Origin of the sequence: Micromonospora sp. WMMA1998 (genome assembly GCF_027497375.1) — a bacterium.
GTDB lineage: Bacteria > Actinomycetota > Actinomycetes > Mycobacteriales > Micromonosporaceae > Micromonospora > Micromonospora sediminicola.
This window is the reverse complement of sequence record NZ_CP114911.1, coordinates 3705174-3817461: the sequence shown is the minus strand read 5'-3', so window position 1 is coordinate 3817461 and position 112288 is coordinate 3705174. Positions and strand designations below refer to the sequence as shown.

Genomic DNA, 112288 nt, shown 5'->3' with positions numbered 1-112288 from the left:
AACTTTCCCCATTTCCTGCACGCGCCGGCCTCGTTGTGCTAAACGCACGAGCCCTGGTGCGGGGTTGCGTGAGATCGCGGAAGTGTCCTCCGGACTTCGGACGCGGCGCAGCGTTTTCCCGTACCCGAGCCGGGTAGACGGCGGGCGAAGGCCCGGGAAGCCGGGAGTGTCCGGAATGATGGATTTAGCCGACAACGTTGCGTAATCGTACGACTACCCAGCATGATGGTGGCGGCGACCGCAGCCACACGTCGTCCGCGCCGCCCTGGGGAGGCCGGCCGGACGACCGGGGGGTTCCGAAGAGCTGGCTGCTCGCGCGAAGTCGGTAGGTACTGCAAGGGGGGACGTGTACAGATGGGCATGATCACTGACTGGCCGTCACTGGCGGCGTGTCAGAACGGGGACCCGGACGCGTTGTTCGTACAGGGCGCCGAACAGAACGTGGCGAAGAGGATCTGCCGGAGCTGCCCAGTTCGGTACGAGTGCCTGGCCGACGCGCTCGACAACCGGATCGAGTTCGGTGTGTGGGGTGGCATGACCGAACGCGAGCGACGCGCGCTGCTGCGGCGGCACCCGCAGGTGACCAGTTGGCGCAAGATGTTCGAGGCGGCCATGAAGAAGAACGCCAAGGAGAAGGCCGGCAAGGACAAGGTCCTGGTCACCACCGCCACCTGACCGCCACGCGGGTCGGCGGGATCACCGCCCGCTGATCGCCTCACCGATCGTCCGCAGCCCGTCGACGTCGTGCACGTCGGCGGGCTGTGCCGTCACCGACACCGCCGGCACCGCCGGGAACGCCTCGGTGAAACGGGCCGCCACCTGCTGCTCGCGTACCGCCTGCTGGGCCAGCGCGGCGTGCGCGCGCAACACCTCGACGGTGCCCTCGTGCCCGCCCTCGGCCGCCAGCCGCTCCGCCGCGGCCAGGCTCTCCGCCGCGGTCAGCTCCGGCACCGCCGGCTCGTGCACCCGGTTGAGCACCAGCCCGGCCAGCGGCATCCGCTCCTCACCCAACCGGCCCGCGAAGTAGGCCGCCTCCCGTACCGCGTCCGGCTCCGGCGCCGCGACCAGCAGGAACGCCGTCTCCCCGGCCTGCAGGATCCGGTACGTCTGCTCGGCCCGCTGCCGGAACCCGCCGAACATCGAGTCGAGCGCGGCGACGAAGCCGGACAGGTCGGTGAGCAGCTGCGCGCCGAGCACCTTCTGCACCACCTTGGAGAACATCCCGAAGCTCGCCGTCACCAGGCTGAACATGCTCCGCCCGCCGGTGCGCGCCGGGGCCAGCAGCAGCCGCAGCATCCGGCCGTCGAGGAACCGGGACAGCCGGGCCGGCGCGTCGAGGAAGTCGAGCGCCGAGCGGGACGGCGGTGTGTCCACCACGATCAGGTCCCACTCGCCCCGGGCGTGCAGCTGACCCAGCTTCTCCATCGCCATGTATTCCTGCGTGCCGGCGAAGGTGGAGCTCATGGCCTGGTAGAAGGGGTTCGCGAAGATCTCCGCGGCCTTGGCCGGGTCGGTGTGCTGGAGCACCACGTCGTCGAACGTGCGCTTCATGTCGAGCATCATGGCGTGCAGCTCGCCGCCGCTGGACTCGACGTCGATGCCCTTGACCTGCCGGGGCGTGTTGTCCAGCTCGGTCAGGCCGAGCGACTGGGCCAGCCGGCGGGCCGGGTCGATGGTGAGCACCACCGTCCGCCGGCCGTGCTGCTCGGCCGCGCGCAGCGCCAGCGCCGCCGCGGTGGTCGTCTTGCCCACGCCGCCCGCCCCGCAGCAGACCACGATCCGCACGCCGGGGTCGGCGAGGATCTGGTCGACGTCCAGCGGAGGCGCCGCGTCTTCGGAAGGCACCAATCGAGCGTATCGGTCCCGAGGGCGTCTCTGCTCCGTGCCGGCCGCAGGTGTGAGTCAATCCGCCCGGACGAGGACCTCGGCCAGCGTCTCCAGCCCGGCCCGGTCGACCCCGCCGGGCAGCAGCGGCAGCTCGGTCAGGGGCAGCCCCAGCTCCACCAGGTCACCGCGGAGCGAGTCCTCCAGCTCACGGCGTACCCGCTGGTCGCGCGCCTCGGCGGCGAGCCCGGCCACGGTCCGGGCGTCGGTCGGCAGACCGGCGGCGGACAACCCCCGCTTCAGCTCCGCCGCGCTCACCGCCCGGCCGGCGGGCACCGGCGGGCGGGCGCCGTTGACGATCACCCGGCCGACCGGGAAGCCGAGCTGGGTCAGTTCGGCGACCGCGTCGAGCGTCTCCTGGACCGGCATCTCCTCCAGCAGCGTCACCACGTGCACCGCGGTCATCGGCGAGCGCAGCAGCGCGGACACGCCCTCGCTCTGCGTCTTGATCGGGCCGACCTTGGCCAGCCGCGCGGTCTCCGCCGTGACGTTGAGGAAGCGGCCGATCCGTCCGGTCGGTGGGGCGTCCAGCACCACCGCGTCGTACGCCCGACGGGACCCGCTGGTGCGGGTGGTCGCCTCCTTGACCTTGCCGGTGAGCAGCACGTCCCGCAGGCCCGGGGCGATGGTGGTGGCGAAGTCGATCGCGCCGAGCTTGCGCAGCGCCCGGCCGGCGGCGCCCAGCTTGTAGAACATGTCCAGGTATTCGAGGAGCGCCGCCTCGGCGTCGACCGCCAGGGCCCGCACCTCACCGCCGCCCGGCGCGTCGGTGAGGTGCCGCTCCTCGTACGGCAGCGGTTCGGTGCCGAAGAGCTGGGCGATGCCCTGCCGCCCCTCCACCTCGACCAGGAGGGTGCGCCGGCCTCCGGCGGCCAGCCCGAGGGCCAGCGCGGCGGCCACGCTGGTCTTCCCCGTGCCGCCCTTGCCGGTCACCACGTGCAGGCGGGCCGGCCATCTGCCGGCGTTCTCGGCCGGCTGCTCACTCGCTGCCACCCGTCGAGCCTAACCAGCCCGGCGGATCAGGCGACCTCGCAGACCCACCAACCCGTCTTCTGCACCACGGTGAAGCGCAGTTCCTGGTCGGCGACCTTCTCGTCGGCCGTGGTCATGGTGACCCGGGTGGAGACCGTGGCCCGGTCGCCGGTCTGGTTGTCGACCACCGGGTTGGTCCAGCGGAACCGGGGGTTCTGGTACTGCCCGGCGTACTTCTGCACCTCGGCGACCTTGGCCGCGATCTTCCGGTCGTCGCGGGCCGCGGGGCAGACGAACGTGGCCGCCTTCTCGGCGTCCCGCTCCTGGTAGACCGCCTTGAGGAAGCCCTCCACCGCCACCTGCGGCTCCTTCGCGCCGCGGCCGTCCTCGCCGTCGCGCAGGGCGAGGAACGCGGCCGTCCCCCCGCCGCCGCAGAGCAGCACCGCCGCGGCCAGCACGAGGGAGGCGATCAACAGGGTCGGACGCTTGCGCGGCGGCGGCCCCGCCGGGTACGCCGGCTGGCCGGGAGCGGGACCGGACCCGGGCGGCGGTGTGGTGCCGGGGGCCGGAACGCCGGGCCCGGGCGGCGTGGGGCCGGCGGGCGCCGGCTGCGGGATCGGGTCGCCGGGCGTGCCGGTGGCGCCACCGACGGGCGGTTGGGTCATGTGTCTCCCCCGGGTTGCGGCGCGCCCGTCGCCGCCCCAGGCGACGGGCACGGGGTCGAGGTGCGGGCGAGCGACGGCGCGCGCCCAGTCCGGAAGGGTAGCGGTTGCCGGGCCGCTTGCCAGCCCCGCGTACGCCCGTGCCGGGCGCCACGTCGTGGTCGTGTTCCGGACCAGCCTTGTGTCGCATATGTGACTTCACGTGATCAGACGTGCGCGTCCCGTTGCCGGGACTGGCTCCAGGTCCTACGTTCGTCGCGACGCGGGGGGCCGGACCGGGGAGGTCCCGAGCCGGATGGTGGTGGTGGTGAACAGGTACGACGCCCGGAGGCAGCGGATGCGCGACGCGGAGAACATTCCCCGAGCCCAGTTCCCCGGCGACCGGGCCGGGCGGCCCGGCGACGCCGAGGTTCCCGGCGCGGGCACGCCGTTCAACGAGCGGTCGTACCGGCCCTCCGTCGAGGTGGTCCGCACGCTGGTCCGGCCGGCCGGGCGGGGGCGCGACGAGGAGGAGCCCGGTTACGTCATCCACCTGCCCGTGCGGGTGCCCGACCTGGCGGCGGCCACCGCGCTGGCCGGGACGGTGGCCACCTCGCTGGGCTTCCTGGTCGAGCTGGACGCCGGCGAGACCACCGTCTCCACCGCCGACGACCAGAACAACCGGCACCGCGTCTTCTGCGACCTGCTGCTGCCCGACCGCAGCCGCTGCCCGCAGCGCTACGAGCACGAGGGCCCGTGCGGCGAGCCGCCCGCGCCGGAGCAGCGTCCCGCGTCCCGCTGAGGGCGGCGGACCGTAGGCTGTGCCTGACCGAAGTCCAAGTCAGGCAAGGGAGCCTTCCTCCGATGCAGAAGTGGGAATACGCCACGGTCCCGCTGCTGGTCCACGCGACCAAGCAGATCCTCGACAACTGGGGTGAGGACGGCTGGGAGCTGGTCTCCGTGGTGCCCGGCCCGAACCCGGAGCAGCTCGTGGCGTACCTGAAGCGCCCGAAGGGCTGAGCACCATGAGCAACGGACCCCACGCGAAGCTCGCCGAGCTCGGTCTCGACCTGCCCGAGGTGGTGCCGCCGGTGGCCAGCTACGTGCCGGCCGTCCAGTCCGGGCAGCACGTGTACGTCTCCGGTCAGCTCCCGATGGCCGACGGCAAGCTGCTCGCCACCGGCAAGGTCGGCAACGGCGTCTCCGCCGAGCAGGCGAAGGACCTGGCGCAGCGGTGCGCGCTGAACGCGCTCGCCGCGATCGACGCGCTGGTCGGCCTGGAGAACGTGGTCAAGGTGGTGAAGCTGACCGGCTTCGTGGCCAGCGCGTCCGGTTTCACCGGTCAGCCCGGCGTGATCAACGGCGCCTCCGACCTGTTCGGGTCGGTCTTCGGCGAGGCCGGCCGTCACGCCCGCAGCGCGGTAGGCGTGGCCGAACTCCCCCTCGACGCCCCGGTCGAGGTCGAGGTCATCGTCGAGGTGGCGTAACGCCCCGTCCCCGTGATCTTGCAGTTCCCGCCCCGGCACAAGCCCCAGACGGGGACAAACCCGGGGCCGGGCCTGCAAGATCGCGGGGAGTGGCGGGCGGGGTCGTACGATCGCTGCCATGGGTGGTCGTGTGAGCGGGGCCGCAGGGGCGCTCGCGGATGAGCTGCCCGGGTGGGTCTCGCTGCTGCGGGCGCCGAACCCGGGGCCGATGACGCTCGACGGGACGAACACCTGGGTGCTGCGGGCCGGCCCGGACGCGCCGGCCGTGGTGGTCGACCCGGGGCCGGCCGACGAGGCGCACCTGGCCGCGATCGCGGCACACGGGCCGGTCGGGCTGGTGCTGATCACGCACGGGCACGCGGACCATACCGAGGGGGCGCCCCGGCTGCGCGAGCTGCTCGGCGGCGTGCCGGTGCTCGCCGCCGATCCGGCCCACACCGCCGGTGGGGCGCCGCTGACCGCCGACAGCACGTTCGACACCGGCCTCGACGTCCGGCTGCTGAGCACGCCCGGGCACACCGCCGACTCGATCTGCCTGCTGGCCGCGCACGGCGACGAGCGGGTCGTGCTGACCGGCGACACCATCCTGGGCCGGGGCACCACCGTGGTCGCCCACCCCGACGGCGACCTCGGTGACTACCTGTCCAGCCTGGAGCTGCTCTCCACGTACCGCGGGGTCCGGGCGCTGCCGGGCCACGGCCCGGCGCTGGCCGACTGCGGCGCGGCGGCCGAGTTCTACCTGGCCCACCGGCGGGCCCGGCTCGACCAGGTGCGTGCCGCGGTGGCCGCCGGCGCCACCACCGCGCAAGAGGTGGTCGCGGTGGTCTACGCCGACGTCGACCGTTCGCTGTGGTGGGCCGCCGAGTGGTCGGTCCGCGCCCAGCTCGAATACCTCGGGGTGGAACAGCCGTGACCTGCCCGGTGTGCGGGACCGTCGCCGTGCCCGGCGCGCGGTTCTGCCACAACTGCGGGGCCGCGTTGCCGGCCGCCGCCACGCTGCCGGCCGCCGAGCGCCGGGTGGTCACCGTGCTCTTCGGCGACCTCTCCGACTTCACCTCCTGGTCGGAGGACCTGGACCCGGAGCGGGTCGGCGCGGTCACCGACCGGGTGCTGGCCGCGCTGGCCGGCGCGGTCAAGACGTTCGGCGGGCACGTCGACAAGCTCACCGGCGACGGGATCATGGCGGTCTTCGGCGCGCCGGTGGCGCACGAGGACGACGCCGAGCGGGCCGTGCGGGCGGCGCTGTCCATGCAGCGGGCGGTCCGCCGGGTGCTGGACGACGAACGGGGCGGCGGCGCGCCGCTGGGCCTGCGGGTCGGGCTCAACACGGGTGACGTGATCGCCGGGATCCAGGCGGCCATCGAATACACGGTCATCGGTGACACCGTGAACACGGCGGCCCGGCTGGCCGACGCCGCCGCGGTCGGCGCGGTCTACGCCGGCGGGCGGACCTCCGCCGCCACCCGGCACGTGGCCTCCTGGCGGGCGCTGCGCCCGTTGCGGCTCAAGGGCAAGCGCGAGCCGGTCGAGGCGTACGAGCTGCTGGGCCTGCTGGACGCGCCGGGCACCCGCTCCGGACTCGGTGACGAGGCTCCCTTCGTGGGCCGGGAGACCGAGATCGGCCGGGTCGCCGGCCGGCTCGCCGAGGTGATCGACCGGGGTGAGCCCCGGGTGCTGCTGGTGACCGCCGAGGCGGGCATCGGCAAGTCCCGGTTCGCGGCCGAGGTGGAACGCCTCGCCGCCGGCTACGACGTCGGCGCGGGCAGGTACGCGGCGCACACCGGCGCCCGGGTGCTCTCGGTCCGCTGCGCCGCGTTCGGCGAGCGCCGCCGGCTCGCGCCTCTGGCCGACCTGGTCCGCGCGGCGGTCGGCCTGCCCAACGACGCGGCGACCGCGATCACCCGGGCCGCCGTCGAGGAACGGCTGCGCCGGCTCGGGCAGCGCCTCGCCCGACATCCCGGCGACCTGCCGCCGATCGCCGTCGACCAGCTCCTGGCCCTGCTCGGGTACGCCGAACTGCCCGCCGGGACGGAGACCGGCGAGTGGAACGCGGCGGCCCCGCCACCGGACGCCGAAGCGGTGCCGAACGCGGTCGCGGACCTGCTCAGCGCGCTCGCCGGCGAGGCGCCCCTGGTGATCGTGGTGGACGACCTGCACGACGCCACCGCCGAGACGGTCAAGGCGTTGGCGCTGACCCTCAACCGGCTCTCCGGCCCGGTGCTGGTGCTCCTGCTCGGCCGGCCCGAGCTGGTGCGGACCGCCGGCGCGCTGACCCGGCTCGCGGACGCCGAGGTGCACGCGCTGCCGCCGCTGCGCGGCGCGGACGCGTCCCGGCTGCTCACCAGCTACCTGGCCGGTGGCCGCCTGCCCCAGGCCGACACGGACCGGCTGCTGGCCACCGCCCAGGGCAACGCGTTCTACCTGGCCGAGCTGGTCACGCTGCTGATGGAGCGCGGCGCGCTGACCGCCGGGCCGGGTCGCGGCGCGGACGTCGGCTGGCGCCTCGCCCCCGGTTCGCTGGGCAGCCGGCTGCTCTCCCGGGACCTCGCCGCCGTGCTCGCGGCCCGGATCGACGCGCTGCCGCCGGACGCCCGCTCGGTGCTGCGGGACGCGGCGGTGGTCGGTGACACCGTGCCGGGCGGCGCGCTGGAGGCACTGCGCGAACAGCGGGTCGGGCGGGACGGTCGGCCCGCCGCGGTGGCCGCGGTCGAGCTGGACCGGGCGATCGAGGAGCTGCTGCAACGCCGGATGCTGCACCGCACCCGCACCGGGTTCGCGTTCGCCACGCCGCTGATGCGGGAGGCCGCGTACGCCGGGGTGAGCAAGGCCGAGCTGGCCGAGCGGCACGCCGCGCTGGCCCGCTGGGCCGCGCCGGAGAGCGTGGACGGGACCGGCCCGCCGGCCGGCGGGTTCACCGAGGCGGCCCGGGACGACTTCGTCGCCGAGCACGTCGAGTGGGCGACCCGGCTCGCCGACGCGGTCAAGCTCCGCCCGGACGCGCCGGCCCGGGCGGTCGCCCCGCTGGGCGTGGCCGCGCTGAGCCGGGCGGCCCGCCGGTCGCTGCGCTCCGGGGAACCGGCGATGGCGGTCGAGTACGCCGAGCGCGCCGCCGAACTGGCCCGCGACGGGGTGCCGCCGGCCGACCGGGTGGTGCACGCCCGGGCGCTGCTGCAGATCGGTCGCCCGGCCGACGCGCTGGCCTCGGCCGAGAAGATCGCCGCGAACACCGGCGAACCCACCATCCGGGCCGCCGCGCTGCTGCTCGCCGGGCAGGCCCAGCAGACGCTAGGCGACGCCGAGCGGGCCGAGCGCAGCTGGCAGGAGGCGTTGCAGGTGGCCACCGACGCCGAGCTGCCCACGGTGCGGGCCTCGGCGATGCGCCGGCTCGGCATGGCCGACTTCATCGCCGGCCGGCTGGGGCAGGCGAGCAGCCGCCTGGCCGCCTCCTACCAGGTCAGTCTCGCCGCGCGGGATCCGCGCGGGCAGGCCTGGTCGTTGCAGAACCTGGCCTGGGTGACCACCACCCGCGGCGACTTCGCCGGCACCGACGCGGTGCTCGGCCGGGCCGCCCGGCTGTTCGCCGAGCTGAAGGACCCGTACGGGCGGGCCTGGCTGCGCGGCACCACCGCGTTCGCCCGGCTGCTGGCCGGCCGGCTGCGGGAGGCGTGCCGGCTGGCGCGGGTCTTCCTGCCGTTCGGGGAGCGGGTCGGCGAGGCGTGGGCGGTGGGCACGTTGCGGGCGGTCGAGGCGTACGCCACCGCCGAACTGGGCGACCTGGCCGAGGCGGACCGGGCGGCCCGCCGCGCCTACCGGGACTTCGCCGAGGTGGGCGACGACTGGGGGCAGGGCTTCGCGCTGGTGGTGCGTGGCGTGGTGGCCCGCGGGCTGGGCGAGCCGGAGCACGCCGCCGACCTGTTCACCGACGCGCTGGCCTACGCCGACCGCACCACCCACCCGCTGCTCACCGGGATGGCCGGCACGCTGCGCGGCTTCGTGGCGCTGGACATGGGCGACCACGAGACCGCGGAGCGGGAGGCGCGGTCGGTGCTGACCACTGTGGAGCCGCACAACCCGCAGGCTCCGGCCCAGGTCGCGCCGCGGGTGCTGCTCGCCATGGCCCGCGTCGCGGCCGGCGACCCGGGCACCGCGGTGGGGCTGCTCGCCCCGGTCGCCACCGGCGCGGCCAACGCGCCGTCGCTGCTGTTCTCCCGCCGGCAGACGATGGCCCGGTACGCCACCGCGCTGCTCGCCCACGGCCAGCGCGAGCAGGCGCTGGACTGGGCGCGGCGGGCGGTCTCCGCCCCGGCCGAGGACGTCCGCAGCCAGGTGGTGGCGCAGCTGGTCCTGGCCGAGGCGCTCGACGCCTGCGGACGTCCGGCGGAGGCGTTGGCCGGCGCCGAGGAGGCGGTGCGTCTGGCGTACGCGACCGAGCAGCGCAGCGAGCGGGCCGCCGCCGACGCGCTGCGGGCCCGTCTCGCCGGCGGCTGACCACCCACCCCTGTTCTGCCGGTTCCGGGGATGTGCTCGTCGGTGGGGCCGGTTAGCGTGGGGCGGCTGCCGTCGGGATCGACGGCCACCACCGGTGTGCCCGAGCGGTCACCGGCGGACCGTTGCTGGGGAGGAACGATGAGGTTGCCGCGCTCCGGCGCCGGCTGGACGATCGCGGTCTTCGGGCTGCTGGCGCTGCTGCTCGGCGCGCTGGGCCTGATCTGGCCGGAGACGCAGCTGCGCCTGCTCGGCTTCGAGGTGCCGGCGGAGCGCGCCCCCGGTGACTACACCGGCACGTTCCTCACCGCGTCCTCGATGGCCTCGTTCAACATGGGGGTCTACTACCTGCTCGCGGTCGCCACCGAGTGGCGCCCGTTCTACCGGTTCACCGTCTGGTTCCGGCTGGTCACGTTCACCGTGTTCACCATCGCGGTGCTCTCCGACGTGGCGCCGGACCGGTTCTTCGGGGTGGCGGCGTGGGAGGGGCTGGGCGCGGTCGCGACCGCCGTCGGCCTGTGGTGGGACGCCCGCCGGGCGGCCGCCGGCACGTCCGGGTCGATCCGGCCCGACGACTCCGCGCCGGCGCCGGCCCCCGACGCGGCGCGCTGAGCGACCGGGACCGTTGGGTATTTTCGAGCCGTGACCGAGACCCCGCCCGGCGCCCTGCGGCTGCCCATCGTGCCCGGTCTGACCGATCTGGAGGTCTTTGCCCGGGGCGGTTACGCCACCGTCTACCGGGCCACCCAGATCTCCGTCGGGCGTGAGGTGGCGGTCAAGGTGGAGAACCGGACGCTGGACCACGAGCGCGACCAGGCACGCTTCCTGCGCGAGGCGCGCGCGGCCGGGCGGATGTCGTCCCACCCGCACGTGGTGGACCTCTTCGACGTCGGCGTCACCGTCGACCAGCATCCCTACCTCATCATGGAGCTCTGCGACGGCTCGTACGCGGAGCGCATGAAGACGTCACCGCTGGGCCCGCTGGAGACCCGCGACCTCGGGGTGAAGATCGCCGACGCGCTGGCCCACTCGCACGCGGCCGGTGTGCTGCACCGCGACGTCAAGCCGGCCAACATCCTGCACTCGGAGTTCAACTCGGCGGTGCTGGCCGACTTCGGCCTGGCGGTGCTGGCCGAGGTGCGCGACGCCTCGGTCACGCTGGAGGTGCTCACCCCGGCGTACGCGCCGCCGGAGATGTTCAGCCACAGCCCGCCCAGCCCCGCCGTCGACGTCTACGCGCTCTGCGCCACGCTCTACGCGGTGATGCACGGCCGACCGCCCCGCTGGCAGTCCGAACGCAACCCGAGCCTGGTCACCGTGCTGGAGATGTTCCAGCAGCCGATCCCGGGTCTACCCGGCGTCCCCGACGAGCTGATCGACGTGCTCCGCCTCGGGATGTCCAACGACCCGGGCGAACGCCCCTCCGCGGTGGAACTCCGCGGCCTGCTCGCCACGCTCCCGCTCGACCCGAACACCCCGGCGAGCGGCGTGCCGTTCCTGACTTCCGGCGGTGGCGCCGCGGGCGGCCCGCACGGCCGCGCCGGCGGGCCGAGCCCGCGACCGCCGGCCGAGCACGACCACCCGACCGTGCCGACCCGGAGCCGCCGCTGGCCCCGGCGCTGGTTCCTCGGCGGGGCCGGGGTGCTCGCGCTGGCCGCGTCTGCCGCCGGGGGCGCCTGGATGGCCGGCGGAGCGCCGTCGGTGGTGTCGCCCACCCCGGTGGCCACCGGCGTGGTCGGGGCGACACCGGTGCCGGGTTGTGCCTCCGCCGACGTCCGGCTCCCCGACGGGGCGCACTGCGCGGCCGAGCTGGAGTGCTACGGCCCGGTGCGGTTGCGGCGCGACCGCGCCGAGGCGAGCCGGGTGCCGTGCGACGGTCGGCACACGTGGGAGACCTACGCGGCCGGTGACCTGCCGGTCGCGCTCACCGGGGCGGGCCACGACACGGTCGTCGCCGACCCGGCCGTCCGCAAGGTCTGCAACGTCGGTACGTTCCAGCTGGTCAGCGGCATCGGGCTGGCGGCCGGGTGGAACCTGGAGGTGCTGCCGCCCGCCTCGACCGAGCCGGGCCGCACCTACCGCTGCCTGGCCGGGCGGGGCGTGGACGCGCTCGCCAGCCCCACCCTCACCGGTCGCTGAGCCCGTTCACGGTCCGCTGCTGCCGGACGGCCCGGGGGTCGAGCGCCTCCAACGTGTCCGCGTCCACCGGATGACCGGCGGGGGTGCGCAGGTTCCGCACCGCCCGCGGGTCGATCGCCTCCAGCGTGTCGGCGTCCACTCCGTACCCCGGGGCCTGGGTCGGCCAGGCGCTGTCCGCCGGGGCCGGCGGAGGGCCGGCCTGCCGGGCCGCGGTGACCGCCACCCCGGCGACCATGCCGAGCAGGACACAGGCCAGGGCCAACACGACCGAGAGGATGCCGGGGGGTCGCCAGACCGCCAGCGTCACCACCGCGACGACCGTCGCCACGGACGCGACGACGGCCTTCGCCCGCGCATCGGGCTTCGGGAACGAACTCACCCGACAAGCATGGCCCAGCGCGTCGACCTGTCAACCGCCGGCCCGGGACGGCTTCCCGTCACCCACGCTCCACTTCGGAGCGGCGAAAAGCGTCGATCGAGAAAAAATCGTTACATTCCTTGGCTGTTTGCGGTGTCGGTCCGCGTTTGGGGGGCAACTCCGGTGGCCGTCCCTCCCTAAAGTGACGGGAGTCGAGGTCTCCTCGACCGACCTGTTCCCCACCGGAAGGCAGCCACATGCCACGTGCAGTCCGGTCCCTGACCGCAACAGGGATCGCCGGCATCGTCCTCGCCGGATCGGCCGTCGCGCCCGCCGCGGCGGCGACACCGCAACCGCCCGCGTACGACCGCACCAGCGCGGCCGAGGCACGCCGGGTGGACCGCGTGCCGACGCCGAAGCTCGACTGGTACGCCTGCTACGACTACGCCGAGTGCGCCACGGTCCGGCTCCCGCTGGACTACGACAACCCGAAGGGCGCAACCACCGAGGTCGCGCTGCTCCGGGTCAAGGCCCGCGACCAGCAGCACAAGGTCGGCAGCCTCTTCCTCAACCCGGGTGGCCCGGGCGGCTCCGGCACCAGCATCGCGCTCGCCGCGCCCTACTTCCTCGGCGACGACCTGCTCGACCGCTTCGACATCGTCGGTGTCGACCCGCGTGGCGTCGAGGCCAGCTCGAACATCAGGTGCTTCCGGTCGGTGAAGGACCAGACCCGGGCGTACGCCGGGCTGAACGTCGCGTTCCCGTGGACGAAGGCGGAGGAGAAGGCGTACGTCGCCGCGTCGAAGGCGGTCGGCACGGCGTGCTCGACCACCGGCAAGCCGCTGACCGGCGCCGCGTCCACCGCCGAGGTGGCCCGCGACATGGACGTGCTGCGCCGGGCGGTCGGCGACAGGAAGCTCAGCTACCTGGGCTTCAGCTACGGCACCGCCCTCGGGCAGTACTACGCCAACATGTTCCCGGACCGCTTCCGCGCGCTCGTCGTCGACGGGGTGCTCGACCCGAACGCCTGGGTCGGCCAGGGCAAGGCCCGCGACCAGCTCCAGGAGACCCGGCTGCGCAGCGCCGACGGGGCGTACAAGGCGCTGCACGAGATCCTCGTCCGGTGCGACAAGGCCGGCCCCGAGCAGTGCGCGCTGGCGGCCACCGGCGACCCGGTCGCCGCGTACGACACCGTGGCGAAGCGGCTGCGCAAGAAGCCGGCGGTGATCGACGACCCGGACTTCGGCTCGTTCACCGTCACCTACGCCGACTTCGTCGGCGCCACGCTCGGCGCGCTCTACGACCCGTACGGCTGGACCTCGGTGGTGGACCTGACCAGCCAGCTGCTGGCCCTGACCGACCCGGCCGCCGGCAAGGCCGCCGCCGCCTCGGCCCGCCAGGCGCTCGCCGCCCGCGCGGCGCAGGCCCGCCACCAGCGGGGGTACGACTTCCCGTACGACAACGGGCTGGAGACGTTCCTGACCGTCGACTGCACCGACGCGTACCACCCGAAGAGCGCGGACGCGTGGCCGGCGCTGTCGGCCAAGGAGGACCAGCGGGCGCCGTACTTCGGGCGGGCCTGGGCCTGGGGCACCGCGCCCTGTGCCCGCAACACCTGGACCGTGCGCGACGAGGACGCCTGGACCGGGCCGTTCCACCGCGTCACCGCCGCCCCGGTGCTGGTGGTCGGCAACTACTGGGACCCGGCGACCAACTACCAGGGCGCGGTCGGCTCGGCGAAGCTGCTGCCGAACAGCCGGCTGCTGAGCAGCGACAGCTGGGGGCACACCGCGTACGGCACGTCGGCGTGCGTGACCGGCCGGATCGACACGTACCTGCTCACCGGCAAGCTGCCGGCCAAGGGCACGGTCTGCGTCGGTGACGCGCAGCCGTTCCAGGACGAGCCGGCGACCGACCGCGCGGACGCGTCCAAGAGCGCGCTGGCCAAGGCCGGCGAGCCCGGCCGGGGCGAGCCGAAGCGGCTGCCGCCGGTGGCGACGCCGCGGCCCGCGGTCGGCACGCTGACCGTGCGCTGAGGAACCCCCGGGGTACGGCGGGTGGTCGGGCACCCGCCGTACCCCGGGCCCGGCGATGCGCGGCGCGGTGTGCGCCGACCGCTACCCTGAGTGCCCCCGTCGTCGTGTCCCCGATCGAGGTCGCCCGATGCCCGAGGTCCTTGCCCGCCACCGGTTCCGTTCCCTCGCCACCACGCTGGCGGTGGCGCTGACGCTGACGCTGGCCGCCGTGGCCGGCTGCGACAACCGCCGCGAGCCGCCGCTGCCCTCGGTCCTCGACAAGCTGCGCGAGTCGCACATCGACGGGCAGGCGAAGATCAAGATCGGGGTGGCCACCACCGAGCCGTTGATGGGCGAGCTGCGCAACGGCACGCACACCGGCTTCGACGTGGAGATCGCCCGCTACGTAGCCTCGTCGCTCGGCTTCGAGGGGGACCAGCGGATCGAGTGGGTGTCGCTGGCCACCGAGGACCGCATCCCCGCGCTCCAGGGCGGCACCGTCGACCTGGTCGTGTCCAGCTTCTCCATCACCGAGGAGCGGCAGAAGCTGGTCAGCTTCGCCGGGCCGTACTTCGTCACCACCCAGGAGGTGATGGTGCCGAAGCGGCTGCGCGACCGCGTCCGCACCATCGAGGACCTGCGCCGACCCGAGCTGAAGATCTGCACCAGCGGCGGCTCGACCACCGAGGCGGAGCTGGAGAAGCACCAGGTCCGGGCGTACGTGGTGAAGGAGGTCGGCGACTGCGTCCGGGGCATCCGGGAGGGGCGCTACGACGCGGTCAGCTCGGACGAGACCATCCTGGCCGGCTTCCTCTCCCAGTACCCGACCGAGTTCGAGATCGTCGACATGCCGTTCGGCACCAGCGAGCTGCTCGGCATCGGGGTGCCGATCGGCGATCCGGCGCTGCGCGACCTGGTCGCGTTCTTCCTCCACAAGAGCTACCTGGAGGGGCGGGACGGGATCAGCAGCCCCTGGCTGACCGCGTACAACCGCACGCTCGGGCCGTGGCTGAAGGCGGACAAGTCCCAGCCGCAGCCGCTCGACGTGCCGAAGCTCGTCGACTTCGACGACAAGGCGCCCCGGCGATGACCGCGCCGGCGACACTGCCGGACACCGTCGAGTCGACCCGTCCCGCGCCGCGGCCGGCCGACCCCGCCGAACGCCGGGCCCGGGCCAGCCAGTCGTTCTGGACCGCTGTCGTCGGGGTGCCCGCCGTCTTCTCGGTGCTGCGACTCGGCGTCGAGGCCGGCGGCGAGTTGCAGACCACGTTGCTGCTGGTGGCCAACGTCGGCACGGTGAACCTGCTGGCCGGCTTCCTCACCACGGCCGCCGCCCTGCTCTCCACCGCGCTGGTCGCGGTGTTCGCGCTCGGCGCGGTGCTGCGGGTCAGCGTGGACCGGATGTCGTCCGGAATGCGCCGCCCGCTCTTCGCGCGCTGGGTGGACAGCACCCCGGCCTGGTTCGCGGTGGCCAGCTTCCTGCTCGCGCTGGTCACCTGGCCGCTGCTCTACCTGCCGTTGCTGCTGCCGGCGTTCGTGGCCGCGTTCCAGCTCAGCCCGGAGCGGCTGCACGAGCAGCGGGTGCCCCGGCTGCTGCTGCTCGGCGCCGGCTTCGTCGGCTACCTCTGGCTGCTCGGGCCCACGCTGCTCGACGCCGGCCGGCAGGGGGAGGCGCTGGCGGTGGTGCTGCTGGTCGTACCCCCGGTCCTGGCCCTGTTCGTGACCGGCCCGCTACCGGCGGCGGTGATCCGGCCACTCGCGTCGATCACCGAGGCGGCGGTGCTGGCCATGCTGGTCTGGGCCGCGCTGCCGGTGATCAGCACGCCGGTGCTGCCGCTGACGGTGACCACCGTCGAGTCCGCGCCGGGCGTCACCGAGGACGTGCGCGGCCACGTCGTCACCGTGGACGACGTCGACGTGGTGCTGCTCCAGGAGCGCGGCGGCGTGCGCTACCTGCCGGTCGACCAGGTACGCGCCCAGGTGCTCTGCCCGAGCGAGGACGAACTGCCCCGGCGGCAGTTGCGGGTGCGCGACTTCCACGTGGAGGACTCGCTGCTGGAGGGGCTGGGGCGCCGGGTCCGCCCGGTGCACCGCATCGACGCCGCCTGCCGCACCGTCGACTGACCGGTCAGTAGGACTTGTCCTGGCCGAGGACGTGCTGGGCGACGAAGTTGAGGATCATCTCGCGGCTGACCGGGGCGATCCGGCCGGCCCGTACCGCGCCGAGCAGCGTCGCCACGCCGTACTCGGTGGTCATGCCGGCACCGCCGAGCGCCTGGACGGCGGTGTCGACGGCGAGCGCGGCGGCCTCGCCGGCCGCGTACTTGGCCATGTTGCCGGAGACGCCCGCCTCCAGGTCGCGACCGGCGTCGTAGAGCGTGGCCGCCTTGTAGATCATCAGCCGGGCCAGCTCCACCTGGACGGCCGCGTGGGCGAGCGGGTGCGCGACGCCCTGGTGCGAGCCGATCGACCGGCCGCCCCACACCTTGCGGGTGGCGGTGTAGTCGGACGCCTTCTCGATCGCGTACCGGCCGGTGCCGGCGCCCATCGCGGCGACCGTGATCCGCTCCGGGTTGAGCCCGGCGAACAGCGCCGGCAGCCCGGCGTCGAGCGACTCGCCGACCAGCGCGTCGGCGGGCAGTCGGACGTCGTCCAGGTAGAGCAGGAACTGGTTCTCCGGGGACAGGATCTCCATGTCCAGCCTGGACTTCTCCAGGCCCGGCGCGTCGGTGGGCACGATGAACAACGCCGGCTTCAACCTGCCGCTCGCGGCGTCCTCGGTGCGGGCGACCACGAGCACGTGCCCGGCCTCGTCGATGCCGGAGATGTAGACCTTGCGGCCGGAGATCAGCCAGTCGTCGCCGTCGCGCCGGGCGACGGTGCCGAGCCGGTGGAAGTTCGAGCCCGCGTCCGGCTCGGTGATCGCGAAGACGATCTTCTGGGAGCCGTCCGCGAGCCCGGGGAGGTGCTTCTTGCGCTGCTCCTCCGTACCGTGCTTGTTGATCACCGTGGCGGCGATGGCGGGGGAGACCACGAGCAGCAGCAGCGGGCAGCCCGCCGCGGCCAACTCCTCGCAGACGAGCGCCAGGTCGGTGATGCCGCCGCCCCCGCCGCCGTACTCGGTGGGGATGTTCACGCCTAGGTAGCCCAGCCGGCCGGCCTCGTGCCACAGCTCGGTGGTGTGCTCTCCCGCCTTCGCCTTCCCGACGAAGTAGGAGTGGCCGTACTTGCGGCCCAGCTCCCGTACGGCGTCGCGGAGCTGGTCCTGCTCGGGGGTGAGGTCGAAGTTCACTGCGGGTCCTCCTCGGGGTCCACCACGGCCAGTACGGCACCCGTCTCGACCTGGCCGCCGGCCGGCACCGGCAGCTCCGCCACCACGCCGTCGGCGGGGGCGAGCACGGGATGTTCGAGCTTCATCGCTTCCAGCGTCAGCAGCAGGTCACCGGCGGCGACCCGCTGGCCGACCTCGACGTGCACCCGGGTCACCGCGCCGGGCAGTGGCGCGAGCAGCGACCCGGCCGCCAGCTCCGCGGCGGGCCGGGGCAGCCGGGGCAGCTCGGTGAGGCTCACCGCCCCGTCCGGGCCGTCCACGAAGACCGACGACCCCACCCGGTGTACGCGGAACGCGCGCCGCACCCCGTCGACGTCGAGCACCACCCGATCCGGCGCGGCGCTCACCAGCTCCACCTGCGGTGGCTCCGGCTCGGGCTCGGTGTTAAGAGGGGGCCCTTCCTCTACTTCAGGCGTTAATAGGGGGCCCTTGCTTTCCCACTCGGCGAGCGTGCCGGTGCGGGTGAGGCGGTAGGTGATCTCGATGTCGTGGAACCGAGTGACCTGCGGAACGGCCGGCACGTTGCGCCACCCCGCCGGCAGGCCGGCCAGCACCGGCGCGGCGGCCCGGCGCGCGGCGGCCCCGGCCAGCGCGGCGGCCAGCGCCGCCACCGGAAGCTGCGCGGCCGGCAGCAACGGCGCGAAGACCTCGGGATGCCGGTCCAGGAAGCCGGTGTCCACGTCGGCGGCGGCGAACTCCCTGCTGCGCAGCACGCGGACCAGCAGGTCCCGGTTGGTGGCGACGCCGTGCAGCTCGGCCCGGGCCAGCGCGCCGGCCAGGGCGCGGGCCGCCTCGGCGCGGGTGGGCCCCCAGGCGACCAGCTTGGCCAGCATCGAGTCGTAGTGCACGCTCACCGTCGAGCCGTCCACCACGCCGGAGTCCAGGCGCAGCCCGCGGGTCGGCCCGAACTCGGCCCCGACCCCGGGGACCGCGAACCGGTGCAGGGTGCCGGTGGCCGGGCGGAAGCCCTGGGCCGGGTCCTCCGCGCAGAGCCGCACCTCGATGGCGTGGCCGTCCGGGGCCGGCGTGGTCGTGACCGGCAGCGGCTCGCCCTCGGCGACCAGCAGTTGCAGGCGGACCAGGTCCAGGCCGGTGGTCAGCTCGGTGACCGGATGCTCCACCTGGAGGCGGGTGTTCATCTCCAGGAAGTGGACCTGGCCGTCCGGCGCCAGCAGGAACTCCACCGTGCCGGCGCCCACGTAGTCGACCGCCCGCCCGGCCGCCACCGCCGCCTCGTGCAGCCGTTCGCGCACCTCGTCCGGAAGCACACCGGGCGCCTCCTCGACGATCTTCTGGTGGCGGCGCTGGATCGAGCAGTCGCGCACCCCGAGCGCCACCACCGTGCCGTGGCTGTCACCGAAGATCTGCACCTCGACGTGGCGACCCCGCTCGACGTACCGCTCGATGAAGACCGTGCCGTCGCCGAACGCCGCCGCCGCCTCGCGGCGGGCGCCCGCGACGGCCTCGGCGAGCCCGGCCGCGTCGCGGACGATCCGCATGCCCCGGCCGCCGCCGCCCGCGCTGGCCTTGACCAGCACCGGGAAGTCGGTGACCTGCCCGGGGTCGGTCCAGGTGGGCAGCATCGGCACGCCGGCGTCGGCGAGCAGCGCCTTGGCGGCCATCTTGTCGCCCATCGCGGCGATCGCCTTGGCCGGCGGTCCGACCCAGGTCAGGCCGGCGTCGGTGACGGCCGCCGCGAACTCGGCGTTCTCGGCGAGGAAGCCGTAGCCGGGGTGGACGGCGTCCGCGCCGGCTCGCCGGGCCGCGTCCAGGATCAGGTCGATGCGCAGGTACGTCTCGGCCGGCGTGTTCCCCGGCAGCCGCACCGCCTGGTCGGCCTCGGCGACGAACGGCGCGTCGGCGTCCGCGTCGGAGTGCACGGCGACCGTCGCCACGCCGAGCGCCCGGCAGGTGGCGAGGACCCGGCGGGCGATCTCGCCCCGGTTGGCAACCAGAAGCCTGGTAATCATCGAGCAGCCCCCTACATCCGGAAGACGCCGAAACCGTCGGCGCCCTTCACCGGTCCGTTGTGTATCGCCGACAGGCAGAGCCCGAGGACGGTACGGGTGTCCCGGGGGTCGATCACCCCGTCGTCGTAGAGCCGGCCGGACAGGAACAGCGCCCCGGACTGCGACTCGATCTGCTGCTCGACCATCATCCGCATCGCGGTGTCGGTGTCCTCGTCGTACTCGCGGCCCCGGGCGGCGGCGGCCTGCCGGGCCACGATGGACAGCACGCCGGCGAGCTGCGCCGGGCCCATCACCGCCGACTTCGCGTTCGGCCAGGTGAACAGGAACCTCGGCTCGTACGCCCGGCCGCACATGCCGTAGTTGCCGGCGCCGTAGGAGGCGCCCAGGTTGACCGTCAGGTGCGGCACCGTCGAGTTCGACACCGCGTTGATCATCAGGGCGCCGTGCTTGATGATGCCGCGCTGCTCGTACTCGGTGCCGACCATGTAGCCGGTGGTGTTTTGGAGGAAGACCAGCGGGGTGTCGGCCGCGTTGGCGAGCTGGATGAACTGGGCCGCCTTCTGCGCCTCGGCGCTGAACAGCACGCCCCGGGCGTTGGCCAGCACGCCGACCGGCCAGCCGTGCAGCTCACCCCAGCCGGTGACCAGCGCGGTGCCGTAGCCGGGCTTGAACTCGTCGAACGCGCTGTCGTCGAGCACCCGGGCCAGCACCTCGCGCGGGTCGAACGGCACCTTCAGGTCGGCGCTGGCGATGCCGAGCAGCTCCTCCGGGTCGTACCGGGGTGGCAGCGGGTGGGGGGTGCGTGGCGGCGGGCCGTGCTTGCGCCAGTTGAGCCGGCGGACGCACTGCCGGGCCAGGCGGATGCCGTCCCGCTCGTCCTCGGCGAGGAAGTCGGCCAGGCCGGAGGTGGTGGCGTGCATCGTCGCGCCGCCCAACGACTCGTCGTCGGTGACCTCGCCGGTGGCCATCTTCACCAGCGGCGGCCCGGCCAGGTAGACCTGCGACCGGTCCCGGATCATGATGGTGAAGTCCGACATGCCCGGCACGTACGCGCCGCCTGCGGTGGCGTTGCCGAACACCACGCTGACCGTGGGGATCTTCGCCGCGGAGAGCCGGGTCAGGTCGCGGAACACCCGCCCGCCGGGAATGAAGATCTCCGCCTGGGTGGGCAGGTCGGCGCCGGCGGACTCGACCAAATTCACCATCGGCAGCCGGTTGGCCAGCGCGATCTCGCCCGCCCGCCGCGTCTTCGCCAGCGACCAGGGGTTGATCGCGCCGCCGCGTACGGTCGGGTCGTTCGCCACGATCAGGCACTCGACGCCCTCGACCACGCCGATTCCGGTTACGGTGCTGGCGCCGACCGGGAAGTCGGTGCCGTACGCGGCCACCGGCGACAGCTCCAGGAACGGGCTGTCCGGGTCGAGCAGCAGCTCGATCCGCTCCCGGGGGAGCAGCTTGCCGCGCCCGTGGTGGCGGGTCACGTACTTCTCGCCGCCACCGGCCCGGGCCTGGTCGAGCGACGCCTCCAGTTCGGCGAGGCGCTTCAGCAGCGCCTCCCGGTTGGCGGTGAAGGCGGGCGCGGACGGGTCGACGGCGCTCTGCAGGACAGTCGTGCTCATAGGCCCATGCCCTTCGCGATGATCTCGTTCATGATCTCGGTGGTGCCGCCGCCGATGCCGAGCAGACGGGCGTCCCGGTAGTGCCGCTCGACCTCGGCGTCGCGCATGTAACCGAACCCGCCGTGCAGTTGCAGCGCCGCGTCGACCACCCAGTCGCAGGTGGCCACTGCGACGTTCTTCGCCATGGCCACCTCGGTCACCACCGGCTGCCCGGCGGCCACCCGCTCGGCGACGTCGTGCACGTACGCCCGCGCCGCGTCGGTGCGGCTGTGCATCTCGGCCAGCTTGTGCCGGACGACCTGGCGCCCGACGAGCGGCCGGCCGAACGTGGAGCGGTCCCGGCACCACCGCACGGCCAGGTCCACGCAGCGCTGCGCGGTCGCGTACGCCTGGGTGGCGAGCGAGAGCCGCTCGATGGCGAACTGCTGCATGATGGCGAGGAAGCCGGTGTCCTCCGGGCCGACCCGGTTCGTCACCGGCACGCGTACGTCGACGAAGGACAGCTCGGCGGTGTCCGAGCAGTGCCAGCCGAGCTTCTCCAGCCGGCTGCCCACGGTGAACCCGGGCGAGCCCTTGTCGATCACGAGCAGGCTCAGCGAGCCCGACCCGGGGAAGTCGGTGCAGACCGCGGTGGTGACGAAGTCCGCCCGGATCCCGCTGGTGATGTATGTCTTCGCACCGTTCACCACGTAGTGGTCGCCGTCGCGTACCGCGCAGGTGCGGATGCCTGCCACGTCGGAGCCGCCGTCCGGCTCGGTGATCGCCAGCGCGCCGATCATGGTCCCGGCCAGGGTGGGCCGGACGTACCTCTCGGTCAGGTGCTCGTTCCGCGCCGCGACGATGTGCGGGAGCGCGATCCCGTGCGTGAACAGCGCGGCGACCAGCCCGGACGACCCGCCCGAGCGGATGATCTCCTCGGTGACCACCATCGAGTCGAGCAGGTCGCCGCCGCTGCCGCCGACCGACTCGGGGAAGCCGATGCCCAGCAGCCCGATCTTCGCGGCGGTCTCGTGCAGCGACCGGGGCACCTCGCCGGCCCGCTCCCACCCGGCCAGGTGCGGCAGCACCTCGCGGGTGACGAAGGAGCGGGTCAGCTCGCGCAGCTGGCGGCGTTCGGGGGTGTCCACGATGGTCATGCCGGCACCTCCGCCGGCAGGTCGACCACCCGGGAGCGCAACAGCTCGCCGAGCGCCTTGGCCTGCGGGTCGAACCGGGTGGAGGCGGCCACGCCCTGGCCGAGCAGCCCCCGGATCACGAAGTTGACCGCGCGCAGGTTCGGCAGCTCGTACCGCTCGACGGTCAGCGGCGCGGTCTCCGGCAGCAGTTCGGCCAGCCGCTCCACCGTGAGCCAGCCGCGCAGCCAGGCCCAGGTCGGGTCCGTGCGGGCCCAGACGCCGAGGTTGGCGTCGCCACCCTTGTCCCCCGACCGCGCCCCCACCAGCTCACCCAGCGGCCCCCGCCGGGTGGCGTGCAAGGAAGGGCCCCCTGTTAACGCCTCGTGTTGTAAAGGGGCCCCCTGCAAACCGCTCGTCACCGTGGGCGGCGGGACCGGCACGCGCTCGCCGGAGGGCAGCACCGCGACGTGCTCCACCGCGTCCTGCGCGATCGTGTCGGCGGTGAACACCCCGTACGGGGTGGCGTCGCCGGGCAGCGTGGTCAGCGTGCAGCCCGGGTAGGAGGCCAGCGCCAGTTCCACCGCCGCCGCCGAGAACGCCCGCCCGGCCCGCGACTTGTCGCCGTCGCGCAGGTGGACGTGCAGCAGCGCGCTCGCCGCCTCGGTGTCGCCGGTGTCCGGGTGGTCGGTGCGGGCCAGCGTGAACTCCAGCCCCTCGGTGCCGACCGACTCCTCGATCTGGCTGCGGACCAGGGCCGCCTTGGCCGGCACGTCCAGCCCGCACAGGACGAACGTCATCGAGTTGCGGAAACCGCCGAGGTTGTTGACGCCCACCTTCAGCGTGTCCGGCGGCGGCGTGCCGCGCACCCCGGTGACGCGTACCCGGTCCGGGCCCTCCTGGTCCAGCCGCACCGTGTCCAACCGGGTCACCACGTCCGGCCCGAGGTAGTCCGGCCCGCCCACCTCGTAGAGCAGCTGCGCGGTGACCGTCTCGACGGTCACCGCGCCACCGGTGCCCGGGTGCTTGGTGAGCACCGACGAGCCGTCCGGGTGCAGCTCGGCGATCGGGAAGCCGGGGCGGCGCCCGCCGTCCGGCAGCTCGGTGAAGAAACTGAAGTTGCCGCCGGTGACCTGCGCCCCGCACTCGATCAGGTGCCCGGCCACGGTCGCCCCGGCCAGCGCGTCGAGGTCGTCCCGGCCCCACCCGAAGCGGGCGATGGCCGGCCCGACCGCCAGCGAGGCGTCGGTGACCCGCCCGGTCACCACCACGTCCGCACCCGCGTCGAGGCAGGCCGCGATCCCGAACGCGCCCAGGTACGCGTTCGCGGTCAGCGCGTCCGGCCGCTGGAGCGCGTCGCCCTCGACGTACCCGACCCGCACGTCGAGGCCGAGTCGGGCGGCCAGCGACCGGACCGCGTCGGCCAGCCCGGCCGGGTTGAGGCCGCCGGCGTTGGTGACCAGCGTGACGCCGCGCTCCCGCGCGGTGCCGAGCACACCCTCCAGTTGGCGCAGGAACGTCTTCGCGTAGCCCAGCGACGGGTCGCGCATCCGGTCCCGGCCGAGGATCAGCATGGTCAGCTCGGCCAGGTAGTCGCCGGTCAGCACGTCCAGCTCGCCGCCGTCGAGCATCTCGCGCCAGGCGTCGAACCGGTCGCCGTAGAACCCGGACGCGTTCCCGACCCGCAGCACGCTCATGCGGGCGTTCCGCTCGCCGGCTGCCGCTTGTCGCCGGGCGGGCCGGCGAACGCCTGGGCCACGTCCAGCCACTCGTCGGCCACCGGCCCGGTCGCCACCAGGGCCAGGTCGGCGCGGTGCCGGCGCTGGGTGACCAGCAGGCAGAAGTCGAGCGCCGGCCCGGTCACCCGGTCGGCCGCGTCGGCCGGCCCGAAGACCCACGGCTCACCGTCCACGGGCGGGGTCAGCTCCACCCGCACCGGCGCCGTGGGCACCTCGCGGCCGTGGGCCGCGAAGCCGTGCCCGAGGGTACGGAAGCCGAGGTGCGCGACGTGCCGCAGCCGCGCGGTCGGGGTACGCCGGACGTCGAGCGCGTCGGAAACGTCCTCGCCGTGCGCCCACGTCTCCATGAGCCGCGCGGTGGCCATCGAGGCGGGTGACATGCTCGTGCCGTACCAGGGCATCTTCTGCCCGGGCGGGACGGCGGCGAGCGCGCCGGCGAGCGCCGAGCGGCCGGCCCGCCAGCGGGCCAGCAGTGCCGGCGGCGGGGCGAGGAAGGACTCGGCGCCGTCCTCGACCAGGCGCGTCGGGTCCGGCGCGGAGGTGACCGAGGCGAAGAACGCCGCCTCGTCGGTGGCGGCCAGGTGGGCCACGTGGTCGGTCCAGGCGAGGTGCGCGACCTGGTGGGCGACGGTCCAGCCGGGGGCCGGTGTCGGCCGTGCCCACCCCGCCGGCGGCAGTTCCGCGACGAGCGCGTCGAGCTGCTCGGACTCGGCGGCCAGATCCGCGAGCAGTGCTGTCAGGTCGACCATGGTGCCTCCGGGCGGGACGGGCCGTCAGGGGATCAGTGCCGCTCGCCCTCCGCGGTGAGCAGCGCGGCGAGCTGGCGCTTCCAGGCGTGCAGCAGGGTGGTGCGGCGGGTCGAGTCGTCGCTGAGCAGGTTGGCCACGCCGAGGCCGCGGAGCAGGTCGAGCGTGGTCTGGACCGATTCGCGGACGCCGGGGCGGCGCTCGTCCACGCCGAGCAGCTCGACGGTGAGCCGGTGCATCTCGCGGCCGATCCGGGCCTCCAGCGGGACCAGCGCGTCGCGCAGCTCGGCGTCGGTGCGGGCGGCCACCCACAGCTCCAGCGCGGCGACGAAGAGCGGGCCGGTGAAGGCGGCGGCGAGCAGGTCGACCACCCCGTCGAGCCGGCGCGGGCCGGCCGGCAGGGCCTCCGCCTCGGTGCGCAGCTCGACCGCCCGACGCTCGGTCAGATGGGCGACGGCGGCGGTGACCAGCGCCGCCTTTGTCGGGTAGTGGTGCAGCTGGGCGCCCCGGGAGACGCCGGCGCGGGCCGCCACCACCGTCGTGGTGGTGCCGGACCAGCCGTGCTCCACCAGGCACTCGACGGTCGCCTCCAGCAGTCGGGCCTGGGTGGCGCGGCTGCGGTCCTGCTGAGGGACGCGGGTCGATGAGGCGGGCACGGGGACAGCCTGCCGCCCGCAAAACAAACAGTCAAGCCTGACTTTTTTGAAAGGCGGGGCCCCTTGTTAACGCCTCCGGTAGAGGAAGGGCCCCTTGTTAACGGTCAGCGGCCGTCGCGGGGGCCGAAGGCGGCGAGCGCGTCGGCGTCGGAGTGGCGGGATCGGACGTACTCGTCGGCCCACGCCGCCGCGTCGGGAAAGGTGGATCCGGCGGCGATCCGGGCGCACGCGGCGTCCACGTCGAAGGCCGTCCGGCGCAGCTGCACGCCGGGGCCGAGCAGGGCCCACCAGGCGCCCGCGCCGCCGTACGGCATGCCGACGCTGCCCGGGTTCACCACCAGGCGGCGGTCGACCAGCCGCGCGAACGGCATGTGGGTGTGCCCGCAGACCACTGTGGTGACCTCGGCCGGGAGGTCGGCGAAGACCTCGGCCCAGCGGTCCAGGCGGGAGTCGACGAGCACCATCTCCTCGTCGTCGCGGGGCGTGGCGTGGCAGAACAGCACCTCACCCAGGCCGGCGACGGGCAGCGTGACGCGCTGCGGCAGCGTGGCCAGCCGGGCCACCTGGTCGTCGCGGAGCTGGGCGGCGGCCCAGTTGGAGACGTCGTACGGGGCTGGCCGGCCGGCACGGGCCGCCACCAGGTCACGTTCACCGTTGCCGCCCACCCAGCACGCCCGGTCACCGAGCGCGGCGAGCCGGTCCAGCACCTCGACCGGCTGCGGGCCGTCGGCGATGTCGCCGGTGAGCACGATCAGGTCGGCGGTGGCCACGTCCGGCTCGGCCAGCACGGCGTCCAGCGCCGGCAGGACGCCGTGGATGTCGGAGAGGACGGCGACACGTTCACGCATCGCCCCAGCCTGGACGCCGACCGCCGGGCCGTCCAGGAATTCTGCGCCGGGCAGAGACGGCACCGGCCCGGACCGCGCGCGGCGGGCCGGGCCGGGAGAGCCGGTGCGGAGGTCAGACGCGCGCGCGGCGGGCCAGGCGCTCCGGGTCGAGGATGATGATGCTCTTGCCGTCCAGGCGCAGCCAGCCGCGCGAGGCGAAGTCGGCGAGCGCCTTGTTGACGGTCTCCCGGGAGGCGCCGACGAGCTGGGCGATCTCCTCCTGGGTGAGGTCGTGGGTCACCCGCAGCACGCCGCCGTCGCGGGTGCCGAAACGGCCGGCCATCTGGAGCAGGTTCTTGGCGACCCGGCCCGGCACGTCGGTGAAGATCAGGTCGGCCAGCGAGTCGTTGGTCCGGCGCAGCCGGCGGGCCAGCACGCGCAGCAGCTGCTCGGCGATCTCGGGCCGGTTGTTGAGCCAGGGGCGCAGGGCCTGCTTGCGCAGCCGCACCAGCCGGGTGTCGGTGACCGCCGTGGCCGTCGCCGTACGCGGGCCCGGGTCGAAGAGCGACAGCTCGCCCACCATGTCCGACGGGCCCATCACGGCGATCAGGTTCTGCCGGCCGTCCGCGGCGCGGCGACCCACCTTGATCTTGCCGGACAGGAGGATGTAGAGACTGTCGCCGGGCTCGCCCTCGTTGAAGACGACCTCGCCCTTGCGGACCTCGATCGTCTCCATCTCCTTGGCGAGCGCCTCGGCAGCCTCCGGGTCGACACCCTGGAAGATCCCGCTGCGGGCCAGTACCTCGTCCATCGCGCACCTCCGCCTGCGCGTGCCGTCCGTCGGCCGGGTCCGCCGTCCGCTGATCCCTCGCGCGCCGCCAGTCTAGGCGCACATGAGCAGGAATCAGAGGCGCACCCCTGGAATCTTGATCGTTGGGCGTAACCTGCCCGACCTGGTGAGCGGCTAGGATCCCGCCTCCGGCCCGGGCCGGCGCCACCCGTTCCCACCTGCGATCGTAGGGTGACCGGCGTGCTCTGTGCGCCGATCCTGACCACCCGGTCCGAAACCGGCCGGGACATCCCGCTCCTGGTCTGGCGGTCCGAGGCGCCGCTGCTGGCGGTCGGCTCCGCCCCGCTGGGCGGGGGGATCGGCGTCCGCCGGTGGGTGGTGAACGCGACCGTGCCGATGTCGTACGACCGGGACGACCCCGCCGCCCACCTGGCCGAGATGGCCCGCGACCTCGACCTGGACGGGCCCGGCGTCGGGCTGCTCACCGGCGTGGACGTGACCGAGGTGGTGCACCGCGCGGACAGCGGCGTCCGGGTCTGGGCCACCGTCGGCCTGGGCACCCCGGTGTGGGCCGCCGCGCCCGCGCCCGCGCCGCCCGTCCAGCGCGTCGGCACGGTCAACATCGTCGTACACGTGCCGGCCCGGCTCGGCGAGGCCGCCCTGGTCAACGCGGTGGCCACGGCCACCGAGGCGAAGGCGCAGGCGATCTGGGAGCTGGGCCTGCCGGCCACCGGCACCCCCACCGACGCGGTCACCGTGCTCTGCCCCGCCGACGGCGACCCGGCCCCGTACGGCGGGCCCCGCTCGACCTGGGGCGCCCCGCTGGCCCGGGCCGTGCACGCCGCCGTCCGGGCGGGCGGCGCCGGCACCGTGGTGCCCTGGTCCGACCGGAGAGGGCTCTGACGTGCCACGACGGGTAAACCGACCGATCGGCCCTCGTCGGAGCGAACCCGGGACGGTAGCGTCGCCGACGATGTACGCTTCCGCCCGCTCTGCGCCCTGGTCCCGCCGCGCCGCCGCCCCCGGCCCGCGTCCCGCCGTCCCCGGTCGACGCCTCGCCGGGCTCGCCGCGCTCCTCGCCGTCCTCCTGGTCGCCGGCTGCTCGACCTCCGGCGGGGACGACCCGCGCTGGCAGACCGGGCAGGGCGGGGGGACCCCCGGCTCGGCCGCTCCCGCGACGGCCGACCAGCCCGCCGCGGACGGTGCGGCCGACCGGGCGATCTCGCTGACCGCCACCGGCGACGTGATCATGGGTAACGCGCCGAACCGGCTGCCCCCCAACGGCGGCAAGGGCTTCTTCGACGACGTGAAGTCGGCGCTCAAGGGCGACCTGGTGATGGGCAACCTGGAGGAGCCGCTCACCGACGACACGGGCGCCGGCAAGTGCGGCCCGAACCCGAAGAACTGCTACCAGTTCCGGGCGCCCCCCGGCTATGCGGCGCACCTGCGCTCGGCCGGGTTCCAGCTGCTCAACCAGGCCAACAACCACGGCAACGACTACGGCCAGCAGGGCTACGAGAACACCCAGTCGGCGCTGGAGGCGCACGGGCTCAAGCACACCGGGGCGCCGGGCGAGATCACCGTGGTCGACGTCAAGGGCGTCAAGGTGGCCGTGGTCGGCTTCTCGTCGTACCCCTGGTCGAACAGCCTGATCGACATCGACGCCGCCAAGCAGGTGATCGAGTTGGCCAAGGAGCAGGCCCAGCTCGTGGTGGTCCAGGTGCACATGGGCGCCGAGGGCGCCGACCGCACCCGGGTGAAGCCGGGCACCGAGATGTACGTCGGCGAGAACCGCGGCGACCCGATGCGCTTCTCCCGCGCGGTCATCGACGCCGGCGCGGACCTGGTGATCGGGCACGGGCCGCACGTGCTGCGGGGCATGGAGTTCTACAAGGGCCGGCTGATCGCCTACAGCCTGGGCAACTTCGCCGGCGGCGGGAAGTCGCTGAACAGCGCCGGCCGGCTCGGCTGGGGCGGCGTGCTCAAGGTGTCGCTCACCGCCGAGGGCCGCTTCGTCGGCGGCACCTTCACCTCGACCGCGATGAACGGCGTCGGCAAGCCGTCGGTCGACCGGCAGGACCGTGGCCTCGGCCTGGTCCGCGAGGTGACCGCGGCCGACTTCCCGGACACCGGCGCGAAGCTCGACCCGAGCGGCAAGATCAGCGCGCCGGCGGGTGGCTGAGCGCACGCCACCCGCGTGGACCCGCCGGAGCGTCGGCCCCGCGACGTAGGCTGGCCGGCGTGACCACGCGCTCTCCCGAGACCGACCTCGGTCGTACGCGTCGCGCCCGCCGCATCGGTCGGGTGCTGACCGAGACCCACCCCGACGCGCACTGTGAACTCGACCACTCCAACGCGCTGGAGCTGGCCGTCGCCACGATCCTCTCCGCCCAGTGCACCGACAAGAAGGTCAACGAGGTCACGCCGAAGCTGTTCGCCCGCTACCGCACCGCCGCCGACTACGCCGGGGCGGACCGGGGCGAGCTGGAGGAGCTGATCCGGCCCACCGGGTTCTACCGCAACAAGACCAGCTCCCTGATCAACCTGGGCCGCGCGCTCTGCGAGCGCTACGACGGCGAGGTGCCGGGCAAGCTGGTCGACCTGGTGACGCTGCCCGGGATCGGGCGCAAGACCGCGAACGTGATCCTCGGCAACGCCTTCGACGTCCCCGGCATCACCGTCGACACCCACTTCCAGCGACTGGTGCAGCGGTGGCAGCTGACCACCGAGACCGACCCGGTCAAGATCGAGCACGCGATCGGCGCGCTCTACCCGAAGCGCGACTGGACGATGCTGTCGCACCAGATCATCTTCCACGGCCGCCGGGTCTGCCACGCCCGCAAGCCCGCCTGCGGCGCGTGCACGCTGGCGAAGCTCTGCCCCGCGTACGGCACCGGGCCGACCGAGCCGGCGGCCGCGGCCAAGCTGTTGAAGGGCCCGCGCGCGCGGGACCTGGCGGTCGCCGTCGGCCTCGACCCCGACCTGGTGCCGCAGCAGGCGGCCGCGGCGGACGTGCCGTGACGCGCCGGCTCGCGTACCTGCTCGTCCCGCTGCTGCTCGCGGCGGCGGGCTGCACCGCCACGGCCGAGGAGCCGGCCGGCCCGGCGCCGGCCACCCGGGCCGAACGTCCGTCGCCGTTCGCCGACTGCGCCCCGCTGACCGTCGCGCCCGCGTCGGCCGCCCCGGCGCCGGCCGGCGCCACCGGGGCCGAGCTGCCCGAGCTGACGTTGAACTGCTTCACCGGCGGCGCGCCGGTGCGGGTGCGTGACGTCAGGGGCCCGGCGGTGATCAACGTGTGGGCGTCCTGGTGTGCCCCGTGCCGCAAGGAGCTGCCCGCCTTCCAGCGGCTCAGCGAGCGGGCCGACGGGCGGTTCCAGGTCATCGGCGTGAACAGCCGGGACAGCCGGGGCGGCGCGCAGTCCATCGGCGAGGACTTCGGCGTCGGTTTCCCGATGCTCGTCGACCAGGGTGACGCGTTCCAGCGCGCGCTCGAACGCAACGCGTTCCCGCTGACCGTCCTGGTCGACGCCGACGGTCGGATCCGGCACGTCGACGCGACCGGCGCGTTGGACGACGACCGGCTCGCGACGCTGGTCCGTACCCATCTCGGGGTGACGGTGTGACCCGGAGGCCGCCCGCGTGGATCGACCCGCTGCTGGGCCGGCTGGGCAGTGCCCGGGCGGAGGACTTCACCCGGATCGTCACCCCGGACAGCGGCGGCCGGGAGAGCGCCGTGCTGGTGCTGCTCGGCGAGGAACCCGACGCCGGGCCGGACGTGTTGGTCCTCCAGCGCGCCGCGACGCTGCGCAACCACGCCGGGCAGCCGGCCTTCCCCGGCGGCGCCGCCGACCCGGAGGACGCCGACGCCCGCGCCACCGCACTGCGCGAGGCGAACGAGGAGGTCGGCCTCGAACCGGGCAGCGTCACCGTGCTCGCCGAGCTGCCCCGGCTCTGGATCCCGGTCAGCGACTTCGTGGTCACCCCGGTGCTCGCCTGGTGGCACGACCCGCACCCGGTGCACCCGCGCGAGCCGGCCGAGGTCGCGCACGTCGCCCGGCTCCCGGTCGCCGAGCTGGTCGACCCGGACAACCGCATGCGGGTACGCCACCCCAGCGGCTGGATCGGCCCCGCCTTCTCGGTGCGCGGAATGCTGGTCTGGGGCTTCACCGCCGGCGTGATCGACACGTTGTTGCAGATGGGCGGCTGGGCCCGGCCGTGGCCGCGCAGCCGCGTGGTGGAGTTGCCGCCGGTGGGCGCCACCCCCGCCCCGTCGGCCGGCACCGACGCGGCGGACGAGACCCGGGTGCGCTGATCACCCGGGCGCACCCTCAGGTCACGTTCAGCGAGCGCTGAGCCTCCCGTGGGCCCGGTGCCCGTACCCTTGGGGCGTGTCCGCCGTGGATCTCGTCCTGCTCCTGCTCATGCTCGTGTTCGCGATCAGCGGATACCGCCAGGGCTTCGTCATCGGGGCCCTGTCGTTCTCCGGGTTCTTCCTGGGTGCGCTGCTCGGCCTCCAGATCGGCCCGCTGATCGCCCAGCAGTTCGCGGCGAGCGGCACCCGGGTGCTGATCTCCCTGGTGGCGATCTTCGGGCTCGCCGTGCTGGGGCAGGCGCTGGCCGGCTGGCTCGGCTCCAACCTGCGCGCGGCCATCACCGGGCCGGCCGGCAAAAAGATCGACGACGTCGGCGGCGCGTTCATCTCCGTCATCGCGGTCATGCTGGTGGCCTGGCTCGTCGCGGTGCCGCTGGGCTCCTCCTCGGTGCCCTGGCTGGCCGCCTCGGTCAAGAACAGCGCGCTGCTCACCGTCGTCGACCGGGTGCTGCCCGACCAGGCGCAGGAACTGTCTACCGCGCTGCGCGACACGGTCGACACCAACGGCTTCCCCGACGTGTTCAACGGGCTCGACCGCACCACCGCCCGGCAGGTGTCCCCACCCGACCCGGCGCTGGCCAACTCGCAGGTGGTGCAGAACAGCAAACGGTCCGTGGTCAAGGTGCTCGGCTCCGCGCCGAGCTGCTCGCGCCGGATCGAGGGTTCCGGCTTCGTCTACGCCGACGACCGGGTGATGACCAACGCGCACGTGGTGGCCGGCACCCGCTCGGTGGCGGTGGAGCTGCGCGGCGAGCGGTACGACGGAGAGGTGGTCGTCTACGACCCGAACCGCGACCTGGCCGTGCTCTACGTGCCCGGCCTGCCCGGGCCGTCGCTTCGCTTCGCCGCCGGCGAGGCGGGCAGCGGGGCGGACGCGATCGTGCTCGGCTTCCCGCTCGACGGCCCGTACGACGCCCGTCCGGCCCGGGTCCGCGACGTCGACCGGATCACCGGGCCGGACATCTACTCCGCCGGTGACGTGACCCGGGAGATCTACACCATTCGGGCGCTGGTGCGCAGCGGCAACTCCGGCGGTCCGCTGGTCTCGTCGAACGGGCTGGTGCTCGGGGTGATCTTCGCGGCGGCCGCGGACGACCCGAACACCGGTTTCGCGGTGACCGCGGCCGAGGCGCGGTCGGTGGCGCTGGCGGGCGCGGAGCGTACCCGGGGAGTGGGCACCGGCGACTGCACCTGAGCCGGCCGACGGCGGCCGGGCGGCGCGGCGCTCAGCCCCCGGCCGGCGCGCCGGCCGGCGCCACGTCGTCGTCGGAGCGGTTCAGCGGCAGTTTCGCGCGCCCCCAGGTCAGCGTGCGGTCGAGCACCGCGCGCGCCATGATCGCCACGCAGGTGCCGCCGTTGAGGAACGAGGCCACCACGTCGCTGGGGTGGTGCATGCCCCGGTACATCCGGGTCAACGCCACCCCCACCGGCACCAGCACCAGCAGCGCCCACCAGGTGACCTTGGCCGGGGTGCTGCGCGCCCGCAGCGCCAGCAGCACCGCGAGGCCGACGTAGAGCGCGGTCGCGGCGGACGTGTGCCCGGACGGGAAGCTGGACGTCGGCGGGGACGCGTCCATGTGCTCGACGGCCGGGCGGTTCCGGTCGATGACCATGGTGGTGAAGAGGAAGATCAACGCCTGGGCACTCACCGCCGCGCAGAGGAAGAGCGGCTCCCGCCAGCGGTGCAGCACCAACCGCAGCACCAGCGCGGCCAGCACGGTCACCACGACGATCATCTGGGTGCTGGCCAACGTGCTGAAGACCAGCGACACGTCGTTCCAGCCACCCGTCCGGTCGCCCGCCAGCTCGCGGTTGACCGCGTCCTCCACGGTGAACGGCCAGGTGTGCGCGAGGACCCGGGTGACCAGGAGTCCCAGCCCCACCATGAGAGCGAACAGCAGCGCCAGCGGCAGCAGGACCCGCCGGGTGACCCGGACCACGACATCGGACATGGGCCGCCATCTACCCAGATCCGCGCCGGACTACGCCCGACGGTCGTCCGGCCCCGGTTCGGCCAGCTCCGGCTCGATCCCCTCGCGCAGCGGACGCGTGGTCCGCCGGCCGGTCGAGGTCCGCCACGTGGCGAAGGCGGCCGCCGTGGCGGCCACCACGGCCACCCCGAGCACCCAGCCGCCCACCACGTCGCTGGTCCAGTGCACGCCCAACGCGATCCGGCTCAGCCCGGTGACCACCATGACCAGTGCGGCGGCCGTCCACAGCGCGACCCGACCGGTCCGGCTGCCCCGGGTGAACGGCAGGAACACCAGCAGCAACACCCCGGCCGCCAGCGCCGCGTTCAACGCGTGACCGGACGGGAAGGAGTAGCCCGCCGCGCGCGCCACCGGGTCCAGCAGCTCCGGCCGGTCCCGCCCGACCAGCAGCTTCAGCAACGCGCCGAGCAGCCCGCCGACGAGCATGGTGACGACCACCCACACGGCCAGCCGCGGCGCTCCGCGACACAGCAGCCAGACCACCACCACCGCGGCGGCCACCCGCAACGGCCCCGGCCCCAACGCGTGGGTCCACACGGTCATCACGTGGACCCAGGCCGGATGGTCCACCGCGTAGCCGTGGAACGCGTCGGTGACCGACGCGTCCAGTCGGAGCAGCGGCGGCCAGGCCCCCAGCACCAGCAGCGCGAGCAGCGCGAACGGCACGAGCACCAGGAAGGCCGCGGTGGCGGCCAGGGTGAGCCGGAGACCCAGCGAGTGGTCGGGGTCGAGGCGGCGGGCCCGCCAGGACCGCTCCCGCGTGGACGTCGGACCGGTGGTGTTCATGCGCCGTTCACTACCCAGGGCACGGCCTGATCAGACCGGCCGCGCCGGTCAGCGGCGGCTCTGCCGGAACCGGCGCACCATCAGCGCGGTGCCGGTGACCAGGGCGACGAACAACGCCAGGCCGGTCCACAACCGCTCCGGCGCGGAGTCGTCGGCCTGCCCGGCCGGGCGGGCCGACCAGCCGGACTGCTGCGTACGGCCGAGCGGGTCGCCGCCCTGCCCCGCGCCCGCCGCCCGGCTGTCCCGACCCTCGCCGGGCGCCGGCCCGAAGCCCACCACACCCGGGGAGGCGTTGTCGTCGAGCGGGTTGCGCCCCACCGGCGACACGTCGGCGGTGAGCGCGGCCACCGGATCCACCATGCCGAAGCCGAACCGGTCGTCCCGTCCGGTCGGGCCGAGATCCCGGGCGGTGCTGGTCAGCCGGTTCACCACGTCCCCGGCCGGCATCCGCGGATAGCGGGCCCGGACCAGGGCAGCCGTCGCGGCGACCAGCGGCGCGGCGAAGCTCGTCCCCTGCACCCGCCAGTAGCCGCCCTGCTGCCGCGCGCCGTAGAGGGCGGTGGCCGGGGCGCTGAGGATGGTCTCGCGGCCGGTGACCGAGCCGGACCAGAGGTTCTCGCTGTTGCGGTCCAGCCCGGTGACCGCCAGCACGCCCGGCTCCCGGGCCGGGTACCAGACCTTGGTGCTGGTCGAGGTGGCCAGGTTGCCGGTGCAGGCGACCACCACCACGTCGCGCGCGAACGCGTAGTCGAGCGCCGCGGCCAGGGCCGGGCTGTCGCCGCCACCACCGAGCGACAGGTTGATCACGCGGGCGCCGTTGTCCACCGCCCATCGCACGGCCTTCGCGATGATCAGCGCGTCGTCGTACCGGTTCTCGGCGTCCAGCACGCGGACCGGAAGGATCCGGGCGTCCGGCGCCAACCCCACCACGCCCCGGTCGTCGTCGGCCCGCCCGGCGATCAGCCCGGCCACCGTGGTGCCGTGCCCGACCGGGTCCGGCCCGTCCGCGCCGTCCGGGTCGACCAGGTCGAGGCCGGGCAGCACCTGCCCGGCCAGGTCCGGATGCGAACCGTCCACACCGGAGTCGATCACCGCGACCACCACGCCGCGACCGGTCGAGGTGCGCCAGGCGGTCTTCGCCCGCAGCTCCGCCAACTGCCACTGCTCGTCGCGGACCTGGTCGGTGCGGACCACCGCGTCGGGCGCCCGGGCCGGCAGCTGACGGGCGACGGGGACAGCCGCTGTCGCGTGCGCCGGTGGCGCGAGCGGGCCGCCCGCGACGACCAGCGCCGACACCGCGGCGAGCAGCACCCGTCCGGTGCGACGCCGGGATGGCACGCCGGGAGCTCCCTGCCGTTCCCTGGTCACATTCCCCAGCCATTCCGTCGCGTCCGACACATGCTGCTCGGAGATTACCGGTTGTCCCGACCGTCACGGGGCAACTCCGCACGCCTGGTCACCCGGGCGGAAGATGGGCCAACTGCACCAGACGTACGCCCTCACGGCGGGTGACCAGACGGGCCCGTCCCGGGGGCAGCGGGCCGGCCTTCACCTGACCGACGAGCGGCCCCTCCTCCGGGCCGCCCGACATCACCAGCCCGGCCGTGGACAGCTCCCGCAGCCGCTGGATGACCGGCTCGTACGACGTCCGGCCGGCGCCGCCCGAGCGCCGCGCCAGCACCAAATGCAGCCCGACGTCCCGGGCGTGCGGAAGGTGCTCCTCCAACGCGCGCAACGGGTTGCTCGGCCCGCCGGCCACCAGGTCGTAGTCGTCCACCAGCACGAACAGCTCCGGCCCCGTCCACCAGGACCGGGCGCGCAGCTCGGCCGGCGTCACCCCGGGACCCGGCTGCCGCCCCTGCAGATAGCCGGCCGCCGACTCGATCAGCTCGGTGGTGTGCGGCGCGGCCGTGCCGTACCCGATCAGGTGCGGCGTGTCGATCGTGCCCATCAGGCTGCGCCGGTAGTCCACCAGGATCACCCGGGCCTGCTCCGGGGTGAACCGGCGGACGATCGACGTGGCCAGCGCGCGCAGGAACGAGGACTTGCCGCACTCGGCGTCGCCGAAGACCACGAAGTTGGGTTCGCTGGCGAAGTCGAGCACCACCGGGGACAGATCCGCCTCGGCCATCCCCACCGGGAACGCCAGCCCGGTGGTCGAGGTCTGGTCCAGCTCGGCGTACGGCAGCACCGGCGGGAGCAGCCGCACCCGGGGCGCCACCGGACCGGCCCAGGCGCCGGCAACCGCCTTGACCAGGTCACCGGTCTCGGCGCCCAGGACGGTGGCCCGCGGTTCGGCGGTGAGGAAGTGCAGCCCGCCGGCGGTGATCCCGCGCCCCGGCCGCTCCTCCGGCACGGTCGCCGCCAGCGCCCGCTTGACCACCGCCGAGTCGGCCGGATCACCGAGGCGCAGCTCCAGCCGGGAGCCGAACAGGTCGCGGATCGCCGGCCGGAAGTCCGACCAGCGCAACGCGGTCGCCACCACGTGCACCCCGTACGCGAGGCCGCGCGTGGCCAGCTCGGTGACCAGCGGCTCCAGGTCCTCGTACTCGCCGCGCAGGGTGTTCCAGCCGTCCACCACCAGGAACACGTCCCCGAACGGGTCGGCGCCGCCCGGCCCGCCCGCGGCCCGTCGCCGACGCCAGGCCGCCATCGACTCCACCCCGGACTCGGTGAAGCGCCGCTCCCGCTCGACGAGCACGTTGACGACCTCACCGACGGTCCGGCGGACCGCGGTGCCGTCGGTGCGCCCGCTCACCCCGCCGACGTGCGGCAGGTCGCGCAGCGCGCCGAGCGTCCCGCCACCGAGGTCGAGGCAGTAGACCTGCACCTCGGCCGGAGTGTGGGTGAGGGCGAGCGCGCAGACCAGCGTGCGCAGCAGGCTGGACCGGCCGCTGCGGGTGGTGCCGACCACCCCGACGTGCCCGGCCGCGCCGTCGAGGGCCAGCCAGAAGAGGTCCCGTCGCTGCTCGAACGGCTTGTCCACCACGGCCACCGGCACCTGCAACGCGCCGTGCAGCTCCGGATTGGCCACGGTCAGCCCGCGCGCCGGGTCGCTCCCGATCGCGCCGAGCAGCTCGTCGAGCGTCGGCGAGGCGTCCAGCGGGGGGAGCCACACCTGGTGCGCCGGCGGGCCCTGCCCGGCCAGCCGGTCCACCAGCAGGTCGAGCAGGGTCCCGCCGGTCTCCTCCTCGGCCGGGAGGGCCGCCGGCACGGCCGGCTCGGGCACCGGGACCAGGTGGCTGGAGAAGGCGAGCACGCGGGGGCTCCCGGCGCCGGCCGTACCCGCCGGGCCGGGACGGCGGCGGACCGTCCCGGAGACGTACGCGGCCTTGAACCGGACCAGCGGGTCGGTGCCGGAGCGCAGGTAGCCGTGGCCCGGGGTGCGGGGCAGCTCGTGCGCGTCGGGCACGCCGAGCACGGTCCGGGACTCCAGCGCCGAGAACGTGCGCAGGCCGATCCGGTAGGACAGGTGGGTGTCCAGCCCGCGCAGCCGGCCCTCCTCCAACCGCTGGCTGGCCAGCAGCAGGTGCACCCCGAGCGACCGGCCGAGCCGCCCGATCTGCACGAACAGGTCGATGAAGTCGGGCTTGGCGGAGAGCAGTTCGGAGAACTCGTCGCAGATCAGCAGCAGCGACGGCAGCGGGGCCAGCGGCGTGCCGGCCGCCCGGGCCCGCTCGTAGTCGCGCACGCTGGCGAAGTTGCCCGCCCGGCGCAGCAGCTCCTGCCGGCGCATCAGCTCCCCGTTGATCGCGTCGACCATCCGGTCGACCAGGGGCAGCGCGTCGGCCAGGTTGGTGATCACGGCGGCGGTGTGCGGCAACCGCTCGAACGGCGCGAACGTGGCCCCGCCCTTGAAGTCGACGAGCACGAAGTTGAGCTGCTCCGAGCTGTGCGTGGCGGCCAGGCCGAGCACGAGCGTGCGGAGCAGCTCCGACTTGCCCGAGCCGGTGGCGCCGATCAGCAGGCCGTGCGGCCCCATCCCGTCCTGCGCCGACTCCTTCAGGTCGAGGTCGATCGCCCCGCCGTCGGCGCCCACCCCGATCGGCACCCGCAGCCGGTCCCGCGCGGCCCGGGGCGCCCACCCCTGCTCGGCGGTGAAGCCCTCCGGGTCGCCGAGGCCGAGCAGCTCGGGCAGACCCGGCTCGGCGCCGGGCGGCGCGTCCGGCCCGCGTACCGTGCCGGCCAGCCGCAGCGGCGCGAGTCGCCGGGCCACCGCCTCGGCGTCGGCCGCCGGCAGCGCGTCGGCGGCGCCGACCTCGGCGTGCCCCTCCGCGGAGTGCGAGTGCAGCCGGCCGTCGACCAGGTCGAGCAGCAGCGCGTAGCGGTCGAGCAGCCGTGGGGGCGGGGTGTCCAGGTCGAGCACGGTGACCGCGTCGATGCCGCCGTCGCCGGCCAGGTCGGCGGCGCCGGTCAGATCGCCGCCGTCGAGCACCACGACCACGTGCGGCCCGTCCGTGGCCGGGCCGTGCGGGCTGAACCGGGACCGGCTGCCGAGCACGTCGGCGAGAAGCCGTTCCAGGTCGGCGGCGGAGCTGGTGACCAGGCGCACCGCGCCCAGGGCGTCGGTACGCGTCGGGTGGTGGGCGTGCGGCAGCCACTTCACCCACTCCCACCGGTCCCGGCGCTCCGGACCGGCGCAGACCGCGACCAGCAGCTCGTCCGGGGCGTGGAAGACCGCGAGCTGGGTGAGCACCGCCCGGGCCAGGGCCTGCGCGGCGGGCGAGCCGGCCCCGCGCACCGGGCCCGCCGGACCGCGCACGAAGACCCGGGCGAAGCTGCGCAGCGACAGCGCCACCGGCAGGTCCGGCACCACCGAGTACGCGTCCAGGAAGCGCCGCAGCGCCCCGGCGGTCATCGGCTCCAGCTCCTCCAGTGGCCGGGTGACCGGCGGAACCAGCGGCGTGGCCAGCGTCTGCGGCCCGACACCGACCCGGACCACGGCGAAGTCGGGGTCGACCGGCCGGCGTTCCCACACCCGGTGGCTGTCCACGGTGGACCAGAGTCGGCCCGGCTCGGGGTGGCGGTAGGAGAGCCCGGCCCGCTGGGCGCCGGCGGTCTCCCGGACCCGGCGGCGCAGCGTGGCCAGGTGGCGCAGGTATTCCCGGCGGGCGGCCATCAGCTCGGACTTCTTCGGGCCGGCGCTGCCCCAGGTGGTCACCAGCATGGCGAGCGAGGAGAGCCCGAACATGCCGCCCACCGCGTACGAGTAGGCCCCGCCGCCCCGGCCGAACATCATCGCCATGGCCACCGTCCCGCCGAGCATCGGCAGCACCATCAGGGCCTGCTGCCAGCGCCCCCCGGTCGCCACCGGGATCTCCGGCGGCGCCTCGACGGGCAGCTCGCCGACCGGGATCTCCGGGGCCGGGCGGCGCGGCGGCCGCTTGATGACGACAGTGGACAACGATCCTCCCATGGCTCTCGGTAACCCGAGCCTGGCTCATAGTAGGTAAAGTCCTCTCGTCCGTCAGCCCACCGATCCGGTCCGGGATGGAGATACGTCGATGACAAGCGGGCTCGCCCGGGTCACCATCAGCGCGCCGCGGCGCCGGGTCGACGTGGCCCTGCCGGAGCAGGTCCCCCTGGCCGAGTTGCTGCCCGAGGTGCTCCGGCACGCCGGGGAGGGGCTGGCCGACGACGGGGAACGGCACGGCGGCTGGCTGCTGCGGCGCACCGACGGCGCGGTGCTCGCCACCGCCCAGGCGCTGCTGCCGCAGGGCGTCCGGGACGGCGAGGTGCTGCACCTCGTGCCGGCCCGCGCCGAGTGGCCCGAGCTGGAGTACGACGACGTGGTCGAGGCGATCGTCGACGGGGCCCGACGCCGGGGCGCCGCCTGGTCCGCCCCGGCCACCCGGGCCGCCGCGCTGGCCGGGGCCGGCGTGCCGCTCGCCGTCGGGCTGGTCGCCGTGCTGACCGCCGGCGCCGGGCGCCGGGACTGGCCGGTCGCCGCGGCGGTCGCCCTGATCCTGGTGCTCGCCGCCACCGCGGCATCCCGGGCGTACGGGGACGGCCCGGTCGGCGCCACCCTCGGCGGGTACGCGCTGCCCTGGGCGGCGACGGCCGGCGCGCTGGCGGTCGGCTCGGGCGACCCGGTCGGCCCGATCCCCGGGCTGCGCTGGGTCGGCGCCCCCGAACTGCTCGTCGGCTCGGTGGCGCTGCTGCTGGTGGCGGTGCTCGGCCTGCTCGGGGTGGCCAGCCGGTCCCGGGTCTTCGTGGCCGGTGTGACAGTGGGCGCGGCCGGGGCGGTGGCCGCGCTCGGTGGGCTGCTGCTGACGCCGGCCGGCACCGCGGCCGTGCTGCTCGCCGTCCTGGTCTTCGCGCTCGGCGGGCTGCCGCTGCTGGCCATCCGGGTCGGCAAGCTGCCGCTGCCGCCGCTCACCCTGCCCGCTCCCGCCGGCACCCGTGACCTGCCCGACCGGGGACGGGTGCACGCCGCCGTGGCCCGCGCCGAGGAGGTGTTGACCGGGATGCTGCTCGGGCACGCCGCGCTGGCCGTCGGCGCGATCGGGGTGCTCGTCGCGGCCGGCGGGACCGCCGCGTGGCTGCTGGTCGCCGTCGGCAGCGGGGTGCTGCTGCTGCGCTCCCGGCTCTTCGTGGCGGTGCGGCACCGAGTGCCGGCCGTCGTCGCCGGGTTGGTCGGCTACGCCCTGCTGGGTGCGGTGCTGGCGGAACGGGCCGGTCCGGGCGGGCGGCTCGCGCTGACCGTCGGCGGGCTGGCCCTGGCCCTGGTGGCGGTGACCGCCGGCGCCACGTACGCCCGGCGGCCGGTGTCCCCGTACCTCGGCCGGCTGGCCGACCTGACCGACACCGCCCTGGTGGTCGCGGTGGTCCCGGTGGCCTGCGCGGTGCTCGACCTCTACGACCGGGCCCGCGGCCTGCTCGCCTGAGTACGCGACGGCCCGGATCGCGACGTGCGACCCGGGCCGTTCGAGAAACCTGACCGTCAGTGCAGCGTCTCGCCGCGCTCCTCGGCCTCCTTGGCGCGCCGGTAGGACGCGGCGATCTCGGCCTCGGCCTCGACCCGGCCGACCCAGGTCGCGCCCTCGACCGACTTGCCCGGCTCCAGGTCCTTGTAGACCTCGAAGAAGTGCTGGATCTCCAGGCGGTCGAACTCGCCCAGGTGGTGGATGTCCCGCAGGTGCTCCTGGCGCGGGTCCTCGTAGGGGACGCAGAGGACCTTGTCGTCGCCGCCCTTCTCGTCGGTCATCCGGAACATGCCGATGGTGCGGCAGCGGATCAGGCAGCCGGGGAAGGTCGGCTCGGGCACCAGCACCAGCGCGTCCAGCGGGTCGCCGTCCTCGCCCAGGGTGCCCTCGATGAAGCCGTAGTCGGCCGGGTACTGCGTGGAGGTGAAGAGGGTGCGGTCCAGCCGGATCCGGCCGGTCGCGTGGTCCACCTCGTACTTGTTGCGGTGACCCTTGGGGATCTCAACCGTGACGTCGAAATCCATTTCCCACGCTCCCTCGTTTGCCCACGCTGGCTAACGGAAACCAGCGGCTCGCCGCCCGCACGGGTGAACGCCCCCCGCCGGCTCCGGCCGCCGCATAGTGTTCGGACCGAAGTAGTGTCACCCAAGGTGATTTCGAGCGGGGAGGAGGGGGCCGTGGGGAGGGAAGATTCACACTACCGCCCCGAGGGGGTTGACGGGCGACGGTCCGTCGGATCCGGTTCCGGTGGAGCCACCGGGCGGGTGTCCGTCCCCGGCGCCAACGTTCCCCATCGTCCGGCCCCGGCCAGCGGATCGGCCCGGGTCACCCCGGCCGGTGACCCGGCGGCGGCCCCGGTGAGCTGGCCCGGCGCGCCGGGCCCGATTCCGGTGAGCCCGCCGGTCCCGCCGGTCGGCGCCGCCCCGCCGCCGCCCCCGCCCGCCGTCCCGCCGCGCCGCCGCCGTGGCCGCCTGGTCGCGGCGCTGGCGGGCGTGCTGGTGCTGGTCCTCGCGGTGGCCGGGCTGGCGGTGCTCCGCCCGGGTCCGGTCGCCCGTCTGCTGGGCGGCGAGGCCACCCCGTCCGGTGCCACCGCCGCGCCGCCCGAGCCGGACCCGCCGGCCGTGCTCGCCGGTCCCGACGCCAACGCCCCGCTGCCCACCGAGGCCGGGATCCGGGCCGCGCTGGAGCCGCTGGTGGGCGCCGCCGCGCTCGGCGACCGGGTGAACGTCTCGGTGGCGGACGTGGCCACCGGCGAGGCGCTCTACGGCAGGGGACCGGACGCGCCGACCGTGCCCGCCTCGGTGACCAAGCTCGCCACCGGTGTCGCGGTGCTCGCGGCGCGCGGTCCGGCGTACCGGATCCCCACCCGGGCGGTGGCCGGCCCGAACCCCGGCGAGGTGGTGCTGGTCGGCGGCGGCGACCCCACGCTCGCGGTGGACAAGAACGGCTTCTACCCGGGCGCGGCCCGGCTGGACGACCTGGCCGCCCAGGTGCGCGACGCGCTCGGCGGCACCGCACCGACCAAGGTGATCGTCGACTCGTCGCTGTTCAGCGGTCCGGTCTTCGAGCCCGGCTGGGACGCCGACATCCCCACCGGAGGCTTCGGCGCGGCGATCACCGCGCTGATGACCGACGGCGCCCGCAAGGACCCGGCGCTGGCGCGGCGCACCGCCGAGGAGACCAACCACGCCGCCGAGCGCGTGCCCCAGCCGGACCTGACCGCCGGCCGGCAGTTCGCCAAGCTGCTCGGGCTCACCGGTGGCGCCGCCCAGGTGACCCGGGGCGCGGCGCCGACCGCCGGGGGTTCCGGGTCGGCCGGCCCGGCGCCCGGCACCGAGCTGGGCAAGGTCGAGTCCCTGCCGGTGATCCGGCTGGTCGACATCATGATCAGCGACAGCGACAACGTGATCGCCGAGGCGATGGCCCGCCAGGTGGCGCTGGCCAAGGGCAAGCCCGGCTCGTTCACCGGGGGCGCGGCCGCCACCGACGAGGTGCTCGGCGAGCTGGGACTGCCGGCCGGCGAGATCAGCCTCGCCGACGGCAGCGGGCTGTCGCGCACCAACCGGATCAGCCCGTCCCTGCTCACCGAGCTGATCACGCTCGCCGGGAACGGCAGCCACCCGGAGCTGGCGGCGATCTTCGGCGGACTGCCGGTCGGCGGCTGGTCCGGCACGCTCGACGAGCGTTACCGGGCGGCCGCCACCGCCGCCGGGGCCGGTGTGGTGCGGGCCAAGACGGGCACGCTGACCGGGGTGAACGCCATCGCCGGGACGGTGCTCACCGCCGACGGGCGGCTGCTCACCTTCGCCGTGCTCACCGACCGGACGCAGGGCTCGCTGGACGAGACCCGGCAGGCGCTCGACCGGATCACCTCCGCGCTGGCCGGCTGCGGCTGCCGCTGACCGACCGACGTCGATCGGCCGACGCGAGCCCGGGTGGGGGTGTCGCGGCGCGGGTACGGTGGGTTCATGGCGCAGTTCGTGGACTGGGATCTGGCCGCCGCGACCGCGGGGGCGCTGGGCAAGTCGGGCCCCCGCGTGTCATACGCGGAGGCCACCGACGTGGTGGGCGACCTGCGCCGGCTGACCGAGGAGGCCGCCGGTCACGTGGCCGACTACACCGGGCTGCGCGCCCAGGTGGCCCACCCGCCGGTGCGGGTGGTCGACCGCCGGGACTGGGCGGCGGCCAACATCGCCGGGCTGCGCGAGGTGGTGACGCCACTGGTCGAGCGGCTCTCCGGGGACAAGCGGCCCGGTGCGCTCACCGAGGCGATCGGCTCCCGGCTCACCGGCGTGCAGGCCGGCACCGTGCTGGCCTACCTCTCCGGCCGGGTCCTCGGCCAGTACGAGGTCTTCGCCGGCGACCCGGGCCAACTGCTGCTGGTGGCCCCGAACATCGTCGAGGTGGAGCGGAAGCTCGGCGCGGACCCGCGCGACTTCCGCCTCTGGGTGTGCCTGCACGAGGTGACCCACCGGACCCAGTTCACCGCCGTGCCGTGGATGCGCGCCTACTTCCTCGGCGAGGTGCAGGCGTTCGTGGACGCCTCGCAGGGCGGTGAGCACCTGCTGGAGCGGGTGCGCCGCGGCGTGGCGACGCTCTCCGACGCGGTGAAGGACCCGGAGAGCCGGGCCAGCGTGCTCGACATCGTGCAGACCCCGGCGCAGCGCGCCGTGCTGGACCGGCTGACCGCGTTGATGACGCTGCTGGAGGGGCACGCCGAGTTCGTGATGGACGGCGTCGGTCCCGAGGTCATCCCCAGCGTCGGCGCGATCCGGGCGGCGTTCAACCGCCGCCGCGAGTCCGGCAACCCGCTGGAGAAGGCGATCCGCCGGCTGCTCGGCATCGAGGTCAAGATGCGCCAGTACGCCGAGGGCCGCAAGTTCGTGCACGGCGTGGTCGACCGGGTCGGCATGGCCGGCTTCAACAAGATCTTCTCCTCCCCGCTCACCCTGCCCCGGCTCGACGAGCTGGGCGATCCGGACGCCTGGGTGAACCGGGTGCACGGGCCGGCCGGTGCCACCCCGGCCGCCGGCTGACCCGGCCGCTCCGGCTCTCCGCGCGCCGGCCGGTCCGGCGGGCGACGCCCCCGCGCCCGCGCCGTCCGTGGCGGCCGTGCGGCTCGCCGTGCGGCGGGTGCTGACCGACCTGCCCGTCGCCGGACCGGTCCTGGTGGCCTGCTCCGGTGGGCCGGACTCGCTGGCGCTCGCCGCGGCCACGGCGTTCGTGGCTCCCCGGCTCGGCCGCCCGGCCGGACTGGTGACGGTCGACCACGGCCTCCAGCCCGGCTCCGCCGAGCGGGCCGACGCGGTCGCCGCCTGGGCCCGCACGGCCGGGCTCGACCCGGTCGAGGTGCTCCGGGTACGGGTGGACGGGCGGCCCGGCGGTCCCGAGGCGGCCGCCCGCGGGGCCCGCTACGAGGCGCTGGTCGAGGTCGCCCGCCGGCACCACGCGGCCGGGGTGCTGCTCGGGCACACCCGCGACGACCAGGCCGAGACGGTGCTGTTGGCGCTGGCCCGGGGCGCCGGGCCGCGCGGCCTGTCCGGCATGCCGGAACGGCGCGACCTGGACGGGGTGCCGCTGCTGCGTCCGCTGCTCGACGTCGCGCGCGACGACACCCGGGCGGCCTGCGTCGCGCTCGGGCTCGACCCGTGGACCGATCCGCACAACACCGACCCGGCGTACGCCCGGGCCCGGGTCCGGGCCGACGCGCTGCCGGCGCTCGTCGCCGCGCTCGGGCCGGGTGTGGTGGCGAACCTGGCCCGGACCGCCCGGCTGCTCGCGGCGGACACCGCCGCCCTGGACGCGTTGGCCGACGCCGCGTTGGCCGACGTCCGGGCCGGCGGTGAGGGGTTGTCGGTCGGCGGGCTGGCCGCGCTGCCCGCGGCGGTCCGCACCCGGGTGCTGCACGCGTGGGCCCGGGAGCTGGGGGCCGCGCCGGCTGCCCTGTCGCAGCGGCACGTGGCGGCGTTGGACGCCCTGGTCACCGGCTGGCGCGGGCAGGGGCCGGTGCACCTGCCCGGTGGCCGCCTCGTGCACCGCCGGGCCGGCCGCCTGACCGGCTGACCGGTCCGCCGCGCCACGCCATCGGAGGGACGGGAGCCCCGCCGAACCGGCGGCGGTCAGGCGTCCGTGCGTTCGCGGAACGTGGTCCGGTAGGCGTGCGGGGTGGTGCCGACCCGGCGGGTGAAGTGGTGCCGCAGCGCTGCCGCGTCGCCGAAGCCGGCCTGGTCGGCGACGCTCTCCACGCTGAGTCGGGTGTCCTCCAGCAGTCGTCGGGCCAGCAGCACCCGTTGGTTGGTCAGCCAGTCGTGCGGGGTGGTGCCGGTCTCGGCCCGGAACCGGCGGGCGAAGGTCCGCGGGGCCATGTCGGCCCGGGCGGCCAGCTCGTCCACGGTCACGGTGCGGTCGAGGTGGCCCATCAGCCACTCCAGCACCGGTTCGAGCGTGGGAGCCTCCGGCGCGCGGGGGATCGGCGCCTCGACGTACTGGGCCTGCCCGCCGTCGCGGTGCGGCGGGACGACCATCCGCCGGGCCAGCCGGGTGGCCACGGCCGAGCCGTGCGCCTGGCGGACCAGGTGCAGGCAGGCGTCGATCCCGGCGGCGGTGCCGGCGCTGGTGAGCAGCCGGCCGTCCTGCACGTAGAGCGAGTTGCACCGGACCCGGGCCGCCGGGAAGCGCTGCTGGAGCTCGTCGACGTGCCGCCAGTGGGTGGTGCAGTCACGCCCGTCGAGCAGGCCCGCCTCGCCCAGCACGAACGCGCCGGCGCAGACGCTGAGCAGCCAGGCGCCCCGGTCGGCGGCACGGCGCAGCGCGGCGAGCACCGGCTCGGGCACCGGCGTCCCCTCGGCGTGCGCCGGCACCGCCACCAGGTCGGCCTCGTCCACGGGCGCGAGGTCGGCGGTGGGGGTAAGCAGGAAGCCGGAGCGGCTGCGGACCGGGGCGCCGTCGGCGGTGCAGACGTCGAACCGGTAGCCGGGGAAGCCGTCGACCGTGCGGTCGGTGCCGAACACCTCGGCGACGACGCCGAGTTCGAACGCGGCGACCTCGTCGAGGGCGATGACGGCGACGGAGCGGAGCATGTGACGAGGGTAACCCGAGACGTGGCAGGAAATCGATGCCCGCTGGCATTCCTGCCACTGTCCGGACCGGACGGTGGGCCGGAAACTAGGTGGTGTCCGGTGCGCACCGGCGGCGAAAACCATCCGAACCACGCGAAAGCGAGCGCCGCCATGACCGTTCTTCTGCTCCTGCTCTTCCTGCTCCTCCTCGTCGGCGCCAGCGCCCTCGGGCTCACCGCCGACACCCGCGACTCGGCCGACTGGAAGCCGACCGACGACGGGCGGCGCTGGCGCTCCCGCACCTGCTGAGGTGATTTGCCTCGATCGCGCCGAAAATCCCCGGCGGGACCGCGCCAAAAGGGGCGGCCCCGCCGACGGAGGCCATCCGGCGTACGGCAGGCTAGGAGCATGGCTGACGGCTCCTGGTACGACGCCGACATCGACCACGTGATCATCTCCGAGGCGCAGATCCGCGAGAAGACCGCGGAACTGGCCAAGCAGGTCTCGGCGGACTACGCACACGTCGAGGACGGTCTCCTGCTCGTCTGCGTGCTCAAGGGCGCGGTCATGTTCATGGCCGACTTCGCCCGCGCGCTGGGCCGCCAGGGCCCGCCCGCCGAGCTGGAGTTCATGGCCGTCTCCTCGTACGGCCAGGGCACCACCTCGTCCGGGGTGGTCCGCATCCTCAAGGACCTGGACCGCGACATCGCCGGCCGGCACGTGGTCGTCGTCGAGGACATCGTCGACTCCGGCCTGACGCTCTCCTGGCTGCTGCGCTACCTGGAGTCGCGCTCGGCGGCCAGCGTCGAGGTGGTCGCGCTGTTCCGCAAGCCGGACGCGGTCAAGGTCGAGGTGCCGGTGAAGTACGTCGGCTTCGACATCCCCACCGAGTTCGTCGTCGGCTACGGCCTCGACTTCGGCGAGCGCTACCGCGAGCTGCCCTACGTGGGCGTGCTCAAGCCCGAGGTCTACGCCCGCGCCTGAGCACCGCCGGGCCACTCGTCAGCGGACGTTCAGCGGGCTCTCAGCCTTTCGGTCTACGGTAGAGACCGGTGACGTGGAGGCACCCTCCACGCCCGACCCCTCGAGCCGCGTGACCGGGCGGTGTGGGCGGGTCGGGTGCGGAGCTCCCCGCCACGCCGGCTCAAACCCTGGTTCGCCCTACGCGTAAGTGCCGGGCTCACAAGCTCACACGTCGCTCGCACAGAGTCATCAATGTGCGCGACTGCGGGGCTCGCAAGCTCACTCCTCGCGCGCACGGTGTACCGTCGAATGACCGTGGTGCGGCAGTTCGCGTGCCCCGGGGGTCGGGCCGGCCCGCACGGCGGCCACGGCCGCCGCCCGAGGCGGCGACACCATTCAGACGGTCAGGACGTCGATCAGGAGGATGCGGGCGTCTCGGCGCCCGACGACAGCATGGAACGTACGCGTTTCTTCCGCCGACCGGTGGTCTGGATCATCCTGGTCATCCTCGGCGCCGTTGTGCTCAGTCAACTGTTCACCGCTGGTCCCAGCTACCACCGCGTGGACACGTCCGTCGCGCTCGACCAGCTCAACAAGGGCGGTATCGAGAAGGTCGTCTTCCAGGACAAGGAGCAGACGCTCCAGCTCGACCTGAAGGACAAGGCCAAGTTCGGCGACACCAACACCGACAAGATCGAGGCGCAGTTCCCGTACGAGGTCGGCGGCCAGGTGTGGAACCAGGTGCGCGAGGCCGAGGCGGCGGACCGGATCACCGGCCCGGTCGACACCAAGGTGTCGTCGGACAGCATCTGGGTCAGCCTGCTGGTCAATCTCCTCCCCATCGCGCTGCTCGTGCTCCTGCTGCTGTTCTTCATGTCGCAGATGCAGGGCGGCGGCTCGCGGGTGCTCAACTTCGGCAAGTCCAAGGCGAAGATGATCACCAAGGACACGCCGAAGACCACCTTCGCGGACGTGGCCGGTGCGGACGAGGCCGTCGAGGAACTGCACGAGATCAAGGACTTCCTGCAGAACCCGGCGAAATACCAGGCCCTGGGCGCCAAGATCCCGAAGGGCGTGCTGCTCTTCGGCCCGCCCGGCACCGGTAAGACGCTGCTCGCCCGCGCGGTGGCCGGCGAGGCCGGGGTGCCCTTCTACTCCATCTCGGGTTCCGACTTCGTGGAGATGTTCGTCGGCGTCGGCGCCAGCCGGGTCCGCGACCTCTTCGAGCAGGCCAAGTCGAACGCGCCGGCGATCGTCTTCGTCGACGAGATCGACGCGGTCGGCCGGCACCGTGGCGCCGGCATGGGCGGCGGCCACGACGAGCGGGAGCAGACCCTCAACCAGCTGCTGGTCGAGATGGACGGCTTCGACACCAAGGGCGGGGTCATCCTGATCGCCGCCACCAACCGGCCGGACATCCTCGACCCGGCGCTGCTGCGCCCGGGCCGCTTCGACCGGCAGATCCCGGTCGACGCCCCCGACATGGAGGGCCGCAAGGCCATCCTGCGGGTGCACGCCAAGGGCAAGCCGTTCACGCCCGACGTCGACCTCGACGCGGTCGCCCGGCGTACCCCGGGCTTCTCCGGGGCCGACCTGGCCAACGTGATCAACGAGTCCGCGCTGCTCACCGCCCGCAAGGAACAGCGGGCGATCACCAACGACTCGCTGGAAGAGTCGATCGACCGGGTGATCGCCGGTCCGCAGCGCCGGACCCGGGTGATGAGCGACCAGGAAAAGAAGATCACCGCGTACCACGAGGGTGGGCACGCGCTGGTCGCCTGGGCGCTGCCGCACGCCGCGCCGGTGCACAAGGTGACGATCCTGTCCCGGGGCCGGTCGCTGGGCCACACGCTGGTCCTCCCCACGGAGGACAAGTACACCCAGACCCGCGCCGAGATGATCGACACCCTGGCGTACGCGCTGGGCGGCCGGGCGGCCGAGGAACTCGTGTTCCACGAGCCGACCACCGGCGCCGGCAACGACATCGAGAAGGCCACCCAGCTGGCCCGCGCGATGATCACCCAGTACGGCATGAGCTCCAAGCTCGGTGCGATCAAGTACGGCACCAGCGGCGACGAGCCGTTCCTCGGCCGCAACATGGGCCACGAGCGGGACTACTCCGACGCGGTCGCGGCCGAGATCGACGGCGAGATGCGCGCGCTGATCGAGCTGGCCCACGACGAGGCCTGGGAGATCCTGGTGGAATACCGGGACGTCCTGGACAACATGGTCCTGGAGCTGATGGAGAAGGAAACCCTCTCCACCGCCGACATGGCCCGCATCTGCGCCCGGGTGGTCAAGCGCCCGCCGATGGCCCCCTACCACGGCTTCGGCAAGCGCCAGCCCTCGACCGAGCCGCCCGTGCTCACCCCGGCCGAGAAGGACGCGCTGCAGAAGCAGGCCACGGCCGACGGCATCTCGGTCGGTGGGTCCAGCAACAACTCGGACGGTACGCACTGAGCACCGACCCGACGGCCGGCTCCCCTCACCGGGAGCCGGCCGTTTCCGCGACCGAACCCGACGGCGACGACGCGCTCGACTACGTGGCCGCGCGCCTGATCAGCGGCAAGCTGACCGGTGGCCCGGTGGAGCAGAGCGTCGACCTAGCCCGGATCGAGAAGGCCGTCCGGGAGATCCTCATCGCCGTCGGGGAGGACCCCGACCGGGACGGCCTGCAACAGACCCCGGCCCGGGTCGCCCGCGCGTACGCCGAGCTCTTCGCCGGCCTGCGGGTCGACCCGGCGCAGGTCCTCCGCACCACCTTCGAGGCCAACCACGAGGAACTCGTGCTGGTCCGGGACATCGACGTGATGAGCCTGTGCGAGCACCACCTGCTGCCGTTCCGGGGCAGCGCCCACATCGGCTACATCCCCGGCCCGGACGGCCGGATCACCGGCCTGTCCAAGCTGGCCCGGCTGGTCGAGGTGTTCGCCCGCCGCCCGCAGGTGCAGGAGCGGCTCACCTCGCAGATCGCCGACCTGCTGATGTCCAGCCTCGCCCCGCGCGGCGTCATCGTGGTGCTCGAGTGCGAGCACATGTGCATGGCCATGCGCGGCATCCAGAAGTCCGGCGCCAAGACCATCACCTCGGCGGTCCGGGGCGGCCTGCAGAACGACGCCAAGTCGCGGGCCGAGGCCATGGCGCTGATCATGCACCGCTGACCCGCCAACCTCGACGGCCGCGTGCTCCCACCCGGGAGGCGCGGCCGTCGCCGTCGCCGGAGAGTCAGCCGGGCAGCATGGCCAGCAGCAGCCCGGCGGCGGTGAGCACCGCCGGGATCAGGCAGACCAGGGCGCCGAACCGAGGAGTCCGGTCCACCCGGTCGGTCGGCCGAGGGCGGAAGAGCCGCCCCACCGCCAGCCAGCCCAGCATGAACGCGACCGCCGGCAGCGGCAGCCCCACCAGCAGCGCCAACGCGGTCACCGGCCCCGCGCCGGCCAGCACGTACAGGGCGAGCTGGAGCAGCGGCACCACCAGCGCCAGCGGCCCGTACACCAGCAGGTTGCGCGGGCGGGCCGGCCAGCGGGCCAGCCGGGGCAGACCCCGTGCGCTCAGCGTGTCGTCCGCCGCGTCCGCCCACCCTCCGGCCGCACGCAGCGCCGCCAGCACCGCGGCCGGGCCGCCGGCCATCGACCGGGCCGCCTCGGTCACCTCCGGCGGCGTCGGCACCAGGGAGATCGCCGGTACACCCAGCTCACGCAGCCGGGCCTGCTGCGGCGCCAGCCGTTCGCGTACCGCGGTCAACTCCTCGCGGGCCGCCGCCACCGACCGGGCCTGCTCCCCGGCGGCGGTGGCCGCCGCCCGGCGTACGCCGTCGAGCTGCCGCGCCGCCGCCACGTAGTCCGCCCAGGCCGACTCGGCCGGGTCCACGGCCACGGTCGCGCCACCGGCCCGGGGCCCGGGCACCGTCGTGCCGGTCTCGCTCATCAGCTCGTCTCCCCGGTGCCGAAGGGCACGAAGACCGTGCCCTGCTCGTCCGGGCCGTCCCAGAGCACCGCGCGGCCCGGCCGCGGCCGCCACCACACCGGCCGGTCGAAGAGCTGCTCCAGGCGACCGCCCGGCACGTCGGTGACCGCCACGGCGGTGAGCTTGTCCACCTCGCCCTCGGGACCGAGCAGCCCGGCCAGCGGCGCCGGCGTCCGCCACCAGCCGAGCAGGTGCCGGCCGGCCGGCGGGCCCTCCAGCAGCAGCGACCGCAGCAGCTCCGGCGGCAGCTCGGCGGCGTCCGGCACGTCCAGCCCGAACACCGCCAGGTAGCCGGGCTCGTCCGACTCCATGGCCGACCGCAGCCCGGCCGCGTCGACCGTCTCCACCCGGTGCCGCCCGGCCAGCTCGGCGGCGAGCACGCCGGCCGGCTCGGCCGAACCGTTCGCCAGGGGCGCCAGCACGAACCGCGCCGCGCCCGCATGGGCCGCCGCCGCGCTGCGCACCGCGGTGACCAACAACCGCTCGGCCTCCTCGTCGCGACCCAGCACGGCCAGGTTCCGGCCGGCGGCCGGCCCGAGCGGGACGGCCACGGTGCCGCGCCGGACGTCCACCGCCCGGCCCAGCAGCGCGGCCGGCCCGTGTGCCCGGCCGGCCAGGGCGGCCCGGTGCCGAGGGTCGTTGGCGAGCTGCGGGCGGGCGTAGCCGGCGAAGACCACGGGCGGGACGGCGTCCTCGGGCCGGGCCGACCAGAGCCGTCCCCGCAGCTCGGCGAGCACCTCCGGAGCCTCGTACGGGTCCGGGAAGCGGATCATCCGCTCGTGCCCCCGGGTCGCGCCCCGTGGACCGCCCAGCCCGCCGGCCGTGTTCACCACCGCGCTGCCCACCGGCAGACCGGCCGCCGAGTCGTTGGCCGGCTCCAGCACCGCCGAGCCGCCCGGCAACGCCACCCGCACCGGAAACTGGCCCAGCAACGGGTCACGCGGACCACCGATGCCCAGGTCGCCCTCGCCGGCCAGCACCAGGTGGACCCCGTACGACCGGGCGGCGCGGGCCAACGCGTCCAGCCGGGCCAGCACGTCGGTGGCGAGCCGGTCCCGGTCGCGCAGCAGCAGCGGGAAGTTGTCGATCACGCAGACGATCCGGGGCAGCGGCTGGTGCTGGCGCAACTCGGCGTAGCGCTGCCCGCCGGCCCGCCGGGACGCCTCCTCCCGGCGGCGCACCTCCGCCTCCAGCTCGCCGAACAGGTCGGCGACGTACTCCCGGTCGGCGGCCATCCCGGCGGCCCGCACCTGCGGCACCCAGGACCGGTCCCGCTCGGTCTGCAGGAACTCCACGAAGGACTCGCCGTCGCCCAGGTCGGCCAGGTAGAGCGTCAGCTCCTCCGGCCCGTACCGGGCGGCCAGGCCGAACAACGCGTCGGTGAGGAACGCCGACCGGCCGGCCTGCGACCGGCCACTGACCAGCCAGTGCGGGGTCAGCTCGGTGAAACCGAGGCTGACCGGACGCCCGGCGGCGTCACCGACGGTGGTGCTCAACCCGTCGACCGAGTCCGCCGTCCACAGCCCGTCGGCGGGCAGCAGGTCGCCCAGGGCGAGCCGGGAACCGTCCTCGATCTGCCGCGCCAACCGACGGCACACCTCGGCGACCAGCTCCGTGGGCGGATCCTCGTCCAGGAACACCGGCGAGTGGAGACCACCCGGCGGTTCGGCGCCCGGGCTGCTGAACCCGGTGAGCGGCGGGTCACCGACCAGCGCGTACGCCGTGCGCACCGCGAGTGGGGTGGCCCGGGGCAACGGACTGCCGTCGGGCCACCCGGCGACCACCAGGTGCAGCCCGGCGCGCGGCCCCCGGTCGGCCAGGTCGGCGAGCCGATCCAGGTCGGCGGTGGTCGCGCCCTCGGGCAGGGCGGCCACCACGAGCAGCAGCGTACGGTCGTGCCCGCGCTGCCGCGAGGTCCCGGCGGCCACCCACTGCTCCGCCTCGGCCAGCACCGCCCGCAGCCCGGTCAGGTCGGCGGTGGGCGGGGGCAGCAGGCCCGCGTCGGCGAGCGCCGCGAATCCGGCGAAGGTGTCGCCCGGACCGCCGTCGACCGCCCGGGCCAGCAACGCGCCCGCCGGCGTGGCCGCGAACAGGCGCAGCAGCAGGGCCCGGAGCAGCCCGGCCACCCGAGGGTCGGCGGCGTCGGCGTCGATGCTCAGGTGACCGCTGCCGAACAGCGGGACCAGCGCGGGAAAGCGGGCGTCGTCCAGCGGCGCGGCGGCGCCCACCCGGACCCGGGCCGGCGGACCGTCGCCCGGCGGCGTCGCCGGCGTGAGGGCCTCCACCGCCGCGCCGGCCCACCCGGGCGCCGCCCGCTCGGCCGCCGCCCGCAGGCGTTCGGCCAGCTCGTACTGTCGGTGGTGATCGGCGGGGGCGGGCCGGATCTCGTCGAGGATGCCCGCCGCCGCGGTCGCGGCGGCCTCGGCCCGGCGGTGCAGCGCGGCGGCCCGACCGGCGCGCGCCTTCGGAGTCGCCACCGCGTCCACCTCTCTTCCCGAGGCCGACATCTCCTCCCGATCAGTGACGGTAACCCAGGCGCGGGCCGTCCACCGGGATGTCGGTCGGCGCGGTGAGCTGCGCGGCGGTGAGCAGCCTCACCCCGCGCGGGCCCGCCCGCCGGGCGGCGTCCGTCCGGCGGTTCGCCACGATCCGCCAGTTCTGAGGCATTGGGTACGCGGCGCGCAGCCGATAGCCTCAGGAGGTGGAATCAGTGCAGCCCCCCGCCGGTTCCCAGGTCTCCCGCGTACCGGCGCAGCGGACCCCGCCGGAGCAGATGGCGCCCCCCGCGCCGGCTCCGCTTCCGGTACGCCCCAAGCGCCCGCTGCGCACCGTGCTGATGGTCGTCGCGGGGGTGCTCGCGTTGCTCTGCACGGGGGGAGCGGTGGTCGGGTTCGTCCTCTACGACCGGGCGACAGCCCCGGACCGCAGCGCCCCCGACGTCGTGGTCGACAACTATGTGCGGGCCCTCCTAGTGGACCGCAGCGACACGAGGGCGCAGGAGTTCACCTGCGGTGGTCGGGCCGATCTAGACGGCTTGCGAGCGCTGCGGGACGATCTTGTTGCCCGGGAACAGCGGTTCGACGCGAGGATCTCGGTGAGTTGGGGCCCGTTGAGCAGTCGGCAGGCGGGCGAAACCGCCGTGGTCGAGGTTGAGCTCATCATCTCCGCCTCGGTCGATGGGATAACGCAGAGCGACCGGCAGGGCTGGCGGTTCGAGACGAGGCGTGAGGACGGCTGGGGTGTGTGCTCGGCCCGGCGCGCCGACTGAGAGCGTCTACTCCAGCCAGAGCAGGTGAACGGGAACCTCCAGGGTGGTCGGTGCCTGGCCGCGCCAGGCCCAGCGGTACCACTCGAGCTCCGACGTCACCCGGACGCAGATGTCGCCGTCCGCGCCGGAGTAGGTCTCGGTGACCGCACGCAGGTCGCGTCGCTCCACACCGCCGTCCACGTGCACCACGCGCCGTCCGGTCACCGCGTCGGCCTCGAACGCCGGGGTGGGCGGCCGGCGGGTGGGCGCGTCGAGCGAGACCAGCCGGATGCCCGACCCGGACGCGGCGGCGGGTTGCGGCCGGTCACCGATCGTCTCCACCCAGACCCGCTCCACCGGCACCAGCGGCGCGAACACCTCCACCTGCTCGGACTCGGCCCGGTACCACTCGTGCTCCGGGATGACCGGCACGTAGGTGCGGCTGCCCTGCACCACCCGCTCGTCGGCCCGCAGGTCGGCACGCCAGCCGAGACCGGGCAGACCGACCAGCACGCGGCGGCCGCGCAGGTCGGTTCCGCCGGTGGCCGGCACGATCTCGACCGGCCGGGGTGGCAGCGGCGCCCAGTCGGGACGGTCGGCGAAGGGATCGGGCAGCGGGTTGCTCATGCGGGGCGCCTCACTCGGACTTGCCGAGGGGCGCGCCCCGCTTGCGCATGAACGGCAGCGGGTCCTCGGCGCCGCGACTGGACCGGTCGCCGCTGTTGTGCACCTCGAAGTGCAGGTGCGGGCCGGAGGAGTTGCCGCTGCTGCCGGAGAGCCCGATCACCTCGCCGGCCTCCACCGCCTGACCCGGTGTGACCCGAGGTCGTTCGATCATGTGGCAGTAGCGGGTGATGAACCCGCCGGCGTGCAGGATGTCGACGAACCATCCGCAGCCGCCCTTGTCCGGCCAGCCGTCCCGGTCGCAGTCCCGCCGCCCCGAGCGGTCCGGATCGCAGCGCGCGACCAGCACCCGGCCCGCCGACGCGGCGTGGATGGGGGTGCGTTTCCCCGCGGCCAGGTCCACCCCGTTGTGGCTCGGGCGGGCGGCGGTGCGGAAGCCGGACACCACCCCGCCGGGCAGCGGGGCGGTCCATCCGGAGGCCGCGATCCGGGCCCCGGCGGCAGCGTCGCAGACGGCCCTGCCGGCGATCTCCACGGTCCGGGCCGCGCCGCCGGCCAGCGCGTCGACGATCCGCCCGGCCAGCTCCTCGTGCTTCGCGTAGGCATCCGGGAACGCGCTGACCTGGACCCGCTGGGCCACCACGGTGAGCGGCCGCTGCTGCCAGTTCGGGACCTTGACCATCTTCTGGTAGAACTTGCGCGCCGTGTACGAGGGCGTCATCCGCTGCTCGACGCTGCCCCAGCCGGGACGTTGCTGGAACAGGCCCAGCGAGTCGTGGTCGGCGCCGACGCCCTCGTGCGGCAGGGCCAGCGACGCCGGGACCGTGCTGTTGGCCAGGTTGCGCAGCGCCGACTCCTGCATCGCGGTGGCCAGCGCGATGACCCAGCCACGGGCCGGGACCTTCATGTCCTGGCCGACCTTGATGATGACGGCCGCGTTGCGCAGCTGAGCCTCGCCGTACTCGGCGAAGCGCGGCATGTCCCCGGTCAGGTTCACCCGGTAGGCGGGGTCGCAGTCGAGGGCCGCGAGCTTCGGATCCTCCTGGTCGCCGCCCAGCTCCGTGAGGAAGAACGCGCCGGCGCCGCCGACGCAACAGAGCAGGGCGAGTGCGACGGTGACCGCGGTGGCGAGGACGCCGACGCGCAGCTTGCGGCGGACCTGCGCGGCGACGGCCGGCTCGCCGCTCACGACCGCTCCCAGTCGACCGCGTCCACCAGCCACGGACCGTCCTCGGCGACCAGCTCGAGCCGGAGCGTGCCGTTGTCCAGCGGGACCAGTGCCTCCACGAAGGACTCGGTGCGCGGCCGCAGCGTCGGCGGGCCGGTGGTCCGCCGGGCGGGCACGGTCTCCGGATCGGCGCCGGTCATCTTCTCCACCAGCGCGGGCGTGGAGAGCGGACGCAACTTCGCCTGCCAGGCGTCGCCGGTGGTGCCGGGCCCGGTCAACCAGGCCGTGGTGAACCGGCCGGCGACCTGCTCGGGGGTGGCCTCGCCCGGCCGGGTCCGCGGGGCGACCGTCGCCGGGGGACTGGACAGCACGCCGTCCTCACCGGCCCCGGGATCCACGGTGCTGATCGGCTGGGTGGGGCGGGTGGTCAGCCCGAGACCGGAGTCGACCGGCCCGGAGACCAGTCGGGCCGCGCCGATCACGCCGAAGACCAGCACCGCGATCACCAGCGCGATGCCGAGCCGGGACCGGAGGACCCGGGTGACGAGGAATTCGAGTGCCCGTCGCACCGGTCTCACCGGGCCTCGGAACGGATCCGCGGCGCGGGGCGGGCAGGCGGCGCGGCGCGGTCCGCCGAGTCCGGCCGGTAGACCGCGTAGGAGGGCGCCTCCTCGGGCACGTCCGGTTCGGTCCAGGTGGAGGGGGCGCGACGGGGCCGGGGCGCGGCGGCCGGACGGTCGCCGCGGCGCTCGACCACGGGCGCCTCCTCGGGCCGTTCCCGCCCGTCCGGCCGCTCCCGCTCGACGGAGGTGGCGGCGTGCGCCGGGTCCTCGTGCCGGGCCTCCGGCCGGAGGCTGCGCTGGTCGGCCGTGACGGTACGGCGCCGGCCGAACGCCGGCTCGTTGGTGCCGCCGGGCTCGGCCACGTCCAGCCGGGCGGCGATCCGCATGTCCCGGAAGAAGCGGCGGTGCCACGAGCCGGCCGAACTGACCGCCTCGCTGCTGTCCTTGCCGCCGAGCTGGGTGATCCGCCGGTACGGCCGCAGCAGCAGCCAGCCCACCACGCCGCAGAGCCAGACCAGGACCACCTGGAGCCAGCCGGGCAGCGTGGCGGTGTTCATGATCAGGTCGACCGCGAAGAGGTAGATGGCCGCGCCGGTGCCGAAGATGGCGATGTTGAACACGGCGGCCACCACCGCGTTCGCCAGCCGGCGCAGGCCGGCGCTGGCCGGGCGCATCAGGCCGACGGTGCCCAGAATGGGCGCGGCGATCACCGCCCATCGGAAGATCAGGAAGCCGAGCAGCACGAGCAGCGACGCGGTGAGGTCGAACATGGCGAAGAGCAGCGAGGCCAGCACCGCGATGAAGCCGGCGCCGATCCGGTCCATGTCCCGGGTGCCCTGCAGGTACTCGTACGCCTCCGGGTCCTCCGTCTTGATCTGTTGGGCGACTTTGGCCCACTGCTGCTGCTTGGCCTTGATCGTGCCCTCACGAGTCGCCGGGTTCTGGCGGAGCTTTTCCGACTCCTCCCACGTCAGCGACTTGGCGTCGTAGAGGGCCGGGCCGTACTTCTTGGCCGTCTCGCTGTCGGCCGAGCCGAGCACGCCGCGCAACCAGTTCCGGTAGAGCATGGTCTCGGTGGCGGTGTCGCTGGCCCGCACCGCCGGTGGACGCTTGTCCACGCAGGCGCTCGGGTTCGGAAGGACGCACTTGTCCGGCGGGATGTCCTTCGACGACGGGCCGACCGCGTCGTGCACCACGCCGAGCGTCGTGATCAGCGTGCTGTCGGCCATGTTCGCGGACTTGACCGGCCACGCGGCCAGCGCGGTCACCGCCACCATCACGAGCAGCGCCCAACCGGCCGTGGTCATCGCGTTGCTCATGTCCGACTGGCGGGAGCGCCACAGCAGGTAGAGGCCGACGACGCAGATGGTGATGATGCCGAAGACGCTGAACACCTTCTGGTAGACGGCCTTGGTGGCCTGCTCGACCAGCGGGTCCGCCCAGCGCCACATGGTCCGGGGGTCCCAGGCCCGTTCGCGCAGCGCGTTCGACGCGCCGATGACCGCGTTGGCGAACATGAACTCGCCGTTCGCCACCATGGTGGTGAAGCGGTAGTCGGGGTGGAGCACGGACGAGGCGCAGCCGCCGTCCACGTCGTACGTGACGTAGCTGTAGCCGGCGTACCCGTAGTCGCTGTAGAGGCCCTTCGGGCCGGGCTCCTTGGCCGAGTCGGGGCGGGACGCGAACCAGCCGGCCAGGCCGGAGTCCGGCGCTGCCGGCACCGGCGGCTTGCGGCACTCGATCTGGTCCTCGCTGACCGCCTGGAGCCGGTTCACGCAGGCGCGGAAGTCGGCCTGCCACTCCTTGGTGCTGCACAGCTCGGCCCGGGCCTGGGTGGTCGGGCCGGCGGCGTACGCCGGTGTGGCGCCTCCGATCACCGGCCAAGAGATCGTGGCCCCGGCGAGTACGCCGAGCGCGAGGAGGAGCGCCGCGATCCGTGCCCGGGCCCTCGCCATGTCACGCCTCCAGATCAGCCAGGACGGTCGGCAGTTGCCCGGCGGCCGGGGCGACCGTGCCGGGGGTGGTGTCCAGGTGTTCCAGCAGCCCGTTGACGTATGACACGTCGACCCGGACCTTCTGCACGCGGCCGTCGACGTCGCGCATGACGAACTCGCGGAAGCCGAGTCGGGACGCCGAGCCGCTGTCGGCCTGGCTGAGCGAGGCGAGTGTGGCCTCGTAGCCGTCGTCCACCGGCACCCGCAGCAGCCGCAGCGCCTCGGAGGCGATCTCGCTGTCCTCGGCGATCCGGCCGACGAAGACGGTGGAGACGAGGTTCTGGACGTCGAGACCGAGGATGTCCTTCGGGTTCTGCGAGGCGACCAGCGCGGCCAGGTTCCACTTGCGGGAGTCGCGGGCGAGGCGGACCAGGAACGAGCGCCCGGAGCGCCAGCCCTCCATGAAGTGCGCCTCGTCGAGGCCGACCAGCTTGCGGGAGGACATCGAGCCGCCGTAGCAGCGGCGGACCGCCAGCCGGTGCGCGGTGTGCAGCATCGGCAGCGCGAGGGCCTCCTCGGCGGACCAGTATTCCCGCTCGATCTTCAGGTCGGGAAGCCGGAGCCCGGCCATGGTGATGACGGTGAGCGCGGCGTCGGCGCCGAGCAGCCCCTCCGGCGGCCGGCCGAAGAAGAGCATGGCCAGCGGCATCTCGGCGGTGTCGAGCAACAGGTTGGCCAGTTCGCGACCGGCGTCGTCGTCGAGCCCCTGGAGGCAGGCGACCACGTCGTCGAGGGTGGAGGTCTCCTCGGCCGGGACCTGCCGCACCGCGTGCCGGAACAGGGTGGCCGTGGACGCCTCCCGGGCCACCTGCGGCGGCACCAGCATCATGCAGATGTCCTGCACCAGCATCCGGCGCTCGGCGCGGGCGTTGGAGACGGCGATCTCGAACTCCCGGTCGCCGGCCGCCCCGGTGCCGAACTCGCTGCGCAGGGGCGTGGGGATCAGCGCGTACGGCGCCAGGGTGCCCTGTTCCGAGCCGGTCAGGTTGAGCACCCGCGAGTAGGGCGCCAGCTCGGGCATGGCGCAGAGCCGGGCCAGCGGGCCGGACGGGTCGAGCAGGGTCACCTGCGCGCCGCGCCGGGCGGCCAGGTAGCCGAGCGCGCCGAGCAGCGTGGACTTGCCACCGCCGGGTTCGGCGACGAAGACGGCGAGGCCGGAGCGCTCGCGTACCTCCATCGGGAAGTGCAGGTCGAGGAAGACCGGGCGACGGCAGGTGCCGGCGGTGCGGCCGATCAGGTCGCCGCGCCGGTCGCCGACGGTGGACGCGGCCTGGGGCAGCGCGGCGGCCAGCAGGTTGACCGGCATCCGCCGGACGTAGCCGGTGTTGGCGATCGGTTCGCCGGGGATGAACTCGCGGGCAAGCCAGTCCTGGTTCTTCGGGTGTTGCAGCGAGATCCGCAGCTCCCGGGAGTAGAGCTGGATGAGCCGGCGGGCCCGTTCCAGGCACTCCTCCCGGGTCCGGCCGCCGACCGCGATCCGGTGCCACCCGTGCGCGCGGGCCGAGTCGACCGGCAGCCCGGTGGTCATCTCGTCGCCGATCACCAGGGCGCGCTTGGCCAGGCGTTCCAGCTCCGGCGGGGCGTCGATGCCGTGCTCGGCGTAGTCGAGCTGCTGGGAGCGGATCATCCGGAGCCGGTGTTCGAGGTTCCGGAAGGAGTCGTTGGGGCCGAGGATGTCGACCCGGGTGGAAAGTTCCATCGGCCAGGGCAGCCGCTCGTGGAAGTGCAGCCACGGCTCGTGTCGCTCGGGGATCTCCAGCGGTTCCATCCGGCCGACCGCGAGCACGGCCACGTGCCGTTCCTCGCCGGTCATCCGGTTGACCAGCTTGACCGTCGAGCCGTAGGGCGTGCGGTAGCGCTCGACCTGTTCGGTCAGGGCCAGCAGGTCGCCGCGTTCCCAGCGGCCGTTGGTGATCGGGGAGAGCACGCCGGGCGGCGCCATGCAGAGCGCCACCGAGCGGTAGAGCAGCCACTCCAGCTCCGGCGCGGTGACCCGGCGCCCACGCATGCCGAACGCGCCGAGCACCTCGTCGAACTGCTCGACGGTACGGCCCAACCGGCGTCGCTCGCCGTCGGCGGTGCCCCGGCCGAACGTCCGCAGCAGCCGCTCGGTGAGCGAGTCGCCGAGCGACCGGCGGGCGAAGGTGACGCCCAGGTAGGTCTGACCCTCGGCGTGGTTGACCGCCATCAGGTGCCGCTGGGCGGCGACCAGGTGGTCGGCCCAGCCGGTGGTGCCGGGCACGTCCGGCAGCGGGGCGGAGGTGTGCGTGTCGATGGTGCGCGCCCACTCGTCGGCCGGGAACGGCCGGGTGGTGCGGCGCAGGTGCAGCCGGAACCCGGCCAGGCCGGCGTACTGCTCCGAGATCGCGGAGAGCAGCGCCTCGCGTTCGGCGTCGGGCCGGAACGCCCAGCGGACCTCGGGCAGCCAGTACCAGGCGGTGACCGTGTTGGGGGTGAACGTGAGGTGCCCGGCGATCTCGGTGATGGCCAGCTCGACGGCGGGGTCGCGGTCGCCGAACTTGATCTTCGGGGCGCGGACCCGGACCGGCTTGGTGGGCTTGTCGCGGCGGGCGGCGGACCGCTGCCGGGGCGGCGCCACCTCGCGGTGCGCCGGCCGCTCGACCTCGCGGGTCGGCGCCGGCGCCGCCGCGTACGGGTCCGGCAGGTCGTGGTCCGGGTCGCGCCGGTCGACGCGGCGCGCGGGGGCCGGCGTCTCGACCGGCGGCGGGGCGACGGCCGCCTCGTGGAGCGGCTCCGGCTCGGCCGGGGCCCGGAGCGCGGGGAGGCGGTCACCGGCCTGCTGCGGCACCCGCGTGCGCGGCGGGGGCGGCGGGTCGAGCGCGGGAGGCTGGACGGGCTCGGGCAGGGCGTGTGCCGGCTCCGGCCGGGGACGGCCGACCGCGCGTACGCCGGAGGTCTGCTCCCGGGCCGGCGGCGCGGGTTCGGGTCGGGGCGGTTCGACCGGCGCGGCGTGCTGGTGCGGGATCGGCAGCGCCTCCCGGCCGACACCGCGTCGGGGCGGCGCCACCACCGGTTCGACCGGCGCGGCGGGCGGGGTCGTCCCGGCGGGCGGGCCGGCCGGCCGACGGACCCGGGGCGGCGCGCCGCCGAACAGGTCGAGGAAGGGCGAGTCGATGTCGCCCTCGGGGCGGATCGGCTCGCGGGGTTCGGCGCCCCGGGGGGTGAGCGGACGCGGAGGCTGGAAGACGCCGACCCGCCCGTGGCCGGGAGTGGTGACGAGCGCCGGGTCGAGGACGATCTCGTCGAGGTCCTCGTCCGGTGGGTAGTCGAACGATCGCGCACGGTTACCGGGCGATCCGCCCGGGTGCCCGGCCGGGGAACCCGGCGTGGAAGAGCGACTCATGCGACCGCCTCACCCGCGTCGTTCGTCTGCGCCGTCGGCGTACGCCTGGTCATGCCAGTTCCTCCCGGATCCTGATCCGGCTCGCGACGAGGCGCGGGTCCCGCAGCTCGGCGGCCGGCTCCCGGGTGCGTCGCCAGTCGGTCAGCGCGGTCCGGATGACCATGCGCGCCGGCCGGTCCGGGTCGACGTACCGGAAGATGAACGAGGTCGTCACGATGGCGAGCGAGATCTCCCAGGCGGGGAACAGCTCGACCTGGAGCGTGAACAACCAGTGGATGAACACGTAGAGGGGTACGAGCAGCATGAACAGGCCGTACTGGGCGTACGGCAGGTGGACGGGAAGGGTGTAGCCGGGCGGGCCCAGGTAGACCAGGCGTGCCCGGTAGATGTCGTCGTCGGTGCGCAGCCGCATCGTCGCCCAACGCCCTACTCGAAGATGAGGTTGATCAGGTAGTCACCGACGAAGAAGAGTGTGGCCGCGCCGGCGATGAAGGCCAGCCCGATGATGGCGATGGCCGAGCTGGTCAGCACCTTGGAGATCTCACCGCGGCTGGCCCGGCCGATGAAGATCACGCCGAGCACGGCGAGCAGGATCGGCGCGACCTTGCTGGCGAAGAAGGTGACGACGTTGTCGGTGTCGATGCCCTTCGGGGCCGGCTCGGCGAGTGGAGTCGACGCCAGGGTGTGGAGCGCGTGGTCGACGGCGGTCGACGCCGTTGCCATGAGCTCGATGGCGATCACTGGAAACCTCCCCAAAGGTCGCGGCCGGCGGTGCCGCGGTGGTGCAGTTAGGCAAGCCTGGCGGGATGGTGCTCGTCAGAGACAGCGCCGTCGACGCTGGGTCCGTCACTCACCACGGAGCGTGGCGAGCTCTGGGGGGATTCGTCCCGCTTCGGCCCTCCCTCCAGGCTTCGCCATCTCGATGCTGGGCAATTCCAAAGCGTACGGGCCGGCCACCTTTGCGACAAGCCGCGAAGAGTGGACCCGTAACGACCCGGACGACCGATCGTACACCTGTTCTAATGAGCACGTCAGGGCCCTCGGCCCGGGGCTCGCCCGGCCGCCGGAAGTCCTGCCGGCGAACGGTACTGTCGGGTCCGTGACCGATCTGGTACGGGCGGAGACCCCGGTGGTGATGGGCGTCCTCAACGTCACGCCCGACTCCTTCTCGGACGGCGGCAGATACGCCGATCTGGACGCCGCCGTCGCACACGGCGTGCGACTGCGCGCCGACGGGGCGGACCTGGTCGACGTCGGTGGCGAGTCCACCCGACCGGGCGCCGACCGGGTGGACGCGGAGACCGAGACCGCCCGGGTGCTGCCGGTGGTCCGGGAACTGGCCGCCGCCGGCATCCCGGTCAGCATCGACACCAGCCGCGCCCGGGTCGCCGAGGCCGTCCTCACCGCCGGCGCGGCCGTGGTGAACGACGTGTCCGGTGGGCTCGCCGACCCGGACATGGCCCGCGTGGTCCGGGACGCCGGGTGCCCGTGGGTGCTGATGCACTGGCGGGGTCACTCCCGCGAGATGCGCGACCTGGCGCACTACACGGACGTGGTGGCCGACGTACGGGCCGAGCTGGGCGCGCGGGTCGACGCGGCGCTCGCCGCCGGCGTGGCCGCCGACCGGATCATCGTCGACCCCGGGCTCGGCTTCGCCAAGACCGCCGTGCACAACTGGGAACTCAGCGCCCGCCTGCCCGAACTGGTCGACCTCGGCTTCCCGGTCCTGTTCGGGGCCAGCCGCAAGTCCTATCTGGGCCGGCTGCTCACCGACCCGGCGGGCGCGCCCCGCCCCACCGCCGGCCGGGAGGCCGCGACGATCGCGACCAGCGTGCTCGCCGTGGCCGCCGGCGCCTGGGGGGTACGCGTGCACGACGTCCGGGGCACCGCCGACGCGCTCGCTGTCTGGCGTGCCACCGGCCGCCCCCGGCTGGCCACCGCGGGCGCCGGCGCGACCGGGGGAGGCGACCGATGAGCGACCGGATCGAGCTGACCGGCCTGCGCGCGCACGGCCGGCACGGGGTCTACGACTTCGAGCGCGCCCAGGGCCAGGAGTTCGTCGTCGACGCCGTGCTCGAACTCGACCTGGGTCCGGCCGCCCGCTCCGACGAGGTGACCGACACCGTGCACTACGGCGAGCTGGCCGAGCGGCTGGTCGCGGTGGTCACCGGCGAGCCGGTGAACCTGATCGAGACGCTCGCCGACCGGCTGCTCGCGGTCTGCCTGGCCGAGCCGCTGGTCGCCGCCGCCACGGTGACCGTGCACAAGCCGGAGGCCCCGATCCCGCACGCCTTCCGGGACGTGGCCGTCACCATGCGGCGTACCCGGTGACCCGGGCCGTGCTGTCGATCGGCAGCAACCTCGGCGACCGCCTCGACCACCTGCGCGGCGCGGTGGCCGCGCTCGGCGACGGCGTGGTGCTGGTCTCCGGCGTCTACGAGACTCCACCGTGGGGGGACGCGGACCAGCCCGCGTACCTGAACGCGGCGGTGATGGTGGTGGACCCGGTGGCGGCGCCGGGCGACTGGCTGGCGCGGGCCCGGGCCGCGGAGGCGGCGGCCGGGCGCACCCGCGACGCGGACCGGCGGTACGGGCCGCGCACGCTCGACGTGGACGTGATCGCGGTCTGGGACGACGCCGGGCGGCCGGTGCTCAGCGACGACCCCGAGCTGACCCTGCCGCACCCCCGCGCCCACCTGCGCGCCTTCGTGCTGCGGCCGTGGATCGACATCGAGCCGCACGGCCGGCTGCCCGGGCACGGGTGGCTGACCGACCTGCTCAACGCCGAGCCGTTGGCCGCCGACGCCCTGGAACTGAGCCCGCGACCGGATCTGACGCTAGAGTCGGACACATGAGTACGACCCGGTCCCCGCAGGATCCCGACCGCTTCCGGATGGGTCCGACCCGGGTCTCCACGCTGGTGGTGGCCGGTCTGGCCGCCGCCGCGGTGGCCTGGCTGCTGATCAGCAACTTCTACGGCGACTTCGCCGCCGACCTGCCCTGGCTGCCGGTGATCACGCTGGCCGGGCTGGCGGTGCTGGAGGGCTACGCGGCGGTCAACACCCGCAGCCGGATCGAACGGCGACCCGGACGGGAGCCGGTGAACCCGCTGCTGGTCGCCCGCTTCGTGGTGCTCGCCAAGGCGTCCGCGCTGGCCGGAGCGATCTTCGCCGGCTTCTACGCCGGGCTGGCCGGCTGGCTCTTCGTCGAGCCGACCAACGCCGCCGTCGGCGACCGGCCCGCCGCGGTCGCGGGGGCGGTCGCCTCGCTGGCCCTGGTCGCGGCGGCGCTCTGGCTGGAGCGGTCGTGCCGGGTGCCTGAGCAGGAGGACGACTCCGACCGCGAGCCGGGCGACCGGGAGACCCCGCGCGGGCGCCTCTGATCAGGGGGTTCCCCACACCCCGGCCCGCAGGTACCGTCCCTGGCGACCGGAGAGCGACGGCCGCCACCGGTCCGCCCGCCCGTGGGCCGGACGCGGCCACCTGGGAGGCGCGGCCAATGGGGTACGACGAGGCGGACCGGACCGCGTCACCGGAGACCTCCTCCGGCGTACCGGCCGCCGTGCTGGAGAACGTCTTCGACGACCCGTCCCACGGCGAACCCGGCCGGGACCGGATCGCGGTGCACGTGGTCTGGGAGTTCCTGCTGCTGGCCGGGCTGGCCGCGGTGACCTGGCTGCTCTGGCGGGAGGACGCGGACGCGCTGCGCGGCGGCGCGCTCAAGACACTGCTCGTCGACGTGGCCGGGCTCGGCCTGCTCACCCTGGCCGCCGGGCTGAGCCTGCGGGCCGCCGCGGTGAACCTGGCGGTCGGTCCGGTCGCGCTGGCCGCCGCGATGCACGTCGCCGAGCAGGGCGACCGGGGCGCCCGGGAGGCGCTGCTGCCGGCGCTCGCGGTGGCCGCGGTCGGCGGGCTGGCGCTCGCCCTGGTCGTGGTGGTGCTGCACGTGCCGGGCTGGGCGGCGAGCCTGGCCGGCGCGGCCGGTGTGATCGTCTACCTGGAGCGGCGGACCGCCCCGGTCGCGGTCCAGGGCGACTACGACCCCCGGCGCACCGCGCTCTACCTCTTCGTCGGCTTCGCCGCGGTGGCCGTCCTCGGTGGCCTCTTCGGTGCGATCAAACCGGTGCGCCGGCTGATCGGCCGGTTCCGTCCGGTCGCCGACCCGGCCCGGCGGCGCGGGGCGGTCGCCGCCGTGGTGACCGCGCTGGCGCTCGTCGGCTCCACGGTGCTGGCGATGCTCGGCGGGGTGTTGATCGCCGCGAACGGGGACGGTCCGGTGACCCCCGGCACCGGGCTGGACTGGACGGTGCTGGCGGTCGGCACGGTGCTGCTCGGCGGCACCAGCGCGTACGGCCGGCGCGGCGGTGTCTTCGGCACGCTGATCGCGGTCAGCCTGGTGGTGGTGTTCCTGGCCTGGACCGTGGCGCACGGCTGGTCGATCGGCCGGTGGGCCCTGGGCGGGGCGGTGCTCGGCGCCGGGCTGCTGGTCACCCGGCTGGTCGAGACGTTCGGCCGGCCCCGCCCGGCCCCGCACCTGACGGCCGTGCCCGGCCCGCCGCACCCGGTCGGGGACGGCCGGATCAGCACCGGCTGGACGACGACCCCGACGCCCGAGTCGACCGACACCTGGCCGTCGGTGCTGCCCGTACGCGAGACCGACACCCCGGTCGACGCCTGGGAGGCGCCCCGCTGGGAGAGCGAGCCGCGGCGCTGGGACGCCGACCGCTGACGTCGAGGAGGGTCGGGTCCGGCGGGGGTCGCGTCCGGCGGGCCGGAGCTGATCTCGCCGGTTAGGCTCGGCGGCATGAGCGAGACTCCTGCCCCCGGCGGCCGTACCTTCGACGAGCTCGACAAGCTCTCCACCGAGGAGCTGCGCGAGCAGGCGTTCCACCTGGCCCGGGAGCGTCGCGACGTGGGGTTCTTCTGGTCGGTGCTGCGGCATCTGCCGAACGCCGACGAGGCCGCCGCCCTGGACGGCGCGCCGAACTCGGTCGGGCCGACCATCGACGAGGCCAACGCGCTGTGGCGGGAGTTGACCGGGCACGGCTACGACGAGTCCGCGCCGCTGCTGCGCGCCGCCTTCATCGACTACCTGATGAAGCACTGACCCGTGGCCGCCCGCCGGCCGACGGCGGTCGCGCGGACGCGCAGGTTTGCCCGGCGCGGCGGCCCGGGAACTGACCGCTCCATGGCCCTCACCAACCGCCCCCGCGCCGTCCCCCGGTACGGCACGGCCGCCGGCACCGGCACGCTCGCCGCGTTCCTGCTCGTCGCGGTCGGCGGCAGCCCGATGTACGGGGACTGGGCGCAGGGCCACACCGATCCGACCGGAGCCGGTGGCTGGTTCCTGCGGCTGCTCTCCTGGCCGGCCTGGCGGTGGCACGCCGACGAGGGGTTGCTCACCACCAACCTGCGGGCGATCCTGCTGCTCGTGGTCGCCGCGGCGCTGCTCTACCTGCTGCCCGGCCCGCAGGTGGACCGGGTGGCCGCCTCGGGCAGCCAGTTCCTCTCCGGTTGGGGCGCGTACGCCCTGGCCGGCGGGATCACCGCCCTGCTCGCCACGCTCCTCGGACCGCACGGCACGCTCTTCGCCGCCTTCCAGGCCGCGAGCGGCGGCGTCACGTACGGCTTCTTCGCCGGCTGGATCGTCGGCCTGGCCAGCCTGGGCGGCCGGGCCTGACTCGCTGCCCGCCGGGCCCGGACGGCTGTCGGGCCCGATCCTCCGGTGACCGGTCTGGCCGGCCGCGCGGGCCGGTCAGGCGCCGTCCACCGCGCCCAGGCTCAGCACCCGGCTGCGCGCGATCAGCCCCACCGGGCTGCCGTCCTCGGTGACCAGCGCGTGGTCGGCGCCGGAGGTGAGCAGCGTGCCCAGCGCGTCGTAGGCCGAGTCGCCGAGCGGCACCGTGGGCAGCCCGGTCCCGCCGTCGGCCGGGAGCGGGTCGAGCACCGCGCGGGTCAGCGGGGTGACCGCCAGCCGGCGGATGCCCCGGTCGGCGCCGACGAACTCGCGGACGAACGCCGACGCGGGCGAGCCGAGCAGCGCGGCCGGGCGGTCGTACTGCTCCAGCACGCCACCCTCGGAGAGCACCGCGATCCGGTCGCCCAGCCGGACCGCCTCGTCGAGGTCGTGGGTGACCAGCACGATGGTCTTGCGCACCTCGGCCTGGAGCCGCAGGAACTCCTCCTGGAGCCGGGTCCGCACGATCGGGTCGACGGCCGAGAACGGCTCGTCCATCAGCAGCACCACCGGGTCGGCGGCCAGGGCGCGGGCGACGCCGACCCGCTGCCGCTGCCCGCCGGAGAGCTCGTGCGGGTAGCGCCGGCCGAACTGCGCCGGGTCGAGGCCCACCAGTTCCAGCAGCTCGCCGACCCGGGCGCGGGTGCGTTCACGCGGCCAACCGAGCAGCCCCGGCACGGTCGCCACGTTGGCGGCGACGGTCTGGTGCGGGAACAGGCCGACGTTCTGGATCACGTATCCGATGCGGCGGCGCAGGGTCACCGGGTCGACGCGGGTGACGTCGTCGTCGCCGAGCAGGATCCGGCCGTCGGTCGGCTCGATCAGCCGGTTGATCATCCGCAGCACTGTCGACTTGCCGCAGCCGGACGGGCCGATCAGCACCACCAGCTCGCCCGCCCTGACCTCCAGGCTGAGCTCGCGGACCGCCTCGGTGCCGTCCGGGTAGCGCTTGCGGATGCGCTCCAGCGTGATCGAGGCGGCGCCGTGACCGGCGGTGGTGCCCGGGGTAACGTCCACGTGTGTTCCTCCACCTGAGCTACCGGGCCGCCCCGGGCAATCCGTGGTTCTCCTGGCAGTACGTGCGGGACAACTCTGACACCATCCTCGCCGCGCTGCGCGAGCACACCTGGTTGACCGCCCGGGCCGTGGTGATCGCCGCGCTGGTGGCGCTGCCGCTCGCGGTGGCAGCGTACTGGTTCCGTTCGCTCGCCGCGTCGATCCTGGCGCTGACCGGCGTGCTCTACACGATCCCGTCGCTGGCGCTGTTCGCCTTCCTCGCGCCCTACCTCGGCATCGGGGCGATCACCGTGCTCTCCGTGGTGGCGCTCTACGCGCTGCTGGTCATCGTGCGCAACACGCTGGCCGGCCTGAACCAGGTGCCACCGGAGGTGCGGGAGGCCGCCGAGGGCATGGGCTACGGCCGCTGGGGCCGGCTGGTCCGGATCGAGCTGCCGCTGGCGCTGCCCGGCATCCTCACCGGCGTACGGCTGGCGACCGTCTCCACGGTCGCGCTGGTCACGGTGGGCGTGGTGGTGGGCCGGGGCGGGCTGGGCCAGCTTATCTTCGCCGGCTTCCAGAACAACTTCTACAAGGCGCAGATCATGACCGGCACGGTGCTCTGCGTGCTGCTGGCGCTGGTGCTCGACCTGGTCCTGGCGGGGATGGGGCGGCTGCTCACCCCGTGGCTGCGCGGGCGGGTCCGGTGAGCGCGAGGAGTGCAGCGCAGCGGAGCCCCGCAGTCGCGAGCGAAAGGCAGGTCCGGTGAGCGCGAGGAGTGCAGCGCAGCGGAGCCCCGCAGTCGCGAGCGAAAGGCAGGCGCGGTGAATCCGGTGCAGCAGGCCGTGGTCTGGCTGAACGACCCGCTGAACTGGACCAACCCCGGCGGCGTGCTGGACCGCCTCGGCGAGCACCTGAGCATGTCCGCCCTGGCGGTGCTGCTGGGTTGCCTGGTGGCGTGGCCGATCGGTCTCTGGCTCGGCCACAGCGGCCGGGGCGGTGGGCTGGTGCTGCTGGTCTCCAACGTCACGTTGGCGATCCCGACCCTGGCCCTGCTGACCATCCTGCCGCTGACCTTCCTCGGCTTCGGCCGGTCGGCGGTGGTGGTGGCGCTCGCGGTCTTCGCGGTGCCGCCGCTGCTGGCGAACGCGTACACCGGGGTGCGGCAGGCCGACCCGGAGGCCCGGGACGCCGCGCGCGGGATGGGGCTCTCCGGCGGGCAGGTGCTGCGCCGGGTGGAGTTGCCGCTCGCGGTGCCCTACCTGGCGGCGGGGTTCCGTACCGCGGCCGTACAGGTGGTGGCGACCGCGGCGTTGGCCTCCTTCGTCAACGGTGGCGGGCTGGGCCAGATCATCCGGGCCGGTTTCGGGCTGGACATCGCGGCCGGCGGCGGCCAGATCATCGCCGGCGGTGTGCTCGTGGCGGGCCTGGCGCTGCTGGTCGAGGGGATCCTCGCGGTGCTGGAGCGGGTGGTCACGCCGCGCCCGCTGCGGCGGGTCAGCCGGCGGGCGAACCGCCGCGCGGCCGCGGCCACGGCCGGCGGCTGACCGCCCGGCGGGCCGGCGCCGGCCCGTCCGTGAGTCGGGCATCACAGCATATCGGCCCCCCGGTGACGATCGGATGACGAAAACCGCTCCGAGTTTGTCGGTCGGGTCCGGAGGATGTTGGGTGAAGTCGCGGGCGGCCGTCCGGATCGCCCGTCGGACACGCGGCCGGCCCATCGGGGTCGCGCCGGGACACGGAAGGCGGGCACTGATGCGCGCACGTGCACGGCTGGCCGCGGGGGCCTTCGGCGCCCTCGCCGCGGCAACTCTCCTCACGGGCTGCGGTGGCGCCGGCTCGTCCGGCACCGACGCTCCCGAGGCGGGCGCCTCGGGTGCCGGTTGCGCCCCGGTGGCGGGTGACCAGCTGGTCGTCCTCACCGACGACAAGAAGCTGCAGAACACCGACAACGTCCTGCCCGCGATCAACAAGAAGGCGGCGACGCCGCAGCTGGTCGCCGCGCTGGACAAGGTGTCGGCGAAGCTCGACACCCCCAAGCTGATCCAGCTCAACCGGGCGGTCGACGTCGACCGGAAGACGCCCCAGGTGGCGGCGCAGGAGTTCGCCGCCGCCAATGGCGTGACGGACGGGATCGAGAAGGGTCCGGGCGGCCAGGTGACGGTGGGCGCGGGCAACTTCAGCGAGAGCCAGACCGTCGCCGAGCTCTACAAGATTGCGCTCACCGCGGCGGGCTACCAGGTCAAGGTGCAGACCATCGGCAACCGGGAGCTCTACGAGCCGGCCCTGGAGAAGGGTCAGGTCCAGGTCGTCCCGGAATACGCCGCCACCATGGCCGAGTTCCTCAACACCAAGGCCAACGGCAAGGACGCCCAGCCGGTCTCGTCCCCGGAGCTGGAGAAGACCGTCGCCGCGCTCAAGACCGAGGGCGACAAGGCGGGCCTGGTGTTCGGCCAGCCCTCCCAGGCGCAGGACCAGAACGCGTTCGCGGTGACCAAGGCCTTCGCCGACAAGTACGCCGTCTCGACGCTCTCCGACCTGGCCGCGAAGTGCTCCGGGCAGGCCACCGTGCTCGCCGGCCCGCCGGAGTGCCCGCAGCGGCCGAAGTGCCAGGCCGGGCTGGTCGAGGTCTACGACTTCAAGGCCGGCTCGTTCAGTTCGCTGGACGCGGGTGGCCCGCAGACCAAGAACGCGCTGAAGACCGGCGCCGCCAGCGTCGGGCTCGTCTTCTCCTCGGACGCGGCGCTCGCCACGAGCTGATCCGTCGCCGCCGGCCGGTCGAACCGGCCGGCCGGCGGCGATCCCGGGCGGGGTCGCTGGTCAGCGACCGTGCATCCGATCGCGCCGACCCGTTCCCCTCCGGTGGAACTCTCGGTAATCTGCTCAGCCATGCCCGCCTCGGTCGCCCCCGCCGACAAGCGCACCCCGACGCCGCTGACCGTCCTGTTCTGGATCGGCGTGGGGTTGGCGCCCCTGGCGGCGCTCATCCTGCTGGTCGCCGACGGCAACGGCACGCTGCGGTTCGGCGCCGTGTTGGCGATCCTCGCCGTGGTGCTGATCGGCCTCTCCATCGCGCTGCGGGCCGAGAACGGCTCCGGTGACGCCGGGGCCGAGGAACTGCGCGAGGAACTGGAGCAGCTCCGACGCGAGTTGCGGTCCGAGATCGTGGCCGCCGCCCAACGTGGCAACCAGGCGCTCGACCAGGCCCGCAGGGCGGAGGAGACGGCCGGCGCGGTGCGTCAGCGACTCGACGCGGCAGCCGCGGGGCTGGCCGCCGCGCCCGCCGAGGAGCGCCCGGGCGGACGGGCCCGGGTGCCGGTGGCCGGCGCGTACGACGCGGGACGGGCGCACCCGGCCGACCGCGACGAGGACGCACCGGGCCGGTCGTCGGGCGCGCGCTACGGCGCCGACGACGCGTCCCGGCTCGACGTCGACCGCCCCGATGCTCACGCCGGTGCGGGCTGGGGCCGGCCCGAGCCGTACGAGACCGACCCGTCGGGCCCGTACGCCGGGGAGCGCGCGCAGCCCGGCGGCTACCGGACCGCCCCGGACCGCTCCGGCGCGGACCGCCCGGGGTTCGCCGGCCACGACGCCGACCCGGCCCGGTCCGACCCGCGCGGCACGGAGTGGCCGTCCGCCGGCGCGCCGGGCGCGGACCGGCCGTCGACCGGCGGATACGGCCAGGACCGGCCGTCGACCGGTGTCCACGGCCAGGACCGGTCGTCGGCCGGTGTCTACGGCGCGGCGCGGGTGGCCGAGCCGGCCCGGCCGGAGCAGCCCCGCCCCGTCGGCGTGGTCCACCACACCGAGACGGTGCACGTCACCACCCGGCACACCATCGTGGACGGTGGCGAACCGGCGGGCGGCCGGTACGGCGGGTTCGCCGGTCGCTGGTCACCGGGAGCGGAGGAGCGGCCGCGGGGTGCGGAGGCGGCCGACCACCGGGGCGTCGGACACCGCGAGTCGGGCCGGGACGAGCCGGCCCGATCCGGATGGTCCGGCTCGGAGGAGGACGGCTGGCTGGGCGGCCTGCGATCCGGCCCGGGCGCGGAACGGACCTGGCCCCGCGACGAGGGCGCCCGCGACGACGGCTACCGGGCCGCCGCGCCCGGTGACGGCTACCGGCCCGCCACGTCGGGCGACGGCTACCGCACCGGCCCGTCCGGTGACGGCTACCGGGCCGCCGCGCCCGGTGACGGCTACCGACCCAGCCCGTCCGGCGACGGATACGGGCGGACCGACGACGGGCGCGAGCACCCCTGGGCCGGTGTCGGCCGGGCGGCCGGCGGGCAGCGGGGCTGGCCGGCGGACGACGGCTGGTCGCGGGGCCCGGGATCGGACCGGCCGGCGGACGAGCAGCGCGACTGGTCCGGCCCGGGTGACGACCGGACCGGTCGGGCGGCGGGCGGGGTGCGAGGCGACCGCTCCTGGCCGCCCGAGGAGCAGGCCGGGCGGGCGCGGGTGGCCGAGCCGGACGGCGCGCACTGGTCGCAGGTGCGGGCCGCCGGCAACCGCTGGGCGGCGGTCCGCGACGACGACCGGGGGCGGGAGATCCGGGTCGGGGAGCGGCGGGCCGCGGTGCACGAGGACGGCGGGGGCACCGAGTACCGGGTCGAGGACCGGTGGGCCTCCGTCCGTGGCGCGCCGGCCGGCGGCTGGTCGCCGGAGAGCCACCCGGCGCTGCCGGCCGGCGGGGTCCCGGTGCCGCAGGAGTGGCGACCGCCGACGCAGCGCAGCGGCCAGCCGGAGTGGCGCGAGGTCGAGCCGGAGTGGCAGCGTCCCGAGCCGGAGCGGCGGCGGCCGGAGCCCGGCGGCTACGGTCACCCGCACCGCGACGCCGACGACCGCTGGCGCTGACCGCGCCCCGGGCTCACTTGTCGATGTCGCCGACCACGAAGAACATCGAGCCGAGGATGGCGATCAGGTCCGGGACCAGGCACCCGGGCAGCAGCGTCGACAGCGCCTGCACGTTCGCGTACGAGGCGGTGCGCAGCTTGAGCCGCCACGGCGTCTTCTCGCCCCGGGAGACCAGGTAGTAGCCGTTGATGCCGAGCGGGTTCTCGGTCCAGGCGTAGGTGTGCCCCTCGGGCGCCTTGACCACCTTGGGCAGCCGGGTGTTCACCGGTCCGGAGATCCGGTCCACCCGGTCCAGGCACTGTTCGGCGAGGTCGAGTGAGGCGTACACCTGGTCGAGCAGCACCTCGAAGCGGGCGTGGCAGTCGCCGGCGGTCTTGGTCACCACCGGCACGTCGAGCTGGTCGTAGGCCAGGTAGGGCTCGTCCCGGCGCAGGTCCAGGTCGAGCCCCGAGGCCCGGGCGACCGGCCCGGACGCGCCGAACGCGGCGGCGTCGGCGGCGGAGAGCACGCCGACCCCGACGGTGCGGGCCAGGAAGATCTCGTTGCGCCGGATCAGGTGGTCCAGGTCCGGCATCCGGCGGCGTACCTCGGCGATGGCGGCGCGGGCCCGGCCGGTCCAGCCGGCGGGCACCTCCTCCTTCAGGCCGCCGACCCGGTTGAACATGTAGTGGATCCGGCCGCCGGAGACCTCCTCCATCACCGCCTGGATGGTCTCCCGCTCGCGGAACGCGTAGAACATCGGCGTGATCGCGCCGATCTCCAACGGGTAGGAGCCGAGGAACATCAGGTGGTTGAGCACCCGGTTCAGCTCGGCCAGCGCCATCCGCAGCCAGGTGGCGCGCTCCGGCACCTCCATGCCCATCAGCCGCTCGACCGCGAGCGCCACACCCAGCTCGTTGGAGAACGCCGACAGCCAGTCGTGCCGGTTGGCCAGCACGATGATCTGCCGGTAGTCGCGTACCTCGAAGAGCTTCTCCGCGCCCCGGTGCATGTAGCCGACGATCGGCTCGGCGGCGACCACCCGCTCTCCGTCGAGCACCAGCTTCAGCCGGAGCACGCCGTGCGTCGAGGGGTGCTGCGGCCCGATGTTGAGCACCATGTCGGTGCCGAGCTGCTCACCGCCGGCCCCGGTGCCGACGGTCAGCTCGCGGAGGTCGCCGGCGTCCGTGGTCATGCCCGTCATCGTGCCATGGTCGCCTCGGGCGCGACGCCGACCGGCTGCCGCAGCCACCAGTGCCCGCCGAGGCCGGCCGGGTCGGTCAGCTCGGCCGCCGCCGACGCGCCGGCCAGCGCGCGTAGGTAGCCGGCCGGGTCCCGGGAGGCCAGGGCCAGCGGTGGTCGGCCGCCGTCGGCTCCGAGCGCCCGCAGCGCCTCCCGCTGCGACACCAGGGTGTACGCGCACCCCGCGACCCGCGCGCCGGCGGCGGCCACCGAGTCCATGGCGACGTGCGCGGTCACGTCGCAGGACCCGTCCGGCACCGGCGGGACCTGCCGCCCGTCCCGGTACCCGGTCAGCGTCCCGTCCAGGGGGCGGGCGTCCCGCAGGTGCCCGTAGTCCACCGCCAGCGCCAGCCCTCGCTCGACCCGTCCCACCGCCTCCGCCCACGCCTCGTCCCGCGTCCCGCCGATCTCCGCCCGGCCGGGGGTGGGGGGCCACCAGTGGGTGAGCCAGGTGGTGTCGGTGCGGCTGAGGGTGGGGCCGGGGGTCTCCTGGCCGGTGGTGGGGTCGACCAGGAGGTGGCGCCAGCCGTCCGGGGTGGGGGTGGCGACGTCCAGGGGGACGTTGTCCAGCCACTCGGTGGCCAGCAGCAGGCCGGTGATCCCCTCGGGGATCTCGTGGCGCCAGTCGATGCCGGGTGGCAGGTCGGCGGGGCGTTCGGCGCGTTCCACCGCGACCGGGTGGATCCGGTCGGCCAGGTCCGGGTCGGCCCGCGTCACCAGCGCGCGGAGCAGCTCGCCCCGGCCGGCGCCCACGTCGACCACGTCCAGCCGGGGCGGCCGTCCCAGCGCCTCGTCGACGGCGGCGAGCTGCCGCAGCAGGCAGGCGGCGAAGACCGGTGAGGCGTGCACGCTGGTGCGGAAGTGGGCGGCGGGGCCGGGGCCGGCCACGAAGAAGCCGTCCGGCCCGTAGAGGGCCCGTTCCATCGCGTCGCGCCAGCGCAGCGCGGGGTACCCGGACGTCACCGGGCCGACCCTACGGCCCGCCCTGGCCGGTGCCGTCCGGTGACCCGCCGGCCCGGCGTCGAGCGGCGCGGACGTACCCGTACGGGCGGTTCCTCCGCCACCGCAGCGGGTGCTTCGGGCGGTCGGTGAAGGTTTTCACACCTTCTTGTTTCCGGTCTGTCACCCGGGCGCATACTTGCCATCGACCGGTACCCCCTTCGAGGACTGGATCGCTGCCATGAGCGCACCGCTGCGCCCGCGGGCCACTCGCGCCCCGCTCGCCTTTCCCCGCACCCTCACCGTCGGCGTGCTCGGCGCCGGCCGGGTCGGTTCCGTGCTCGGCGCGGCCCTCGCCGCCGCCGGTCACCGCGTGGTGGCCGCCTCGGGCGGTTCCGGCGCCAGCCGGGCCCGGGTGGCGCTGCTCCTGCCGCAGACCCCGCACCGCTCCGCCGCCGCCGTGGCCCGGGCCGCCACCGACCTGCTGATCGTGGCCGTACCCGACGACGCCCTGGCCGACGTGGTCGCCGACCTGGCCGCGAGCGGCGCGCTGCGCCCCGGCCAGGTGGTCGCGCACACGTCCGGCGCGCACGGGCTGGCCGTCCTGGCCCCGGCCGCCGCGGCCGGCGCCCGGCCGCTCGCGCTGCACCCCGCGATGACCTTCACCGGTACGCCGGACGACCTGTCCCGCATCGCCGGCAGCTCCTACGGCGTGACCGCGCCGGCCGAGCTGCGCCCGTTCGCGGCCCGGTTGGTGGCCGACCTGGGCGGCGTGCCGGAGTGGGTGGGGGAGGCCGACCGGCCGCTCTACCACGCGGCGTTGGCGCACGGCGCGAACCACCTGGTCACCCTGGTCAACGAGGCGGCCGACCGGCTGCGCGACGCCGGGGTGGACCGGCCGGAGAAGGTGCTCGCCCCGCTGCTGCGGGCGGCCCTGGAGAACGCGCTGCGGCTCGGCGACGACGCGCTCACCGGCCCGGTGTCCCGGGGCGACGCGGGCACCGTACGCCGGCACCTGGACCGGCTGGCGCGGACCGCGCCGGAATCCGTGCCGGCCTACCTGGCGTTGGCCCGACGGACGGCGGACCGCGCCGTCGCGGCGGGCCGGCTGCGCCCGGCGGACGCCGCGCCGCTGCGGGACGCGCTGAACGGGATGGAGGTCGTGGCGTGAGCGCGAGGAGTGAGCCGGGCCTGCGAGCCCCGCAGTCGCGAACCGGGAGGCACTGATGGTCGAGGTGCTGCACACGCGCAAGGAGTTGGCGGCGGCCCGGGAGGGGCTGGCCGGCACCGTCGGCGTGGTGATGACCATGGGCGCGTTGCACACCGGGCACGAGACGCTGCTGCGGGCCGCCCGCGAGCGGGCCGACCACGTGCTGGTGACGATCTTCGTGAACCCGCTGCAGTTCGGCCCGAACGAGGACTTCGACCGCTACCCGCGCACGCTCGACTCCGACCTGGAGATCTGCCGGCGGGCCGGGGTGGACCTGGTGTTCGCGCCCCCGGTGAGCGAGATGTACCCGGAGGGCCAGCCGACGGTGCGCCTGAACCCGGGCCCGCTCGGCGAGGACCTGGAGGGCCTGAGCCGGCCCGGCTTCTTCCACGGCGTGCTCACCGTGGTCCTGAAGCTGCTCCAGCTCACCCGCCCCGACCTGGCCTTCTTCGGCGAGAAGGACTACCAGCAGCTCACCCTGGTGCGCCGGATGGTCCGTGACCTGGACGTGCCGACCGAGATCGTCGGAGTGTCGACCGTGCGGGAGCCGGACGGCCTGGCGCTGTCCAGCCGCAACCGCTACCTGTCGGCCGACGAGCGGCGGGCCGCGCTGAGCCTGTCCGCCGCGCTGCGCGCGGGTGTGGCGGCGGCCGAGCGGGGCGACGACGCCGGCGCGGTGCTGGCCGCCGCGCACCGGGCCTTCGACCCGGGTACGCCGGACGCCCGCCTCGACTACCTGGTGCTCACCGACACCGACCTGGAGCCCGGTCCCGTCTCCGGCCCGGCCCGGCTGTTGATCGCCGCCTGGGTCGGCGCCACCCGACTGATCGACAACACGGCGCTGCACCTCGCGCCGCGTCCCTGACCCCACCACGAATGCGGAAAGGCACCCCGATGCTCCGGACCATGCTCAAGTCGAAGATCCACCGGGCCACGGTGACCCAGGCCGACCTGCACTACGTCGGTTCGGTGACGGTGGACGAGGACCTGCTCGACGCGGCGGACCTGATCCCCGGCGAGCAGGTCGCGATCGTGGACATCACCAACGGCGCCCGGCTGGAGACGTACGTGATCCCGGGCCGGCGGGGCAGCGGCGTGATCGGCATCAACGGCGCCGCCGCGCACCTGGTGCACCCCGGTGACCTGGTCATCCTCATCTCGTACGGCCAGATGGACGACGCCGAGGCGCGCGCCTGGCAGCCCCGCGTGGTGCACGTCGACGCGGACAACAAGGTGGTCGACCTGACCGCCGACCCCACCACCGCCGCCCCCGGCACCGCCGGCGACCCCGTCCCGAACCCCCTCGCCGCCGCCCTGAACTGACCCCGCCTCCTTCGCGATCTTGCACTTGCGGCCCCCTGTTCGCCCCTTTTGAACCCTTTGCCCGCCCGGTAACTGCAAGATCAGCGGGGTGGGAGGTGGGGGCCGGCGCGGTCTGTTACCGGAAGGTCATTTTCGGCTACCCTGAGCGGACCGTCGGAATCGACGGTCGTCGGGCTGGGGGAGGCGCGATGGGCCGTACGCTGCGGAGCCTCGTCGCCGCCGTGGTCGCGACAGCGGCGCTGGTCGGGTGCGCCTCCTCGGGCGGGCTGGACGGGGACCTCACCGACGACTGGGCGCCGATGGGTCGGCCCGGTCCGTTCACCCCGGCGGCCGGGGTGTGCCAGGTCGCCGACTTCACCCCGACGGTCGGCCTGGCCGCGTACGCCCCGGTCGGCTGCGACCTGCCGCACCGGGTGGAGACCGTGCACGTCGGGGCGTTCACCGTCGGCCGGGCCACGCCGCCTCCGCTCGACTCACCCGAGCTGCGCACCGCCTTCGCCGAGTGCGACACCCGGGCCAGCGGGTTCGTCGGCGACGACTGGCGGGCCGGGCGGCTCCGGCTGGCCGTGGCGGTGCCCACCGGCGCCGGCTGGACGGCCGGCTCCCGCTGGTTCCGGTGCGACCTGACCGAGCTGAACACGGTCGAGGCGGCGGCCACCGTGGTGACCCGCACCGGCAGCCTCCGGGACGCGCTCAAGCCGCCGTCCCCGCTGCGCCTCGGCTGCCAGCGCACCGGGCAGGACCGACGGCGGGTGCAGACGCTCACCCCGGTCGACTGCGCGGTGGCGCACGACGCCGAGTTCGTCGGCGTCTGGCTCGCGCCGGACCGCCCGTACCCGAGCAGGCCGGCGGACTGGGCGCCGCTCTACGACGGCTGCTACGGCGCCGTCGCGCGTTGGACCGGCGTGCCCGCCGACCCGGTCCTGCGCTACCGCAGCGGCGTGGTGGTGCGCCCGCCCGGCGCGGCCCGCTGGGCGGTGGGCGACCGGGGCGTCCGGTGCTACCTGTGGCTCAGCGACCGCACCGTGACCGCCTCGTTGAAGGGCGCCGGCCCGGGCGGGCTGCCGCTCCGGACGAGGTAGCCGAAACCACTCGTCCCGCCCCCGTGGCCCGGAGCGAGGACGCTTCGGGTTGACTGTCCGCATGGACCTATCCCCCGTCGACCTACCGGCGCTGCCCCGGCTGCTCGCCGCGCCCGCGCCCGGTTGGGTGGAGACGACCGACGTCATCGTGGTCGGCTCCGGGGTCGCCGGGCTGACCGCCGCGCTGCACCTGCGCGAGGCCGGCCTGCACGTCACCGTCGTCACCAAGGTCGACATGGACGAGGGCTCCACCCGCTGGGCGCAGGGCGGCATCGCCGCGGTGCTGGACCCGACGGACAGCCCGGGCGCGCACGCGTACGACACGGAGGTGGCCGGCGTCGGCCTCTGCGACCCGGCCGCGGTGCGGGCGCTGGTGGAGGAGGGCCCGACCCGGCTCCGCGAGCTGATGCGGATCGGGGCGGAGTTCGACCGCAACCCGGACGGCTCGCTGATGCTCACCCGGGAGGGCGGGCACCGGGCCGACCGGATCGTGCACGCCGGCGGCGACGCCACCGGCGCCGAGGTGCAGCGGGCGCTGCACGCGGCGGTACGCCGCGACCCCTGGATCCGGCTGGTCGAGCACGCGCTGGTGCTGGACCTGCTGCGCGCGCCCGGCGACGGGCCGGGCGGCCTCGGTCCGGCCTGCGGGATCACCCTGCACGTGCTCGGTGAGGGCAGCGAGGACGGCGTCGGCGCCGTCCTCGGCCGCGCGGTGGTGCTGGCCACCGGCGGCATGGGCCAGATCTTCGCCGCCACCACCAACCCGGCGGTCTCCACCGGCGACGGGGTGGCGCTCGCGCTGCGCGCCGGCGCGGCCGTCACCGACCTGGAGTTCGTCCAGTTCCACCCGACCGCGCTGATCGTGCCGGCCGGCGGGCCGGGCGCCGGCCTGGCCCAGCAGCCGCTGGTCTCCGAGGCACTGCGGGGCGAGGGCGCCCACCTGGTCGACGGCGACGGCAAGCGGTTCATGGTCGGCCAGCACGAGCTGGCCGAGCTGGCCCCCCGCGACGTGGTGGCCAAGGGCATCCACCGGGTCCTGCTCGCCACCGGCGCGGACCACGTCTACCTGGACGCCCGGCACCTCGGCGGCGACTTCCTGGCCCGGCGGTTCCCCACCATCGTGGCGTCCTGCCTGGCCATCGGCGTGGACCCGGCGACCGACCTGATCCCGGTGGCCCCGGCCGCCCACTACGCGTCGGGCGGTGTCCGGACCGACCTGCGCGGCCGCACCTCGATCCACGGCCTGTACGCCTGCGGCGAGGTGGCCTGCACCGGGGTGCACGGCGCCAACCGGCTGGCCAGCAACTCGCTGCTGGAGGGGCTGGTCTTCTCCCGCCGGATCGCCGAGGACATCGCCGCCGGTCTGCCCGAGCAGGCCCGCCCGGCGGAGACCGGCGCCTGGGTCGGCGGGCCGGGCTGGCTGGTGCCGGCCGCGGGCACGCCGGACCTGCAACGGGCGATGACCCGGGGCGCGGGCGTGCTCCGCTCGGCGGACACGCTGGCCGGCACCGCCGCCGCGCTCACCGCGCTGGGTGCGGGTCGGGGCGTGCCGCGTACCGCCGACTGGGAGGCGACGAACCTGATCACGGTGGCGTCGACGCTGGTCGCCGCCGCCTACGCCCGGCGGGAGACCCGGGGCTGCCACTGGCGGGAGGACTTCCCGTCGGCCGACGACAGGTGGCGGGGCCACCTGGTGGCCGAGGTGGGCCCGGACGGGCGGCTCACCGAGAACTGGGAGGGTGTTTCGTGATCGAGTCGACGCGGCGGGCGCTGCGGGACGGCGGCCTGGACCCGGAGTCGGTCCGGCGGATCGTCGTCGACACCCTGGCCGAGGACCTCGGCCCGGACTTCCTCGACGTCACCAGCGTCGCCACCGTTCCGGCCGAGCAGCAGGACACGGCCGACCTGGTGGCGCGCGCGGACGGTGTGGTGGCCGGACTGCCGGTGGCGGCCGCGGTGTTCGAGCTGGCGGGCGAGGTGACCGGCGCCGGCCGTACGGTCGAGGTGTCGTTGGTGGCCCACGACGGGCAGCGGGTGGCGCGCGGTGACGTGCTGGCCACCGTGACCGGGCCGACCCGGCTGCTGCTCACCGCCGAGCGGACGGCGCTCAACCTGCTCTCCCGGATGTCCGGGGTGGCGACCCACACCCGGGCGTGGGCCGACGCGCTCGTCGGTACGAAGGCCATGGTGCTCGACACCCGTAAGACCACGCCGGGCCTGCGCGCGCTGGAGAAGTACGCGGTCCGGGCCGGCGGCGGCACCAACAAGCGGATGGGCCTCTACGACGTCGCCATGATCAAGGACAACCACAAGGTGGGCGCGGGCGGGATCGCGGCGGCGTTCCGCCGCGTCCGGGCGGCGTTCCCGGAGGTCCCGGTGCAGGTGGAGGTGGACACGCTGGCCGAGGCGGTGGAGGCGATCGAGGCGGGGGCCGAGTTCCTGCTGCTGGACAACATGACCCCGGCGCAGCTGCGCGAGGTGGTGGCCGCGGTCGGTGACCGGGCGGAGCTGGAGGCGACCGGCGGGTTGACCCTGCCGATGGCGGCCGAGTACGGCGCGACGGGTGTCGACTACCTCTCGGTCGGCGCGCTCACCCACTCGTCGCCGATCCTCGACATCGCCCTCGACCTGCGCGAGCAATGACATGATCCGGTCTTCGTTCGCGACTGCGGGGCTCGCAACCCCGGCTCACTCCTCGCGCTTCACCGTCGGCGCGAGCGCCGTCTAGGCTGCCGCTGTGCTGCTCTGCATCGACATCGGAAACACCAACACCGTGCTGGCGACCTTCGACGGCGACAAGCTGGTGCACTCCTGGCGGATCAAGACCGACGCCCGTTCCACCGCGGACGAGCTGGGCCTGATGTTCCGCGGGCTGCTGGCCGGTGACGCCGTGGAGATCACCGGGGTGGCCGCCTGCTCGACCGTGCCGGCGGCGCTGCGCTCGCTGCGCACCATGCTCGGCCGCTACTACGCGGACCTGCCCAGCGTGATCGTCGAGCCCGGCGTCCGCACCGGCGTGCAGCTCGCCATCGACAACCCGAAGGAGGTGGGCGCGGACCGGGTGGTGAACACGCTGGCCGCGTACACGCTCTACGGCGGGCCGTCGATCGTGGTGGACTTCGGCACCACCACCAACTTCGACGTGATCAGCGACCGGGGCGAGTTCCTCGGCGGGGCGTTCGCGCCCGGCATCGAGATCTCCTTCGACGCGTTGGCCGCCCGCGCCGCGCAGTTGCGCAAGGTGGAGGCCACCCGTCCCCGCTCGGTGATCGGCAAGAACACCGTCGAGTGTCTCCAGGCCGGTCTCTACTTCGGCTTCGCCGGCCAGGTCGACCGGATCGTCGAGCGGATGTCCGAGGAGTTGGGCGACGTCAGGGCGGTGATCGCCACCGGCGGCCTGGCCTCGCTGGTGCTCGGCGAGTGCCGCACCATCACCCACCACGAGCCGATGATCACCCTGATCGGCCTCCGGATGGTCTACGAGCGCAACACCTGAGGTGTAAGGAAGGGCCCCCTCTTAACGCCTCCGGTAGAGGAAGGGCCCCCTGTTAACGCCGGTGCGCCCGGAGCACGAGCGTCCGGTACGGCAGCTCGACGGTGTCCCGACCGACCAGGTCGGGGTGGTCGGCGAACAGCTCGGCCAGCCCGTCGTCGATCCGGGCCCGCTCGGCCGGCGTGGCGGTCAGCCAGTACGAGCGGGTGTGCAGCATGTTCATCACCTGGTCCGGCGTGAGCGTGGTGGCGTGCGCGAACTCGCCCACCTCGACCGGGGTGAAAGCGGGGCCGAAGTCGCCGTACCGGCCGGTCACGTCGTCGGCGGTGTCGCCGAGGTGGGCGATCCGGGTCAGCTCGGCCACCCAGGCGACCCGCTCGTCCCGGAGGTTCCACACCGGCGCGAACGTGCCGCCCGGGCGCAGCACGCGGGCGACCTCGGCGTGCGCCCGGTCCCGGTCGAACCAGTGGTAGGCCTGACCGGCCAGCACGGCGTCCGCCGCTCCGTCCGGCACCGGCACCGCCTCCGCGCTGCCGGCCAGCGCCGTCGTGTCCGGCGTGGCGGCGGCCAGCTGGGCCCGCATCCCCGGATCCGGCTCCACGGGTACTACGTGCTGCCCGAGTGCCAGCAGGCCGCGGGTGAGGATGCCGGTGCCGGCGCCGAGGTCCACCACCCGGGCCGGGGTGTCCAGTCCGTTCAGCGCCCAGCGCAGGGCCGCCTCCGGATAGCGGGGCCGGAACCGGTCGTACGCGGCGGCGGCGCCGCCGAACGAGAGCGCCGCAGTGGGGTCGGTCATGGCGGGCAGGTTATCCCGTAACGGTCCGCAATTCGCTTGAGTACGCTCATGGGCTGACCCCGCCGTTGGTTCCCGAGGCCTGAGGAAGCGTGCCGTGACCGAGCAGAACGCCCTGCCCACCGACCCCGCCGACGACCTTCCCGAGCAGATGAAGGTCCGCCGGGAGAAGCGGGACCGGATGCTCGCCGAGGGGGTCGAGCCGTACCCGGTCGGCTTCCCGCGGACGACCACGCTCGCGCGGCTCCGCGGGCGCTACGCCGAGCTGCCCACCGACACCGCCACCGGGGACCGGGCCTCGGTCACCGGCCGGGTGATCTTCATCCGCAACACCGGCAAGCTCTGCTTCGCCACCCTGCGCGACGGCGACGGCACCGAGCTCCAGGCGATGCTGTCGCTGGACCGGGTCGGCGCGGAGCGGCTGGCCGACTGGAAGCGACTGGTCGACCTGGGTGACCACGTCGGTGTGACCGGCGAGGTGATCACGAGCCGGCGCGGCGAGCTGTCGGTGCTGGCCGACGAGTGGGCGGTCACCGCCAAGGCGCTGCGCCCGCTGCCGGTGGCGCACAAGCCGCTCAGCGAGGAGGCCCGGGTCCGCCAGCGGTACGTGGACCTCGTGGTGCGGCCGCAGGCCCGGCAGATGGTGCGCACCCGGGCCACCGCGGTGCGCAGCCTGCGGGACACCCTGCACGGGCAGGACTTCATCGAGGTCGAGACGCCGATGCTGCAGTTGCTGCACGGGGGCGCGACGGCCCGCCCATTCGTGACCCACAGCAATGCGCTCGACACCGATCTGTATCTGCGAATCGCGCCGGAACTGTTTCTCAAGCGCGCGGTGGTCGGCGGCGTCGACCGCGTCTTCGAGATCAACCGCAACTTCCGTAATGAGGGCATCGACTCCTCGCACTCGCCGGAGTTCGCGATGCTGGAGACCTACCAGGCGTACGGCGACTACGACACGATGGCGGAGCTGACGAGAAATCTCGTGCAGCAGGCCGCTGTCGCGGTCGCCGGCTCCACGGTGGTGACGCACGCCGACGGCCGGGAGTTCGATCTGGGCGGCGAGTGGCGGTCGGTGACGCTGTTCGGTGTTCTTTCCGAAGCGCTCGGTGAGGAGGTCACCGTCCGCACGGAAAGGTCACGCCTGGTCGAGTACGCGGACAAGGTCGGTCTCTCCGTCGACCCGAAGTGGGGGCCGGGCAAGCTCGCGGAGGAGTTGTTCGAGGAACTGGTGGTGCCGTCCCTGCAGGCGCCCACGTTCGTGCGCGACTACCCGGAGGAGACCAGCCCGCTGACCCGGGCGCACCGCAGCGAGCCGGGCCTGGCCGAGAAGTGGGACCTCTACGTGCTCGGATTCGAGCTGGGCACCGCCTACTCGGAGCTGGTCGACCCGGTCGTGCAGCGGGAGCGGCTGGTGGCCCAGGCGCAGCTCGCGGCGCGCGGCGACGACGAGGCGATGCGACTCGACGAGGACTTTCTCCGGGCCATGGAGTACGGAATGCCGCCGGCCGGTGGTATGGGAATGGGAATCGACCGGCTCCTGATGGCCTTGACCGGCCTGGGAATTCGGGAAACCATCCTGTTCCCGTTGGTCCGGCCCGAGTAGGGGCGCAAACCTTCTCCGGCTCGTTACCCGGTCCTATTGACGGAGCAAGCATCGGGCGGGTTATCGTGCTTGCGAGTATTCGCAGGAGCGTGACCCTGCTCGAAAGGAATGTGGGACGTGGCCAAGCAGATCATTCACAAGCTGGTCGATGACCTGGACGGCGGGGACGCTGACGAGACTGTCAAGTTCGCGCTCGACGGCGTGCAGTACGAGATCGACCTCTCCGCCTCCAACGCTGAAAAATTGCGCGACGTATTCGCGCCGTACATCGCGCACGGCACGCGGGTGGGTCGTGGGGGTGTGGTCGTGGGCGGCCGGGCCGCGCGCGGTCGGGGTGGCGCCACCGCCGACCGTGAGCAGAACCGTGCCATCCGCGAGTGGGCCAAGAAGGCCGGCAAGGACATCTCCGACCGGGGCCGGATCCCGCAGGAGATCGTGGACGAGTACCACGCGAAGGCGGGGCACTGACCCCGACCCTCGCGAGACGGGCGACCCGACGCCGGACCGGAGTGCGACTCCGGGCCGGCGTCGCCTTTTGCGCCCTGGGGTGCCGCGTGTCCGGTTCCGGGCCGACCCCGCGCCGGGGGGAAGAAAACCCCGTCCGGACCGGTTGTCCACAGGCGGTGGAGATTCCGTCCACAGGCTGTGGACGACCGTGGCGGGCGCGTACACCCCGCCCGAACCCCCCGACCGGGACTTTCCGCCGCCGGTCGAATTTCGCTCTGCGCGTACAGGTAGGGGTCCCGGAACACCTCCTGAGCGTGGACGGTTGTCAGAAACGACGTCGGAACGGTCATTCGCGGGGACACACGACCTCAGCGGAGACGGTCCGCGGCGATAGAGTAAGGAGGCACGGACGCCGTCCCGGACGTCCGCGCACCGGCCCCGCCGAGATCTGACCATCAAGGCGCACGGCACGTGAGGAGCACGAGGGCATGTTCGAGCGGTTCACCGACCGAGCGCGACGGGTTGTCGTCCTGGCCCAAGAAGAGGCCCGGATGCTCAACCACAACTACATCGGTACGGAGCACATCCTGCTGGGCCTCATCCACGAGGGTGAGGGCGTCGCCGCCAAGGCTCTGGAGAGCCTGGGCATCTCCCTGGAGGGCGTGCGCCAGCAGGTCGAGGAGATCATCGGCCAGGGCCAGCAGGCGCCGAGCGGGCACATCCCGTTCACGCCGCGGGCCAAGAAGGTGCTGGAGCTGTCGCTGCGCGAGGCGCTGCAGCTCGGCCACAACTACATCGGCACCGAGCACATCCTGCTCGGCCTGATCCGCGAGGGCGAGGGCGTCGCCGCCCAGGTGCTGGTCAAGCTCGGCGCCGACCTGAACCGGGTCCGCCAGCAGGTGATCCAGCTCCTCTCCGGCTACCAGGGCAAGGAGCCCGCCGCGGCCGGCGCCGCGCCGGGTGAGGCCGCGCCGTCGACCAGCCTGGTGCTGGACCAGTTCGGCCGCAACCTGACCCAGGCCGCCCGTGAGGGCAAGCTCGACCCGGTCATCGGGCGCGAGAAGGAGATCGAGCGGGTCATGCAGGTGCTGTCCCGCCGCACCAAGAACAACCCGGTGCTGATCGGCGAGCCGGGCGTCGGCAAGACCGCCGTGGTCGAGGGGCTGTCCCAGAAGATCATCAAGGGCGAGGTGCCCGAGACGCTCAAGGACAAGCAGCTCTACACGCTCGACCTCGGCGCCCTGGTGGCCGGCTCCCGCTACCGCGGTGACTTCGAGGAGCGCCTGAAGAAGGTGCTCAAGGAGATCCGCACCCGCGGTGACATCATCCTGTTCATCGACGAGATCCACACCCTGGTGGGTGCGGGCGCGGCCGAGGGCGCGATCGACGCCGCCAGCATCCTCAAGCCGATGCTGGCCCGTGGCGAGCTGCAGACCATCGGCGCCACCACCCTCGACGAATACCGCAAGCACCTGGAGAAGGACGCCGCCCTCGAGCGCCGCTTCCAGCCGATCCAGGTGGGTGAGCCCTCGCTGGCGCACACCATCGAGATCCTCAAGGGCCTGCGGGACCGCTACGAGGCGCACCACCGGGTGAGCATCACCGACGCGGCCCTCGTCGCGGCGGCCACCCTGGCCGACCGCTACATCTCCGACCGCTTCCTGCCGGACAAGGCGATCGACCTGATCGACGAGGCCGGCGCGCGGATGCGGATCCGCCGGATGACCGCGCCGCCGGACCTGCGCGACTTCGACGAGCGCATCGCGCAGGTGCGTCGTGACAAGGAGTCCGCGATCGACGCGCAGGACTTCGAGCGGGCCGCGCAACTCCGCGACAAGGAGAAGCAGCTCCTCGGCCAGAAGGCGCAGCGGGAGAAGGAGTGGAAGGCCGGTGACCTGGACGTCGTCAGCGAGGTCGACGACGAGCAGATCGCCGAGGTGCTCGGCAACTGGACCGGCATCCCGGTCTACAAGCTGACCGAGGAGGAGACCTCGCGCCTGCTGCGCATGGAGGACGAGCTGCACAAGCGCGTCATCGGCCAGGAGGACGCGGTCAAGGCGGTCTCAAAGGCGATCCGGCGCACCCGGGCCGGCCTGAAGGACCCGAAGCGCCCGTCCGGCTCGTTCATCTTCGCCGGCCCGTCCGGTGTCGGTAAGACCGAGCTGTCCAAGGCGCTTGCCGAGTTCCTCTTCGGCAGCGAGGACGCGCTGATCCAGCTGGACATGTCCGAGTTCCACGACCGCTACACGGTCTCCCGGCTGGTGGGTGCCCCTCCCGGCTACGTCGGCTACGACGAGGGCGGCCAGCTGACCGAGAAGGTGCGTCGCCGGCCGTTCTCGGTGGTCCTGTTCGACGAGATCGAGAAGGCCCACCCGGATGTGTTCAACACGCTCCTGCAGATCCTGGAGGACGGGCGCCTGACCGACGGCCAGGGCCGGATCGTGGACTTCAAGAACACGGTCATCATCCTGACCACCAACCTCGGTACCCGTGACGTCGCGAAGGCGGTGTCGTTGGGCTTCCAGGCCTCTGAGGACTCCGAGTCGAACTACGACCGGATGAAGCAGAAGGTCAACGACGAGCTCAAGCAGCACTTCCGGCCCGAGTTCCTGAACCGGATCGACGACACCATCGTCTTCCACCAGCTGCGCGAGAACGAGATCCTCTCGATCGTCGACATCATGATCCAGCGGATCGAGGGCCAGCTGCGCAACAAGGACATGGGTCTGGAGCTGACCGACAACGCCAAGAAGTACCTGGCGAAGAAGGGCTTCGACCCGGTGCTGGGCGCGCGGCCGCTGCGTCGCACGATCCAGCGCGACATCGAGGACAACCTCTCCGAGCGGATCCTGTTCAACGAGCTGACCCCGGGTCAGATCGTGGTGGTGGACTGCGAGGGCGACCCCGAGAACATCGACAAGTCCAAGCTCGTCTTCCGGGGCGCGGACCGGCCGGACGCCGTGCCGGACGCGGTCCCGGCGGACCTCGGCGGCACCGCCGCCACCGGCGCGGACGACGCCGCCTGATCCGGGCGGAACATCGAGGGCGGCGGCCCCGGCTGGCGAAAGCCACCGGGGCCGCCGCCTTTCCCATGCCCACTGCACCTCGCTACCGGCGCCGCCTGCCCGCACGCCCGCTCTCCCGCCCACCCTCGCCCTGTTGATCATGAAGTTGACCGCACGTGGCGTCCGATTTGTCGCCGCTAACTTCATGATCGACGGGGCGGGCCCCGCGCGGAGCGCGGGGCGGGGCGGGGGGCGGGGCGTGGGGCGGGGCGTCAGAGGAGGGGGACGGCGGGGCCGTCGCCGGCCAGGCGGAAGGACTCCTCGCCCGCCGGCTCCACCAGGCCGTCGGTCACCAGGCCGGCCAGGGCGCGGGCCCGCTGCACGTCGTCCGGCCAGACCTGGTCCAGCCGCTGGTGCGGCACCGGACCGGTGGCGTCCCGGAGCACCGCGAGGAGCAGCCCGCGTACCTGGCGGTCGGTGCCGGCGTAGCGCTGCGGGCGGCGGGTCGGGCCGGCCGGCGCCGCCTGTCCGGACGCCCGCCAGGCACAGTTCGACTCGACCGGGCAGATCGCGCAGCGGGGCGCGCGGGCGGTGCAGACCACCGCGCCGAGTTCCATGAAGGCCGCGCTGGCCAGGGCGGCGGCGGCCGGCTCGACCGGCAGCAGCTCCTCGGTGGCGACCAGGTCGGCCGGGCGGGTGGTCGGTCCGGCGTCGGGTTCGCCGGCGATCGCCCGGCACACCACCCGCCGGACGTTCGTGTCCACCACCGGGTGGCGCTGCCCGTACGCGAACGCCGCCACCGCCCGGGCCGTGTACGTGCCCACACCGGGCAGCGCCAGCAGCTGGTCCAGCCGGTCGGGCACCACGCCGCCGTGCCGTTCCACGACGGCCACCGCGCACTCGCGCAGGCGTAACGCCCGACGGGGGTAGCCGAGCCGGCCCCACATCCGGATCGCCTCGGCCGGGGTGTCCTCCGCCAGCGCGCGCGGCTCCGGCCACCGGGCCAGCCACGCCTCCCAAGCCGGCACCACCCGGACCACCGGGGTCTGCTGGAGCATGACCTCACTGACCAGGATCGCCCAGGCGCCGATGCCGGGCCGGCGCCACGGCAGGTCGCGGGCGTTGCGCTCGTACCAGCGGCTGACCTGGGCGGCGAAGGTGGGCTCAGTCATGGCGCTGACGATGATGTCACGGGCGAAGATCCCGCTGGTTGGGCGACCCGGGTGGGCCGGCGCGGCCGATCATGGACGGCGGGGCAGAATGTCCGAATGAACGAGCTCGCGATCACCGTCATCGGCCGGGACCGGCCGGGCATCGTCGCCGACGTCGCGGAGGTCCTCGCCCGGCTGGGCGCGAACCTCACCGACTCGACGATGACCCGGTTGCGGGGACACTTCGCGATGACCCTGATCTGTGTCGGCCCGGCCGCCGCCGACGTGGAGGCCGCGCTGGCCCCGCTCGCCGCCGACGGGCACCTGCTGGCCACCGTACGCGCGGTGACGCCGGACGGCGGCAGCACGGCCGCCGGCGAGCCGTACGTGCTGGCGGTGCACGGCGCGGACCGGATGGGCATCGTCGCGGCGATGACCCGGGTGCTGGCCGACGCGGGCGGCAACGTGACCGATCTGAGCACCCGGCTCACCGGATCGCTCTACGTGGTGGTCGCCGAGGTCGAGCTGCCGCCGGGCAGCGCGGACGAGGTGGCCGGCCGGCTCACCCGCGCCGCCGCGGAGCTGGGCGTCGGGGTCAGCCTGCGCCCGGCGGACACGGACCTGCTGTGACCGCCGAGGAGTACGCCGGGTTGGGCGGCTGGACGCCGGAGAAGCTGGGCGTCCCCGGCGAGGTACGCCCCGTGGTGGCCGCCCCGGAGCCGGTGCTGAGCCGGCCGGGCCCGGCGGTCGACCCGACCTCGCCCGAGGTGGTGCGGCTCGCCGCCGACCTGGTGGCCACGATGCGGGTCTCGCCGGGCTGTGTGGGCCTGGCGGCACCGCAGGTCGGGGTGGGCGCCCAGGTGTTCGCGGTGGACGTGACCGGCCATCCGAAGGCGGTCACCGTGCACGGCACGTTCGTGCTGTGCAACGCCCGGGTGGTGGAGGCGACCCGCTGGAAGGCCGGTCGCGAGGGCTGCATGTCGGTGCCGGATCTGACCGGGGACGTGAAGCGGGCGAGTCGCCTGGTGGTGGAGGGGGCGCTGCCGGGCAGCGGCGAGCCGGTGCGACTGGTCACCGACGGCTTCGAGGCGCGCGCGCTCCAGCACGAGATCGACCACTGCGCCGGGCTGCTCTTTCTCGACCGGGTGGCCGGGGCGCACGCCGTCTACCAGCGCCAGGTCTATCTCTGACCGGGAGTGGTCCGGCGACGGCGCTCGGTGAACATTGGTTTCCACTGTGGACGCTTCAGGCCGGGCGGCGCGGTGTCACCGGCGCGTCGGACCCGCGCGTCGCGCACCGCGCGGATACGGTAGGCGCATCATGCGTCTGACGGTCGGCCCCCTGCCCCCCGCCGTGTACTGGCGGCGTCGTGCCGTCGTGCTCGGTGCGGGGCTGCTCTTCCTGATTGTCCTGCTCTATTCCTGCACCGGCCCGGACCGCAACACCGGCACGCCGTCCGGCAACCCGTCGCCCAGCGGCACCGCGGGCGCGGCCCCGGGCCCGTCGGGCTCGGTGCTGAGCCCGCAGTCGGGCAGCCCGTCGCCGACACCGGGCGCCTCGGGCGACACCGGCTCGGACGGCGGGGGCACGAGCAGCGGCGGCACGAGCGACGGGGGCGGCTCGGGCACGGGCGACGGCGGGGCGTCCGGGCAACCGGTCTCCGACGACGGCACCTGCGCCGACTCCGAACTGCTGGTGACGCCGGTGGCGGTGCCGGCCAGCGCCCAGCGGGGCACGGTGGTCACCCTGCGCCTGAAGGTCAAGAACGTCTCGGACCGCACGTGCAGCCGGGACGTCGGCGCCAAGGTCCAGGAGCTGTACATCAAGGCGGGCGCGGAGAAGATCTGGTCGTCGGACACCTGCGGCACCGCCAACGAGTCGGACGTGCAGTCGTTCACGCCAGACTTCGAGCGCGCCTACCAGCTGGGGTGGAACGGCCGGCTCGACAATCGGTGCGCGGGCGGGTTGGCCAACGGCGAGTACGCGCCGATCGGCACGTACCAGGTCTTCGCCCGGGTGGGCACCAGGATCAGCGAGCCGGTGAAGCTGACCGTCACCGGCTGAGCCGGGTCAGACGTAACGCTCCAGGATGGACGCCTCGGCGAGCCGGGACAGCCCCTCGCGGACGCCCCGGGCGCGGGCGTCGCCCACGCCCTCGACCGCCTGGAGGTCCTCCACGGTGGCGCCGAGGAGCCGCTGGAGGCTGCCGAAGTGCACGACCAGTCGGTCGACCACGGCCGCCGGCAGTCGGGGCACCTTGGCCAGCAGGCGGAACCCGCGCGGGCTGACCGCCGCGTCGAGCGCGTCGGAGGCGGACGGGTAGCCGATCGCCTTCGCCACCGCCACCAGGTCGATCAGCTCGGTGGCGGTGAGCAGGTCGAGTTCGACGAGCGCCTCGTCGAGGGTGCGCGACTTGCGGCCGACGGGCAGGTAGTCGCGGATGACCAGGGTGCGGTCGGCGTCCACGCCGGCCATCAGCTCGTCGAGCTGGAGTGCCAGCAGCCGGCCGTCGGTGCCCAGCTCGACCACGTAGCCGGCGATCTCGTCGGCGATCCGCCGGACCATCTCCAGCCGCTGCACCACGGCCACCGCGTCGCGGACGGTGACCAGATCCTCGATCTCCAGCGCGGAGAGGGTGCCGGAGACCTCGTCCAGCCGCAGCTTGTAGCGCTCCAGCGTGGCCAGGGCCTGGTTGGCCCGGGACAGGATCGCCGCCGAGTCGTCGAGCACGTGCCGCTGGCCGTTGACGTAGAGGCTGATGATCCGCATCGACTGGCTGACCGAGATGACCGGGTAGCCGGTCTGCCGGGCCACCCGCTCGGCGGTGCGGTGCCGGGTGCCGGACTCCTCGGTGGGGATGGACGGGTCGGGCATCAGGTGCACGCCGGCCTGGACGATCCGGGTGCCGTCGCTGGAGAGGACCACGGCGCCGTCCATCTTGCACAGCTCGCGGACCCGGGTGGCGGAGAACTCGACGTCCATCGGGAAGCCGCCGGTGCAGATCTGCTCGACCACCTTGTCGTAGCCGAGCACGATGAGCGCGCCCGTGCGGCCGCGCAGGATCCGCTCCAGGCCGTCCCGGAGCGCGGTGCCCGGCGCCATGAGGGCGAGATTGGCCCGCAGTGGGTCGCCACCGGCCCCACCGACGCTCCCGGTGACGGTCACGCTGATGGCGGCACGGGCGGGGTTTCCGCTCACGGCGCCGGTGCGGGCGTGCGGCGTCGCCGTTGCGGGCTTGGTGGCATCGCGGTCGATCGGCACGGGCACAGTCTACGGACTGCGGTGCGGTGGGTGCTCTCGTGGTTACTGTGATGTGTCACGATGCCCGGCTCCGGCGGTCGCCGCCCGCCTGCGCGACCTGTCCGATTCGCCCGACCGCTCCCGCCCCAGCGCTACCCACCGTCACTCCGCCGACGCCCGGGCGGCAGCCTGGAGCGCGGCGCGCACGTCCGTGACCTCGATCACGCGCATGTTCTCCGGGGCGACGCCGCTGCTGCCCGGGCCGCAGCCGGGCGGCACCAGGGCCAGCCGGAAGCCCAGCCGGGCGGCCTCGGCCAACCGTCGGGGGACCGCGCCGACCCGGCGCACCTCGCCGGTCAGCCCGACCTCACCGATGGCGACCAGGTGCGCGTTGAGCGCCAGGTTGAGCCCGCCGGATGCGACGGCGAGCGCCACGGCCAGGTCGGCCGCCGGCTCGACCACCCGGATGCCGCCGACCGTGGCGGCGAAGACCTCCCGGTCGTGCAGCGTCAGCCGCTCGGTGCGCCGCTGGAGCACCGCGAGCACCATGGCCAGCCGGGCGCCGTCGAGACCCGAGACGGTGCGCCGGGGCGAACCGGCGACGGTGGCCCCGATCAGCGCCTGCACCTCGGTGACCAGCGCCCGCCGCCCCTCCATCGCCACTGTCACGCAGGTGCCCGGCACCGGCTCGGAATAGCGGGTCAGGAAGAGGCCGGACGGGTCGGCGAGGCTGCTGATGCCGCCCTCGTGCATCTCGAAGCAGCCAACCTCGTCGGCCGCGCCGAACCGGTTCTTCACGCCGCGCACCATCCGCAGCGAGGAGTGCTTGTCGCCCTCGAAGTGCAGCACCACGTCGACCAGGTGCTCCAGCACCCGCGGGCCGGCCACCTGGCCGTCCTTGGTGACGTGCCCGACCAGCACGGTGGCGATGCCCCGCTCCTTGGCCACCGCGACCAGCGCCGCGGTGACCGCGCGCACCTGGGTGACCCCGCCGGGCACGCCCTCGGTGCCGGTGGTGGAGATGGTCTGCACCGAGTCGAGCACCAGCAGCCCCGGCTTGACCGCGTCGAGGTGGCCGAGCACCGCCGACAGGTCACTCTCGGCGGCCAGGTAGAGCTGGTCGTGCAGGGTGCCCATCCGCTCGGCGCGCAGCCGCACCTGGCTGACCGACTCCTCGCCGCTGACCACGAGCGACGGGCTGCCCGCGCCGGCGGCCCACTGCTGGGCCACGTCGAGCAGCAGGGTGGACTTGCCGACGCCGGGCTCGCCGGCCAGCAGCACCACCGCACCGGGGACCAGCCCGCCGCCGAGCACCCGGTCGAGCTCGCTGACCCCGGTCGGCCGGGCGCGGGCCGGAGCGGCGCTGATGGTGGCGATCGGCCGGGCCGGCTCGGCCGGCATCCGGGAGCTGACCACCCGGCCGGAGACCAGCGGGCCGGTGACGGTGCATTCGACCACCGAGCCCCACTCGCCGCACTCGGGGCACCGGCCCACCCACTTCGGCGGCTGGTGACCGCACGCGTCGCACTCGTAGGCCGGGCGGGGTTCGCGGGCGGCGGCGCGACCGCGGCCGGCGCCGGCACGGGGGGAGGTCGATCGGGGCGAGGTCACCACAGGACGCTAACCGGACGGTACGACGAAAGCCCACCGCAGACGGCGACACCGCCGGCGTGGCGCTGGCCACGAACGGCGGTGTCGGCGGAACGGAGGGCGTCAGCCGTGGCTCTCGCCCTCGACGCCACCCTCTTCGCCGGCGTGCTCGCGCGGGTTGACGATCGCGGACGGCTCGGCCGCGGGGGTCAGCGGGACGCCGATCGGCGCCGGGGTCTTGATCACCTTGCCGCCGCCGAAGTCGAAGGTCAGGTTGACCTGCTGGCCGACGAGCAGCTTCTGGTTCAGGCCGACCAGCTGGAGGAACTGCGGGTTGCCGCTGTTCAGCTGGGCGTAGGAGAGAGCCGGGATCTCGATCCGGGCCGGCTGCCCGGCGGGCGTCGACTCGCTCTCCGACGGCGACGGGCTGGCCGAGGCGGACTCGCCGGCCGACGGCGAGCCGGTGACGTCGAGCGACTGGCTGGGCGAGGCGCTCGGGTCGGCGGCGGTCGGCGAGGCCGAGGCCGGCTCGGTCGGCGAGCCGGTCGGGGTGGCCGCGCCGCTGGACCCGGCGCCGCCGGTGAGCAGGATCTCGCGGGCGCTGTCGGTGGTGACGGTCACGGTCACCGGGGCCTGGCTGTCGTTGTAGATCACGACGTTGAGCGGCGCGGTCGCGCCCGCCTCGTAGCCCTTCGGCCCCGGGAACTGCACGTAGAGCCCGCGCACCTTGTAGAGGTTGTCGGAGGTCTGGACGTTGACGCCCTGTACCGACGGGATCTTGTTGGCGGTCTCGGCGATCTGCCCGGCGCCGCACCCGGACAGCAGCAGGCTCGCCGCCGCCGTGCCGGCCAGCAGCAGGGCCGGCCCCCGGGAACCCCTGATCGAGCGCGTCACGTCGGTCCTCCTCGTCACGATCCCCGCCCGGTCGACCCCCGGGCACGGGGTGGCCATACCCGCGCAGACCGCGCTCCAGGGTAGTTGGAGCTGATCGAGGCCCGCACGCGGACCCGGCAATGCCCCCCGCGCAGGGGACTTCTCAGACCACCCGGCCGTTCGCCACCAGCAGCACCACATCGATCAACGCCACCACCAGCACCGCCCGGAAGGCGGTGACGGGCCGGTCACCGGCCCGGGCGGCGGCGCGTCCGGCGTACCAACCGAGGGCCGGCACCGCGACGGCGGCGGCGACCGCCGACAGGCCGGTCCACGACGGCGGCCCGGGTGGTCCGAACACCAGCGCGACGGTGGCCGCGAGGAGCAGCCCGGCGGCGGCCAGCCGGCTGCCCCCGGACCCCAGCCGGTGCGGCAGTCCGCGCACGCCGGTCCGGGCGTCGTCGGCCAGGTCCGGCAGGACGTTCGCGAAGTGCGCCCCGGCGCCCAGCAGCGCGGCGGCGGCCACCAGCCAGGCCGGTGGCGCGGGCGAGCCGGGCAGGGCCAGCACCACGAAGGCGGGCAGCGCGCCGAACGAGACCGCGTAGGGCAGCACCGACACCGGCGTCGACTTCAGCGGCCGGTTGTAGAGCAGCGCGGAAACCAGTCCCAGGGTGGCGCACGCGGCCGCGGCCGGTCCGCCGGCCAGCGCCAGCAGCGGGGTGGCGACCGCGGCCACCGCGGTGGCGCGGGCCAGCGTCGGGCGGGCGACCGCGCCGGTGGTCACCGGCTTGTCGGTACGCCCCACCGTGGCGTCCCGCTCGGCGTCGATCAGGTCGTTGCTCCAGCCCACCGCGAGTTGGCTGGCCAGCACCGTCAACGCCACCACGGCGACGCCGACGGCGGAGTGCCCGACGCCGGCCGCGAGCAGCGCGGCGACCACGACGACCGCCGCCGCCGGCTCCGGATGGCTCGCCCTGACCAGCCCTAACACCCGCGTCGACATAAGGGAAGTCTGGTCGTTACCGGGGAGTCGTGCCACGCTCGGACCATGCCAGAAGCGTCCCCGGTGTCCACACCGCACCGGGTGCTGCCGCCGAACGACCCCCGGCAGTACGACGACCTGGCCGGGGAGTGGTGGCGGCCGGACGGCGCGTTCGCGATGCTGCACTGGCTGGCCCGCGCCCGCGCGGCCCTGGTGCCGCCCGCGTCCACCCCGGACGACCTGCTGGTCGACCTCGGCTGCGGAGCCGGGCTGCTGGCGCCGCACCTGGTCGGGAAGGGCTACCGGCACGTCGGGGTGGACCTGACCCGCTCCGCGCTCGACCAGGCCGCCGCGCACGGCGTGACGGTGCTCCAGGGCGACGCCACCGCCGTGCCCCTGGCCGACGGCTGCGCCGCCGTGGTCTCCGCCGGCGAGCTGCTGGAGCACGTGCCGGACTGGCGTCGGGCGGTGGCCGAGGCGTGCCGCCTGCTGCGCCCCGGCGGCCTGCTGGTGCTCGACACGCTCAACGACACGCTGCTGGCCCGGCTGGTCGCGGTGGAGGTGGGCGAGCGGCTGCCCACCGTGCCGCGCGGAATCCACGACCCACGGTTGTTCGTGGACGCCCGCGCGCTGGTCGCCGAGTGCGCCCGGCACGGCGTGTCGCTGCGGCTGCGCGGGGTCCGGCCGGAGCTGGGCGGCACGCTGGCCTGGCTGCTGCGCCGGTGGCGCGGCGGTGACCGTCCGGCCCGGACGGAGCCGCGCATCGTGCCGACCCGGTCCACCGCCGTGCTCTATCAGGGCAGGGGGCGCCGGAGCGGGTAGCCGGGACGGCCCGGGGTAAAGGGACGCCGAGAAGGGGGCGACATGAGTGTGCACGCGCTGGAGGCGGCCCGCCGGTTGGCGCCGCGACTGGCCGCCCGCGCGGCCGAGCACGACCGGGACGGCTCGTTCCCGGTGGACGACTTCGCCGACCTCCGGGCGGCCGGCCTGTTCGGGCTGATGGTGCCGCAGGCGCTGGGCGGCCGGGGCGCCAGCTTCGCCGAGTACGCGGCGGTCGCCACCGAGTTGGCCCGGGGCAACGGCGCGACCGCGCTGGTGTTCAACATGCACGCCTCGGTCACCGGGGCGCTGGGCGCGGTCACCGAGGAACTGGCCGAGGCGCTCGGCGTACCGGACGAGGCGCTGGCCGCCCGCGACCGGCTGCTGCGCGCGGCGGCCGACGGGTCCTGGTACGCGGTGGCGATGAGCGAACGCGGCGCCGGCGCGCGACTGTCCCAGCTCAGCACGGTCTACGAGCCGGTGGACGGCGGCTGGCACATCAAGGGCAGCAAGACGTTCTGCTCCGGCGCCGGCCATCCGGACGGCTACCTGGTGGCCGCCCGCAGCGCCACCGACCAGTCGGTGGTCTCCCAGTTCCTGGTCCCGGCGGGCGAGGGCATCACGGTCGAGCCCACCTGGGACTCGCTGGGCATGCGGGCCACCTCCTCGCACGACCTGCATCTGGACGTGACGGTCCCGGCCGACCGACTGCTCGGCGGGGTCGAGGGGCTGGCCCTGGTGGTCGCCCAGCTCATGCCGCACTGGCTGGTGGCCAGCTACGCGGCCGTCTACGTGGGGGTGGCGCGGGCCGCCATCGAGGCCGCCGCCGAGCACCTGAACGCCCGCAACCTGGCCGGTCTGCCGGCGGTCCGGGCCCGACTGGGCCGGGCGGACGCGGCCGCCGCCGCCGCCGAGCTGGTGGTCGCCGAGGCGGCCCGCCGGGTCGACGAGGCCCCCGGCGACGCGGAGACGAACCGCTGGGTGTGGCGCGCCAAGCTGCTGGCCGGTACCACGGCGGCCGAGGTGGCGGCGTCCATGCTGGAGGCCGCGGGCACCTCGGCGACCCGCCGGGGCCACCCGCTGGAGCGGCTCTACCGGGACGCCCGCTGCGGCTCGCTGCACCCGGCCACGTCCGACGTCTGCGCCGACTGGCTCGGCATCGCGGCGCTCGGCGGCGACCCGGACCGCGACGGCTCGACCCCTCGCTGGTGAGCGCGAGGAGTGAGCCGGGGTTGCGAGCCCCGCAGTCGCGAACGAAGGACGGCCCGGTGAGCGCGAGGAGTGAGCCGGGGTTGCGAGCCCCGCAGTCGCGAACGAAGGACGGCCCGGTGAGCGCGAGGAGTGAGCCGGGGTTGCGAGCCCCGCAGTCGCGAACGAAGGACGGCCCGCTGAGCGCGAGGGCTGACGGATCCGAGAGGTGGGGGACGTGGACGTACCGGTGATCGCGGGCCTGGGTGTTGCGCAGCCGCCGGCCGCCGCGCAGGACGAGCTGTGGTCGGGCTTCTTCGCGCGGCACTTCTCCGGGACCACCCGGGCGCTGGCCGAACGGATCTTCGCGAACTCCGGGGTGACCCGCCGGCAGGCGGCGGTGAACCCGCTCCTGGAGGACGTCTCGGAGTGGCCGACCGAACGGCGGATGCGCCGCTACCAGGTCGAGGCGCTGCCGCTGGGCAAGGAGGCGGTGGGGCGCGCGCTCACCGCGGCCGGCCTGGACGCCTCCGACGTCGGCCTGTTCGTGGTCTGCTCCTGCACCGGGTACGCGACCCCGGGGCTGGACATCCTGCTCGCCCGGGACCTCGGCATGGCCCCGGGCACGCAGCGCATGTTCGTCGGGCACATGGGCTGCTACGCGGCGCTGCCCGGGCTCGGCGCGGCGAGCGACTTCGTCACCGCCCGGGGTCGGCCCGCGCTGCTGCTCTGCGCGGAGCTGACCAGCCTGCACATTCAGCCGCCGGGCGCCCGGGTGGACACCCAGCAGATCGTCTCGCACGCGCTCTTCTCCGACGCCGCGGTCGCCGCCGTGGTCGTGCCCGGCGGTCGGGGGTACGCGCTGCGCGAGGTCACCTCGATCACCGACACCTCCACGGCCGACCACATGACCTGGGACGTCACCGACACCGGCTTCCGGATGGGCCTGTCGCCGAAGGTGCCGCAGGTGCTGTCCCGCTACGTCCGAGACCTGGTCGACGACCTGCTGGCCCGGCACGGGTGCGAGCGTTCCGAGGTGGACGGCTGGGCGGTGCACCCGGGCGGCCCGCGGATCCTCAACGTGGTGGAACGTGAGCTGGACCTGCCACCCACGGCGCTGGCCGCGTCCCGGGAGACGCTGGCCGAGCACGGCAACTGCTCGTCGCCGACGGTGCTGCTGATCCTGGACCGGCTGTGCCGTGCGCAGCACCCGCCCCGGCGGGTGGTGATGCTGGCGTTCGGCCCCGGGCTGACGCTCTACGCGGCACTGCTCGAACGGGCGGGCTGACGGACCGCCGTCGCGTCGATAGCCTGGCGGGCATGGCCTCCGAGGAGCGGACCCGGCTGGCGCTGCTGGCCGGCCTGACGGTGCTGGCGTTGGCCCTCGGCACGTGGTGGTGGCGGTCCACGGCGCCCTGGGTCGGCGCGACCCCGGGCGGGTCCGCCGACGACCTCGTCCGGTCCCGCGTCGATGCCGCGACCGAAAAGGACTGGCCGGAACCGTCGAGCAGATCGGACGCGACGGTGGTCGCGGTCGATCCCCGGTCCGGCGAGCTGCGCTCCGATCCGGACCGCTCGCTGATCATCCAGGTGGAACCCGACGGGGCGGCGCGTCCGCTCCAGGTTTCGCACGTGGTGTGGCGGGAGACGTCCCGGCTGACGCCCGGCGGGTCGCCGCTCGTCCGGCAGGCGAACCCGTCGCAGGGCGACAAGTACCGGCTGTCGGTGGGCTGCTCCGGCGACGGGACCGTCACCGTGGGGTTGTCCGGTACGCAGTCCGGCGATGTCGAGCGGGTGCTGCGCTGCGGTGGGCGGCTGGACATCCCGTTGTTGGACGGCAACGGCACACCGATGATGGTGCGGTTCGCCGTTCTGCGGGGTCAGGCCACGCTCGACGCCCGGCTGGAGGCGCTCTACTGAGCCCGCCTCAGCCGCCGAGCCGGACCAGGTCGTCCCGGTAGTCGGTCGCCGGGCCCAGCTCCGGCACCAGCCGCACCAGCGTGCCCCGCCGGTCCACCAGCAGCGCGGCGGCGGTGCCGGGGTGGGCGACGAGGTGCAGGTAGGACCGCAGCCCGCCGGCCGGGTCGCCGAGGGGGCGTACGCCGGGGACGGTGGCGGGGCCGGCGCTGCGGCCCTCGGTCACGGTCACCACGGTGACCCCGGGCGGTGCGACGGCGGCCGCCGTGCCGACCTGGTCGGCGCAGGTGCAGGCGTCGACCAGGATGATCATGGCGGGCAGCAGGCTGCGCAGCGGCACCGGCGTGTCGTCGCCGCCGACCAGGTCGAGCGCGGGGAGCGGGCCGACCGCCAACGGCGTGGCGGTGGTCCGGGGCAGCACGGTCGGGGCGCCGGAGCGGTTGGACCGGGGCCAGGTGACGGCCGCCAGGCCGGCGAGCGTGACCAGCACCGAGACCAGCAGCGCGAGTGCCGGGAGCCCGATCCGGACCGGGCCGGGCCGGGGCGCGCGCCGGGGGTCGCGGTGCAGCTCCCGGCGAACCTGCCGGGCCTCGTCGGCCAGCGCGGAGGCATCGTCGGGGACGACCACCCGGCCCCACTCCGGCGGGAGCCCGGGCAGCCCGTCCGGCGGCCCCTGGCCGTCTGCGTCAGGCACGCCCATCGGACCCCCAGGAACGTCTCGGTGAGCGGACGTCGCGTCCTCCACCAGCGTCCCGCACCGGGGGCCGTACCGCCACACCTGGGCGCGAGTGGAGTTACGGAGCTACCATGGAAGGAGCGCATTGCCCTAGATCTGGACGCTCCCGTCACCCGTACCGGGTTGTCATCTGTTCGTCACGGAGCGTGTTGAAACCATCGACTTGACCGCCTGTCAAGCCGAAGAAATACCTCTCACAGGGCCCCTGAGCTGCGCCAACGGTCAGGACAGCGGTGAGACATCGCTGCCTGAGCGTGTTACCCTAGACACAGCGAAAGGGGTTTCGAACCTATGGTTTTCAGTGTCGGCGAGACCGTTGTTTACCCCCACCACGGGGCCGCACTCATCGAGGCAATCGAGACTCGGGTCATCAAGGGCGAGCCCAGGGAATACCTCGTCCTGAGGGTCGCGCAGGGTGACCTGACGGTCCGGGTGCCCGCCGAGAACGCCGAGATCGTGGGTGTGCGCGAAGTGGTCGGCGAAGAGGGCCTGGGCAAGGTCTTCGACGTGCTCCGTGCACCGCACACCGAGGAGCCGACCAACTGGTCGCGGCGTTACAAGGCGAATCTGGAGAAGCTGGCCTCCGGCAACCCGCTGAAGGTGGCCGAGGTCGTCCGCGACCTGTGGCGCCGGGAGCGGGAGCGGGGCCTGTCGGCGGGCGAGAAGCGCATGCTCGCCAAGGCCCGTGACATCCTCGTGGGCGAGGTCGCACTGGCCGAGAAGAGCACCAAGGACGAGGCCGAGACTCTGCTCGACAAGGTGCTGACCGAGGCCTGATCCACACCTCTGCCTCTACCCGTCCCGCAGCGAACGAATCCGAGGACCGCGACGTGACCGCGCAGCTCAATCCGCGCGGTGACGTCGCGGTCCTCGTTCCTGCGGCCGGTGCCGGGGTACGCCTCGGTCCCGGCGCCCCGAAGGCGCTCCGGCTGCTCGCCGGCGAGCCGCTCCTCGTGCACGCCGTACGCCGGATCGCCGCCGCACCCTCGGTGCACACGATCGTGGTGGCCGCGCCGGCCGCCGACGTCGAGTCGGTGCGGGCGATGCTCGGCACGGTCGCGCCGGTGACCGTGGTGCCGGGAGGCGCCGAGCGCCAGGCTTCCGTGGCGGCCTCGCTCGCCGCCGTCCCCACCGGGCCGGAGATCGTCCTGGTGCACGACGCGGCCCGCGCGCTGACCCCGCCCGACCTGGTCGAGTCGGTGGCCGCGGCGGTCCGCGACGGGCACGACGCGGTGATCCCGGTGCTGGCGGTGGTCGACACGATCAAGGAGGTCGACGTCGCCGAACGGGTGCTCGGCACGGTCGACCGGTCCGCGTTGCGGGCGGTGCAGACGCCCCAGGGCTTCCGCCGGTCGGTGCTGACCGCCGCGCACGGGGCCGCCGGAGATCCGCTCACCGACGACGCCGGCCTGGTGGAGAAGCAGGGCGTCGCGGTGGTCTGCGTACCCGGTTCCGAGCTGGCCCTGAAGATCACCCGCCCCTTCGACCTGGCCCTGGCCGAACACCTCCTGACCCTCACCTGACTGCGATCCTGGCAGGAAACGGCCCTATGCGGGCCATTCGCTTCCACGATTTCTCCCTGGCTGGTTTCCGGCACGACGGGCCCGCGTACCCTCTGGTCATGATCGTTCCTCGGGTGGCCGTCGGCACCGACGTGCACGCGTTCGAGGCCGGGCGGCCCTGCTGGGTGGCGGGCCTGCACTGGCCGGACCAGGACGGCCTGGCCGGTCACTCGGACGCCGACGTGGCGGCGCACGCCGCCTGCAACGCGTTGCTCTCCGCGGCCGGCCTCGGCGACCTGGGCGCGAACTTCGGGGTGGACCAGCCGGAGTGGGCCGGCGCGTCCGGGGTGGCGCTGCTGGCCGAGAGCGCCCGCCGGGTGCGTGCCGCGGGCTTCCGGATCGGCAACGTCTCGGTCCAGGTGATCGGCAACCGGCCCAAGATCGGCCCGCGCCGGGACGAGGCGCAGCGGGTGCTCTCCGAGGCGGCCGGCGCGCCGGTGACGGTGTCCGCGGCGACCACGGACGGCCTCGGCTTCACCGGCCGCGGTGAGGGCCTGACCGGCATCGCGGTGGCCCTGGTCTACGAGGCGCCGGCGGACTGACCCGCTCCGCGCGGCGGGGTGACGGCGGTTACGCTCGCCGGGATGCCGAGTGACGCCGCCTCCGACCAGTCCGCCGCCGACGGCTACCTGCAGCGTGCCCACCTTCTCGCCGAGCTGGGTCGCTACGACGAGGGGATCGACGAGCTCACCGCGTTGATCGCGGCGCAGCCCGCGCATCTGGAGGCGCTGACCATGCTGGCCCGGATGCAGCTCGCCGCCGACCGTCCCGCGGAGGCGCTCGCCGCGTCCGAGGCGGCGTCGGCGACCGCACCGGGCACCGTGCCGGCGCTGGTGGTACGCGGTCTCGCGCTGCTCGACCTGGAGCGCTGGAAGGCCGCCGCGGCCGCCGCGGACGAGATCCTCGCGCTCGGTCCGACCGACGCGTACGCGCAGCGCGGCGCCGCCGCGATCCTGTCCGCCTCGCGGAACGGGCAGGCGGCGCTCGACGCGGCCTGGCGGGGTGTCGAACTGGCGCCGGACGAGCCGGAGGCGCACCTGGTGCTCGGCCTGGTCGCGGTGCGGCTCGAACTGTTCGACCTGGCCGAGCGGGCCTACCGGGAGGCGTTGCGGCTGGACCCGGAACTGGCCGGGGCGCGGCAGGACACCGGCGTGGCCCGGCTGGAGCGGCGCCGCTACGCCGAGACGCTGGAGGACCTGACCGAGGTGGTCGACCTGACCCCGGCGCGGGTCGATCCGGCCCGCATCACGGACTCCGGGCTGCGCCGGCTGGTGCTGTCCGCCGCCGGCTGGTCGCTGGGCGCCGCCGTGCTGGTGGCGGTGCTGGCCCCGGCCGCCCCGGGCGCGTCCCGTCTGCTCGCGGTGCTGGCCACGGTCGGTGCCGGGTTGCTGTTCTGGCGGCCCGCGTCCCGGCTGCCCGGGCTGCGCGACGCGATGGCGCGCGGCCTGGCCCCGGCGATCTACGCGGCGGTCGCCGCGCCGCTGCTGCTGGCGGTGTACGCGCTGGTCGGCGGCCCGTGGCCGCTGGTGGGGGCGGTCACCGCAAGCGTCCTCGCGGGTTTCACGGTGCTCGCCCGCCGCTGATCCGGGCCGCTATTCCCGTTCCCCGGGGTGAGGAAGGGAACGTGTCGACCGGGGTGGCCCGGGGGTAGGAGAACCGGAGCGACAGGCTGTGTCGCGGGCCGGGCGTGTCCCGGCGCGGAAGGAAACCACCGGCTGCAGGAAGCGGGAATCCGTGTTCACCGTCAATGCCTACGCGGCGACGTCCGCGACCGAACCGCTCGTCCCGACCACCATCGAGCGGCGGGACCTCGGACCGGACGACGTCGCGATCGACATCAAGTTCTCCGGCATCTGCCACTCCGACATCCACACCGCGCGCAGCGAGTGGGGCCCGACCACCTACCCGATCGTGGTCGGTCACGAGATCGCCGGCGTGGTGCGGGAGGTCGGCTCCGCGGTGACGAAGTTCGCCGTCGGTGACCGGGTCGGCGTCGGCTGCATGGTCGACTCCTGCCGGGAGTGCGACAACTGCCGCAAGGGCCTGGAGCAGTACTGCCTCAAGGGCAACATCGGCACGTACGGCGGGGTGGGCCGGGACGGCCAGCCGACCCAGGGCGGCTACGCGCAGGCCATCGTGGTCACCGAGGACTTCGTGCTGCGCATCCCCGACGGCATCGAGCTGGACGCCGCCGCGCCGCTGCTCTGCGCCGGCATCACCACCTACTCGCCGCTGCGGCACTGGAACGCCGGGCCGGGCCGGCGGGTGGCCGTGATCGGCATGGGCGGTCTGGGCCACATGGCCGTCAAGCTGGCCCACGCCATGGGCGCCGAGGTGACCGTGCTGTCCCAGTCGCTGAAGAAGCGGGAGGACGGGCTGCGGCTCGGCGCCGACCACTACTACGCCACCTCGGACGAGGCGACGTTCACCGACCTGGCCGGCTCGTTCGACCTGATCGTCAACACGGTCAGCGCGACCATCGACCTGGACGCGTACCTGGGCCTGCTGGCCGTGGACGGGACGCTGGTCAACGTGGGCGCGCCGGAGGACCCGCTGTCGGTGCGCGCGTTCTCGCTGATCCCGGCCCGGCGGTCGTTCGCCGGCTCGATGATCGGTGGCATCGCCGAGACCCAGGAGATGCTCGACTTCTGCGCCGAGCACGGGCTGGGCGCAGAGATCGAGGTGATCCCGGCCGACAAGATCAACGAGGCGTACGAGCGGGTGCTCGGGTCCGACGTGCGCTACCGGTTCGTCATCGACGCCTCGACGTTCTGAAGACTCCGTGCGAAGGGGCCGCGTCCGTGCCGGGCGCGGCCCCTTCGGCGTACGTCAGGGCTTGCGCGCCCAGGTCCAGGCGTAGCCGTCGTCCTCGCAGGCGGTCGCCGCGTCGCAGAGGTCCAGCGGGCGGAACGTGTCCACCATGACCGCCAGCTCGTCGAAGAAGTCCGCCCCGATCGACCGCTCGGCGGCGCCCGGCTGGGGGCCGTGGGTGAAGCCGGACGGGTGCAGCGAGATCGAGCCCTGCTCGATCCCGGAGCCGCGCCGGGCCTCGTAGTTGCCGCCGGTGTAGAACAGCATCTCGTCGGAGTCGACGTTGTGGTGGTTGTACGGCACCGGGATGGCGGCCGGGTGGTAGTCCACCTTGCGCGGCACGAACGAGCAGATCACGAAGTTCGGGCCCTGGAACGTCTGGTGCACCGGCGGCGGCTGGTGGATCCGCCCGGTGATCGGCTCGAAGTCGTGGATGGAGAACGCCCACGGGTACAGGTGCCCGTCCCAGCCGACCACGTCGAACGGGTGGTTGGCATAAACATGACGCGTCCAGGCTGTGCCGCTGCCACCCGGGCCTGCGGCCCGAGACCGGTGCCGGACCAGCACCTCCACCTCCTCGCCGTCGACCAGCAGCGGGGTGTCCGGTCCCCGGACGTCACGCTCGCAGTAGGGCGAGTGCTCCAGGAACTGCCCGCGGACGGAGAGGTAGCGCTTGGGCGGGCCGATGTGGCCGGACGCCTCCACCGCGAGCAGCCGGGTCGGCTCGTCTCCGGTCGGCACCAGGCGGTGGATGGTCGAGGTGGGGATGACGACGTAGTCGCCGGCCACCGCGTCGAGCACGCCGAACGGTGACTCCACCCGCAGCGAGCCGGACTCCAGGTAGAGGCAGTGGTCGCCGGTGGCGTCGCGGAACAGCGGTGAGGGTCGGTCGGCCAGCACGTACGCGATCCGGACGTCGTCGTTGGCGAGCAGGTACTGCCGGCCGAGCACCGGGTCCGCGCCGGCGCCGTCGAGTTTGTGCGTGCGCAGGTGGCGCGGCTTGAGCGGCAGGTTCGGCACCCGGGTGACGGTGGGCGGGGCGAACTCCTCGGCGGCGAGGATCGCGGTCGGCGCGTGCCGGTGGTAGAGCAGCGACGAGTCGGAGGAGAAGCCCTCCTGGCCGACCAGTTCCTCCGCGTAGAGCGTGCCGTCGGGCTGCCGGAACTGGGTGTGGCGCTTGCGGGGCACCTCGCCGACGCTGCGGTAGTACGGCATCTCGCCTCCCGTTATGTCCCGTTCTCCGGCCGGTGGCGTCCGATAATCGGACGCGGTTGTCCGTTCCTCGTAGCGTCCCGTACATTCTTGTCTCGTGTCAACGCAGGTGCCCCGCCTCCTCGCCGGCCTGGTCGACGACGCCGCGGTCTTCCCGCCCGGCAACGCCGCGCTGCCCGACGCGGTCACCGCGCACCGCCGGCACCGCGCGGCCTGGTACGCCGACCTGGTCGGCCCGCTGCTGTTGCCCGCCTCCGACCTCCAGGCCGGTGCGTTGACCGGCCTGGTCGACCCGGCCGAGGGCCTCGTCATCGGCCTGATCGGCGACACCGGCCTCGACGGGCTGCCCGCCGCGCTGTCGGCCCTGGCGCCGAACGGCGTGACCGCCCGGCAGGTCGAGGCGCCGGTGGCCAAGCGCGGTGAGGACCCCGCCCCCGGCGTGGCCGAGCTGGTCGCGCTCGCCGGCCGGCTCGACGGCGTCTCCGTGTACGCGGAGATCCCGCTGACGCTCGGCCTGATGGACGCGCTGGACGCGCTCGCCCGGGCCCGGGCCGACGGGCTCCCGGTGGCGGCCAAGTTCCGCACCGGCGGGCTGGCCGCCGAGTTGTTCCCGACGCCGGTCGAGCTGGCCGCGGTGATCTGCGCCTGCCGCGACCGCGAGCTGCCGTTCAAGCTCACCGCCGGGCTGCACCACGCGATCCGGCACCGTGACCCGGAGACCGGCTTCACCCACCATGGCTTCGTCAACGTGCTGGCCGCCGCGCTGGCGGCGGTCGAGGGCGCCCAGGTGGACGCCGTCGCCGAGCTGTTGGCCGCCACCGACCCGCTGCGCGTGGTCGAGTCGGCCCGGGCCCGCCGCGAGTCCGCGCGACCGCTCTGGGTCGGCTACGGCTCGTGCAGCATCTCCGAACCATTGACCGATCTGATCCGGCTGGGGCTGGTGAACGGGGGATTCGAGGCATGAGCGAACGCACCGAGCGGAGCGAGGGCCGTGAGGGCATGCCCGGCCGGCTCGGCATGAGCGAACGCACCGAGCGGAGCGAGGGCCGTGAGGCCATGCCCGGCCAGCGCGACGTGAGTTGGGTTTCGGGTGCGACGGGTTCGCCGTACGGGGTGACCAACCTGCCGTACGGGGTGTTCCGGCACGGCGACCGCGAGCCGCGGATCGGCGTCCGCATCGGCGACTTCGTGCTCGACCTGGCCGGCGCGGAGTCGGCCGGGCTGGTGCTGGCCGGCGGGGCGCTCGGCCGACCCACGCTGAACGCCTTTCTGGCGCTCGGCCGCCCGCAGTGGACCGCCGTCCGGCAGCGGGTCGTCGAGCTGCTCACCGACCCGGCGCACCGTCCGGCGGCGGAGCCGCTGCTGGTGCCGCTGCGCGAGGTCGAGCTGCTGCTGCCGTTCGAGGTCGCGGACTACGTCGACTTCTATTCCTCCGAGCACCACGCCGGCAACGTCGGGCAGATCTTCCGGCCCGGCCAGCCGCCGCTGCTGCCGAACTGGAAGCACGTGCCGATCGGCTACCACGGCCGGGCCGGCACGGTGGTCGTCTCCGGCACCCCGGTGGTTCGCCCCACCGGGCAGCGGGCCAGCGCGCAGGGCCCCACCACGGGCGCGTCGGTGCGCCTGGACATCGAGGCCGAGGTGGGTTTCGTGGTCGGCGTGCCGAGCCGGCTCGGCGAGCGGGTGCCGGCGGCCGACTTCGCCGACCACGTGTTCGGCGTGGTGCTGGTCAACGACTGGTCCGCACGGGACATCCAGGCCTGGGAATACCAGCCGCTTGGCCCGTTCCTGGGCAAGTCGTTCGCCACCTCGGTCTCCGGCTGGATCACCCCGCTGGAGGCGCTCGCCGACGCGTTCGTGCCCGCGCCCGACCAGGACCCGCCGGTGCAGGACTACCTGCGGGACACCCCGCACCTCGGGCTGGACCTGACCCTGTCGGTGGAGTGGAACGGCGAGCGGGTCGCCGAGCCGCCGTTCGCCACCATGTACTGGACCCCGGCCCAGCAACTCGCCCACCTCACCGTGAACGGCGCCTCGCTGCGCACCGGCGATCTCTACGCCTCCGGAACCGTCTCCGGCCCCGAGCGCGCTCAGGTCGGCTCGTTCCTGGAGCTGACCTGGGGCGGGTCCGAGCCGGTCAAGCTCGCCGACGGCAGCGAGCGGACGTTCCTGGAGGACGGCGACACGGTGACGATCACCGCCACCGCGCCCGGCCCGGACGGCACCACCATCGCGCTGGGCGAGGTCACCGGGACGGTCCTCCCCGCCCGCTGAACCACCTGTCGGCGGACGGCCTCGATCGCACATCGGGTGCGATCGAGGCCGTTTCCTTCTGCGTTGATCGACTCGGATCGCGTACGCCCCGGGCGGCCACTCCGGGGCGCGCCCGAGTCGGAAGAAGCCGAACAGGAAGGACCGAGCATGACCGAGCTGACCGGAGCCGTCTGGCGCACCAGCAGCCGCTCCAACGATCAGGGCCTCTGTGTCGAGGTGGCGACCAACGTGGTCACCGCGCACGGCGTGGTGGGCGTACGCGACTCGAAGGACCCGGACGGTCCGGCGCTCGCGGTCAGCCCGCCGGGCTGGACGGCGTTCGTCACCGCACTGCGGGGCGGAACGCTCCGCGGCTGACCGCTCGTCGGATGCCCCGGTGCCCCGCTCGGGGCACCGGTGGTGGAAATGTCACCGCAAGGCTCCCGGTTTCCGGTGACGGCCCGTACCGTGGACGACACGGGAGGTGCCATGTCGACGGTGACGGTTTCCGCATTCATCGAAGCGCAGGACGACGACCTGTGGCGCCTGCTCACCGACCTCCCGGCCCGCGCCGACTGGCTCTCGGCGGTGGGCGCGGTCGAGGTCCTCGGCGCCGGCGGCTTCGCGCCCGGCACCCTCTGGCGGGAGACCCGCCTGCGGCCGGACGGCGGCACCGAGCCGGAGGAATACGAGGTGGTCGAGGCGCTGGCGCCGGCCCGCCTGGTGCTCGACTCCCGCGGCGCGGGCGTCGACTACCGGATCACCTGGACGCTGCGCACGGTCGAGCGGCGGCGGCGCGGGTGCACCGAGGTCACGGTCGTGCAGGAGGCGGTGCCGACCCGGCCGTACGGGCGGGTGCTGGCCCTGATCCTCGGCGGCCTGGCCGCCCGCGCGGTGGAGGGCGCGCTCCGGCGTGACCTGGCCGACCTGGCGCTGGCCGCCGGCCCCGCCCGTTCCGCCGAAGCCGCCTGAGCCGACCCGACCGCTCGCCGCACCCCGGCCCGGACCCGGCCGGTAGGGTGCCGGGGCGGAGGTGGCGGATGGCGAAGGCCGCGAGGCGGCGGATCCTGACGACGCTGCTGGCGGTGCTGGCCGTCGCGGCGACGGTCGCCGTGGTCGTCCGGGTGCTGGCGCCCGCCGAGGTCGAGACCGTCGCCCGGGACCCGTACCCGGCAGCGCCCGCGCCGACCGCCGGGGTGATCGCGCGGCTGCCGGTGGCGCCGCTGGTCGTGGACGGCCGGCTCCGGGTCTATGCCGGCGCCCGCCAGGTGTACGCGGACCAGCCGGTCACCGGGCGGCACCGGGTCACCCCGTTCTGGTCCTACCGCCGCTGGCCGGCGACGCTTGCCGGGGTGCTCGCCGAGGGCAACACGGTGGTCAGCCGCTGGTCCGACGGGACGCTGGTGGCGCTGGACGCGCGTACCGGCCGGGTGGTCTGGCGCGTGGACGGCCCGGAGCCGGGGTCGGTGCCGGAGCCGCGCCGCACCTACGCCGGCACGGTCTGGGACCCGGCCGGCCTGTACGTCGGACGGGCGGGGACCGGCCGAACCGTGCTGCTGGCAACGGGTCCGGGCGCGCTGGGCGGGTACGACCTCGCGGACGGCCGCCGGCTCTGGCGGGTCGACGTCGACCGGGACTGCCGGGGCGACGTGGGCACCACTGCCGGCGGCGAACTGGTGGGCGTGGACCGGTGCGAGGGACCGGCCGCGATCGAGCTGCGGGACGTCGCGACCGGCGTGGTGCGGACCCGGTGGCGGCCGCCGGACGCGCCCGGGCAGCTCGTGGTGACTCCGTTGGGCTGCCGGGTCGGGCTCTCCGGGTGCCGTGGCCTGCGGACCGCCGGGCCGGGCGGTGAGAACAGCCGGGGCTGGCTGGTGACCGGCCCGGGGGAGCCGGTCCCGGCGCCCGGCCTGGACGCCCCGGACGCGGCGCTGGACGGCGAGCGGGTGGTGGACACGTCCGGCGGGGTGGTGGTCGGGCGGTCGCCCCGCACCGGCGAGGAGCTGTGGCGTCGGGCGGACATCCACCCGGCCCGGGTGCTGGCCGTCGAGCCGGGGCGGGTGCACCTGCTGACCGACCGGCGGGAGCTGGTCACCGTGGATCCGATCACCGGCGCGACGCGGTCGACGTCCGTGCTGGACCTCGGGCGGGACGGGATCGCCTGGCGACCGGGCCGGGCGTACGCGGTGGACGGTTACGTCGCGGTGGAGCGGCTGCGGGAGCGGGCCCGCCCGGAGGACGACGACCAGGGTTACTTCCTGATGGCGGAGCCGGTGCTGCTCGCCGCCACGTGACCGGATCCGCCCAACAAAACGGACAAAAGCCACTATAGTTCTCTCATCCGATGGTCGTCGGACGAGACGTCCGGGGCCGGTCCGTAGGGGGTTGACGGACCGGCCCCGGACGCGCTCCGGTCAGGCCAGCGCGGCCTCGGCGGCGGCCAGGAACGCGTCGTTCTCGGCCGGGGTGCCGATGGTGACCCGCACCCCGTCGCCCGGGAACGGCCGGACGATCACGCCGCGCGCCTCGCACGCCTTCCCGAACGCCACCGCGCGCTCGCCCAGCGGCAACCAGACGAAGTTGGCCTGGCTCTCCGGCACGTCCGGGACGAACTTGCGCAGCGCCTCGGTGACCCGGTCCCGCTCGGCCACCACCAGCGCGCAGCGCCGCTCGACCTCGTCGGCCTGCGCCAGCGCGGCCAGCGCGCCGGCCTGGGCGGCCATGCTGGTGGAGAACGGCGTCACCACCTTGCGCACGGCGGCGGCCACGGACGGCGCGGCGACCAGCCAGCCGATCCGCAGCCCGGCCAGACCCCACGCCTTGGACAGCGTGCGCAGCACCGCCACGTTCGGCCGGTCCAGGTAGGTCAGGCCGTCCGGCACCTCCGGGTCGGTGACGAACTCCCGGTACGCCTCGTCGATCACCACCAGCACGTCGTCCGGCACCGCGTCGA

At 74.4% G+C, this 112288-nt stretch carries 105 protein-coding genes (1 of these 105 running past the window's edge); 64 read left to right on the top strand and 41 right to left on the bottom strand.

Features of this window, described 5'->3' with window-relative positions; all coding sequences use genetic code 11:
- Positions 1–354: 354 nt before the first annotated feature.
- Positions 355–675, top strand: a complete 321-nt coding sequence (locus tag O7600_RS17225; RefSeq protein ID WP_043327856.1) for a WhiB family transcriptional regulator — start codon at positions 355–357, stop codon at positions 673–675.
- Positions 676–696: 21 nt separating this feature from the next.
- Here O7600_RS17225 and O7600_RS17220 read toward each other — a convergent pair whose 3' ends face one another.
- The 3 genes from O7600_RS17220 to O7600_RS17210 are packed head-to-tail and all read right to left on the bottom strand — an operon-like array spanning position 697 to position 3521.
- Positions 697–1848, bottom strand: a complete 1152-nt coding sequence (locus O7600_RS17220; RefSeq protein WP_281588621.1) for an ArsA-related P-loop ATPase — start codon at positions 1846–1848, stop codon at positions 697–699.
- Between the two features lie 54 nt (positions 1849–1902).
- Positions 1903–2877 (bottom strand): ArsA-related P-loop ATPase, encoded by a 975-nt coding sequence (locus O7600_RS17215; protein ID WP_281588620.1) that lies wholly within the window; start codon positions 2875–2877, stop codon positions 1903–1905.
- Between the two features lie 26 nt (positions 2878–2903).
- Positions 2904–3521, bottom strand: coding sequence for a hypothetical protein (locus O7600_RS17210; RefSeq protein ID WP_281588619.1), 618 nt, complete (start codon positions 3519–3521; stop codon positions 2904–2906).
- Positions 3522–3855: 334 nt separating this feature from the next.
- Between O7600_RS17210 and O7600_RS17205 the strand changes: the two genes are divergently transcribed.
- The 7 genes from O7600_RS17205 (at position 3856) to O7600_RS17175 (ending at position 11608) form a co-directional block, all read left to right on the top strand.
- Positions 3856–4299 (top strand): hypothetical protein, encoded by a 444-nt coding sequence (locus tag O7600_RS17205; protein WP_281594183.1) that lies wholly within the window; start codon positions 3856–3858, stop codon positions 4297–4299.
- 62 nt (positions 4300–4361) lie between these two features.
- Positions 4362–4517, top strand: a complete 156-nt coding sequence (locus O7600_RS17200; protein WP_013289021.1) for a DUF4177 domain-containing protein — start codon at positions 4362–4364, stop codon at positions 4515–4517.
- A 5-nt stretch (positions 4518–4522) separates the two neighbouring features.
- Positions 4523–4984 (top strand): RidA family protein, encoded by a 462-nt coding sequence (locus O7600_RS17195; protein ID WP_091568559.1) that lies wholly within the window; start codon positions 4523–4525, stop codon positions 4982–4984.
- 118 nt (positions 4985–5102) lie between these two features.
- Entirely contained in the window at positions 5103–5897 is a 795-nt protein-coding gene (locus O7600_RS17190) for an MBL fold metallo-hydrolase (RefSeq protein WP_281588618.1), read from the top strand.
- The gene (locus tag O7600_RS17185; protein WP_281588616.1) at positions 5894–9472 is read left to right on the top strand and encodes an adenylate/guanylate cyclase domain-containing protein; all 3579 of its coding nucleotides are present in this window, start codon (positions 5894–5896) and stop codon (positions 9470–9472) included. The genes O7600_RS17190 and O7600_RS17185 overlap by 4 nt, the downstream gene beginning before the upstream one ends.
- Positions 9473–9610: 138 nt before the next feature.
- Positions 9611–10081, top strand: coding sequence for a hypothetical protein (locus tag O7600_RS17180; RefSeq protein ID WP_281588614.1), 471 nt, complete (start codon positions 9611–9613; stop codon positions 10079–10081).
- 30 nt (positions 10082–10111) lie between these two features.
- On the top strand, positions 10112–11608 hold the full coding sequence (locus O7600_RS17175; RefSeq protein WP_281588612.1) for a serine/threonine-protein kinase: 1497 nt from the start codon (positions 10112–10114) through the stop codon (positions 11606–11608).
- Here O7600_RS17175 and O7600_RS17170 read toward each other — a convergent pair.
- Positions 11595–11987, bottom strand: coding sequence for a hypothetical protein (locus O7600_RS17170; protein ID WP_281588610.1), 393 nt, complete (start codon positions 11985–11987; stop codon positions 11595–11597). The two genes, O7600_RS17175 and O7600_RS17170, sit on opposite strands and share 14 nt — an antisense overlap.
- Before the next feature lie 236 nt (positions 11988–12223).
- Between O7600_RS17170 and O7600_RS17165 the strand changes: the two genes are divergently transcribed.
- The 3 genes from O7600_RS17165 (at position 12224) to O7600_RS17155 (ending at position 16105) form a co-directional block, all read left to right on the top strand.
- A complete protein-coding gene (locus tag O7600_RS17165; protein WP_281588608.1) occupies positions 12224–14002 on the top strand; it encodes an alpha/beta hydrolase in 1779 nt (592 codons plus the stop codon).
- A 127-nt stretch (positions 14003–14129) separates the two neighbouring features.
- A complete protein-coding gene (locus O7600_RS17160) occupies positions 14130–15071 on the top strand; it encodes a transporter substrate-binding domain-containing protein (RefSeq protein WP_281588606.1) in 942 nt (313 codons plus the stop codon).
- On the top strand, positions 15068–16105 hold the full coding sequence (locus O7600_RS17155; protein ID WP_091568578.1) for a hypothetical protein: 1038 nt from the start codon (positions 15068–15070) through the stop codon (positions 16103–16105). The genes O7600_RS17160 and O7600_RS17155 overlap by 4 nt, the downstream gene beginning before the upstream one ends.
- A gap of 4 nt (positions 16106–16109) precedes the next feature.
- On the opposite strand, the gene O7600_RS17150 is transcribed toward O7600_RS17155, so the two are convergent.
- The 9 genes from O7600_RS17150 to O7600_RS17110 form a co-directional block, all read right to left on the bottom strand.
- Positions 16110–17273: an acyl-CoA dehydrogenase gene (locus tag O7600_RS17150; protein WP_281588603.1), complete on the bottom strand. Its 1164-nt coding sequence runs from the start codon at positions 17271–17273 to the stop codon at positions 16110–16112.
- Positions 17270–19282: a biotin carboxylase N-terminal domain-containing protein gene (locus tag O7600_RS17145; RefSeq protein ID WP_281588601.1), complete on the bottom strand. Its 2013-nt coding sequence runs from the start codon at positions 19280–19282 to the stop codon at positions 17270–17272. Before O7600_RS17145 ends, O7600_RS17150 begins: the two co-directional genes overlap by 4 nt.
- An 11-nt stretch (positions 19283–19293) precedes the next feature.
- The gene (locus O7600_RS17140; RefSeq protein ID WP_281588599.1) at positions 19294–20901 is read right to left on the bottom strand and encodes a carboxyl transferase domain-containing protein; all 1608 of its coding nucleotides are present in this window, start codon (positions 20899–20901) and stop codon (positions 19294–19296) included.
- The gene (locus O7600_RS17135) at positions 20898–22037 is read right to left on the bottom strand and encodes an acyl-CoA dehydrogenase family protein (protein ID WP_281588597.1); all 1140 of its coding nucleotides are present in this window, start codon (positions 22035–22037) and stop codon (positions 20898–20900) included. The genes O7600_RS17140 and O7600_RS17135 overlap by 4 nt, the downstream gene beginning before the upstream one ends.
- Positions 22034–23710: an acyclic terpene utilization AtuA family protein gene (locus O7600_RS17130; RefSeq protein ID WP_281588595.1), complete on the bottom strand. Its 1677-nt coding sequence runs from the start codon at positions 23708–23710 to the stop codon at positions 22034–22036. The genes O7600_RS17135 and O7600_RS17130 overlap by 4 nt, the downstream gene beginning before the upstream one ends.
- Positions 23707–24501, bottom strand: coding sequence for a TIGR03084 family metal-binding protein (locus O7600_RS17125; RefSeq protein WP_281588593.1), 795 nt, complete (start codon positions 24499–24501; stop codon positions 23707–23709). The genes O7600_RS17130 and O7600_RS17125 overlap by 4 nt, the downstream gene beginning before the upstream one ends.
- Before the next feature lie 32 nt (positions 24502–24533).
- Positions 24534–25154, bottom strand: coding sequence for a TetR/AcrR family transcriptional regulator (locus tag O7600_RS17120; protein ID WP_281588591.1), 621 nt, complete (start codon positions 25152–25154; stop codon positions 24534–24536).
- A gap of 104 nt (positions 25155–25258) precedes the next feature.
- Complete coding sequence (locus O7600_RS17115) at positions 25259–26002, bottom strand: metallophosphoesterase family protein (protein ID WP_281588589.1); 744 nt, start codon at positions 26000–26002, stop codon at positions 25259–25261.
- 112 nt (positions 26003–26114) lie between these two features.
- Positions 26115–26792 (bottom strand): Crp/Fnr family transcriptional regulator, encoded by a 678-nt coding sequence (locus tag O7600_RS17110; RefSeq protein ID WP_007073398.1) that lies wholly within the window; start codon positions 26790–26792, stop codon positions 26115–26117.
- A 219-nt stretch (positions 26793–27011) separates the two neighbouring features.
- On the opposite strand from O7600_RS17110, the gene O7600_RS17105 reads away from it, so the two are divergent.
- The 6 genes from O7600_RS17105 to O7600_RS17080 all read left to right on the top strand — a co-directional run bounded on the left by O7600_RS17105 (position 27012) and on the right by O7600_RS17080 (position 32338).
- Positions 27012–27674, top strand: coding sequence for an adenosylcobinamide amidohydrolase (locus O7600_RS17105; RefSeq protein WP_281588587.1), 663 nt, complete (start codon positions 27012–27014; stop codon positions 27672–27674).
- Between the two features lie 70 nt (positions 27675–27744).
- Positions 27745–28953, top strand: coding sequence for a CapA family protein (locus O7600_RS17100; RefSeq protein WP_281588585.1), 1209 nt, complete (start codon positions 27745–27747; stop codon positions 28951–28953).
- Between the two features lie 59 nt (positions 28954–29012).
- Complete coding sequence (gene nth / locus O7600_RS17095; RefSeq protein ID WP_281588583.1) at positions 29013–29792, top strand: endonuclease III; 780 nt, start codon at positions 29013–29015, stop codon at positions 29790–29792.
- A complete protein-coding gene (locus O7600_RS17090) occupies positions 29789–30394 on the top strand; it encodes a TlpA disulfide reductase family protein (RefSeq protein ID WP_281588581.1) in 606 nt (201 codons plus the stop codon). The genes nth and O7600_RS17090 overlap by 4 nt, the downstream gene beginning before the upstream one ends.
- Entirely contained in the window at positions 30391–31083 is a 693-nt protein-coding gene (locus tag O7600_RS17085; protein ID WP_281588578.1) for a CoA pyrophosphatase, read from the top strand. Before O7600_RS17090 ends, O7600_RS17085 begins: the two co-directional genes overlap by 4 nt.
- A gap of 76 nt (positions 31084–31159) precedes the next feature.
- On the top strand, positions 31160–32338 hold the full coding sequence (locus O7600_RS17080) for a MarP family serine protease (protein WP_098748020.1): 1179 nt from the start codon (positions 31160–31162) through the stop codon (positions 32336–32338).
- A gap of 31 nt (positions 32339–32369) precedes the next feature.
- On the opposite strand, the gene O7600_RS17075 is transcribed toward O7600_RS17080, so the two are convergent.
- From O7600_RS17075 to eccCa, 4 genes are all read right to left on the bottom strand, one after another.
- Complete coding sequence (locus O7600_RS17075; RefSeq protein WP_281588573.1) at positions 32370–33095, bottom strand: phosphatase PAP2 family protein; 726 nt, start codon at positions 33093–33095, stop codon at positions 32370–32372.
- 30 nt (positions 33096–33125) lie between these two features.
- The gene (locus O7600_RS17070) at positions 33126–33920 is read right to left on the bottom strand and encodes a phosphatase PAP2 family protein (protein ID WP_281588572.1); all 795 of its coding nucleotides are present in this window, start codon (positions 33918–33920) and stop codon (positions 33126–33128) included.
- A gap of 48 nt (positions 33921–33968) precedes the next feature.
- Positions 33969–35288 carry a type VII secretion-associated serine protease mycosin gene (gene mycP / locus O7600_RS17065; RefSeq protein ID WP_281588570.1) on the bottom strand — a complete coding sequence of 440 codons (1320 nt, stop codon included), beginning with the start codon at positions 35286–35288 and terminating at the stop codon, positions 33969–33971.
- A gap of 88 nt (positions 35289–35376) precedes the next feature.
- Positions 35377–39324: a type VII secretion protein EccCa gene (gene eccCa / locus O7600_RS17060; RefSeq protein ID WP_281588568.1), complete on the bottom strand. Its 3948-nt coding sequence runs from the start codon at positions 39322–39324 to the stop codon at positions 35377–35379.
- A gap of 100 nt (positions 39325–39424) precedes the next feature.
- On the opposite strand from eccCa, the gene eccD reads away from it, so the two are divergent.
- On the top strand, positions 39425–40807 hold the full coding sequence (gene eccD / locus O7600_RS17055; RefSeq protein ID WP_281588566.1) for a type VII secretion integral membrane protein EccD: 1383 nt from the start codon (positions 39425–39427) through the stop codon (positions 40805–40807).
- A gap of 56 nt (positions 40808–40863) precedes the next feature.
- Here the strand turns inward: eccD and O7600_RS17050 are convergent, their stop codons facing one another.
- Complete coding sequence (locus tag O7600_RS17050) at positions 40864–41370, bottom strand: inorganic diphosphatase (RefSeq protein WP_013288994.1); 507 nt, start codon at positions 41368–41370, stop codon at positions 40864–40866.
- Positions 41371–41817: 447 nt separating this feature from the next.
- On the opposite strand from O7600_RS17050, the gene dacB reads away from it, so the two are divergent.
- The 3 genes from dacB (at position 41818) to tilS (ending at position 45409) form a co-directional block, all read left to right on the top strand.
- Positions 41818–43248, top strand: a complete 1431-nt coding sequence (gene dacB, locus O7600_RS17045; protein WP_281594182.1) for a D-alanyl-D-alanine carboxypeptidase/D-alanyl-D-alanine-endopeptidase — start codon at positions 41818–41820, stop codon at positions 43246–43248.
- Positions 43249–43314: 66 nt separating this feature from the next.
- Entirely contained in the window at positions 43315–44382 is a 1068-nt protein-coding gene (locus O7600_RS17040; RefSeq protein ID WP_281588564.1) for a zinc-dependent metalloprotease, read from the top strand.
- Between the two features lie 67 nt (positions 44383–44449).
- Positions 44450–45409 carry a tRNA lysidine(34) synthetase TilS gene (gene tilS, locus O7600_RS17035; RefSeq protein ID WP_348651344.1) on the top strand — a complete coding sequence of 320 codons (960 nt, stop codon included), beginning with the start codon at positions 44450–44452 and terminating at the stop codon, positions 45407–45409.
- A 56-nt stretch (positions 45410–45465) separates the two neighbouring features.
- Here tilS and O7600_RS17030 read toward each other — a convergent pair whose 3' ends face one another.
- Positions 45466–46425, bottom strand: coding sequence for a helix-turn-helix domain-containing protein (locus O7600_RS17030; protein WP_281588560.1), 960 nt, complete (start codon positions 46423–46425; stop codon positions 45466–45468).
- 150 nt (positions 46426–46575) lie between these two features.
- Here O7600_RS17030 and O7600_RS17025 point away from each other — a divergent pair, with 150 nt between their 5' ends.
- The 4 genes from O7600_RS17025 (at position 46576) to folE (ending at position 50528) form a co-directional block, all read left to right on the top strand.
- Complete coding sequence (locus O7600_RS17025) at positions 46576–46713, top strand: hypothetical protein (RefSeq protein WP_172967895.1); 138 nt, start codon at positions 46576–46578, stop codon at positions 46711–46713.
- A gap of 99 nt (positions 46714–46812) precedes the next feature.
- The gene (gene hpt / locus O7600_RS17020; protein WP_091568626.1) at positions 46813–47388 is read left to right on the top strand and encodes a hypoxanthine phosphoribosyltransferase; all 576 of its coding nucleotides are present in this window, start codon (positions 46813–46815) and stop codon (positions 47386–47388) included.
- A gap of 432 nt (positions 47389–47820) precedes the next feature.
- Positions 47821–49827 (top strand): ATP-dependent zinc metalloprotease FtsH, encoded by a 2007-nt coding sequence (gene ftsH / locus O7600_RS17015; protein WP_281588555.1) that lies wholly within the window; start codon positions 47821–47823, stop codon positions 49825–49827.
- An 83-nt stretch (positions 49828–49910) separates the two neighbouring features.
- Positions 49911–50528 carry a GTP cyclohydrolase I FolE gene (gene folE / locus O7600_RS17010; RefSeq protein WP_091568630.1) on the top strand — a complete coding sequence of 206 codons (618 nt, stop codon included), beginning with the start codon at positions 49911–49913 and terminating at the stop codon, positions 50526–50528.
- 64 nt (positions 50529–50592) lie between these two features.
- Here the strand turns inward: folE and O7600_RS17005 are convergent, their stop codons facing one another.
- From O7600_RS17005 to O7600_RS16995, 3 genes are read right to left on the bottom strand one after another with little or no spacing between them, the layout of a single operon-like run.
- Complete coding sequence (locus O7600_RS17005; RefSeq protein ID WP_281588552.1) at positions 50593–51294, bottom strand: hypothetical protein; 702 nt, start codon at positions 51292–51294, stop codon at positions 50593–50595.
- On the bottom strand, positions 51294–53819 hold the full coding sequence (locus O7600_RS17000) for an FtsK/SpoIIIE domain-containing protein (protein WP_281588550.1): 2526 nt from the start codon (positions 53817–53819) through the stop codon (positions 51294–51296). The genes O7600_RS17005 and O7600_RS17000 overlap by 1 nt, the downstream gene beginning before the upstream one ends.
- Positions 53820–53850: 31 nt before the next feature.
- Positions 53851–53979 carry a hypothetical protein gene (locus O7600_RS16995; RefSeq protein WP_281588548.1) on the bottom strand — a complete coding sequence of 43 codons (129 nt, stop codon included), beginning with the start codon at positions 53977–53979 and terminating at the stop codon, positions 53851–53853.
- Positions 53980–54043: 64 nt separating this feature from the next.
- On the opposite strand from O7600_RS16995, the gene O7600_RS16990 reads away from it, so the two are divergent.
- Positions 54044–54601: a hypothetical protein gene (locus O7600_RS16990; protein ID WP_281594181.1), complete on the top strand. Its 558-nt coding sequence runs from the start codon at positions 54044–54046 to the stop codon at positions 54599–54601.
- Between the two features lie 6 nt (positions 54602–54607).
- Here the strand turns inward: O7600_RS16990 and O7600_RS16985 are convergent, their stop codons facing one another.
- Genes O7600_RS16985 through O7600_RS16955 form a run of 7 tightly spaced genes read right to left on the bottom strand, consistent with a single transcriptional unit; the run spans position 54608 to position 63034 of the window.
- Entirely contained in the window at positions 54608–55207 is a 600-nt protein-coding gene (locus O7600_RS16985) for a hypothetical protein (RefSeq protein WP_099163380.1), read from the bottom strand.
- A gap of 10 nt (positions 55208–55217) precedes the next feature.
- The gene (locus tag O7600_RS16980; RefSeq protein ID WP_281588545.1) at positions 55218–56393 is read right to left on the bottom strand and encodes a M23 family metallopeptidase; all 1176 of its coding nucleotides are present in this window, start codon (positions 56391–56393) and stop codon (positions 55218–55220) included.
- Positions 56390–56950: a hypothetical protein gene (locus O7600_RS16975; RefSeq protein WP_099163382.1), complete on the bottom strand. Its 561-nt coding sequence runs from the start codon at positions 56948–56950 to the stop codon at positions 56390–56392. Before O7600_RS16975 ends, O7600_RS16980 begins: the two co-directional genes overlap by 4 nt.
- Positions 56947–58890 carry an MFS transporter gene (locus O7600_RS16970; RefSeq protein ID WP_281588541.1) on the bottom strand — a complete coding sequence of 648 codons (1944 nt, stop codon included), beginning with the start codon at positions 58888–58890 and terminating at the stop codon, positions 56947–56949. The genes O7600_RS16975 and O7600_RS16970 overlap by 4 nt, the downstream gene beginning before the upstream one ends.
- Position 58891: 1 nt before the next feature.
- The gene (locus tag O7600_RS16965; RefSeq protein ID WP_281588539.1) at positions 58892–62293 is read right to left on the bottom strand and encodes an ATP-binding protein; all 3402 of its coding nucleotides are present in this window, start codon (positions 62291–62293) and stop codon (positions 58892–58894) included.
- A 49-nt stretch (positions 62294–62342) separates the two neighbouring features.
- Positions 62343–62705 carry a hypothetical protein gene (locus tag O7600_RS16960; RefSeq protein ID WP_089157613.1) on the bottom strand — a complete coding sequence of 121 codons (363 nt, stop codon included), beginning with the start codon at positions 62703–62705 and terminating at the stop codon, positions 62343–62345.
- Positions 62706–62719: 14 nt separating this feature from the next.
- Positions 62720–63034, bottom strand: coding sequence for a hypothetical protein (locus O7600_RS16955; protein WP_091070155.1), 315 nt, complete (start codon positions 63032–63034; stop codon positions 62720–62722).
- 358 nt (positions 63035–63392) lie between these two features.
- Between O7600_RS16955 and folP the strand changes: the two genes are divergently transcribed.
- The 7 genes from folP (at position 63393) to O7600_RS16920 (ending at position 67972) form a co-directional block, all read left to right on the top strand.
- Positions 63393–64268, top strand: coding sequence for a dihydropteroate synthase (gene folP, locus O7600_RS16950; RefSeq protein WP_281588537.1), 876 nt, complete (start codon positions 63393–63395; stop codon positions 64266–64268).
- A complete protein-coding gene (folB, locus tag O7600_RS16945) occupies positions 64265–64624 on the top strand; it encodes a dihydroneopterin aldolase (protein ID WP_281588535.1) in 360 nt (119 codons plus the stop codon). The genes folP and folB overlap by 4 nt, the downstream gene beginning before the upstream one ends.
- Complete coding sequence (gene folK, locus O7600_RS16940; RefSeq protein WP_281588533.1) at positions 64621–65148, top strand: 2-amino-4-hydroxy-6-hydroxymethyldihydropteridine diphosphokinase; 528 nt, start codon at positions 64621–64623, stop codon at positions 65146–65148. Before folB ends, folK begins: the two co-directional genes overlap by 4 nt.
- A gap of 38 nt (positions 65149–65186) precedes the next feature.
- Positions 65187–65675 carry a DUF3180 domain-containing protein gene (locus tag O7600_RS16935; RefSeq protein WP_281594180.1) on the top strand — a complete coding sequence of 163 codons (489 nt, stop codon included), beginning with the start codon at positions 65187–65189 and terminating at the stop codon, positions 65673–65675.
- Between the two features lie 116 nt (positions 65676–65791).
- On the top strand, positions 65792–67021 hold the full coding sequence (locus tag O7600_RS16930; RefSeq protein ID WP_281588530.1) for an ABC transporter permease: 1230 nt from the start codon (positions 65792–65794) through the stop codon (positions 67019–67021).
- A 75-nt stretch (positions 67022–67096) separates the two neighbouring features.
- Positions 67097–67399 carry a hypothetical protein gene (locus tag O7600_RS16925; protein ID WP_091568655.1) on the top strand — a complete coding sequence of 101 codons (303 nt, stop codon included), beginning with the start codon at positions 67097–67099 and terminating at the stop codon, positions 67397–67399.
- 81 nt (positions 67400–67480) lie between these two features.
- Positions 67481–67972 carry a hypothetical protein gene (locus O7600_RS16920; protein ID WP_281588527.1) on the top strand — a complete coding sequence of 164 codons (492 nt, stop codon included), beginning with the start codon at positions 67481–67483 and terminating at the stop codon, positions 67970–67972.
- A gap of 75 nt (positions 67973–68047) precedes the next feature.
- On the opposite strand, the gene O7600_RS16915 is transcribed toward O7600_RS16920, so the two are convergent.
- The gene (locus O7600_RS16915; RefSeq protein ID WP_281588525.1) at positions 68048–69046 is read right to left on the bottom strand and encodes an ATP-binding cassette domain-containing protein; all 999 of its coding nucleotides are present in this window, start codon (positions 69044–69046) and stop codon (positions 68048–68050) included.
- Positions 69047–69048: 2 nt separating this feature from the next.
- On the opposite strand from O7600_RS16915, the gene O7600_RS16910 reads away from it, so the two are divergent.
- The 4 genes from O7600_RS16910 to O7600_RS16895 all read left to right on the top strand — a co-directional run bounded on the left by O7600_RS16910 (position 69049) and on the right by O7600_RS16895 (position 73882).
- Positions 69049–69735, top strand: a complete 687-nt coding sequence (locus O7600_RS16910) for an ABC transporter permease (RefSeq protein ID WP_281588523.1) — start codon at positions 69049–69051, stop codon at positions 69733–69735.
- 114 nt (positions 69736–69849) lie between these two features.
- Entirely contained in the window at positions 69850–70572 is a 723-nt protein-coding gene (locus O7600_RS16905; protein WP_281588521.1) for an ABC transporter permease subunit, read from the top strand.
- 208 nt (positions 70573–70780) lie between these two features.
- The gene (locus O7600_RS16900; protein WP_281588519.1) at positions 70781–71785 is read left to right on the top strand and encodes a glycine betaine ABC transporter substrate-binding protein; all 1005 of its coding nucleotides are present in this window, start codon (positions 70781–70783) and stop codon (positions 71783–71785) included.
- A 129-nt stretch (positions 71786–71914) separates the two neighbouring features.
- Positions 71915–73882: a hypothetical protein gene (locus O7600_RS16895; protein WP_281588517.1), complete on the top strand. Its 1968-nt coding sequence runs from the start codon at positions 71915–71917 to the stop codon at positions 73880–73882.
- A gap of 13 nt (positions 73883–73895) precedes the next feature.
- Here the strand turns inward: O7600_RS16895 and O7600_RS16890 are convergent, their stop codons facing one another.
- Positions 73896–75065, bottom strand: a complete 1170-nt coding sequence (locus O7600_RS16890; protein WP_281588516.1) for an NADH-quinone oxidoreductase subunit D — start codon at positions 75063–75065, stop codon at positions 73896–73898.
- On the bottom strand, positions 75062–76027 hold the full coding sequence (locus O7600_RS16885; RefSeq protein WP_281594179.1) for an SAM-dependent methyltransferase: 966 nt from the start codon (positions 76025–76027) through the stop codon (positions 75062–75064). Before O7600_RS16885 ends, O7600_RS16890 begins: the two co-directional genes overlap by 4 nt.
- A gap of 256 nt (positions 76028–76283) precedes the next feature.
- Between O7600_RS16885 and O7600_RS16880 the strand changes: the two genes are divergently transcribed.
- The 7 genes from O7600_RS16880 (at position 76284) to O7600_RS16850 (ending at position 83153) form a co-directional block, all read left to right on the top strand.
- Positions 76284–77213: a Rossmann-like and DUF2520 domain-containing protein gene (locus O7600_RS16880; protein WP_281588514.1), complete on the top strand. Its 930-nt coding sequence runs from the start codon at positions 76284–76286 to the stop codon at positions 77211–77213.
- A 55-nt stretch (positions 77214–77268) separates the two neighbouring features.
- Positions 77269–78117 (top strand): pantoate--beta-alanine ligase, encoded by an 849-nt coding sequence (panC, locus tag O7600_RS16875; RefSeq protein WP_281588512.1) that lies wholly within the window; start codon positions 77269–77271, stop codon positions 78115–78117.
- Positions 78118–78146: 29 nt separating this feature from the next.
- Complete coding sequence (gene panD, locus O7600_RS16870) at positions 78147–78575, top strand: aspartate 1-decarboxylase (protein ID WP_091568676.1); 429 nt, start codon at positions 78147–78149, stop codon at positions 78573–78575.
- Positions 78576–78763: 188 nt separating this feature from the next.
- Positions 78764–79657, top strand: a complete 894-nt coding sequence (locus tag O7600_RS16865) for a septum formation family protein (protein ID WP_281588509.1) — start codon at positions 78764–78766, stop codon at positions 79655–79657.
- 61 nt (positions 79658–79718) lie between these two features.
- Positions 79719–81407: an L-aspartate oxidase gene (locus O7600_RS16860; RefSeq protein WP_281588507.1), complete on the top strand. Its 1689-nt coding sequence runs from the start codon at positions 79719–79721 to the stop codon at positions 81405–81407.
- Complete coding sequence (gene nadC, locus O7600_RS16855) at positions 81404–82300, top strand: carboxylating nicotinate-nucleotide diphosphorylase (protein ID WP_281588505.1); 897 nt, start codon at positions 81404–81406, stop codon at positions 82298–82300. The genes O7600_RS16860 and nadC overlap by 4 nt, the downstream gene beginning before the upstream one ends.
- A gap of 94 nt (positions 82301–82394) precedes the next feature.
- Positions 82395–83153, top strand: a complete 759-nt coding sequence (locus O7600_RS16850; protein ID WP_099163401.1) for a type III pantothenate kinase — start codon at positions 82395–82397, stop codon at positions 83151–83153.
- Between the two features lie 52 nt (positions 83154–83205).
- Here O7600_RS16850 and O7600_RS16845 read toward each other — a convergent pair whose 3' ends face one another.
- Positions 83206–83946, bottom strand: a complete 741-nt coding sequence (locus tag O7600_RS16845) for a class I SAM-dependent methyltransferase (RefSeq protein ID WP_281588502.1) — start codon at positions 83944–83946, stop codon at positions 83206–83208.
- 94 nt (positions 83947–84040) lie between these two features.
- Here O7600_RS16845 and lysS point away from each other — a divergent pair, with 94 nt between their 5' ends.
- The 3 genes from lysS (at position 84041) to O7600_RS16830 (ending at position 89022) form a co-directional block, all read left to right on the top strand.
- Complete coding sequence (gene lysS / locus O7600_RS16840; protein WP_281588500.1) at positions 84041–85549, top strand: lysine--tRNA ligase; 1509 nt, start codon at positions 84041–84043, stop codon at positions 85547–85549.
- A 117-nt stretch (positions 85550–85666) separates the two neighbouring features.
- Positions 85667–86017, top strand: coding sequence for an Lsr2 family protein (locus tag O7600_RS16835; protein ID WP_172967898.1), 351 nt, complete (start codon positions 85667–85669; stop codon positions 86015–86017).
- A 467-nt stretch (positions 86018–86484) separates the two neighbouring features.
- Positions 86485–89022, top strand: coding sequence for an ATP-dependent Clp protease ATP-binding subunit (locus tag O7600_RS16830; protein ID WP_091568696.1), 2538 nt, complete (start codon positions 86485–86487; stop codon positions 89020–89022).
- A gap of 251 nt (positions 89023–89273) precedes the next feature.
- Here the strand turns inward: O7600_RS16830 and O7600_RS16825 are convergent, their stop codons facing one another.
- Entirely contained in the window at positions 89274–90173 is a 900-nt protein-coding gene (locus O7600_RS16825) for an A/G-specific adenine glycosylase (protein WP_281588497.1), read from the bottom strand.
- Between the two features lie 96 nt (positions 90174–90269).
- Between O7600_RS16825 and O7600_RS16820 the strand changes: the two genes are divergently transcribed.
- The 3 genes from O7600_RS16820 to O7600_RS16810 all read left to right on the top strand — a co-directional run bounded on the left by O7600_RS16820 (position 90270) and on the right by O7600_RS16810 (position 92216).
- On the top strand, positions 90270–90782 hold the full coding sequence (locus O7600_RS16820; protein ID WP_091568702.1) for an ACT domain-containing protein: 513 nt from the start codon (positions 90270–90272) through the stop codon (positions 90780–90782).
- On the top strand, positions 90779–91342 hold the full coding sequence (locus O7600_RS16815; protein WP_281588495.1) for a peptide deformylase: 564 nt from the start codon (positions 90779–90781) through the stop codon (positions 91340–91342). The genes O7600_RS16820 and O7600_RS16815 overlap by 4 nt, the downstream gene beginning before the upstream one ends.
- Before the next feature lie 130 nt (positions 91343–91472).
- A complete protein-coding gene (locus O7600_RS16810) occupies positions 91473–92216 on the top strand; it encodes a hypothetical protein (protein WP_281588493.1) in 744 nt (247 codons plus the stop codon).
- A 6-nt stretch (positions 92217–92222) separates the two neighbouring features.
- On the opposite strand, the gene disA is transcribed toward O7600_RS16810, so the two are convergent.
- The 4 genes from disA to O7600_RS16790 all read right to left on the bottom strand — a co-directional run bounded on the left by disA (position 92223) and on the right by O7600_RS16790 (position 96858).
- Positions 92223–93413: a DNA integrity scanning diadenylate cyclase DisA gene (gene disA, locus O7600_RS16805; RefSeq protein WP_091576858.1), complete on the bottom strand. Its 1191-nt coding sequence runs from the start codon at positions 93411–93413 to the stop codon at positions 92223–92225.
- Positions 93414–93554: 141 nt separating this feature from the next.
- Positions 93555–95003, bottom strand: coding sequence for a DNA repair protein RadA (gene radA / locus O7600_RS16800; RefSeq protein WP_281588490.1), 1449 nt, complete (start codon positions 95001–95003; stop codon positions 93555–93557).
- 102 nt (positions 95004–95105) lie between these two features.
- Positions 95106–95876, bottom strand: coding sequence for a hypothetical protein (locus tag O7600_RS16795; protein ID WP_281588488.1), 771 nt, complete (start codon positions 95874–95876; stop codon positions 95106–95108).
- A gap of 142 nt (positions 95877–96018) precedes the next feature.
- Positions 96019–96858 (bottom strand): UbiA family prenyltransferase, encoded by an 840-nt coding sequence (locus O7600_RS16790; RefSeq protein ID WP_281588486.1) that lies wholly within the window; start codon positions 96856–96858, stop codon positions 96019–96021.
- Positions 96859–96903: 45 nt separating this feature from the next.
- On the opposite strand from O7600_RS16790, the gene O7600_RS16785 reads away from it, so the two are divergent.
- From O7600_RS16785 to O7600_RS16770, 4 genes are all read left to right on the top strand, one after another.
- Entirely contained in the window at positions 96904–97659 is a 756-nt protein-coding gene (locus tag O7600_RS16785; protein WP_091568718.1) for a methyltransferase domain-containing protein, read from the top strand.
- A gap of 42 nt (positions 97660–97701) precedes the next feature.
- Positions 97702–98868: an acyl-CoA dehydrogenase family protein gene (locus tag O7600_RS16780; protein WP_281588483.1), complete on the top strand. Its 1167-nt coding sequence runs from the start codon at positions 97702–97704 to the stop codon at positions 98866–98868.
- A 205-nt stretch (positions 98869–99073) separates the two neighbouring features.
- A complete protein-coding gene (locus tag O7600_RS16775) occupies positions 99074–100132 on the top strand; it encodes a type III polyketide synthase (RefSeq protein ID WP_281588481.1) in 1059 nt (352 codons plus the stop codon).
- A gap of 32 nt (positions 100133–100164) precedes the next feature.
- A complete protein-coding gene (locus O7600_RS16770) occupies positions 100165–100764 on the top strand; it encodes a hypothetical protein (RefSeq protein WP_281588479.1) in 600 nt (199 codons plus the stop codon).
- 7 nt (positions 100765–100771) lie between these two features.
- On the opposite strand, the gene O7600_RS16765 is transcribed toward O7600_RS16770, so the two are convergent.
- Entirely contained in the window at positions 100772–101461 is a 690-nt protein-coding gene (locus O7600_RS16765) for a hypothetical protein (RefSeq protein WP_281588476.1), read from the bottom strand.
- A 327-nt stretch (positions 101462–101788) separates the two neighbouring features.
- Between O7600_RS16765 and O7600_RS16760 the strand changes: the two genes are divergently transcribed.
- The 5 genes from O7600_RS16760 to O7600_RS16740 all read left to right on the top strand — a co-directional run bounded on the left by O7600_RS16760 (position 101789) and on the right by O7600_RS16740 (position 105834).
- On the top strand, positions 101789–102274 hold the full coding sequence (locus tag O7600_RS16760; RefSeq protein ID WP_013288937.1) for a CarD family transcriptional regulator: 486 nt from the start codon (positions 101789–101791) through the stop codon (positions 102272–102274).
- Between the two features lie 53 nt (positions 102275–102327).
- Entirely contained in the window at positions 102328–103020 is a 693-nt protein-coding gene (gene ispD, locus O7600_RS16755; protein WP_281588474.1) for a 2-C-methyl-D-erythritol 4-phosphate cytidylyltransferase, read from the top strand.
- 98 nt (positions 103021–103118) lie between these two features.
- A complete protein-coding gene (gene ispF, locus O7600_RS16750; RefSeq protein ID WP_281588472.1) occupies positions 103119–103601 on the top strand; it encodes a 2-C-methyl-D-erythritol 2,4-cyclodiphosphate synthase in 483 nt (160 codons plus the stop codon).
- 42 nt (positions 103602–103643) lie between these two features.
- Positions 103644–104642, top strand: a complete 999-nt coding sequence (locus O7600_RS16745; protein WP_281588470.1) for a tetratricopeptide repeat protein — start codon at positions 103644–103646, stop codon at positions 104640–104642.
- A 151-nt stretch (positions 104643–104793) separates the two neighbouring features.
- Positions 104794–105834 (top strand): NAD(P)-dependent alcohol dehydrogenase, encoded by a 1041-nt coding sequence (locus O7600_RS16740; protein ID WP_281588468.1) that lies wholly within the window; start codon positions 104794–104796, stop codon positions 105832–105834.
- 54 nt (positions 105835–105888) lie between these two features.
- On the opposite strand, the gene O7600_RS16735 is transcribed toward O7600_RS16740, so the two are convergent.
- Positions 105889–107085 carry a homogentisate 1,2-dioxygenase domain-containing protein gene (locus O7600_RS16735; protein WP_281588466.1) on the bottom strand — a complete coding sequence of 399 codons (1197 nt, stop codon included), beginning with the start codon at positions 107083–107085 and terminating at the stop codon, positions 105889–105891.
- Between the two features lie 94 nt (positions 107086–107179).
- On the opposite strand from O7600_RS16735, the gene O7600_RS16730 reads away from it, so the two are divergent.
- The 5 genes from O7600_RS16730 (at position 107180) to O7600_RS16710 (ending at position 111629) form a co-directional block, all read left to right on the top strand.
- On the top strand, positions 107180–108046 hold the full coding sequence (locus O7600_RS16730) for a hypothetical protein (protein ID WP_281588464.1): 867 nt from the start codon (positions 107180–107182) through the stop codon (positions 108044–108046).
- A gap of 110 nt (positions 108047–108156) precedes the next feature.
- A complete protein-coding gene (gene fahA / locus O7600_RS16725) occupies positions 108157–109356 on the top strand; it encodes a fumarylacetoacetase (RefSeq protein ID WP_281594178.1) in 1200 nt (399 codons plus the stop codon).
- A 147-nt stretch (positions 109357–109503) separates the two neighbouring features.
- Positions 109504–109713 carry a DUF397 domain-containing protein gene (locus O7600_RS16720; protein WP_091568746.1) on the top strand — a complete coding sequence of 70 codons (210 nt, stop codon included), beginning with the start codon at positions 109504–109506 and terminating at the stop codon, positions 109711–109713.
- A 111-nt stretch (positions 109714–109824) separates the two neighbouring features.
- Positions 109825–110307, top strand: coding sequence for an SRPBCC family protein (locus O7600_RS16715; RefSeq protein ID WP_281588461.1), 483 nt, complete (start codon positions 109825–109827; stop codon positions 110305–110307).
- Positions 110308–110375: 68 nt separating this feature from the next.
- Positions 110376–111629: a PQQ-binding-like beta-propeller repeat protein gene (locus tag O7600_RS16710; RefSeq protein ID WP_281588459.1), complete on the top strand. Its 1254-nt coding sequence runs from the start codon at positions 110376–110378 to the stop codon at positions 111627–111629.
- Positions 111630–111749: 120 nt separating this feature from the next.
- On the opposite strand, the gene hisC is transcribed toward O7600_RS16710, so the two are convergent.
- Positions 111750–112288: the 3' portion of a histidinol-phosphate transaminase gene (gene hisC / locus O7600_RS16705; RefSeq protein ID WP_281588457.1), read on the bottom strand. It continues 565 nt past the right edge of the window; only the last 539 of its 1104 coding nucleotides appear in the window; its start codon lies off the right edge, out of view; the stop codon is at positions 111750–111752.

What these genes read in the sequence shown, in the direction of transcription:
- O7600_RS16885 (WP_281594179.1), bottom strand. Translation starts at nt 76,027, where the DNA reads ATGGAACGGGCCCTCTACGGGCCGGACGGCTTCTTCGTGGCCGGCCCC.
- O7600_RS16770 (WP_281588479.1), top strand. Translation starts at nt 100,165, where the DNA reads ATGGCCTCCGAGGAGCGGACCCGGCTGGCGCTGCTGGCCGGCCTGACG.
- O7600_RS17025 (WP_172967895.1), top strand. Translation starts at nt 46,576, where the DNA reads ATGACCGTTCTTCTGCTCCTGCTCTTCCTGCTCCTCCTCGTCGGCGCC.
- O7600_RS16830 (WP_091568696.1), top strand. Translation starts at nt 86,485, where the DNA reads ATGTTCGAGCGGTTCACCGACCGAGCGCGACGGGTTGTCGTCCTGGCC.
- O7600_RS16745 (WP_281588470.1), top strand. Translation starts at nt 103,644, where the DNA reads ATGCCGAGTGACGCCGCCTCCGACCAGTCCGCCGCCGACGGCTACCTG.
- O7600_RS16715 (WP_281588461.1), top strand. Translation starts at nt 109,825, where the DNA reads ATGTCGACGGTGACGGTTTCCGCATTCATCGAAGCGCAGGACGACGAC.
- O7600_RS17180 (WP_281588614.1), top strand. Translation starts at nt 9,611, where the DNA reads ATGAGGTTGCCGCGCTCCGGCGCCGGCTGGACGATCGCGGTCTTCGGG.
- O7600_RS17135 (WP_281588597.1), bottom strand. Translation starts at nt 22,037, where the DNA reads ATGACCATCGTGGACACCCCCGAACGCCGCCAGCTGCGCGAGCTGACC.
- O7600_RS16890 (WP_281588516.1), bottom strand. Translation starts at nt 75,065, where the DNA reads ATGACGGGCATGACCACGGACGCCGGCGACCTCCGCGAGCTGACCGTC.
- O7600_RS17050 (WP_013288994.1), bottom strand. Translation starts at nt 41,370, where the DNA reads ATGGATTTCGACGTCACGGTTGAGATCCCCAAGGGTCACCGCAACAAG.
- O7600_RS16845 (WP_281588502.1), bottom strand. Translation starts at nt 83,946, where the DNA reads ATGACCGACCCCACTGCGGCGCTCTCGTTCGGCGGCGCCGCCGCCGCG.
- O7600_RS16720 (WP_091568746.1), top strand. Translation starts at nt 109,504, where the DNA reads ATGACCGAGCTGACCGGAGCCGTCTGGCGCACCAGCAGCCGCTCCAAC.
- ftsH (WP_281588555.1), top strand. Translation starts at nt 47,821, where the DNA reads ATGGAACGTACGCGTTTCTTCCGCCGACCGGTGGTCTGGATCATCCTG.
- O7600_RS17145 (WP_281588601.1), bottom strand. Translation starts at nt 19,282, where the DNA reads ATGATTACCAGGCTTCTGGTTGCCAACCGGGGCGAGATCGCCCGCCGG.
- O7600_RS16930 (WP_281588530.1), top strand. Translation starts at nt 65,792, where the DNA reads ATGGGGTACGACGAGGCGGACCGGACCGCGTCACCGGAGACCTCCTCC.
- ispF (WP_281588472.1), top strand. Translation starts at nt 103,119, where the DNA reads ATGATCGTTCCTCGGGTGGCCGTCGGCACCGACGTGCACGCGTTCGAG.
- O7600_RS17165 (WP_281588608.1), top strand. Translation starts at nt 12,224, where the DNA reads ATGCCACGTGCAGTCCGGTCCCTGACCGCAACAGGGATCGCCGGCATC.
- O7600_RS17190 (WP_281588618.1), top strand. Translation starts at nt 5,103, where the DNA reads ATGGGTGGTCGTGTGAGCGGGGCCGCAGGGGCGCTCGCGGATGAGCTG.
- O7600_RS16785 (WP_091568718.1), top strand. Translation starts at nt 96,904, where the DNA reads ATGCCAGAAGCGTCCCCGGTGTCCACACCGCACCGGGTGCTGCCGCCG.
- O7600_RS17160 (WP_281588606.1), top strand. Translation starts at nt 14,130, where the DNA reads ATGCCCGAGGTCCTTGCCCGCCACCGGTTCCGTTCCCTCGCCACCACG.
- O7600_RS17100 (WP_281588585.1), top strand. Translation starts at nt 27,745, where the DNA reads ATGTACGCTTCCGCCCGCTCTGCGCCCTGGTCCCGCCGCGCCGCCGCC.
- O7600_RS17200 (WP_013289021.1), top strand. Translation starts at nt 4,362, where the DNA reads ATGCAGAAGTGGGAATACGCCACGGTCCCGCTGCTGGTCCACGCGACC.
- O7600_RS16900 (WP_281588519.1), top strand. Translation starts at nt 70,781, where the DNA reads ATGCGCGCACGTGCACGGCTGGCCGCGGGGGCCTTCGGCGCCCTCGCC.
- panC (WP_281588512.1), top strand. Translation starts at nt 77,269, where the DNA reads ATGGTCGAGGTGCTGCACACGCGCAAGGAGTTGGCGGCGGCCCGGGAG.
- O7600_RS17005 (WP_281588552.1), bottom strand. Translation starts at nt 51,294, where the DNA reads ATGAGCGAGACCGGCACGACGGTGCCCGGGCCCCGGGCCGGTGGCGCG.
- eccD (WP_281588566.1), top strand. Translation starts at nt 39,425, where the DNA reads ATGACAAGCGGGCTCGCCCGGGTCACCATCAGCGCGCCGCGGCGCCGG.
- O7600_RS16760 (WP_013288937.1), top strand. Translation starts at nt 101,789, where the DNA reads ATGGTTTTCAGTGTCGGCGAGACCGTTGTTTACCCCCACCACGGGGCC.
- panD (WP_091568676.1), top strand. Translation starts at nt 78,147, where the DNA reads ATGCTCCGGACCATGCTCAAGTCGAAGATCCACCGGGCCACGGTGACC.
- O7600_RS17125 (WP_281588593.1), bottom strand. Translation starts at nt 24,501, where the DNA reads ATGGTCGACCTGACAGCACTGCTCGCGGATCTGGCCGCCGAGTCCGAG.
- O7600_RS17210 (WP_281588619.1), bottom strand. Translation starts at nt 3,521, where the DNA reads ATGACCCAACCGCCCGTCGGTGGCGCCACCGGCACGCCCGGCGACCCG.
- O7600_RS16790 (WP_281588486.1), bottom strand. Translation starts at nt 96,858, where the DNA reads ATGTCGACGCGGGTGTTAGGGCTGGTCAGGGCGAGCCATCCGGAGCCG.
- O7600_RS17205 (WP_281594183.1), top strand. Translation starts at nt 3,856, where the DNA reads ATGCGCGACGCGGAGAACATTCCCCGAGCCCAGTTCCCCGGCGACCGG.
- O7600_RS16960 (WP_089157613.1), bottom strand. Translation starts at nt 62,705, where the DNA reads ATGCGGCTGCGCACCGACGACGACATCTACCGGGCACGCCTGGTCTAC.
- O7600_RS16865 (WP_281588509.1), top strand. Translation starts at nt 78,764, where the DNA reads ATGGGCCGTACGCTGCGGAGCCTCGTCGCCGCCGTGGTCGCGACAGCG.
- O7600_RS16880 (WP_281588514.1), top strand. Translation starts at nt 76,284, where the DNA reads ATGAGCGCACCGCTGCGCCCGCGGGCCACTCGCGCCCCGCTCGCCTTT.
- O7600_RS16825 (WP_281588497.1), bottom strand. Translation starts at nt 90,173, where the DNA reads ATGACTGAGCCCACCTTCGCCGCCCAGGTCAGCCGCTGGTACGAGCGC.
- O7600_RS16970 (WP_281588541.1), bottom strand. Translation starts at nt 58,890, where the DNA reads ATGGCGAGGGCCCGGGCACGGATCGCGGCGCTCCTCCTCGCGCTCGGC.
- O7600_RS17115 (WP_281588589.1), bottom strand. Translation starts at nt 26,002, where the DNA reads ATGCGTGAACGTGTCGCCGTCCTCTCCGACATCCACGGCGTCCTGCCG.
- O7600_RS16780 (WP_281588483.1), top strand. Translation starts at nt 97,702, where the DNA reads ATGAGTGTGCACGCGCTGGAGGCGGCCCGCCGGTTGGCGCCGCGACTG.
- O7600_RS16820 (WP_091568702.1), top strand. Translation starts at nt 90,270, where the DNA reads ATGAACGAGCTCGCGATCACCGTCATCGGCCGGGACCGGCCGGGCATC.
- O7600_RS17075 (WP_281588573.1), bottom strand. Translation starts at nt 33,095, where the DNA reads ATGTCCGATGTCGTGGTCCGGGTCACCCGGCGGGTCCTGCTGCCGCTG.
- O7600_RS16920 (WP_281588527.1), top strand. Translation starts at nt 67,481, where the DNA reads ATGGCCCTCACCAACCGCCCCCGCGCCGTCCCCCGGTACGGCACGGCC.
- O7600_RS17040 (WP_281588564.1), top strand. Translation starts at nt 43,315, where the DNA reads ATGGCGCAGTTCGTGGACTGGGATCTGGCCGCCGCGACCGCGGGGGCG.
- hpt (WP_091568626.1), top strand. Translation starts at nt 46,813, where the DNA reads ATGGCTGACGGCTCCTGGTACGACGCCGACATCGACCACGTGATCATC.
- O7600_RS17225 (WP_043327856.1), top strand. Translation starts at nt 355, where the DNA reads ATGGGCATGATCACTGACTGGCCGTCACTGGCGGCGTGTCAGAACGGG.
- O7600_RS17030 (WP_281588560.1), bottom strand. Translation starts at nt 46,425, where the DNA reads ATGCTCCGCTCCGTCGCCGTCATCGCCCTCGACGAGGTCGCCGCGTTC.
- O7600_RS17155 (WP_091568578.1), top strand. Translation starts at nt 15,068, where the DNA reads ATGACCGCGCCGGCGACACTGCCGGACACCGTCGAGTCGACCCGTCCC.
- O7600_RS16925 (WP_091568655.1), top strand. Translation starts at nt 67,097, where the DNA reads ATGAGCGAGACTCCTGCCCCCGGCGGCCGTACCTTCGACGAGCTCGAC.
- O7600_RS17070 (WP_281588572.1), bottom strand. Translation starts at nt 33,920, where the DNA reads ATGAACACCACCGGTCCGACGTCCACGCGGGAGCGGTCCTGGCGGGCC.
- O7600_RS16810 (WP_281588493.1), top strand. Translation starts at nt 91,473, where the DNA reads ATGCGTCTGACGGTCGGCCCCCTGCCCCCCGCCGTGTACTGGCGGCGT.
- O7600_RS16860 (WP_281588507.1), top strand. Translation starts at nt 79,719, where the DNA reads ATGGACCTATCCCCCGTCGACCTACCGGCGCTGCCCCGGCTGCTCGCC.
- folB (WP_281588535.1), top strand. Translation starts at nt 64,265, where the DNA reads ATGAGCGACCGGATCGAGCTGACCGGCCTGCGCGCGCACGGCCGGCAC.
- O7600_RS16985 (WP_099163380.1), bottom strand. Translation starts at nt 55,207, where the DNA reads ATGAGCAACCCGCTGCCCGATCCCTTCGCCGACCGTCCCGACTGGGCG.
- O7600_RS17110 (WP_007073398.1), bottom strand. Translation starts at nt 26,792, where the DNA reads ATGGACGAGGTACTGGCCCGCAGCGGGATCTTCCAGGGTGTCGACCCG.
- O7600_RS17195 (WP_091568559.1), top strand. Translation starts at nt 4,523, where the DNA reads ATGAGCAACGGACCCCACGCGAAGCTCGCCGAGCTCGGTCTCGACCTG.
- O7600_RS16935 (WP_281594180.1), top strand. Translation starts at nt 65,187, where the DNA reads ATGGGTCCGACCCGGGTCTCCACGCTGGTGGTGGCCGGTCTGGCCGCC.
- O7600_RS16965 (WP_281588539.1), bottom strand. Translation starts at nt 62,293, where the DNA reads ATGAGTCGCTCTTCCACGCCGGGTTCCCCGGCCGGGCACCCGGGCGGA.
- O7600_RS16895 (WP_281588517.1), top strand. Translation starts at nt 71,915, where the DNA reads ATGCCCGCCTCGGTCGCCCCCGCCGACAAGCGCACCCCGACGCCGCTG.
- O7600_RS16765 (WP_281588476.1), bottom strand. Translation starts at nt 101,461, where the DNA reads ATGGGCGTGCCTGACGCAGACGGCCAGGGGCCGCCGGACGGGCTGCCC.
- O7600_RS17140 (WP_281588599.1), bottom strand. Translation starts at nt 20,901, where the DNA reads ATGAGCACGACTGTCCTGCAGAGCGCCGTCGACCCGTCCGCGCCCGCC.
- O7600_RS16735 (WP_281588466.1), bottom strand. Translation starts at nt 107,085, where the DNA reads ATGCCGTACTACCGCAGCGTCGGCGAGGTGCCCCGCAAGCGCCACACC.
- O7600_RS16710 (WP_281588459.1), top strand. Translation starts at nt 110,376, where the DNA reads ATGGCGAAGGCCGCGAGGCGGCGGATCCTGACGACGCTGCTGGCGGTG.
- O7600_RS17130 (WP_281588595.1), bottom strand. Translation starts at nt 23,710, where the DNA reads ATGAGCGTGCTGCGGGTCGGGAACGCGTCCGGGTTCTACGGCGACCGG.